Raw genomic sequence first — 85,797 nt, 5'->3', positions numbered from 1 at the left:
CGCTTTCCAGGTTCCCGCTTCCGCGTTTCCCTTTCCGGCGGCTCCGACTCTATCAGATCCTTTCGGGCCTGATCCCCGGTCAGCGGGGCTTGTCTTCCCGGCTGTTGGGCCGTTCCGACGAGTGAGACTTTAGCGGATTCCCGGCTCCCGAGCTAATCGGGGGCCAGCGCCCTTTCGAACGCGGATTCCTCATTTCGCGAATACGCACGCCAATACGGCGAGGGCAGACAGAGCGACTGCCGTCGTTGTGTTGGCTGGTACTTGCGGAATGGCTGTCCGGGGACCGACCGGGGTCGGCGCTCACGTCGGACAACTCGGAGAACACTACGTACGGGGCAGGGCAGTGTCAACTCAGGTCCGGAACCGGGCCCGCAGGCGTACGCTGGCAGACATGACAACGCGTACGTGCACCCAGCAGTGGTGGGCCGCCTGACGGCGGCCGTAAGCACGTATGCACTCAACGGCCGCCTCCTCGGCGGCCGTTCGCGTATCTCCCTCCTGAGCTCCTGAGGGTCGGCCGGCCGGGGACGGCGGTCTCGACCAGGAGGTGGAGAGATGACGCGGGTCTTCAGCGGGGTCAAGCCGACGGGGCATCTGACGCTGGGGAACTACCTGGGAGCGATGCGGCAGTGGGCCACCGTCGATCAGCACCAGGCGGAGTCGCTGTTCTGCATCGTCGACCTGCATGCACTCACCGTCGACCATGATCCGGCGCGGGTGCGGCGGCTGAGTCGGCAGGCGGCGACGCTGTTGCTCGCGGTGGGGCTGGATCCCGAGCTGTGCACCGTGTTCGTGCAGAGTCATGTGGACGAGCACGCGCGGTTGTCGTACGTGCTGGAGTGCGTGGCCACGGACGGCGAGATGCGGCGGATGATCCAGTACAAGGAGAAGGCTGCCCGGGAGCGGGCGCGGGGCGGGAGTGTGCGGCTGTCGCTGCTGACGTATCCCGTGCTGATGGCGGCGGACATCCTGGCGTACGGGGCCGACGAGGTGCCGGTCGGGGACGACCAGGCTCAGCATGTGGAGCTGACGCGGGATCTGGCGGTGCGGTTCAACCAGCGGTACGGCTACACGTTCGTGGTGCCGCGGACGACCTCGCCGAAGGTGGGTGCGCGGGTCATGAACCTCCAGGAGCCGACGTCGAAGATGGGGAAGTCCGACGACTCGGGGCCGGGGATCGTCTATCTGCTCGACGAGCCGGAGGTCGTGCGGAGGAAGGTGATGCGGGCCGTGACCGACAGCGGGCGGGACGTCGTGTACGACCCGGCGGCCCGGCCGGGTCTGGCGAATCTGCTGGAGATCCTCGCGTCCTGCACGGGTGGGAACCCATCGGAGCTGAGCGGTGTATATGAGTCGTACGGCGCCTTGAAGAAGGACACCGCCGAGGCCGTGGTGGAGGTCTTGAGGCCCGTGCAGGAGAGGCACAAGGAGTTGTGCGCGGATCCTGGCTATGTGGAGGGGGTGCTGCGGGATGGCGCGGAGAGGGCTCGGGCGATGGCGCGGCCGACCGTGGATGCCGCTTATCGCGCGATCGGGCTGTTGCCGGCGGCGAGTGATATCGCGGTGAGTGCGGCGGCCGGGTAGCCGGGCGGTCGGCGGTGCCCCGCGTGCCGCCCCCGTGTGTGAGGGGGCGGCGGTGAGGGTGTCGGTCAGCTGTTGTTGCCGGAGGCCAGCTGGCGGCTGCGGTCGCGGGCGGCTTCGAGAGCGGCGATGAGTGCGGCTCGTACGCCGTGGTTCTCGAGTTCGCGAATGGCGTTGATGGTGGTGCCCGCGGGGGAGGTGACGTTCTCGCGGAGTTTCACCGGGTGCTCGCCGCTGTCGCGGAGCATCGTCGCGGCGCCGATGGCGGACTGGACGATCAGGTCGTGGGCCTTGTCGCGGGGCAGGCCGAGCAGGATGCCGGCGTCCGTCATGGCTTCGACCAGGTAGAAGAAGTACGCCGGGCCGGAGCCGGACAGGGCGGTGCAGGCGTCCTGCTGGGACTCGGGGACGCGGAGTGTCTTGCCGACGGCGCCGAAGATCTCCTCGGTGTGGGCGAGGTGGCCGGCGGTGGCGTGGGTGCCGGCGGAGATGACGGACATGGCCTCGTCGACCAGGGCGGGCGTGTTGGTCATGACGCGGACGACCGGGGTGCCGGTGGCGAGGCGCTCCTCGAAGAAGGAGGTGGGGATACCGGCGGCGCCGCTGATGATCAGGCGGTCGGCGGGGACATGCGGGGCGAGTTCGTCGAGGAGGGTGCCCATGTCCTGCGGTTTGACCGTGAGGATCAGGGTGTCGGCGGTCTTGGCGGCTTCCGGGTTGGTGACCGGGGTGACTCCGTAGCGCGCGTGGAGTTCTTCGGCCCGCTCCTGGCGGCGGGCGGTGACCAGGAGGTCGGCCGGGGCCCAGCCGGCGCGGATCATTCCGCTGAGCAGGGCTTCGCCGATCTTGCCGGTGCCGAGGACTGCGACTTTCTGGCTCATGCGGTTCAGTCTGGCACCGGGTCGGGGGGGGAGGGCCGGCTGTCCGGTGGGCGGGACGTGGGCTCGCGGGTGTCACTCCGGTCGGCGCTAGGCGGTCCTGCGCCTGAGGGTCGCCGCTCCAAGGCACAGGACCAGCAGGGCGCAGCCGGCCACGATCAGCGCGTCTCGTACGAAGGTCGCCGTCATGTCGGTGTGCCTGAGGACCTCGTTCATGCCGTCGACCGCGTAGGACATCGGCAGGACGTCGGAGATGGCCTCCAGGACGGGGTGCATGTTGTCGCGCTGGGTGAAGAGGCCGCAGAGGAGGAGTTGGGGGAAGATCACGGCCGGCATGAACTGGACGGCCTGGAACTCGGAGGCCGCGAAGGCCGAGACGAACAGGCCGAGGGCGGTGCCGAGCAGGGCGTCGAGGAGCGCGACGAGCAGCAGGAGCCAGGGGCTTCCGATGACGTCGAGGCCCAGGAACCAGACGGCGAGGCCGGTGGCGAGGGCGGACTGGATGATCGCGAGGGCGCCGAAGGCGAGGGCGTAGCCGGCGATGAGGTCGCCTTTGCCCAGGGGCATGGCGAGGAGGCGTTCGAGGGTGCCGGAGGTGCGTTCGCGCAGGGTGGCGATGGAGGTGACCAGGAACATCGTGATCAGCGGGAAGATCCCGAGGAGGGAAGCGCCGATGCTGTCGAAGGTGCGGGGGCTGCCGTCGAAGACGTAGCGCAGCAGGAGCAGCATCACGCAGGGGATCAGGATCAGCATCGCGATGGTGCGTGGGTCGTGGCGGAGTTGGCGCAGGACCCGGGCGGCGGTGGCGGTGGTGCGGGGGAGGCTGAGGGCGCTGGTGGGGGCGGGCGCGAGGTCGGCCCCGGGTGTGGTGGTCGTGGTCATCGCGTGTGCTCCTTGGTGCGGCTCGCCTCGACGGCCTGGTCGACCAGGTGGAGGAAGGCGGCCTCGACGGTGTCGGAGTTCGTTCGGGTGCGGAGTGCGTCGGGGGTGTCGTCGGCGAGGATCTCGCCCTGGCGCATGAGGAGGAGGCGGTGGCAGCGCTCGGCCTCGTCCATGACGTGGGAGGAGATGAGGAGGGTGGCGCCGCGGCGGGCGGTGATGTCGTGGAACAGCTCCCAGAGGTCGCGGCGCAGGACGGGGTCGAGGCCGACGGTGGGTTCGTCGAGGACGAGGAGTTCGGGGGTGCCGAGGAGGGCGACGGCCAGGGAGACGCGGCTGCGCTGGCCGCCGGAGAGGTTGCCGGCGAGGGAGTCGGCGTGGGTGGTGAGGTCGACGTCGGTGATGGCCTGGGTGACGTCGGAGTGGCGGCGGTCGGCGGCGGCGCGGCCGGGGGCGAGGATCGCGGCGAAGTAGTCGAGGTTCTGGCGGACGGTGAGGTCGTCGTAGACGGAGGGGGCCTGGGTGACGTAGCCGATGCGGGTGCGCAGGGCGGGGTGGCCGGCGGGTCGGCCCAGGACGTCGAGGGTGCCGCTGACCTTGGCCTGGGTGCCGACGATGGAGCGCATCAGGGTGGATTTGCCGCAGCCGGAGGGGCCGAGGAGGCCGGTGATCTGGCCGCGGGGGACGTCGAAGGCGAGGTCGTGCAGGACGGTGCGGGGACCTCGGACGACGGTGAGGCCGTCGGCGTGGACGGCGGGAGTCTGCGGTGCTCGGCCCGGGTGGTCCGGACGGTCCAGGTGGTCGGCGGGAGGACCGGACGCTTTATTCATCATGCGATGAATAATGCTCTCGCCGACTCGGACCCGTCAAGCGGCGTGCGTGGAGGCGTGCAGGCGTCGGTTCGTGACCGGCGTGGAGGACCTGCCGGTGTCTGCACGCGGGTCAGCACACGGCTGTTGATGAGGTGAGGTGGTGGTGGTGCTTTGCGCGGCGGCCCTGAAGGGGTGGGCCGCCGCGCGGGGTCAGGCGGCTGTGGCGACCAGCAGTTCGACGTCGTAGGTCTCCTCGACGGTGCCGTCCGGGAAGACCTCCTGGAGGATCCGCCGCTCCTCGGTGAGGAAGACGCCGGTGTGTTCCTCACCGGCCACCAGGAAGATCGAGTGGCTGCCGATGTTGGCGAGGTGGGCGTCCAGGGACACGCGGCGGCTCCAGCGGACCACGCGGTGGGCGAAGTCGAGCCGGCCGGTGGGGTCGGCCAGGAGGGAGCGGGGTCGGGTGTCCTGCACCGCTGCGGCCGGCTTGGCGCCGTAGTCCTTGAAGTGCTCGGCAACCCGGTCGAACTGGCCGGCGATCCACGGGATGTCGAGGGCGTGGGTGTTCCACCACAGCACCAGTGATCCGCCGGGGCGCAGCACCCGCAGGGCTTCCGGCACCGCGCGGGCTGTGTCGGTCCAGTGCCAGGACTGGGCGTAGGTCAAGAAGTCGACGGAGTCCGTGAGGAGGGGGAGGTCGTTGCCGTCGCCCCGCACGATCGGCAGCTCGGGGTGGACGCGGCGGAACTGCTCGGCCATGCCGTCCCCGGGTTCGACCGCGAGGACCTCGGCACCGCGGTCGTGCAGCAGCGCGGTCGCTATCCCGGTGCCAGCACCGACGTCCACGACCCGGGACCCCGCGAGGGTCCGGCCGGAGAGCTCCTCGATCGCGTCGAAGAGGGCGGGCGGGTAGGAGGGGCGGTGGGCGGCGTACTGGGCCGCGGCGGCGTTGAAGGAGTGGGCCCGGCTGGTGTGGGAGGAGGCGGTCATGAGGCCATGGTGACCGGGGCGGGGGTCGGGAGGGGGTGAGTTTTTGGTGAGACGTGGGGAGGGCGGCGGCTGGGGTGGGGTTCGCCCGCGGGGCCGGGTTCCCGAGAGCGGGCGGCGCGGCTTCCTGCGCGCCGGGGCGGGAATTTCGGCGCCGGTACGACTCCCTCGGCGGCAAGCTCCGGGACCCCGACGCCGTTACGACTCCCCCGGCGGAGACGCTCGAGGACATAAAGCCATTACGACTCCCCCGGCGGACAGGCTCAGGCCACAGGGCCACTACGACTCCGCCGACGGACACGCTCAAGGAACCCGCTGCCGGTGCTGCTTTCGTCGCCGGCTGCTCAGCGGGGGCGCTTCTTCTTCGAGGGGTTTCCGGTGCGGCGGGTGCTGCGCTTCTCGTGTTGGCGGCGGGCCGACTCGTACTCCTGGCGGTGCAGTTTCTCGCCCGGCGCCTCGGTGAGGGAGCGGAGGAAGTAGGCCAGGAGGGATCCCACGAACCCGATGGCGAGGAGCCCGCGGAGGGAGGCCTGGCGGTCGGGGTCGGGGCGGCGGCCGAAGCCGTCCCAGGTGTTGCGGAAGGCGAGCGCGCTGCACACTGCGAACATCGCGATGACGAGGACGGTCACGAAGCTGCCGGTGTCGGCGATCTGGAGGCCCTCGTAGGCGAAGCGGAGGATCAGGCAGGAGGCGACGGCGGCGGCGAGCGAACCCACGGCCACGCCGGCGCGGCGGAGGGCGTAGCCGTTGTCGTGGTCCACCCAGGTCGTGCCGAAGAAACGGATCGGCTCGGGGCGGGGGCCGCCCTCGGGGGAGCCCGCGGGGATGTCCTGGGTGCCGGATTCGTCGCTCACGGGACGATTATGGCTCCGGGAGGTGTCCGGGACGGGGGCGGGCTCCCTTCGGGCATCAGGAGCAGCGGTCGGCCACGTAGCCGTCGCTGCCGGTGTTCACGTAGGCGTCGGAGACGTACTGGCCGTTGCTGACGTTGTCCCAGATGTTGCTCGTGCCGTAGGGGCCGGTCACCGAGGTTCCCGGGGTCTGGCAGTAGATCGGCACCTTGGAGCCTTCGGGCAGCACCCGCACGACGCTGTAACCCGTGCCGGGGCCGCTGCGCACGTTCACCTGGTAGCCGGGGGCCACCGGGTAGTACCTCGACGTCGTGGCCTCGGCGTGGGCGGCGCCCACCATGAGGAGGGCGCCGGTGAGACCTGCGAGCATCGCGGATCTGCGCTTCAGGGACGTCACGAGTAGAGCCTCCTGGATCAGTGGGCGGGGTCAGCCGCAGCGCGAGGCCACGTAGCCGTCGCTGCCGGTGAGTACGTAAGCGTCCGAGACGAATTCGCCGTTGGCGATGTTGTCCCAGATGTTCGAGGTGCCGTACGGGCCTGCCACCGACGTGCCCGGCGTCTGGCAGTAGATCGCGACCTGAGCACCCTCGGGCAGGACACGAACGATGCCGTACTGCGTGCCAGGGCCTCGGCGGACATTGAGGCGGTAGCCCGGTGCGACGGAGAAGTAGTGCACGGAAGCAGTCCCGGCGGCCGCCTTCTCGGCGGTGCCGCTCTTCCCGCCCTCGATCTCTTCGACACGGTCAACAGACATGACGATCCTCCCCCGTTGGTCCCCATGACTGCCATGGGGTCCCGTTGATTCCCCTGAATCGCGCCATGAAACACATGTGCGCAACTCGCACGCGGACACTAGCAAGCCGCCTCTGTCCCGAACGTGACATCGACTAGGCTCCGTGCGTCGCGCGCGCGGACGATCAGCACGGGGGTGGTTCCATGGCGCCACAGGGCAACACCGGAGCGGGCGCGGAAGCGGAACTTCCCGAGTACGCCGGTCACTACCGGCTGGAGTCCCGCCTCGGGTCCGGCGGGATGGGTGTCGTGCATGTCGCGCAGAGCACCTCGGGAATGAAGCTCGCGGTGAAGATCGTCCATGCCGAGTTCGCGAAGGACGACGAGTTCAGGGGGCGTTTTCGGCAGGAGGTGGCCGCGGCCCGGAAGGTGAGCGGGGCGTTCACCGCGTCCGTCGTCGACGCCGACCCCGATGCCGAACGGCCCTGGATGGCCACCCTGTTCATCCCTGGCCCGACCCTGTCCGACGAGGTGAAGCGGAACGGCCCCTTGGAGCCCGCCCAGTTGCGGCGGCTGATGGCGGGGCTGGCCGAGGCGCTGCGGGACATCCACCGGGTCGGGGTGGTCCACCGGGATCTCAAGCCCAGCAACGTGCTGCTCGCCGAGGACGGGCCGAAGGTCATCGACTTCGGCATTTCTCGGCCAAAGGACAGCGAACTGCGGACCGAGACGGGGAAGTTGATCGGGACCCCGCCGTTCATGGCGCCCGAGCAGTTCCGGCGGCCGAGGGAGGTCGGACCCGCCGCGGACATCTTCGCGCTGGGTTCGGTCATGGTGCACGCGGCGACCGGGCGGGGGCCGTTCGACTCCGACAGTCCGTACGTCGTCGCCTACCAGGTCGTGCACGACGAGCCGGACCTGACGGGCGTACCGGCGAATCTCGCGCCGCTCATCGTGCGGTGTCTCGCCAAGGAGCCCGAGGACCGGCCGACTCCGGACGAGTTGATGCGGGAGCTGCGGTCGGTGGCGGCCTCGTACGACACGCAGGCGTTCATACCGGCGCAGCGCGTGGGCGATGAGGCGGCACCTGGGCGGAAGGCCGCCGAGCAGGTGCGGCAACGGTCGGGGCGGCGCCTGCACAGGAACGTACTGCTCGCCGCTGCGGCGCTCGTCCTCATCGGCGGCGGTGTGTTCACCTCGCTGCACCTGACCGGCACCAAGGGCCCCGTACCTGCGAACACCACCACGCCACAGGCCAAGGCGACGGCGTTCCGCGCGTGGGACGTGAAACCGGTGCCAGGGAGCAAGGGGATACCCCGGTGCTCCTACGGTGCGGGGAAAGTCCTCTGCGTGCAGGCAGGACTGGTCTACGCCCTCGATCCGGCAGACGGCGGCCTGTTGTGGCGTCATGCGGCCGACACGAGCCGCTGGAACGACCCTCCGGCCCTGTCCGGCGGCCTCGTCCAGCCGCTGGCCGACCACGGCAACCGCCTGGAGGCGCTCGCCCCCGCCACGGGCCGCGCGCGTTGGCAGCGGAACGTGCCCACGTACGACGGTCTGTGGCAGACCGACGGCATGCTCCTGCTCACCGGCGCGGACGGCACGGTGACCGGTGTGCGCAGCGCGTCCGGCGACACCGAGTGGAGCAAGAAGATCCCCGGCCACTCCGCACCGTCGTTCACCACGTTTCCCGGCGACCCACTGCTGTACGTGACGAGCACGTCCGTCGACGAGTCGAGCACCCGGGTCACCGCCGTGGACGCGGCCACAGGGGACGTGCGGTGGGACGAACGGCTCGACGGGGCGCTGACACCCATAGGTTCCGAGCACGGTTCGGTCTTCTTCCTCTCCGTCGACCAGGTCTACGACTTCGCCAAGGCCGTGATCCGCTACACCCCCGGAAAGGACGCCACGCACAAGGTGGCTCTGCCTGTGCCCCGCCTGGGCGCGCAGGCCACCGTGCACGACGGTGTCGTCTATGTACTGGCCGGCGGCGGTGCCCTGGAAGCCATCGACGTCGATGCGGGCAGGCAGCTCTGGCATCTGGAGACTTCGGTGAGCCGGGGGTCCGTCCCGGTTTCCGACGGCCGTCACGTCTTCGTCGCCGCTTCGGACGGGCGGTTGCTCGCCGTGGACGCCCGCAAGGGAACGCTCGTGGGACAAACCCCGGCGCGGCTCGGCGCGAACTCCGACGACGTGATCGCCGTGCGGCCCCGCCCCGTCCTCGCCGACCACCACATCTACGCCACCGCCCCCGACGGCACCGTGTTCGCCGTGGATGCCCGGGACCCGTCGGCCTGGTGACGCGGCGGGGTATGCGAAAGGGCCGCCCCCGGAGGGACGGCCCTGTTCGAGAAGGGTGTCAGCCCAGCTTCGAGACGTCCCGCACCGCGCCCTTGTCCGCGCTCGTGGCCATCGCCGCGTAGGCACGCAGGGCCGCCGAGACCTTGCGCTCGCGGTTCTTCGGGGCGTAGACGCCGCCGAGGGCCGCGTCGCGACGGGCCAGTTCCTCGTCGTCGACGAGGAGCTCGATCGTGCGGGCCGGGATGTCGATGCGGATGCGGTCGCCGTCCTCGACGAGGGCGATGGTGCCGCCGGCCGCGGCCTCCGGGGAGGCGTGGCCGATGGAGAGGCCGGACGTGCCGCCGGAGAAGCGGCCGTCGGTGACCAGGGCGCAGGCCTTGCCGAGGCCTCGGCCCTTCAGGTACGAGGTCGGGTAGAGCATCTCCTGCATGCCGGGGCCGCCCTTGGGGCCCTCGTAGCGGATGACGACGACGTCGCCCTCCTTGATCTCCTTCAGCAGGATCTTCTGGACGGCCTCCTCCTGGGACTCGCAGACGACCGCGGGGCCCTCGAAGCGCCAGATCGACTCGTCCACGCCGGCCGTCTTCACGACACAGCCGTCGACCGCGAGGTTGCCCTTGAGGACGGCGAGGCCGCCGTCCTTGGAGTAGGCGTGCTCGGCGGAGCGGATGCAGCCCTCGGCCGCGTCCTCGTCCAGCGCCTCCCAGCGCTCGGACTGCGAGAAGGCCTCCGCGGAGCGGACACAGCCCGGGGCCGCGTGCCACAGCTCGACGGCCTTCGGGGACGGGGAGCCGCCACGGACGTCCCAGGTCTTCAGCCAGTCCGCGAGGGAGGGGCTGTGGACGGAGTGGACGTCCTCGTTGAGCAGGCCCGCGCGGTGCAGTTCGCCGAGGAGGGCCGGGATGCCGCCGGCGCGGTGCACGTCCTCCATGTAGTACGTGCGGTTCTTCGCCACGTTCGGGGCGACCTTCGCGAGGCAGGGGACCCGGCGCGAGACCTCGTTGATCTCCTCCAGGCCGAAGGGCACTCCCGCCTCCTGGGCTGCCGCCAGCAGATGCAGGATCGTGTTGGTGGAGCCGCCCATGGCGATGTCGAGCGCCATGGCGTTCTCGAACGCCGCGAAGGTGGCGACGTTGCGCGGCAGGACGGTCTCGTCGTCCTGCTCGTAGTAGCGCCGCGTGATGTCCATGACGGTGTTGGCCGCGTCGACGTACAGCTGCTTGCGGGCCGTGTGCGTGGCGAGGACCGAGCCGTTGCCGGGCAGGGAGAGGCCGATGGCCTCGGTCAGGCAGTTCATCGAGTTGGCGGTGAACATGCCCGAACAGCTGCCGCAGGTCGGACAGGCGTTCTCCTCGATACGGAGGATGTCCTCGTCGGAGATCTTGTCGTTGACAGCGTCGGAGATCGCGTCGACCAGGTCGAGGGTGCGGACCGTGCCGTCGACGAGGGTCGCGCGGCCGGACTCCATCGGGCCGCCGGAGACGAAGACGGTGGGGATGTTCAGGCGCAGGGCCGCGTTGAGCATGCCCGGGGTGATCTTGTCGCAGTTGGAGATGCAGATCAGGGCGTCTGCGCAGTGGGCCTCGACCATGTATTCGACGGAGTCGGCGATCAGGTCGCGGGAGGGGAGGCTGTAGAGCATGCCGCCGTGGCCCATCGCGATGCCGTCGTCGACCGCGATGGTGTTGAACTCGCGCGGGATGCCGCCGGCCTCGACGATCGCCTCGGAGACGATCCGGCCGACCGGCTGGAGGTGGGTGTGGCCGGGCACGAACTCCGTGAAGGAGTTGGCGACCGCGATGATCGGCTTGCGGCCGATGTCCGCACCGGGTACACCGGAGGCGCGCATAAGGGCGCGGGCGCCCGCCATGTTGCGGCCGTGGGTGACTGTGCGGGACCTCAGCTCGGGCATCGTCGCTCGCTCCTTCAGAGACGTTCGTCAGAGACGTCAGAGACGGTCGTAAGAGATTTCTGACTGCTATCGAGCGTACGCCGGTCATCCAGGGGTCGGGACAGGGTGTCCGGAATGCGGGACAGGCGTCTCGGGAGTCACGCTCCGGTCAGACGGCTCTGCACCACTCGGGAATCACGCCACGGTCAGATGCCCCTGCACCACTGGGGAATCACGCCCCGGTCAGATGCCCCTGCACCACCGGCGCCACCCGCGCGATGATCTGTTCCGGGTCCGCCGAGGCCAGCGGCTCCACCTTGATCACGTACCGGAGCATCGCCGTCCCGATGAGCTGCGCGGCGGCGAGTTCGGCGCGCAGCTCCGCGTCCGGCGCGTCGACCTGGGCCGCGATGCGGCGCAGCAGCTGAGAGGCGACCAGGCGGCGGAAGACGGCGGCCGCGGTCTCGTTGTTGACGGCGGAGCGGACGATCGCCAGCAGCGGGGTGCGGGTGGTCGGGTTCTCCCAGATGCCGAAGATGAAGCGGGTCAGCCGCTCGCCGACGCCGTCCAGCGACCCTTCGGCGACCGTGTCCGACGCGTTGAGGGCGGGCGCGAAGGCGACCTCGATGGAGGCCGCGAACACCTGCTCCTTGGTGCCGAAGTAGTGGTGGACCAGCGCCGAGTCGACCCCGGCGGCCTTGGCGATGCCGCGCACCGACGTCTTCTCGTAGCCCCGTTCGGAGAACTCCTCGCGGGCCGCGACCAGGATCCGGTCGCGGGTGCCGGCCGCGTCCGAGTCCGTACGACGGGGTCGGCCGCGCTTCCGGGCCGTGCCGTCGCTCACGGCCGGGGCGCCCTCCGGGCCGCTCATCGCCGCGGCACCTTCACCGGCGAGGCCAGATGGAGGCGGGTGAAGGCGAGGGCCTCCGCGAGGTCGGCCTCACGTTCGGCGCCGGACATCGCGCGGCGGGTGTTGACCTCGATGACGACATGGCCGTCGAAGCCGCTCAGCGCGAGGCGTTCCAGCAGCTCGGCGCAGGGCTGGCTGCCGCGTCCCGGGACCAGGTGCTCGTCCTTCGCGGAGCCCTTGCCGTCGGCGAGGTGGACATGGCCGAGCCGGTCCCCCATCCGGTCGACCATCTGCATCGCGTCGGTCCGGGAGGTCGCCGCGTGGCTGAGGTCGATCGTGAAGTGCCGGTAGTCGTCCTTGGTGACGTCCCAGTCGGGGGCGTAGGCGAGCATCTCGCGGTCGCGGTAGCGCCAGGGGTACATGTTCTCGACGGCGAACCGTACGTCCGTCTCGTTCGCCATGCGCCAGATGCCGTCGACGAAGTCCCGGGCGTACTGGCGCTGCCAGCGGAACGGCGGGTGCACGACGACGGTGCTCGCGCCGAGCTTCTCCGCGGCGGCCTGGGCGCGCTGGAGCTTGACCCAGGGGTCCGTCGACCACACGCGCTGCGTGATGAGCAGGCACGGGGCGTGCACGGCGAGGATCGGGATGCCGTGGTAGTCGGAGAGGCGGCGCAGGGCCTCGATGTCCTGGCTGACCGGGTCGGTCCACACCATGACCTCTACGCCGTCGTAGCCGAGGCGTGCGGCGATCTCGAAGGCCGTCGCCGTCGACTCCGGGTAGACGGAGGCCGTCGAGAGGGCGACCTTCGCATCCGGGATCCGTACGACTGGTTCTGCCACGTCGGTCAGCCTACGGCGTCCGCAGGGGTGTAACGGGACGCCTATTCGCCGTTGTGGTGTTTGCCACGGGGGCGGCTGCGGGTGCGTCGTGGCTTGTCGCGCCCCGCGGCGGAGCCGCAGAGAGACACAGCCCCGCGCCCCTAGAGGCCCTGCGCTGAACCCATGTGGTCAAGTCGGCGCAGGATGACGCCTTCTCGCAGCGCCCACGGACAGATCTCGACCGTTTCCACCCCGAACAGGTCCATCGCGCCCTCGGCCACCAAGGCACCGGCCAGGAGCTGGTTCGCCCTGCCCTCCGAGACGCCCGGCAGCTCCGCCCGCTGGTCCGTCGTCATGCCGGCCAGTCTCGGGACCCAGGCCTCCAGGGACTCCCGCTTCAGCTCGCGCTGGACGTACAGGCCCTCGGCCGAGCGGGCCGCGCCGGCCAGGCGGGCCAGCTGCTTGAAGGTCTTGGACGTGGCGACGACGTGGTCGGGGGCGCCGAAGCGGGCGAACTCGCCGACCGTACGGGCGATCTGGGCGCGCACGTGCCGTCGCAGGGCCCGGATGTCGTCCGGGTCCGGGGGGTCGCCGGGGAGCCAGCCCGCGGTGAGGCGGCCCGCGCCGAGCGGCAGGGAGACCGCGGCGTCCGGTTCCTCGTCGATGCCGTAGGCGATCTCCAGGGAACCGCCGCCGATGTCGAGGACCAGGAGCTTGCCCGCCGACCAGCCGAACCAGCGGCGGGCGGCGAGGAAGGTGAGGCGGGCCTCCTCGGCGCCGGAGAGCACCTGGAGCTCGACGCCGGTCTCGGCCCGCACGCGCGCGAGGACGTCGTCGGCGTTGCTGGCCTCGCGGACCGCGGAGGTGGCGAACGGCAGCAGGTCCTCGACGCCCTTGTCCTCGGCGGCCTGGAGGGCGTCCTTGACGACCGAGACGAGTTTCTCGACGCCCTCGGGGCCGATCGCACCGGCCCCGTCGAGGAGTTGGGCAAGGCGGAGCTCCGCCTTGTGCGAGTGCGCGGGCAGGGGGCGTGCGCCGGGGTGCGCATCCACCACCAGCAGGTGCACCGTGTTCGATCCCACGTCGAGGACACCGAGTCTCATGTAGGGAACGCTACTGCCAGCTGGTCGTTCGACTGTCTCCGGAGGGGCTTCCGGCGACTTACCCTGGACGCGTGCCAAAGACGAAAAAGGTGAAGGACGACAAACCGGCCACAACTGCCGACGGTTCTTCGCCGGTGAAGCCGGTAGCGCCTGCGGGGCGGTCGAAGCCGGCGAAGCTGTCGAAGAAGGCCAGGCAGGCTCTGGCGGCCGACGAGAAGGGACTCGACTTCGCGCGCGCGTGGGTGGAGTTCCCGGATCCGGCGGACGACGAGCAGGTCTTCCGCTGCGATCTGACATGGCTGACCTCTCGTTGGAACTGCATCTTCGGCAGCGGCTGCCAGGGCATCCAGGCGGGGCGCGCGGACGACGGGTGCTGCACGTTGGGTGCCCACTTCTCCGACGAGGACGACGAGAAGCGGGTCGCCGAGCATGTGGCGCGACTCACTCCGGACATCTGGCAGCACCACGACGAGGGCACGGCGAACGGCTGGGTCTCGGAGGACGAGGACGGCGACCGCCAGACCCGCCCCTTCCAGGGCTCCTGCATCTTCCAGAACCGGCCGGGCTTCGCGGGCGGCCAGGGCTGCTCGCTGCACATCCTGGCGCTGCGGGAGGGCCGCGAGCCGCTGGAGACCAAGCCGGACGTCTGCTGGCAGCTGCCGGTGCGGCGGACGTACGACTGGATCGACCGGCCCGACGACACCCGGGTGCTCCAGGTGTCGATCGGCGAGTACGACCGGCGCGGCTGGGGCCCGGGCGGCCATGACCTGCACTGGTGGTGCACCTCGGCGACCTCGGCCCACGGCGCGGGCGACCCGGTCTACGTGTCCTACCGGCCCGAGCTGATCGAGCTGATGGGCAAGGCGGGCTACGACCGTCTCGTCGAGCTGTGCGAGGAGCGCCTGGCGTCGCAGCTGCCGCTGCTGGCACCGCATCCGGCGGATCCGGCGGGTCCGGCGGGTCCGGCGGGTCCGGCGGGTCCGGCGGGTCCGGCGGCCTGAGGAGCCGGGGGGCCGGTGGGTGCCGCGGGTCCGGCGGTCTGAAGGGCCGGGGGTCCGGTGGGTCCCGCGGGTCCGGCGGTCTGAAGGGCCGGGGGTCCAGTAGGTCCCGCGGGTCCGGCCGTCTGAGAGGCCGCCGCTGTCCGAGGGGCGGCTTTCGGTCGTGGGCCGGCTTCTATGAGGTTGGCCGATTCCGTCCGAGGGCCGGCTTCCGCCCCGGAGGCCGCGAGCTTCCGAAGATCGGCCGCTGTCCGGAGCGGCACGCCGGTCCGGTGCCCGGCGTCTCGCGCGGCTCGCCTGCTCCGCACCCGTGAGGCCGCCGCCCCCGCCGACGGATCGGCCTCCGTACCGAGCAGCACGCCGGTCCGGTGCCCGGCGTCTCGCGCGGCTCGCCTGCGCCGCACCCGCAAGGCAACCTACCCCGCTGACAGTCCGACGTCCCCGCACCGGTCGCCGCGGGCGGCTCGGCGGCAGCCACGCGACGGGTATGCCCACCCTGCCGCCCTACGACGTGGACGGGCTCGGGTCGTCGCCCTCGTTCGGGGGCGGGGTCGAATCCGATGGGGTCGGCGTGGACGGGTCGGTGGACGCGGTGGGGGTCGGGTCCGGTGACGGCGGGGGCTCGCTGCCGGTCGGCGGGGAGGTGGGGTCGCTGGGGGTCGGGTCCGGGTCGGACGAGCTCGGGGGATCGCTCGGCGGCGTGGGGCGCGGGCCGGGGCCGGTCGGGGTGGGCGCGGTGCCGTAGCCGTGGATGGTGACGACGGCGCCGGCCGGTGAGATCGCCACGCGCGCGCTCCAGGGGCCGGACGGCTCGCGCAGATGGTCGACGTACACCTTGATCGTCAACGACTGGCCGGGTTTCAGGGTTCCCGAGGAGTGGCTGAGGTAGAGCCAGGAGGCGCCGGTGGTGGCCGACCAGCGGACCGGGGCGGCGCCGTTCGCGGTGAGGGTGACCAGGGTGGTGTCGCCGTCGTTGTCGGCGGCCACCTCCAGCTGTCCGGCGCCCTTCCTGCCGGCGCCGGTGACGCTCACGACCTCCACGGAGACGTCGGGGCGGCCGTCCTTGGTGAAGCGGGGGCCGGGTCTCACGGAGGCGTTGCCCGCGTTCTGGTAGCCGCCGCTCGCGCTCGCGCCGTCCAGGCTGCCGGGGCCGTGCGCCTCGCTGGCGCTGGCGGAGTGACCGTCGGCGCCCTCGCCGGGGCCTCCCCGGTACGCGGCCCACAGGGCGAGCACGGGCGCGGCGACCACGGTCGCGACGACGGTCGTGGTGACGGCACGCGCGCGCAGACGGTCCCGGCGGGCGGCGCGGTCCTTGGGGTCCATCGGAAAGCCCCGCCGGTCGAAGCGGGGCACCCCGGCGCCACGCGCGCGTGGCGGGTGCGCGAGCGCCATGTGCAGGGCCGCGCGCGGGGCCTCCAGGACGGGCAGTTCGGCGGGCGTGGTCATGGCGCCGGGCCAGCGGCCGGGGATCGCGCGTTCGGCGCTGCGGCGGCAGCGCGGGCAGTCGTCGACATGGCGCACGAGTTCGCGGCGCAGGGCGGAGCTGAGCACGAACTGGTTGTCGCCGGTGAGCCGGGCCACGCTCGGGCAGTCGCCGGTCTCGACGACGGCGAGGGCCGCGCGGGTGCGCTCGACCTCGCAGGCGGCGGAGGCGAGCAGTTCGCGGGCGCCGGCGAGGTCCATGCCGAGGACGGCGGCGACCTCGTGGGCGGCGAGGTGGTGCCGTACGGCGAGTTCGAGCGCCTCGCGCTGCTCGGGGGTGGTGCCGGCCGCCTCCGGCCAGGCCAGCTGGGCGAGTTCGCGGCGCCGCTCCGCCAGGACGTCCTCGGCGACCGGGGGTTCGGCGGACTTGGCGGAGGCTCCGTGGCGCCCGGCCGCGTGGGTGGCCTGACGTTTCTGCTTGGCCTCGGCCAGCTTGCGCAGACAGGCCCAGCGGGCCAGTGCGTACAGCCAGGCCCGGCGGTCGCCGGCCGCGTCGGGGCCGCCGCGCTTCTCGGCGAGCGCGAGGACGTCACCGAGGGCCGCGGTCGCCGCGTCGTGCTCGCACAGCACCGACAGGCAGTAGGTGAACAGGCCGTCCAGATACGGCTCGTAGCGCCCGGGCGGCCGCTGCGCCAGCGTGCGCGCGGCACCGCGGTCGCGCTCCTCCCGTTGCGCCCGGTGCGCGCCGGTGGTGCGGGTCGAGGTCTCCGGAGTGCTGCTCATCATCCGTGGACCGTAGGGGGCGGAAGATGGCCCCTTCCTGCGCCTTGAGGAGTTTTACTCCGTACGGGTGAAACGATCCCTCAATAGGGGACAGGAACCCCGGATTCCGTGGCTCGTTCCCGGCGTGACGTGGCCGGTTCCCGCACTGACCTGCAGGCCGGGTGGGGGCGGCGGCCGGATCGCCGGTGGCGCGGACCGCGTTGTCAGTGGCGGCGGTTACGGTTCGTGCATGGCCACCCGTACGAAGTCCGCCAAGGAGCGTCCGTCCTACCGCTGCACCGAGTGCGGCTGGCAGACGGCCAAATGGCTCGGCCGCTGCCCCGAGTGCCAGGCCTGGGGCACGATCGAGGAGTACGGCGCGCCCGCGGTCCGTACGACGACACCCGGCCGTGTCACCACCTCCGCCGTGCCCATCGGCCAGGTGGACGGCCGTCAGGCCACCGCCCGCTCCACCGGCGTGCCCGAGCTGGACCGGGTGCTCGGCGGCGGCCTGGTGCCCGGCGCGGTGGTGCTGCTCGCGGGCGAGCCCGGCGTCGGCAAGTCCACGCTGCTGCTGGACGTGGCGGCCAAGTCGGCGAGCGACGAGCACCGCACGCTCTATGTGACCGGCGAGGAGTCGGCGAGCCAGGTCCGGCTGCGCGCCGACCGCATCGGCGCGATCGACGACCACCTGTATCTCGCCGCCGAGACCGACCTGTCCGCGGTCCTCGGTCATCTGGACGCGGTGAAGCCGTCGCTGCTGATCCTCGACTCGGTGCAGACCGTGGCCTCACCGGAGATCGACGGCGCCCCCGGCGGCATGGCCCAGGTGCGCGAGGTGGCCGGGGCGCTGATCCGGGCCTCCAAGGAGCGCGGGATGTCCACCCTCCTGGTGGGCCATGTCACCAAGGACGGCGCGATCGCCGGACCGCGGCTCCTAGAACACCTCGTGGACGTGGTCCTGAGCTTCGAGGGCGACCGGCACGCGCGCCTCAGGCTCGTACGGGGCGTCAAGAACCGCTACGGCGCCACCGACGAGGTCGGCTGCTTCGAGCTGCACGACGAGGGCATCACGGGCCTCGCCGACCCAAGCGGACTTTTCCTGACACGTCGTGACGAACCGGTCCCCGGCACCTGTCTCACCGTCACCCTGGAGGGCCGCCGCCCCCTGGTGGCCGAAGTGCAGGCGCTCACCGTCGACTCGCAGATCCCCTCCCCCCGGCGCACCACCTCCGGCCTGGAGACCTCCCGGGTCTCGATGATGCTCGCCGTCCTGGAGCAGCGCGGCCGGATCAGCGCGCTCGGCAAGCGGGACATCTACTCGGCCACGGTCGGCGGGGTAAAGCTTTCGGAACCCGCCGCCGACCTGGCGGTCGCTCTCGCCCTGGCCTCCGCGGCCAGCGACACCCCGCTGCCCAAGAACCTCGTCGCGATCGGCGAAGTGGGCCTCGCGGGCGAGGTCAGACGGGTCACCGGGGTCCAGCGCAGGCTCTCCGAGGCACACCGTCTGGGCTTCACGCACGCGCTCGTCCCGGGCGATCCGGGCAAGGTCCCGCCCGGCATGAAGGTCCTGGAAGTCGCGGACATAGGGGACGCCCTGAGGGTCCTTCCGCGCTCGCGTCGGCGAGAGGCCCCACGGGACGCGGAGGACCGCCGGTAGACTTTGCCCTGGTCTCGCCCGTCCGTACGAACCGAATGTGCGACACGGGAGCGCCCCAGACCCCGCGACCGGAGGAGAGCAGTGGCAGCCAACGACCGGGCAGCAGCTCCCGGAAAGTCCGGTGGAAGTGCCGGTTCCGATGGCCTGATGCGCGCCTCCCTGAGCGCCGTGGCCCCCGGCACCGCCCTGCGCGACGGCCTCGAGCGGGTGCTGCGCGGCAACACCGGCGGCCTCATCGTGCTGGGCTTCGACAAGACGGTCGAGACGATGTGCACGGGCGGTTTCGTCCTGGATGTCGAGTTCGCCGCCACGCGCCTGCGTGAGCTGTGCAAGCTGGACGGCGGGATCGTGCTCTCGTCGGACCTGTCGAAGATCCTGCGGGCCGGTGTGCAGTTCGTGCCGGACGCCACCATCCCGACGGAGGAGACCGGCACCCGGCACCGCACCGCGGACCGGGTGAGCAAGCAGGTCGGCTTCCCGGTGGTCTCCGTCTCCCAGTCGATGCGCCTGATCGCCCTGTACGTCGACGGCCAGCGCCGGGTCCTGGAGGACTCGGCGGCGATCCTGTCCCGCGCCAACCAGGCGCTGGCGACCCTGGAGCGCTACAAGCTGCGCCTGGACGAGGTCGCCGGCACCCTCTCCGCGCTGGAGATCGAGGACCTGGTGACGGTCCGGGACGTCTCGGCGGTGGCCCAGCGCCTGGAGATGGTCCGCCGTATCGCCACCGAGATCGCCGAGTACGTCGTCGAACTCGGCACCGACGGCCGCCTCCTGGCCCTCCAGCTCGACGAGCTGATCGCGGGCGTCGAGCCGGAGCGCGAACTGGTCGTGCGGGACTACGTCCCCGAGCCCACCGCGAAGCGCTCCCGCACGGTCGACGAGGCCCTGTACGAACTGAACGTGCTGTCCCACGCGGAGCTCCTCGAACTCACCACCGTGGCCCGCGCCCTCGGCTACACCGGCTCCCCCGAGTCCCTGGACTCGGCGGTCTCCCCCCGCGGCTTCCGCCTGCTGGCCAAGGTCCCCCGCCTTCCCGGCGCGATCATCGACCGCCTGGTGGAGCACTTCGGCGGCCTCCAGAAGCTCCTCGCGGCCAGCGTGGACGACCTTCAGACGGTCGACGGAGTGGGCGAGGCCAGGGCGCGGAGCGTCCGCGAGGGCCTGTCGCGGCTCGCGGAGAGCTCGATCCTGGAGCGGTACGTCTAAGTACGTCCCAAGGCCCCGACACGCTGCGTCGGAGACTCCCCGCGGGGTTCCCGGGGAGTCTCAGTCGTTCTCCAGCACGAACGAGGCCTGAACGGTGGGATATCCGGGCTTCTTCACCTCGACCAGGTACGTCCCGGCACCCGCGGAACCGGCCGGAGGAGTCGCGCACTGCGGGGCGCTCGGCTTGCGGTCCCACTTCACGGTGTAGGTGATGCTGCTGCCCGCGGGCGCCCGGAAGACGAGGTTGCCCGCGGTCTTCGGGCAGTCGGCGGACGACCAGTACGTGTCGTCCGAGTCGGCCTGAGTGATCGTCAGCACCGCGTTCTTCGGGCCGAGATCGACCTTGCAGTCGCTGCCGGAGGAGTTGGTCGCGGTGAGCAGCAACGTGGGCGTCTGACCGGGCTCGTAGGCGTTGCGCTGGCTGCGGACGGTCAACTTCAGAGATGTGGCAGTGCAGTTGGGGAGTCCGGACCCGGCCGGCAGGGTGTCGCCCTGACCCACCCCGGAGCCCGCGACGCCGCCCCCGGCGGCACCCGCGCCGTCCGTACCACCGGAACCGCCGGCGTCGGAGCCACCCGCACCCCCCGCCCCGCCGGAGCCCCCGTTGCCCACGTCGGAGCCGTCACCGCCGCCGCTTCCCGCGCCGCCGGAGGTGTCACCGCCGGTCGTCGACTCGTCGCGGCCGCCCGGGGCTTGACTGATCGCGGGCCCGGAGCCGGACGGTCCGGGGCTGATCGTCGAGGGGGTGGGATTCTTGCCGTTGGACCCGTCGGCGCCGTTCTTGTCACCCCCACCGCCGCCGAAGCTGACGATCCACGCGATCAGCAGCGCCAGCACGGCGAGGACGGACAGCATGACGGCCCTCCGTCGCCAGTAGATGGAGGAGGGAAGCGGCCCGACCGGATTGCGCAGAGATCCCACGGCGCAAACTGTACGAGAGATCGCCGGGTTCACCGCTCTCACCCGCCGCCCCACGCCACAACTTTTCCGGATCATCATTCCGGCAACTCCCGTTCCAGGGGCGGCTTTCGCCAGGCGTGACACGTTTCGACGGCGGAGTGTGACCGAACGGACCTCCTGCCTACGGTGCGTGACCGCACAGGTCCCCCCGCGCGGGTGACGGCCCGAGGTCGGGACGTGGACGGACGGCGTGTTCGCGATCGTGTCCCTTGCACCTCTGGCCAGGGCTGCTCCCCCGTACCGGATCCGTCCGACCCGGCCCCGCAGAACACCCGTCCGCCCGCTCCGGCATGGCAGGATCGGAAGGCCATGACTGCGCCCACGAAGCCCTCGCCCAGCCGCCCCGCCGCCGCCGACAACACCGGCCATGCTCTCGCCGACACCGCCGGAACCCCCCTCGCCGACACCGCAGGCACCGCAGGCACTCCTCGCGGAGAGGACCTGCACGCCCCCGTCATCGACTGGTTCGACGAGCACGCCCGGGATCTGCCCTGGCGGCGCCCGGAGGCCGGCCCCTGGGGCGTGATGGTCAGCGAGTTCATGCTCCAGCAGACGCCGGTGAGCCGGGTGCTGCCCGTCTACGAGCAGTGGCTGGCCCGCTGGCCACGCCCCGCCGACCTGGCCCAGGAGGCGCCCGGCGAGGCCGTGCGCGCCTGGGGGCGGCTCGGCTATCCGCGCCGGGCGCTGCGGCTGCACGGCGCCGCGGTCGCCATAACGGAACGGCACGGCGGGGACGTGCCGACGGACCACGCGCAACTGCTGGCGCTGCCCGGGATCGGCGAGTACACGGCCGCGGCCGTCGCCTCCTTCGCGTACGGGCAGCGGCACGCGGTCCTGGACACCAACGTGCGGCGGGTGTTCGCCCGGGCGGTGACCGGTGTGCAGTACCCGCCGAACGCGACCACGGCCGCCGAGCGCAAGCTCGCCCGCGCGCTGCTGCCGCAGGACGAGGCCACGGCCGCCCGCTGGGCCGCCGCGTCCATGGAGCTGGGCGCGCTCGTGTGCACGGCCAAGAACGAGAGCTGTCAGCGCTGCCCGATCGCCGCGCAGTGCTCCTGGCGCCTCGCGGGCAAGCCCGCGCACGACGGGCCCGCGCGGCGCGGACAGACGTACGCCGGTACCGACCGCCAGGTCCGCGGCAAGCTGCTCGCCGTGCTGCGGGAGGCCCACGCGCCCGTCCCGCAGACGGTCCTCGACCGGGTCTGGCACGAGCCGGTGCAGCGGGCACGGGCGCTGGACGGACTGGTCGCCGATGGGCTCGTGGAGCCCCTCGCGGGTGGTTTGTATCGGCTGCCGTTGACATAGAGGACGACGGAAGAACCGACATAACGGTGTGAACCGGCGCAATCAACCGCGCCGGTTTACCCCTTTTCGGCTTCCGTTACACAACCGACGGACAGCCGATTGCCAGCCGCGCGCTGCTTCGCACAGCCCCGTGACAACCGCTCCGTAGCTTCATCTGCGTGGCCCGGCGACACCGGGCCGCAGACCACGAGGGACACACGGGGAAAGCAGGAGGCGGTCGACATGGCGCAGGGCGAGGTGCTCGAGTTCGAGGAGTACGTCCGCACCCGGCAGGACGCGCTGCTGCGCAGCGCACGCCGGCTGGTCCCGGACCCGGTCGACGCGCAGGACCTGCTCCAGACGGCGCTCGTGCGGACGTACGGCCGCTGGGAGACCATCGAGGACAAGCGGCTCGCGGACGCCTATCTGCGCCGGGTGATGATCAACACCCGCACGGAGTGGTGGCGGGCGCGCAAGCTGGACGAGGTGCCCACCGAGCAGCTCCCGGACGCCTCGGTCGACGACTCCACCGAGCAGCACGCGGACCGCGCCCTGCTGATGGACGTCATGAAAGTGCTCGCCCCCAAGCAGCGCAGTGTCGTCGTGCTGCGACACTGGGAGCAGATGTCCACGGAGGAGACGGCCGCTGCCCTCGGCATGTCGGTGGGAACGGTCAAGAGCACGCTGCACCGGGCGCTCGCCCGGCTCCGCGAGGAGCTGGAGGCCCGCGACCTGGACGCACGCGCGCTGGAGCGTGAGGAGCGGGAGCGTTGCGCGGCGGCCTGACCGAACCCGGGCCCACCAGATCGGACCCCGCTCCGGTCCGGGGGATTCTCCAGGCGGCGAGCACGGCAGTGGCCGTGCTCGCCGCCCTTGCCCTTTTCGTCTCCGCCTGCGCCACCGGCGGCACCGGCACCCGTGACGAGGGTCCGGCGCACGCGGTCGCCGGGACCGACGCCCGGTCCGCGGCCGCGCCGTCCCTCGCGGCCTCGCCGCGCCTGGACCGCACCTCCGCGGTCGCCCTCCTCAAGTCGGACCCGAAGGTCTCCGACGCGGTCAAGCGCGACCTGAAGCCGTGTGTCGCCGACGAGTACCCGGTCGACCTCTCCTACGGCGACCTCACCGGCGGCTCGGCCGACGACGTCGTCGTCAACGTCGTGACCTGTGCCGATCTGGTGGGTGTCGGCTCGTACGTGTACCGCGAGGAAGACGGTTCGTACCAGAATGTCTTCCAGGCCGAGGAACCCCCGGTCTACGCCGAGATCGACCGCGGCGACCTGGTGGTGACCAAGCAGGTGTACGAGAAGGGCGACCCGGTGTCGGCCCCGTCCGGTGAGAACGTGACCACCTACCGCTGGGCCGCCGGGAAGTTCGCCACGGTGTACAGGACGCACAGCGACTACAGCGGCGTGGTCGGCACGGACCCGACGCCGACGCCGGACAACTGAGTCCCGCACAGGTGAACCGATCGGACCCCCCGGAACGATTACTTAGTGACCGTCACGACCCCGAAGAGTGAGAGCACCCGGATGGCAGACCAGACCCACGTGCTGTTCGTCGAGGACGACGACGTCATCCGCGAGGCCACCCAGCTCGCCCTGGAGCGGGACGGCTTCGCGGTCACCGCCATGCCCGACGGACTGTCCGGCCTGGAGGCGTTCCGGGCCGACCGCCCCGACATCGCCCTGCTGGACGTCATGGTCCCGGGCCTGGACGGGGTCAGCCTGTGCCGTCGTATCCGCGACGAGTCCACCGTGCCGGTGATCATGCTGTCGGCGCGGGCCGACTCCATCGACGTGGTGCTGGGCCTGGAGGCGGGCGCCGACGACTACGTGACCAAGCCGTTCGACGGCGCCGTCCTGGTCGCCCGGATCCGCGCGGTGCTGCGCCGCTTCGGGCACGCCGGCGGCGCCGACCGGGGCGAGGAGAGCGCGGCCCCCGACGCCGGGGGTGTGCTGACCTTCGGCGAGCTGGAGATCGACACCGAGGGCATGGAGGTGCGCAAGGGCGGACAGCCGGTGGGCCTCACGCCGACCGAGATGCGGCTGCTCCTGGAGTTCTCCTCCGCGCCCGGCACCGTGCTCTCCCGCGACAAGCTCCTGGAGCGGGTGTGGGACTACGGCTGGGGTGGTGACACCCGGGTCGTCGACGTCCATGTGCAGCGGCTGCGGACGAAGATCGGCCAGGACCGGATCGAGACGGTCCGCGGCTTCGGCTACAAGTTGAAGGCCTGAGCGGGGGGCCTGGGCATGCGGGGGATCCTTCGGAGCCCGGTGACGGAGCGCGTGGTGATGCGGACAGGGCTGAGATGGAAGCTCAGTGCGGCCATCGCGCTGGTCGGCGCGCTGGTGGCGGTCGCGCTCAGCCTGGTCGTGCACAACGCGGCACGGGTCTCGATGCTGGACAACGCGCGCGACCTGGCCGACGAGCGGATCCGGATCGCGCAGCGCAACTACGAGCTGACCGGCAAGCCGAACTTCCCCAGCATCGTGGTCGACGACCGGCATCTGCCGCCGCCGCTGCGCAGGAAGGTGGAGGAGGGCCGCCGGGCGACCTTCGTCTCCGACCGTCCCGACCGGGGGCCCGACATCTGGGCGGCCGTCCCGGTCAAGGGCGGCCACGTGCTGTCCCTGCACACCGGGTTCACCGACCGCAGCACCGACATCCTGAAAGACCTCGACCAGGCGCTGGTGATCGGCTCCATCGCGGTGGTCCTCGGCGGCAGCGCGCTCGGCGTGCTCATCGGCGGGCAGTTGTCCCGGCGGCTGCGGAAGGCGGCGGCCGCGGCGAACCAGATGGCCAAGGGCGAGACCGACGTACGGGTCCGGGACGCGATCGGCGGGGTCGTCCAGGACGAGACCGACGACCTCGCGAGCGCGGTGGACGCCATGGCGGACGCGCTCCAGCAGCGGCTCGAGGCGGAGCGCCGGGTCACGGCGGACATCGCGCACGAGCTGCGGACACCGGTGACGGGCCTGCTGACGGCGGCGGAACTGCTGCCGCCCGGCCGTCCCACCGAGCTGGTCCTGGACCGGGCGAAGGCCATGCGCACCCTGGTGGAGGACGTCCTGGAGGTGGCCCGCCTCGACGGCGCCTCCGAACGCGCCGAGCTCCAGGACATCCTGCTCGGCGAGTTCGTCGCCCGGCGGGTGGCGGCCAAGGACCCGGAGATCGAGGTCCGGGTGGTGCACGAGTCGGAGGTCACCACCGACCCGCGCCGCCTGGAACGCGTCCTGTTCAACCTCCTCGCCAACGCCGCACGGCACGGCAAGCCGCCCATCCAGGTCACCGTCGAGGGCCGCGTGATCCGCGTCCGCGACCACGGCCCGGGCTTCCCCGAGGACCTCCTCGCCGACGGCCCGAGCCGCTTCCGCACGGGCAGCGCGGACCGGGCGGGCCACGGCCACGGGCTGGGTCTGACCATCGCGGCGGGCCAGGCCCGGGTCCTCGGCGCCCGCCTGACCTTCCGCAACGTCCGCCCCGCCGGAGCGCCGGACGAGATCCCCTCGGAGGGCGCGGTGGCGGTCCTGTGGCTGCCGGAGCACGCCCCAACGGCGACGGGGAGCCATCCGCTGCTGCCGTAGCCGCAGGTGCCCGCCACCAACAGCTCCTGCCGCCGACTCAGGTGCCCGCCACCAGCAGCTCCTCGCCTCTGGACGGCCGTACGCCGTCCGTCCGGCCCTCGAAATAGCGCCGGTCCAGCTCCTCCACCGGCACATGCCGGACCTCGCGGAAGCCGGACTCGCGGGCCAGGGCCTGGATCTCGGCAGGCCGGAAGAAGCTCAGGAACGGTGTGCCCGCTGCCCGGGCTCCCGCCACGGCCGCCTCCAGCTGGGGCCGCTGTTCCGGCTCGACGTCCGCCGGCGGCCGCAGGAAGGTCGTCACGAACAGGGACCCGGGGGCGAGCCCGGCGACCAGGCGGAACGTGGACGCGTTGGCCTCCCGGGTGAGGTACATGGTGACGCCCGTGGACGCCACCACCGCGGGGCGCCCCGGATCGAACCCCGCCGCGGCCAGCCGGTCCCACCAGTCCCCCTCGAAGTCGACCGGCACGAGCCGCAGCCACGGCGGGCCACCGAACCCGAGCTCCTCCAGCCGCCGTCGCTTCCAGGCCTGCGGACCCGGCCGGTCGACCTCGAAGACCCGCAGCCCGGCGGCTTCCGCCTGCTCCTGGCGACGCTGGGCGAAGGTGTCGAGACCGGCGCCGAGGACGACGTACTGGTCCACGCCCCGCTCCAGGACGAGGTCCTCCACGAACCGGGTCCGGGCCACGATCGACGCCCGGGTGCGGCGCGTGGCGTCCACGTCCATGTCGGGCCGGTCGCGCCAGCCGTCGTCCGGTGCGGCGAGCCGCAGCCCGATCTCGTCGGCCAGCACATGCGGCGGCGGGTCCGCGCGCACATGGAGGGCCCGCCACAGGGCGACACGTACGGCGGTGTGGTCCGCCGTGGCCAGGTCCTCCCCGGTACCCGTCACGCCCAGTCCTTCGAGAAGTCCAGCTCATCGCTGCGCTGGGTCAGGGAGAACCAGTTGCCGTTGTCGTCGCGGAAGATCGCCTCGATGCCGTACGGCCGCTCCTGCGGCTCCTGGATGAACTCGACCCCGCGCGCCCGGAACGTCTCGTAGTCCCCTCGGCAGTCGTCGGTCCGGAACGCGCCGGCGCCCATGATCCCCTTGCCGACCAGCTTCTTCAGCGCCTCGGAGGACTCGGGGTCCAGCCCCGGTCCGTCCAGGCTCATCAGGGCGAGCTCGACGCCCTCCTGTCCCTTCGCCCCGACGGTGACCCACCGCATGTCGCCCATGGAGACCTCGCTGCGCACCTCGAAGCCCAGTTTCTCGGTGAAGAAGGCCTTGGTGCGCTGCTGGTCGAAGGTCCACACGGTGGTGATGCCCAGCCCCAGGATCATGGCTCTGTTCCCTCCGGTCCGCTTCCGCTGTCCTGTTCCTCACCGTAGGCAGCGGAGGAACCGGGGCGCTTCTTCGAAGTTGCGGTGTGCGCGGCCGGGAAGCCGCCGGCCCACAGCATGGCGAAGCACCCGGGGATCAGGGCGGCGCCGCGGCCCACGTACGTGGTCCGGTACGCGCTCGGGGTGAGTCCGGTGCGCGTCTTGAAGCGGGCGGAGAAGGTGCCGAGGCTGCTGAACCCGACCAGGTGGCAGATCTCGGTGACGCTCAGATCGGCCCCGCGCAGCATCTCCTCGGCCCGCTCGATCCGCCGGTGCGTGAGGTACTGGCCGGGCGTCTCGCCGTACGCCTCCTTGAAGGCCCGGATGAAGTGATACCGCGAGTACCCGGCACGCGCGGCAACGGCACCCAGGTCGAGTTCCGGATCCGCCCAGTCCCGGTCCATGACGTCCTTGGCAAGCCGCAACTGCCGGTTCCTGTCCACGAACCCGATGGTGACATGCGGTACTGACAGTGGGGGGTGGGCTGGGGAGGGGGGTGGGGGCGGGAAGGCCTCGGGCGCGTGACGGCCGACGAGGCCCGAGGCGGGGGTGAGACGGCCGGCGTGTGGCGAAGGCCCGGGGCCGGGGGGCCGGGTGGGGTTGTCGAGAACGTCAGGCATGGCGCGGGCCTGGGACGGCGAAGCCGGGGCGTCGGAAGGCGCGGGATCGCGGGCAAGGCGCGAGGAAGGGCGCGAACCCTTGGCCGGCACGGGCCTGGGGACCGTCGAGCCGGGGCAGGTCGGCGACGGGGTCGAGCGGGTACGGCGCGAGCCCCAGCCACAGTGCGGGCCCGGGTCGGCACGGGCCGGGATCAGCGAAGCCTGGGACGTGGGCAACGCGCGAGGCACGGCGAAAAACCCCGGACACAGCACACGCCTACAAATGGCACGGCGAAGCCCGCGTGCGGCAAAAGCCCCTCGGTACGGCGCGAACGCCGGGTACACCGCCCGCCTCGACACCGCACGGCGAAGCCCAGACGCAGCGGAACGCCCTCCGCATGGCGAAGGCCCCCGGGGCGGACACCATCCGGGGGCCTTCAGTTTCAGGAGGGGCGCTCAGGCCTCCGTAGGAGAGACCTCGGCGGGCCCGGCCGAGCGGACTCAGCAGGTCCGGCCCAGGCAAGCTCGGCGGACCGGCCGTGGGCCGTTCGGGCAAGCTCGGCGGACCGGCCGTCGGGCGTTCAGACCTCGACCAGCGGAGCCGGTGCCGCGTCCTCGGTCGGCTTCTGCGGGCCCGCGCCCTTCAGCGGGACCTCCTTGACGAACACCGCCGCCACCAGCGCGAGCACGGCCACGATCGAGCCGAGCAGGAACGCCGAGTGGGTGCCGGCCGAGACGGCGTACTGGTACGCCTCCCGCGCCGCCGCCGGCAGCTTCGCCAGGCTCGCCGCGTCGAGCTGCGCGGACTGCTCGGTCACCTTGGAGCCCAGCGCGCCGGCCCGCTCGGACATGACGTCCTGGACCCGGTTGTTGAACAGCGCGCCCATGATGGCGACACCGAAGGACGAGCCGAGCGTACGGAACAGGGTGGTGGAGGAGGACGCGACGCCCATGTCCTTCATCTCCACGCTGTTCTGCGCGACCAGCATGGTGATCTGCATCAGGCAGCCCATGCCGAACCCGACCACGGCCATGAACACACCGGAGGTGAACCGCGAGGTCCCGGTGTCCATCGTGGACAGCAGGTACAGCCCGACGACCATCAGGACACTGCCGACCACCGGGAAGACGTAGTAGCGCCCGGTGTTGGTGGTGACCCGGCCCGCGACCATCGAGGTCACCAGCATCGCGCCGAGCATCGGCAGGAGCAGCAGCCCGGAGTTGGTCGCGGAGGCCCCCTGGACCGACTGCTGGTACAGCGGCAGGAAGAGGGTCGCGCCGAACATCACGAAGCCGGTGATGAAGCCGATCAGCGACATCAGCGTGAAGTTGCGGCTGCGGAAGATGTGCAGCGGCACGATCGGCTCGGCCGCCTTGGTCTGCCAGAACACGAACCCGATGAGCGCGGCGACGCCGATGCCGATCAGCTCCATGATCCGCGCGGAGGTCCAGGCGTACTCGGTACCGCCCCAGGTGGTGACGAGCACGATGGAGGTGATGCCGACGGTCAGCAGGACCACGCCGAGGTAGTCGATGCCCGCCTTGGCCCGCTTCTTCGGCAGGTGCAGCACGACGCTGATGAGGCCGAGGGCGACCACGCCGAGCGGCAGGTTGATGTAGAAGGACCAGCGCCAGCCCCAGTTGTCGGTGATCGTGCCGCCGACCAGCGGGCCACCGATCATCGCGAGCGCCATGACGCCGGCCATCATGCCCTGGTACTTGCCCCGCTCCCGGGGCGGGATCAGGTCACCGATGATCGCCATGACACCGACCATCAGACCACCGGCGCCGAGGCCCTGCACGGCCCGGAACCCGATGAGCTGGCCCATGTCCTGGGCCATGCCGCTGAGCGCGGAGCCGATCAGGAAGATCACGATCGAGGTCATGAAGGTGGCTTTGCGGCCGTACATGTCGCCGAGCTTGCCCCAGATCGGGGTCGCGGCGGCCGTGGCGAGCGTGTACGCCGTCACCACCCAGGACAGGTGCTCGAGGCCGCCGAGCTCACCGACGATCGTCGGCATCGCGGTGCCCACGATCATGTTGTCGAGCATCGCGAGCATCATGGTGATCATCAGCGCGAGCAGGACGACCCGTACGCTGCGCTGCTTGGCCGGCTCCTTGTCCGGTTCCGTCTCGACCGTCTGTGTGTCCGCCATCGTTCCCACTCCCCTGAAGCTTCTGCGTACTTCCCCCGCCGGGGCACTTACTTGCCGCCCGGCTAGTTGTCTACACTGGGGAAGGTAGACGCCTTACTAGCCGGGCGTCAAGTAAGTTTCATGGAAAGCCGAGAGGCATGAGGATGGGCGGCACGATGGACCGCACGAAGCAGCAGCGCCGCGGCAACACGCGCCAGCGCATCCAGGACGTGGCCCTCGAACTCTTCGCCGAGCAGGGGTACGAGAAGACGTCCCTGCGGGAGATCGCCGAGCACCTGGACGTCACCAAGGCGGCGCTGTACTACCACTTCAAGACCAAGGAAGAGATTCTCGTCAGCGTCTACGACGACCTGACGCAGCCGATCCTCGACCTGATCGAGTGGGGCAGGCAGCAGCCCCACACGCTGGAGACCAAGCAGGAGATCATCCGGCGCTACAGCGAGATCCTGAGCGGGGCGACCAAGCTGTTCCGCTTCATGCAGGAGAACCAGGCGACGGTCCGGGAACTGCGCATCGGCGAGACCTTCAAGGAGCGCATGCAGGGGCTGCGCGAGATCGTCGTCGACCCGGACGCCGACCTGGTCGCCCAGGTCCGTTCCGTCAGCGCGCTCTTCACGCTGCACGCGGGGATGTTCCTCCTCCAGGACCTGGACGGCGACCAGGAGTCCAAGCGCAAGGCGGTCCTGGAGGTGGCCACGGACCTGATCACCCAGGCCCACGGGGGCGGCGGCGACGAGTAGCCCCGGGCAGCCGGAGCACTGCCGGCCGCGGGGCCGCCGAGACGACGCCTCAGACCTTCACACCCTTGGCCCGAAGGAACGCCACCGGGTCTATCGCCGAGCCGTAGTTCGCCGTCGTGCGGATCTCGAAGTGCAGGTGCGGGCCGCTGGAGTTGCCGGTGTTGCCGGACAGGGCGATGCGCTGACCGGTCTTGACGACCTGGCCGACCTTGACGTTGATCCGCGAGAGGTGGGCGTACTGCGAGTACGTCCGGTTGCCGTGCTTGATCACGATGGCGTTGCCGTAGGCGGACCCGTCACCGGCACCGCCGGGGCCCGCCTTCACGACGGTCCCGCCGTGCGCGGCGACGACCTTCGTCCCGCTCGGCACCGCGAAGTCCTGCCCGCTGTGGGTGGACTGCCACATGCCGCCGGCCTGCGCGAAGGTCGCGCTGAGCGTGTACTTCTTGACCGGGTCCACCCAGGAGGGCTTGGCCGCGGCCGAGGCGACTCCGGCTCCGAGCACGGCCGACGCGCCCACGGACGCGGCCAGGACGGCCACCCGGGCACGGAGCAGGGTCGTACGGGAGGAGCGGGGGGAGACGCGCTGGAACATCAGGAACCTCGGGGGGTCGGGGAAAACGGAAAGGCATTGGTAACCCCGAGGCACGCGCACCCCAAAACCAGCCATCTACGACGGTTCGTAGTAATAAGTCCAGACATTGGCGACTGATACGCCTCGCTCCCGCACCTCTCGCCACTAATCCCCCTAGTAACGGACAAATCGCCTGTGCGTCATGTCACCGGAGACGCCGTTTTAAACACCTCCCGATGTGACGCCCGTCTCTGGCTACTTACCGCTGGTAACCCTACGGTTCCCCTCGCGTCACCCTCGCCCCGCACCATGCACCGGACAACGGCTTTCGGACGTGAGAGGACCCCCACCGATATGAGCAGCAGACGCCCCTGGGCTCGCCACACCGCTGTCGGCGCCGTCGCCGCGGCCGCCCTGGTCGCCCTGGCCGTACCCGCCGAGGCCGCCACGACGTCGGCGACGACATCGACCACGAGCCAGAGCGCCTCCACGACCGCCACGGCCGCCGCCGCCAAGGTCGACTACGCCACCTGGCAGGCCGACTGCCAGGCCGTGATGGACCAGGCCCTGCCGTACCTGAAGACCCGTATCGCCGCGACGAAGCCCGGCGAGAAGCAGGCGATCGTCCTCGACATCGACAACACCGCCCTGGAGAGCGACTTCGGCTTCAGCTACCCCGCGCCGGCCAACAAGCCCGTCCTCAACGTCGCGAAGTACGCCCAGGAGCACGGCGTCTCCCTGTTCTTCGTGACCGCCCGCCCCGACATCATCGGCTCGGCCACCGAGTACAACCTCAAGCAGGTCGGCTACCAGGTGAGCGGCCTCTACGTCCGCAACTTCATCGACCTCTTCAAGGACGTCGCCACCTACAAGACGGACAAGCGCGTCGACATCGAGAACAAGGGCTACACGATCATCGCGAACATCGGCAACAGCGCCACCGACCTGTCGGGCGGCCACGCCGAGAAGACCTTCAAACTCCCGGACTACGACGGCCAGTTGTCCTGATCCCCGGCCGCCCGGTTAGGCTCCGTCCGCGCACTGGCACACACGGGGGTGGCGGATGGAGCCCGCGGTACTCGGCAGCAAGCTGGCGTCCGCTCTGGTCGGTCAACTGGTACGGAAACTCTTCCGGCCCGACGGCCCGGGCGCCGGCCTGGTCGACAGACCGGTCCGGCTCTCGGCCCTGGTCTCCTTCCGGGGCGAGAAGCGCACCCTGGGCGAGAAGGAGGTCCGCGCCCTCGCCGACGGCCTGGTCCGCGCGGCCACCGACTCCCCCGGCGAACCTCCCTTCCCGGCCGACGAGGAAGCGGCCGTCGCCGAGGCCCTGACAGCCCGGCTGCTGGCCCTGGGCGACCTGGAGATGGACGACGTACAGGCGGTCGGCCTCGGCCACCGGGAACTGGCGCGCGTCCTCGGCCGCGCGGCCCCCTCTCCCGCCGGCCTGTCCACGGACGCCGGGTACTTCCTCGACTCGGCCACCGAGTGGGCCTGCCTCCAGATCCTGGAGTTCTTCACCCGCAGATCCACCTTCGTGGCCCGCACCCTCGTCGAGCAGACCCGATCCCAGGCCGAACTCATTTCGAAAACGGACGAGTTGCTCGCCCGCACCCCCCGCCCCGGTGCCGTGGACCGCGACTTCGAACGGCGCTACCTCCCGTACGTCGCCGACCGCCACCGCCACATCACCATCTACGGCATCGACCTGCGCGACTCCCCCGACCGCTGGCCCCTCGAAGTGGCGTACCTCAGCCTGGAGGCGACCACGGCGGAGGAGGGCCCCCTTACCGAGGAACACCCCGGGGGCCCGCTGACGCTGCGGGTCCGCGCCGAGGAAGCCCTGCTCGCCCACGACCGGGTCCTGCTGCGCGGCGACGCGGGCTCCGGCAAGACCACCCTCGTGCAGTGGCTGGCGGTCACGGCGGCCCGGGACGGCAGCGGAGTGCCGTACGTCCTGCCCCTGCGCACCCTGATCCGCGCGGGGTCCCTCCCCTCCCCCGCCGACTTCCTGACCGCCGTGAGCTGCCCCCTGACCCCGCCGGAGGGCTGGACGGAACGCGTCCTGACGGCGGGCCGCGGCCTGGTCCTCGTCGACGGCCTGGACGAGATCCCGGCCGCCGACCGCCACCGCACCCGCGACTGGCTTCTGTCCCTCATCCGCGCCTACCCCGGCAACCGCTGGCTCCTGACCTCCCGCCCGACCGCCGTCCGCCCCGACTGGCTCGCCGCCGAGGGCTTCGGGGAGCTCACCCTGGCCCCCATGCGCCGCCCGGACGTGGCGACCTTCGTCCACCGCTGGCACACCGCGGCCGGAGCCCCCGAGTACGAGACCCCGCTCCTGGACTCCCTGCGCACCAAACGCGATTTGGCCCGCCTGGCCACCAACCCCCTGATGTGCGGCCTGATCTGCGCCCTGCACCGCGAACGGCGGGGCTATCTCCCCACAGGGCGCAAGGAGTTGTACGACGCCGCCCTCACCATGCTGCTCGCGCGCCGCGACCGGGAGCGGGGTCTGGAGCTGGAACTGGGCGAGGAGACCCAGCTGGAGCTGATCCAACGCCTCGCGTACGCGCTGGTGCTGAGCGGGCGCACCGAGATGGAGGTGGAGACCGCCGAGGCGATCGTGGACCGCTGCCTCCCCGCCCTCGGCCTGCGGGGCCCCGCCGGCGCGGTCCTGCACGACCTGCTCCTGCGCAGCGGCCTGCTCCGCCAACCTGCCGACGGCGTAGTGGACTTCGTCCACCGCACCTTCCAGGACTACCTGGGCGCCCGCTACGCCGTGGAGGAGGGCCACCTCGACGTCCTCGCCGGCCGCGCGGACGACACCCAGTGGGAGGACGTCATCCGCATGGCGGTGGCCCACGCCCGCCCCCGCGAACGGGCTTCTCTGCTACGGCAACTGCTCGCCAGGGACGTCCCCCGGCTGACCTTGCTCGCGCTGGCCTGTCTGGAGCACGCCCCGGCGCTGGACGCGGCCGTGCGGGCGGAGGTGGAGCGGCGCGCGGCGGCCCTGATCCCGCCGGCGTCGAAGGAGGACGCGCGGGCTCTGGCGGAGGCCGGTCCACTGGTGCTGGAGTTGTTGCCGGGGCCGGATCGTCTGTCGCACCGGCAGGCACTGGGCGTCACGATCACCGCCTCGCTGCTGGGCACGGAGGAACCCGAGGGCGCTCTCGGGGTGCTGCGGCGGTTCCGGGAGCACGGCGACCTGGAGGTACGTCGGCAACTCGCCGGAACCTGGAGTCGCTTCGACACCGCGCGGTATGCGGCGGAGGTGCTGGACCATCTGCCTCGCCATGGCCTCTACCTCACCTGTGAGTCGGCCGAGCAGCGGGCCGCTCTGCCCGGGATGCGGCCCTGGAGTGGGCTCGCCTTCAAGGGCGAGCATCCCGTCGAGGAGATCCTGGCCGCCGTCCGGGCCCCCGAGGACGTGACACTGCTCGACCTGCGCGACAACACCGGCCTCACCGACCTGGGCGCCCTGCTGCCCTTCGGCTCCCTGCACAACCTGCTCCTGGCCCGCTGCACCCAGGCGCGCGGCCTGGACCGCCTCGCGGACCTCCCGCTCACCGAGCTCATCTGCGGCCAGATCGCCGACCTGACCGGCCTCGCGTCCCTGCGCTCACTGCGAAGGCTCACCCTGGAACAGGAACTCCCGGGCCACAGCCTCACCGAGGTCCTGCCCGTGGACGCGCACCTGACCTACCTGTTCCTCGGTCGGCACGCCACGACGCACACCGGCCTGCGCGGCCTGGAGCACTGGACCGAGCTCGTGGACCTCAGCCTCGGGCCGCTGACGACGGAGCTGACGGCGGCCGACTGGCAGTCGGTGGCCGCGCTGCCCCGCCTCAAGCAACTCCATCTGCACGCCCGGCTCCTGCGCGAACTGCCACGCTCCTTCGATCACCTGCCGGAGCTGCCCACGGTCAAGGTGCTGCGGGTCACGGGACTGCTCGGCACCGAGGACCTCTCTGTGCTGGCACACCGCCTCCCGAATCTCCACTCGGTGGCTCTCCAGAACATGCCGGGGCACGCCTTCCCGCTGTCCCGCTACTCCGGGCTGTTCCCGCCCGGAGTGGCCGTCAGGCTGCTCGAGCGATAGCGACAGCCATGCGAAAGGGGCCGGCACCCGAAGGCACCGGCCCCTCACTGGACGTCTCCCCTAAGGGCTACGCCTCCTTGCTCAGGTTCGGACCGGCACCGCCGGCCGCCTGCTCGATCGGCGGGACGTCGGGCAGTGCCGACTTCTCCTCACCGCGGAAGGTGAAGGTCTGGGTCTCGCCCTCGCCCTCGGTGTCCACGACCACGATGTGACCGGGGCGCAGCTCGCCGAAGAGGATCTTCTCCGAGAGGGTGTCCTCGATCTCGCGCTGGATCGTGCGACGCAGCGGCCGCGCGCCCAGGACGGGGTCGTAACCCTTCTTGGAGAGCAGTTCCTTGGCGGACTGGGAGAGCTCGATGCCCATGTCCCGGTCCTTGAGGCGCTCGTCGACCTTGCCGATCATCAGGTCGACGATCGCGAGGATGTCGTCCTGGGTCAGCTGCGGGAAGACGACCACGTCGTCGACGCGGTTGAGGAACTCGGGCCGGAAGTGCTGCTTGAGCTCGTCCGAGACCTTGTTCTTCATGCGCTCGTAGTTGGTCTTCTTGTCACCTGAGGCCGCGAAGCCCAGGTTGAAGCCCTTGGAGATGTCCCGGGTGCCGAGGTTGGTCGTCATGATGATGACCGTGTTCTTGAAGTCCACGACCCGGCCCTGGGAGTCGGTCAGACGACCGTCCTCCAGGATCTGCAGCAGCGAGTTGAAGATGTCCGGGTGGGCCTTCTCGACCTCGTCGAAGAGGACCACCGAGAACGGCTTGCGCCGCACCTTCTCGGTCAGCTGGCCGCCCTCTTCGTAGCCCACGTAACCGGGGGGCGAACCGAAGAGCCGCGAGACCGTGTGCTTCTCGCTGAACTCCGACATGTCGAGGGAGATCAGCGCGTCCTCGTCACCGAAGAGGAACTCGGCGAGCGCCTTGGACAGCTCGGTCTTACCGACACCGGACGGGCCGGCGAAGATGAACGAACCACCGGGACGCTTCGGGTCCTTGAGGCCCGCACGCGTACGACGGATCGCCTTCGACAGCGCCTTGACGGCGTCGACCTGGCCGATGACCCGCTTGTGGAGCTCGTCCTCCATGCGCAGCAGACGCGAGGACTCCTCCTCGGTCAGCTTGAAGACCGGGATGCCGGTGGCGGTCGCGAGGACCTCGGCGATCAGCTCGCCGTCGACCTCGGCGACGACGTCCATGTCGCCGGCCTTCCACTCCTTCTCCCGCTTGGCCTTGGCGGCCAGGAGCTGCTTCTCCTTGTCGCGGAGGGAGGCGGCCTTCTCGAAGTCCTGCGAGTCGATCGCGGACTCCTTGTCCCGGCGGACACCGGCGATCTTCTCGTCGAACTCGCGGAGGTCCGGCGGCGCGGTCATCCGGCGGATGCGCATCCGGGAACCGGCCTCGTCGATCAGGTCGATCGCCTTGTCCGGCAGGAAGCGGTCCGAGATGTACCGGTCGGCCAGGGTCGCGGCCTGGACGAGGGCCTCGTCGGTGATGGAGACCCGGTGGTGGGCCTCGTACCGGTCGCGCAGACCCTTGAGGATCTCGATGGTGTGCGGGAGCGAGGGCTCGGCGACCTGGATGGGCTGGAAGCGGCGCTCGAGGGCCGCGTCCTTCTCCAGGTGCTTGCGGTACTCGTCCAGCGTGGTGGCACCGATGGTCTGGAGCTCACCGCGGGCCAGCATCGGCTTCAGGATCGAAGCGGCGTCGATGGCGCCCTCGGCGGCACCCGCACCGACCAGCGTGTGCAGCTCGTCGATGAACAGGATGATGTCGCCGCGGGTGCGGATCTCCTTGAGGACCTTCTTCAGGCGCTCCTCGAAGTCACCGCGGTAGCGGGAGCCGGCGACCAGCGCGCCGAGGTCCAGGGTGTAGAGGTGCTTGTCCTTGAGGGTCTCGGGCACCTCGCCCTTGACGATGGCCTGGGCGAGGCCCTCGACGACGGCGGTCTTGCCGACGCCGGGCTCACCGATCAGGACCGGGTTGTTCTTGGTACGGCGGGACAGCACCTGCATGACCCGCTCGATCTCCTTCTCGCGCCCGATGACCGGGTCGAGCTTGGACTCACGAGCGGCCTGGGTGAGGTTCCGGCCGAACTGGTCGAGGACCAGGGACGTCGAGGGGGTGCCCTCGGCAGGCCCGCCGGCGGTGGCGGTCTCCTTGCCCTGGTAGCCGGAGAGCAGCTGGATGACCTGCTGCCGCACCCGGTTGAGATCGGCGCCCAGCTTGACCAGGACCTGGGCGGCGACGCCCTCGCCCTCGCGGATCAGGCCGAGCAGGATGTGCTCCGTGCCGATGTAGTTGTGCCCGAGCTGGAGGGCCTCGCGGAGCGACAGCTCCAGGACCTTCTTGGCACGGGGGGTGAAGGGGATGTGCCCGGACGGGGCCTGCTGGCCCTGGCCGATGATCTCCTCCACCTGCTGGCGGACCGCCTCGAGCGAAATCCCGAGGCTCTCAAGGGCCTTGGCGGCGACACCCTCACCCTCGTGGATCAGGCCCAGGAGGATGTGCTCGGTGCCGATGTAGTTGTGGTTGAGCATCCGGGCTTCTTCCTGAGCCAGGACGACAACCCGCCGCGCGCGGTCGGTGAACCTCTCGAACATCGTTAATCGCTCCTCAGAGCGGTCAGGCAGTGGGGGGAACTTCCCCTCCCTGTCCTTCCGCAGCTTAGTCCCGCAAGCGGGGACCGCTCATTCCAACTGCCGACACCGTCGATGGCCTCCTGACCCCGCTAACGCCGACATCTGCTCCAACCCGATGGTGCGAGACGATGTTCCCGCAGGCCAGGCAGTTACCCCAGTCGCCAGTACGCCGTTGGCGAACGTGAGACAGCCCGTACTGCGTGTCGCCCCCTCCCACTAGGGATGTCTTACCCGCTCGCACTGACACTCCATGCCACGCGCCCCCCGTCCCTCCGCTATGGGCGAACAACCTCGCGCCGTACCGAACCCCCGCAAGCCCCCCTGGCGAACACTCTGCGCACACACAGGTGTACCCAGCGTAACTCGCGGGCGGTCGGGACGGTTGCACTTGGCATGGTCGGCCACCTCCCGTTCACCGCGGACCTCACGACGGTCCCGTCTCCCCGTCGGCCGCCCGACGCGACCGCCTCCGGCGACGATCCGGTACGCCGCTGGTACGAGAACGAACTCGGCTGGCCGACGGTGCCCGAGAAGTCCCCGGGCTCTTCTGTACGGATCAGAGTGGGCCTGCGTTTCGATGTGCTGGACATCCCGGCCGCCGCCGGGCACGCGGCCCTGCGCCATCTGACCGCCGGCTCGCCCGTGGCCGTCCAGGGCGACCGGCTCCTCCTGCTGGTCGCGGCGGGCAGCGCGGAGGAACTGCCGGGCATCCTGGAGTGGCTGGAGTGGGGCGCTCTCCCGCTCGACCTGCGCGCGCTGGGCCAGGGCGACTCCATGGAGGCACCGGCGCCGCCGCGAAGCCTCCTGCCGGAGGCAGGGCGGGCCCAGACACAGGGCGCGACCGTCCGCGGGACGGCAGGGCGGGACCACGATCCGGGACCGACCGGGCGAAGGGAGCGGCCGGCGCACGGGGAAGCAACTGGGGGCGCAGACGGGGACACAACCGGGGTCGTGGAAGCCGTACGGAACTCGATGCCGGGACGACGACCGGACGGGCCACAGGGGCGACGGTCGGCACTCGAACCGGACGCGTCGCACGGGCAGTGGTCGGCATGCGGACAGGACGGGCCGCGTGGGCAATGGCCGGCATCCGAACCGGAAGAGCCGCATGGGCAATCGCCGGCACTCGGCCCGAATGGGTCACGAGGGCGATGGCCGGCACTCGGACCAGAAGAGTCACGCGGGCACTGGTCGGCACTCGAACCGGACGGGCCGCTCGGGCGACCCTCGGCGCTCGGGGCGGAAGGGTTCGACGCGTGGTCGGCGGCCTCCGGGTCGGACTGGTCGCGCGAGCGGTCGGCGGCCTCCGGGTCGGACCGGCTCATGGCGGCGGAGTTCTCCGGCGGGGGCTCCGGCGCCGGGGTGCGGCCTCTCGTCCTGGGCCGCCCGGGCACCCTGCAGGGGGCCGCCGTATGGCTGCGGCCCCCCGAGCCGGGGTGCGAGGTCGAGGCCTCGCTGCCGACGATGTCGGCGCTGGGGGGCGTCGGCGGCCCCCCGGATCTCGTGCGCGTCGTGCACACCGTGGCAACGCAGTGCCACCGGCTGCGGCTGCGCGCGCGGCCATAAGCCTTCGCAGGCCTTGACCCGCACAGACCTTTCGATCAGGCGTTGGCCTTCTCGTAAGCCTCGCGAATGCTTGCCGGAACACGGCCGCGGTCATTGACCTCCATGCCGTTCTCCTTTGCCCAGGCACGGATCTGCGCGGTGTCCTGGCTGCCACCGGAAGCGGCTCGCGCCTTTCCGCGCCCACCCGAAGCACGGCCCCCGGTACGACGACCACCCTTCACGTACGGGTCGAGAAGGCCACGGAGCTTGTCCGCATTGGCGGTCGTGAGATCGATCTCGTACGTCTTGCCGTCCAACGCGAACGTGACAGTCTCGTCCGCCTCGCCGCCGTCGATGTCGTCGACAAGAAGGACCTGAACCTTCTGTGCCACCGGATTTCCTTTCATCCAATACTTGAGGGCCGGGGGTCTGCGGCGTCCGCCGTTTCGCCGTCCCCTGTTATATGCAGTACTGCACTACGTCGGAAAGCAAACCGCTTTTGCCTGGAAAACACAAACCCCTGGGAGAGACCAACGGGGACCCCTCGTCCGGAAACGTGCGCGTTTCGGACATAGGGAACCTGGGCAGGGCGGATCGCCGGAATCCTTGGCGATCACAGATGCAGAAGCATCCGACTGTTGCCCAAGGTGTTCGGTTTCACTCGTTCGAGACCGAGGAACTCCGCCACGCCTTCGTCATAGGAACGCAGCAGCTCCGCGTAGACATCGGTGTCGACAGGTGTCTCACCGATCTCGACGAAGCCGTGCTTGCCGAAGAAGTCCACTTCGAAGGTGAGACAGAAAACGCGACGAACGCCGAGCCAGCGGGCCGTCTGCAACAACTTCTCCAGCAACTGATGCCCGACACCGGCGCCCTTCAGGCCGGGCTTCACCGCGAGAGTGCGCACTTCCGCGAGGTCTTCCCACATGACGTGCAGGGCACCGAAGCCGACCAGCTCGGCGTTGTCGTCGCGCTCGGCGACCCAGAACTCCTGGATGTCCTCGTAAAGCGTGACCGTCGCTTTGTCGAGCAGGATGCGGTCGCGGACGTAGGAGTCGAGGAGCCTACGGATGCCGGCGACATCGCTGGTGCGGGCCCGGCGGACCGTGATGGCTTTTGCGGTGACTTCGGGGTTCTCGGCGGAGGGGGTCTTCGCGGACATGAGCGGACGCTATCGCCCGCCGTCCCGGGATGCCGAGTCGGGGTTCTCCACGGTCGGCCCCTGCACGATGCGGACGGCGTCCTGGAGTGCCTGTCGCTGTTCCTCGCTCATCATGCCGAAGAAGGCGACGAGAGCGGCGGCGGGGTTGTCACTCTGGGACCAGGCGTCGTTCATCAGTGCGGCGGCGTAGGCGGCCCGTGTGGAGACCGCCTCATATCGATAGGCCCGGCCTTCCGCCTCACGACGCACCCAGCCCTTCTGATGGAGATTGTCCAAAACGGTCATCACGGTGGTGTACGCGATGGACCGTTCCTGCTGAAGGTCTTCCAGGACTTCCCGAACGGTGACCGGGCGGTTCCACTTCCACACCCGCGTCATGACCGCGTCTTCGAGTTCTCCCAATGGGCGAGGCACAGCTCAGCACAATAGTGGGAGATCCGGCTATCGGCGTGACGGACGTGCTCTTTAGACGTCAAACGGCAACAAAAAGGGCGTACGACGCCGAAAGCACGGTGCTTCGGGGAGTCGTACGCCGATGCGGGCGCGGGCCGGTCAGTCGGCCTGCCTGGCCGCCTCCGCGCGCGCGAGGGCGGCGTCGACGGCCGCGTCCTCCTTGGCCTTGTTGGCCCCGCCCTGGGTCTTCACGATCACCCGGATCAGGCCGATGAAGAACGCGGCCATGACGACCGGGGGCACGAGCGCGGCGACGTAGTCCATGCGTCCAGAGTAGCCACGGGCACTCGGACAACTCGGGCGGGGTCCGCCTGGAACGCCGGCGCGGCGGACCCCGGCCGAAGGCTCAGCCGGCGGCCAGCTGCTGCGGCGGGTTCGCCGAGGGCGGGGTCGGCTTGCGGCGCGGGAAGACCTCGCCCGGGGTGGGGATGGGGCGGGAGGGCTTCGGGGCGGCGGGGGCGGGTTTCTCCGCCGGCTTCACCGGGGGCTTGGCCGGGTCCTTGCCCGGCTCCCGCCGCGGCTCCTTGGCGTCCTGCTCGGCGAGACCGGCACGGACGACTCCGGTGGGAGCGCCGGGAAGCCCTCCGGAGCCGTCTCGGGAAAGTACCCCGGAGCCGTCTCGGGAAAGTACCCCGGAGCCGTCTTGGGAAAGCACCCCGGAGCCGTCTCGGGAGTGCACTCCGGAGCCGCCTCCGGAAAGGCCGCCGGGGAGCGCGAGGAGGCGGGTGCGGGAGGCGGGGACCACGGGGGCCGCCTGGGCGCGCCGGGCGGCCGTGGCGCCCGCAAGGCGGGCCCTGACGTCCCGTTCGGCCAGCACCTGGCAGCGGCTCAGCAGTGCCGCCGCGGCCGGGCTGCCGCGCAGCGCCCGGAGGGCGGCGAGGTCGTCGGGCCCTGGCCGGTAGCCGGCGCCCAGCGCCTCCTCCAGGAGCGCGAGATAGCCGGCCGCGGTGCCGGGCAGCGCTTCGCGGTACCGGCCGAGGTCGGCGACCAGGAAAGCGCGCAGCCGGGCACCCTCGCGCACGGCCTCGTCGAGGGACTCGGCGAGGCGGTGGCAGTCCTTGATGTCCTCGGCCGAGGCGGGGGCGGGGTGAAGGGCGAGGGCGAGAGCACGGCGGAGCACACGCAGCTCCTCCGCGCCGAACGCCATGCCGCCGCGGGATCCGTATGGCGTGGGCATGCGGCGACAGTACGCGCTAATCAGACAAATTCGACATAGGGGGCGGGTGTGGCGCGGCCGGGCCACCCCAATGCCGGTCCGCGCGTCCTGGTCGGGGCGGGAGGCGCCCTGGGAGGCGAGGCGCCCTGGGAGGCGCCCCCCCTGCCACCCCCGCCGTCGCCGCCGCCCCGCCGCTCACATCCGCGAGACGTTCCGTTCGTACACCAGTCGGAGTCCCACCAGGGTCAGCCACGGCTCGTGTTCGTCGATCACCGAGGACTCGCCCAGCACCATCGGTGCCAGGCCGCCCGTGGCGATCACCGTCACGTCGTCCGGGTCGTCCGCGAGCTCCCGGGCCATCCGGCTCACCACGCCGTCGACCTGTCCGGCGAAGCCGTAGATGATGCCGGACTGCATCGCCTCGACGGTGTTCTTGCCGATGACGCTGCGCGGCCGGGCCACCTCGATCTTCCGCAGCTGCGCGCCCCGGACCCCGAGGGCCTCGACGGAGATCTCGATGCCGGGCGCGATGACCCCGCCGACGTACTCCCCGCGCGCGGACACCGCGTCGAAGGTGGTGGCCGTACCGAAGTCCACGACGATCGCGGGCCCGCCGTACAGCTCCACCGCCGCCACCGCGTTGATGATCCGGTCGGCGCCGACCTCCTTGGGGTGGTCGGTGAGGATCGGCACCCCCGTCTTCACCCCGGGCTCGACCAGGACGGCCGGCACGTCGCCGTAGTACCGGCGCGTCACCTCACGCAGCTCGTGCAGCACCGACGGCACGGTCGCGCAGATCGCGATGCCGTCGATGCCGTCGCCCAGCTCGTCCCCGAGCAGCGGGTGCATGCCCATGAGGCCCTGGAGCAGCACCGCCAGCTCGTCCGCGGTCCGGCGCGCGTCCGTGGAGATCCGCCAGTGCTCGACGATGTCCTCGCCGTCGAACAGGCCGAGGACGGTGTGCGTGTTGCCCACGTCGATGGTGAGGAGCATGGCGACTACTCCGCCTCGCGCAGGTCGAGACCGATGTCCAGGATCGGCGAGGAGTGCGTGAGCGCCCCCACGGCGAGGTAGTCGACGCCGGTGTCGGCGTACGCGCGCGCGTTGCCCAGCGTCAGCCGGCCGGAGGCCTCCAGCGCGGCCCGCCCGTCCACGAGCGCGACCGCCTCCTCGCACTCCCCGGGCGTGAAGTTGTCCAGCAGGATCAGGTCGGCACCCGCGTCCACGACCTCGCGCAGCTGGTGCAGGGTGTCGACCTCGACCTCGATCGGCACGTCCGGGAAGGCCTCCCGTACGGCCTTGAAGGCCTGCGCGACGCCACCGGCGGCGACCACGTGGTTGTCCTTGACGAGGGCCGCGTCGGAGAGCGACATGCGGTGGTTGACCCCGCCCCCGCAGCGGACCGCGAACTTCTCCAGCGACCTGAGCCCGGGGGTCGTCTTGCGGGTGTCCCGCACGCGTGCCTTGGTGCCGTCCAGGGCGTCCGCCCACGCGCGCGTGGCGGTCGCGATGCCGGACAGCCGGCACAGCAGGTTCAGCGCGCTGCGCTCGGCGGTGAGCAGGTCACGCGTGCGCGTGGTGACCGACAGCAGCTTCTGCCCGGCCTCGACCCGCTCGCCGTCCTCGACGTGCCGCTCCACCTCGAACTCGGCCTCGCACACCACCGAGAAGACCGCTTCGGCGACCCGCAGGCCGGCCACGACGCCCGCCTCGCGCGCGACGAAGTCGGCGGTGGCGACGGCCTCCTCGGAGATGGTCGCGACGGTCGTCACGTCCACGCCGTGGGCGAGGTCCTCCTGGATGGCCACATTGGCGATGTCCTCGACCTCGACGGGGTCGAGCCCGGCGTCGGCCAGGAGCTGTGCGAGCGCGGGGTCGAGCCCGCACTCCAGGTACTCCGCGTCGCCGTCCGCGCCGCAGGCGCAGCCGTCGCCGCAGCCGCCGGTGGAGGCGAGGGGAAGGTCGTCGGTGCTCACTGGTGTCACTGCTCCTGAAGGTGCTGCCGGGTCGGGGGGAAGTCTGCGGTATCGGTGGTGCGCAGGGCGAGGGTCCGGTCGGGATTCAGCCGTACGACGATGTGGCGGCGCCATGCCGTGTCGTCGCGGTCGGGCCGGTCCTCGCGCCAGTGGCAGCCCCGGGTCTCGTCCCGCCGGAGGGCGGCGGCGACCAGGACACGGGCCACGCACAGGAGGTTGGTGGCCTCCCAGGTGTCGACGCCGGGCTCGGCCGTCTTGCCGTTCTCGGCGAGGGCGTCGCGGGCGTCGGTGTGCAGCTGCTGCAACCGGTCGGCGGCCTGGGCGAGGGACTCCGCGGAGCGCAGCACACCCGCACCCTGGGTCATGATCCGCTGGATCGCGAACCGGGCCTCGGGCGCGAGCAGCGGGTGCGCGGGCCGCTCGGGCTGCTCGACGGGGGCGGGCACGCGCGCGTGGAGGCCGTCGTCGTCGCGGGCCGCCAGGATGTCGGTGACGATGCGCTCGGCGTAGACCAGTCCCTCCAGGAGGGAGTTGGAGGCGAGCCGGTTCGCGCCGTGCACGCCGGTGCAGGCGACCTCGCCGCACGCGTACAGGCCCGGGACGGTCGTACGGCCCCGGGAGTCGGTGCGCACGCCGCCGGAGGCGTAGTGGGCGGCCGGTGCGATCGGGATGGGCTCGGCGACCGGGTCGATGCCGTGGGCGCGGCAGGCGGCGAGGATCGTCGGGAAGCGGTGCTCCCACATGTCGGCGCCGAAGTGCCGGGCGTCGAGGAACATGTGCTCGGCGTCCCGCTCCTGCATACGGCGGGTGATGCCCTTGGCGACGATGTCCCGGGGCGCGAGCTCGGCCAGTTCGTGCTGCCCGACCATGAAGCGCACCCCGTCGGCGTCGACCAGGTGGGCGCCCTCGCCGCGCACGGCCTCGGAGACGAGCGGCTGCTGGCCCTCCGCGTCCGCGCCGAGGAACAGCACGGTGGGGTGGAACTGCACGAACTCCAGGTCGCTGACCTCGGCACCCGCGCGCAGGGCGAGCGCCACGCCGTCGCCGGTGGACACGGACGGGTTGGTGGTGGCGGAGAACACCTGACCCATGCCGCCGGTCGCGAGGACGACCGCGGGGGCGTGCACGGCGCCCACGCCGTCGTGCTGGCCCTCGCCCATGACGTGCAGGGTGACGCCCGCCGTGCGGCCCTCGGCGTCGGTCAGCAGGTCGAGCACGAGCGCGTTCTCGATGGTGCGCAGGCCACGCGCGCGTACCGCCTCGACGAGCGCCCGGGAGATCTCCGCGCCGGTGGCGTCACCGCCGGCGTGCGCGATCCGGCGCCGGTGGTGTCCGCCCTCGCGGGTGAGCTCCAGGTCGCCGGCCTCGGACTCGTCGAAGTGGGCGCCGGTCGCGATGAGCCGTCGTACGGCGTCGGGGCCCTCGGTGACGAGGATCCGCACGGCCTCCTCGTCGCACAGGCCCACGCCCGCCACCAGGGTGTCGTCCAGGTGCTGTTCGGGGGTGTCGCCCTCGCCGAGGGCCGCCGCGATGCCGCCCTGCGCCCAGCGGGTGGAGCCGTCGTCCAGGCGGGCTTTGGTGACGACGACGGTCCTCAGTCCCGCGGCCTCGCAGCGCAGGGCAGCGGTGAGGCCGGCGACACCGGAGCCGACGACCACGACGTCCGCGTCGATGGACCACCCGGGGGCGGGCGCGTGCAGTCGTATGCCTGTGCTGGTCACGAGGCGGCTCCGAAGGTCAGGGGGATGTTGTCGATCAACCGGGTGGTCCCTACCCGGGCGGCGACGGCGAGGACGGCCTCGCCGGTGAAGTCGTCGTCGATCTCGCCGAAGTCGGACGGGTCGACGAGCGCGAGGTAGTCCAGGGCGAGCGGCGGGTCCTGGCGGGCGGCGTCGTCGAGGACCAGCCGGGCCGCCGCGCGGACGGCCGAGGGGGCGCCCGGGAGGGCCTTGGCGACGGCGTGCGCGTCGGCGGCCGCGCGGGACTCGCCGAGGGCGCTCAGGGCCTCGGCACGCGCGTGCGTGGCGGGCACCTCGCGGGCCCGCGCGCGCAGCGCCTCCTGGGCCGCGTGCCGGTCGCGGCCCGCGAACAGGGCCCGGGACAGCGCGAGCGCGGTGCGGCGCTGCTGCGGGGTGAGGTAGCGGTTGCGGCTGGACATGGCCAGGCCGTCGTCCTCGCGCACGGTGGGCACGCCGACGATGTCGACGCCGAAGTTCAGGTCGCGCACCATCCTGCGGATGAGGGCGAGCTGCTGGGCGTCCTTCTGGCCGTACAGGGCGATGTCGGGGCGGGTGAGGTGCAGCAGCTTGGCGACGACGGTGAGCATGCCGTCGAAGTGGCCGGGGCGCGAGGCTCCCTCCAGGCGCTCCCCCATGGGGCCCGCGCTGATGCGCACCTGGGGCTCGCCGCCCGGGTAGACCTCGTCGACGGAGGGCGCGAAGACGGCGTCGGCACCGGCGGCCTCGGCGATCTTGACGTCGGCGTCCAGGGTCCGCGGATAGCGGTCGAGGTCCTCACCGGCGCCGAACTGGAGGGGGTTCACGAAGACGGTGACGACGACCTCGCCCTGCGGCCCCGCGATCTCGCGCGCGGTGCGGATCAGGGTGGCGTGGCCCTCGTGCAGGGCGCCCATGGTCATCACGACGGCCCGCCTGCCCACGCGCGCGCGGGCGTGCAGTTCGTCGGCGGTGCGCAGCACGGCGATGCTCATCGGGCGTCTCCCTCCGACCCGCGGGCCCCGTCGGCGCCGTCGGTCTGGCCGGCGAGTACCCCGAGCAGGTCCTCGGCGAGCTCCGGCTTCAGCAGTCCGTGGGCGAGCGCGCGGTCGGCGGTCGCGCGGGCCATCGCCAGATAGCCCGAGACGGTCTGCGGGGCGTGCTTGCGCAACTCGGTGACATGGGCGGCGACGGTGCCGGCGTCCCCGCGCGCGACGGGGCCGGTGAGGGCCGCGTCGCCGGAGCGCAGGGCGTTGTCGAGGGCAGCGCCGAGCAGCGGCCCGAGCATCCGGTCCGGGGCCTCGACGCCGGCCGAGCGCAGCAGCTCCATGGACTGGGCGACCAGGGTGACCAGGTGGTTGGCGCCGAGGGCGAGGGCCGCGTGGTAGAGCGGCCGCTTCGCCTCCTCGATCCACTCGGGCTCGCCGCCCATCTCGATGACGAGGGCCTCGGCGGCCAGCCGCAGCTCCTCGGGGGCGGTGACGCCGAAGGAGCAGCCGGCGAGGCGCTGGACGTCCACCGGGGTGCCGGTGAAGGTCATCGCCGGGTGCAGGGCCAGCGGCAGGGCGCCCGCGCGCAGGGCGGGGTCCAGGACCCTGGCGCCGTACCGCCCGGAGGTGTGCACGAGCAGCTGTCCCGGCCGCACCGCCCCGGTCTCGGCCAGGCCCTCCACGAGCCCGGGCAGGGTGTCGTCGGGGACGGTCAGCAGGACCAGGTCGGCGCGCTGGAGGACGTCCGCGGGGGAGACGAGCGGAACGTCCGGGAGCATCAGCTCGGCCCGCCGCCGGGAGGCGTCGGAGACCCCGGAGACGGCCACCGGGCGGTGCCCGGCGAGCTGGAGGGACGCGGCGAGCGCGGGACCCACCCGGCCGGCGCCGACGACGCCCACGGTGAGCCGCGCCGGGCGGTCCTTGCTGTCTGGCTGTTGGGCTGTACTCACTCGACGGCGGCCTTCCCGTTCCAGTCCGCATCTGGGTACCGGACGATTTCTCGTCATGTTAACGCGATCGGTTCCGGGGGCGTCCGGTTGTCCACAGGCTGTGGGTTGCCGCGGGGCGGTGGAGCGGGAATCCGGTGGCTTCCGGAAGCGGGGGATCCGGCTGCTTCCGAGGCCGGGAAATCCGGTGCCTTCCGCCGGGACGGCGGGAGATGATCCGGTCATGCATGACACAGCGCAGCACAGCGCCGGGCAGCCCGCGGACGGGGAACAGCCGGAACCGCTCACGGAGGAGGAACGGCTGTTGCGCCGCCGCACCCGGCGCATCGACGCGTACCGGAAGGCCGAGCGCACACTGGCGCGCCTGGAGATGCTCGCCCCCCTGCGCGAGCGTCTCGCCCTGCTCGACGGGGTCGAGGAGTTCTACGACCTGGACGAGCCGGGCGACCTCTACGGGAACGGCGTCGTCGAGGCCCTGGAGGAGAAGGTCGCGGCTCTCCTCGGCAAGGAGGCCGCCGCGTTCTTCCCGACCGGCACGATGGCCCAGCAGGTGGCGCTGCGGTGCTGGGCGGGCCGCACCGGCAACGCCACCGTCGCCCTGCACGCCCTGGCCCACCCCGAGGTGTACGAGCGCGACGCGTTCCGGGAGGTGTCCGGTCTGCGTCCCGTCCAGGTGACGAGCGAGCCCCGGATGCCGAGCGCCGACGAGGTCCGTGGCTTCCCGGAGCCCTTCGGGGCACTGATGCTGGAACTGCCTCTCAGGGACGCCGGATACCTGCTGCCCACCTGGGAGGAGCTCACCGAGCTGGTGGCGGCGGCCCGCGAGCGGGACGCCGTGGTGCACTTCGACGGCGCCCGCCTGTGGGACACCACCGTCCACTTCGGGCGGCCCCTGGACGAGATAGCGGACCTCGCGGACAGCGTCTACGTGTCGTTCTACAAGTCGCTCCAGGCCTTCGGCGGGGCCGCGCTCGCCGGCCCGAAGACCCTGGTCGAGGAGGCGAAGACCTGGCGGCACCGGTACGGCGGCGCGGTCTTCCAGCAGTTCCCGACCGTCCTGTCGGCGCTCGCCGGCCTGGAGCGGGAACTGCCCCGGCTGCCCGAGTACGTCACCCACGCGCGCGTGGTGGCCGCCGCACTGCGCGAGGGCTTCGCGCAGGCCGGGGTGGCGTGGGCGCGGGTGTTCCCCGAGGTGCCGCACACCTTCGACTTCCAGGTCTGGCTGCCGTACGGCGTCGACGAGGTCTCCGAGGCGGCGATCCGGCAGTCCGAGGAGACGGGCAGGGCCCTGTTCGTCAACCCGTGGGACGAGAAGGGCCCTGGCCTGTCCATGACCGAGGTCTACGTCCGTGCCGCCGCCCTGGAATGGACGGCGGAGGACGTGCGGGCGGCGGCCGCGGACTTCGCGACCCGGCTGCCGGGGATCAGCGGCTAGGGCGGCGCCGCTGTCGCGTCGGCCGACATCGCCCGCCCCGATTGACGGTCGCCGTCAATCGGGGCGGGCGATGTCAGTGGCGGGGTGCACCATGTGGTCATGAGCGTGCGCATCGACATCACGGGGCTGCGGCCGGAGAGGGTCGCCGTCGTGGCCTCTCCCCTGGCCGAGCTCGGGATGGCGCTGCACGCGCTGGCCGAACCGGGGCATCACCCGGGCCTCCAGGGCTGGGTGACCGGGGTGACGGCCCGCCTCGACCCGCATCTGGCCGACCGGATGTGCGAGGCGGACTTCCTGTGGCGGACGACGTTCTCGGACCTGTTCCTGCCGTTCGCCGGTGTCCCGGGCCGGACCACGCTTCCGGGGGCGACCATCGCCGAGGACCTGGACCTGCTCGACAAACTGACGGACGAGCAGTTCGTGGACGCGGCCCTGGAGTTCACCTGTGCGATGCCGTACTGCTCGCACGGCCCCAGTGCGCTCTCCGACACCGCGCTGCATCGCCGTGCCCTGGAGCTGGCCGCCTCGCGCGGGCCGCGGCAGGTGCGGTTCGCCGAGCGGCTGCTGACCGATCCGCCCCGGACCCGGGCCTGGCTCCGGCAGTTCGTGGAGGACTGCGAGGAGGCGTTCTTCGCGGACACCTGGTCCCGGCTGAGCCACCAGCTCGCGGCCGACGCCCGCCACAAGACGGACCTGCTGCGCCGCAAGGGCCTCGCGGAGGCACTGACCGCGGTGTCGCCTGCGGTCAAGCTCGACGAGGCCGGGAACCGCATCACGGTCGACAAGCTGGGCTCGGGCCACAGCGCGACCGCGGAGGGCGGCCTGCTGCTGGTGCCCACGAGCCTGGGCTGGCCGCACCTGAGCGTCCTGCACCGGTACGGCTGGCAGCCGGTCCTGCACTACCCGGTCGGCTCCCCCGAGCTCGCCTCCCCGCCCTCGGTCGAGGAGCTGGCCCTGCGGATGACCGCGCTCTCCCACCCGGTCCGCATGCGCCTGTGCCGTCATCTGGCCCGCAGCGCCTACACCACCAGCGAGCTGGCCCAGGTGCACGGCATGACCGCCCCGGAGATATCCCGGCACCTGAGCGTCCTGAAGAAGGCGGGCCTGCTCACCACCCGCCGCCGCGGCCGGTACGTCCTGCACCAGCTGGACGTCACCGTGGTGGCGAGACTGGGCAGCGACTTCCTGGAAGGGATCCTGCGCTAGCCGCGGGCCGTACCCGCGTGGGCCGGGCGCCGATCGCTGACCACGCCCTGCGCCTCACCGACGACCGCCCTGCGCCTCACCCCTCGGAGCCGCCGCCCTGCGCCTCACCCCTGGGAGCCGCCGCCCTACCGCCTCATCCCTGGGGGCCGCCGCCGCCCGCCCGTACCAGCCCCGTCTCGTACGCCAGGACCACCACCTGCACCCGGTCCCGGAGGCCCAGCTTGGTCAGGATGCGGCCGACGTGCGTCTTCACGGTGGCCTCGGACAGGACCAGCCGGGCCGCGATCTCGCCGTTGGAAAGGCCCTGCGCGACCAGCACCATGACCTCGCGCTCCCGGTCGGTGAGCCGCTCCAGCTCCTTGTACTGCGGCTCCTTGCCCGTGGTCGGCAGCATCGGCGCGAACCGGTCGAGCAGGCGCCGGGTGGTCGAAGGGGCGACCACGGCGTCGCCGCTGTGCACCGAGCGGATCGCCGTGAGCAGTTCACCGGGCGGGACGTCCTTGAGCATGAAGCCGGAGGCGCCCGCCTTGAGCCCGGAGAAGGCGTACTCGTCGAGGTCGAAGGTGGTCAGGATCAGCACCTTCGGCGGGTCGGGCTCCGAGCAGATGCGGCGGGTGGTCTCCACGCCGTCGAGCTTCGGCATGCGGACGTCCATGAGGACCACGTCGACGGCGGTCGAACGCAGCACCTGGAGGGCCTCCACCCCGTCCCCCGCCTCCGCGACGACATCCATGTCCGGCTGGGCGGCGAGCACCATCCGGAACCCGGTGCGCAGCAGCACCTGATCGTCGACGAGCATCACGCGGATCGTCATCGGTCCTCTTCCGTCTTGTCGGGGTCGTGAGTCATGGCGGGGTTCGGGAGTCCTGGCCTGGGGTCTTGAGTCATGTCGCGGGGTCGTGAGCAAGAGCGCGGGGGGCGTGACAGGTGTCAACAGGGGGCGTGCGTCGGCTTCAATGCGCCGGTTTGAGCGGCAGCAGCGCACTGATGCGGAATCCTCCGCCGGGCCGGGGCCCCGCGTCCAGGGTGCCCCCGACCATGCCGACCCGCTCGCGCATGCCGATCAGTCCGTGGCCCGCGCCGTCGGCACCGCCCTCCTCGTACAGCTCGTGCGGGGCGCCCTTGCCGTCGTCCTCGACGAGCAGACCGAGCCCGTCGTCGAAGTAGACCAGCCGCACGCTCGCACCCGCGTGGGGGCCGCCGTGCTTGCGCGTGTTGGTGAGCGCCTCCTGGACGATCCGGTACGCGGTGAGCTCGACGCCGCTGGGCAGCGGGCGTGGCGTGCCCTCGATCTTGAAGTCGACGGGGAGCCCGGAACCGCGGCACTGCTCGACGAGGTCCTCGATCTGCTCGACGTCGGGCTGCGGCACGTACTCGCCGCCCTCCTGGTGCTCGCCGGTGCGCAGCACGCCCAGCAGCCGGCGCATCTCGGCGAGCGCCTGGCGGCCGGTGGAGGAGATGGTCTCCAGGGCCTTCTTGGCCTGGTCCGGAGCCGCGTCGAGCACATAGGCGGCGCCGTCGGCCTGTACGACCATCACCGACACGTTGTGCGCGACGACGTCATGGAGTTCACGGGCGATCCGGGCGCGCTCGGCGGCGACGGCCACCTTGGCCTGCGCCTCGCGCTCCTTCTCCAGGCGGGCGTTGCGCTCCTCCAGCTGCGCGAAGTACGCACGGCGGGTGCGGATCGAGTCCCCGAGCACCCACGCCAGGGCGAACGGCACGGTCTGGAAGATCACGATCGCGACATTGCCCAGGGTGCTGGAGTGCTCCTCGGGCCAGCGCAGCTGGGCCAGGGGGGCGGCGCACAGGCCCATCGTCAGGGCCAGCCGGGAGGCCCAGCGGGAGGCCGTGGCGGCCACCGTGTAGACGATCACCAGGAAGGCGAAGTCGGCGGCCGTGGTCTCCACGTCCAGCACGAGCTGCGCCACCCCGAGCCCGATGGCCAGCAGCAGCATCTTCTCCGGCATCCGCCGGCGCAGGGCGATCACCAGGCACAACAGCAGGACGACCGGGATGATCGCGAGCGGGGACCCGGTCCCCTGGGACTCCCCACCGGCGGTTTCGCTCGCGAGCGCGATGCCGAACAGGACGACGGCCCAGAGGACGTCGACACCCGTCGGATGCCTGCGGAGGAAGTCATAGAGGCGCTGCACGTAACCCAGCGTAGGGAAGCGTGCAGTGTGCGGGGGTCAACCGGAGGACCGATCCGTACCGAGCGCGCGTACTCCCCAAGGTGGAGGCCGTGTTCCCCCGGGCGTCTAGCCTGACGGCGTGAGCGATGTCATGACCGATCCGACGGAGGAAGAACCCGCCGATTGCTGGACCGGCTGGCGGGCCGCCACCGAGGCCGCCCTGTACGGCCCGGACGGCTTCTACCGCGGACCGGAAGGGCCTGCCGGGCACTTCCGTACGTCCGTGCACGCCTCGCCGTTGTTCGCCGTGGCCGTGGCCCGGCTGCTGTGCCGCGTGGACGAGGCCCTGGGCCGGCCCGCCCGGCTCGACTTCGTCGACATGGCCGCGGGCCGGGGGGAGTTGGCCGCCGGCGTCCTCGCCGCCCTGCCCGCCGAGGTGGCCGCCCGCACGCGCGTGTGTGCCGTCGAGGTGGCCGACCGCCCCGCGGGCCTCGCTCACCGCATCGAGTGGCTGCCCGAGCCCCCGAGCGGCGTCCACGGGCTGCTGTTCGCCAACGAGTGGCTGGACAACGTACCCCTGGAGATCGCCGAGACGGACTCCTCGGGCGTACCGCGCCGGGTTCTCGTACGGCGGGACGGTCGCGAGCGTCTCGGGGAGCCGGTCTCCGGGGCCGAGGCCCGGTGGCTGGAGCGGTGGTGGCCGCTGCCGCCCGAGGAGGGGCTGCGGGCCGAGATCGGGCTGCCCCGGGACGAGGCGTGGGCGTCGGCGGCCGCGACCGTCGAGCGGGGCCTCGCGGTCGCCGTCGACTACGCGCACACGTCCGGCACCCGGCCCCCTTTCGGGACGCTCACCGGCTTCCGCGAGGGCCGCGAGACCGCACCGGTGCCGGACGGGTCGTGCGATCTCACGGCGCACGTGGCGCTGGACGCGTGCACCCGGCCCGGCGGACGCGTCCTGCGCCAGCGCGACGCCCTGCACGCCCTCGGCATCACGGGCGCACGCCCCGCGCTCGCCCTCGCCTCCACCGACCCCGCCGCGTACGTCCGCGCCCTCGCGCGCGCCGGAGAGGCCGCCGAGCTCACCGCGGCGGGCGGGCTCGGCGACTTCGGCTGGCTGATCCAGCCGGTCGGCATTCCGGACTCGTCCGTCGGCCGCAAGGCCCTACTTGTCGATGTCCCCGACCACGAAGAACAGTGACCCGAGAATCGCCACCATGTCCGCCACCAGCGTCCCCGGCAGCAGCTCGACCAGCGCCTGGATGTTGTTGTACGAGGCCGAGCGCAGCTTCAGCCGGTACGGGGTCTTCTCGCCCTTGCTGACGAGGTAGTAGCCGTTGATGCCGAGCGGGTTCTCGGTCCACGCGTACGTGTGCCCCTCGGGCGCCTTCAGGACCTTCGGGAGCCGCTGGTTGATCGGACCGGGCGGCAGCTCCGCGAGCCGGTCCAGGCAGGCGTCGGCGAGGTCGAGGGCGTTGTGGGTCTGCTCCAGCAGGACCTCGAAGCGGGCGAGGCAGTCGCCCTCCTGGCGGGTCACCACCTTCAGGGTGTCCTGGAGCTCGCCGTAGGCGAGGTAGGGCTCGTCGCGGCGCAGGTCGAAGTCGACGCCCGAGGCACGCGCGATGGGCCCGCTGACGCCGTAGGCGTGCACGGTCTCCGGCGCGAGGACGCCGACGTCCCGGGTGCGCCCCCGGAAGATCTCGTTGCCGAGCACCAGGTCGTCGAAGCGGTCCATGCGCGAGCGCACGGCGGCGACGGCGGCACGCGCGCGCGTGGCCCAGCCGGCCGGCAGGTCCTCCTTGAGGCCGCCGACCCGGTTGAACATGTAGTGCATGCGGCCGCCGGAGACCTCCTCCATGACGTTCTGGAGGACCTCCCGCTCCCGGAACGCGTAGAAGACCGGGGTGATGCCGCCGAGCTCCAGCGGGTACGAGCCCAGGAACATCAGGTGGTTGAGCACCCGGTTCAGCTCGGCGAGCAGCGTGCGGGTCCACACCGCGCGCGTGGGCACCTCCATGCCGAGCATGCGCTCCACGCCGAGGACCACGCCCAGTTCGTTGGAGAACGCCGACAGCCAGTCGTGGCGGTTGGCGAGCATGATGATCTGGCGGTAGTCGCGCGCCTCGAACAGCTTCTCCGCGCCCCGGTGCATGTAGCCGATCACCGGCTCGGCGCTCACGATGCGCTCGCCGTCCAGGACCAGCCGCAGGCGCAGCACGCCGTGGGTGGACGGGTGCTGCGGTCCGATGTTGAGCACCATGTCGGTGCTCTCCGCGGCGCCGCCGATGCCGACCGTGGTCTCCGTCGTAGGAGTCATGAACACAGTCTGACCTACGTACGCTGACCTCATGGAGACGGGGAGCGGGCGGGACACAGAGGTCGCGGGGGCCGAGCCGGTGTGGACCGGGCTGCCGCCGGGGCTGCTGCGGATGCGCCGGATGCTGCTGGTGGTGTGGCTGGGCCTGATCGCCGTGGGCCTCGGGGTGCTGCTCGGACTGCTGTGCGGGCCGGTGTGGGCGGCGTTCGCGCTGCTGCCGGTCGCCCTCATCGTCTGGGGCTGGGTGCTGATCGGCCGCAACTGGCGCTCCTGGCGCTACGCCGAGCGCGCGGACGACCTGCTGATCAGCCGGGGCGTGCTGTGGCGCGAGGAGACCGTGGTGCCGTACGGCCGCATGCAGCTGGTGGAGGTCACCTCCGGGCCCGTGGAGCGGCACTTCGGGCTGGCCAGCGTGCAGCTGCACACGGCGGCCGCGGCGACCGACGCCACCATCCCGGGCCTGGACCCGGCCGAGGCGGAACGACTGCGCGACCGGCTCACCGAACTCGGCGAGGCCCGATCGGCGGGCCTGTGACGACGCCGGGCGTCGACGACGCCGTACACGAGAAGGAGGCCGTCACCGAGCGGCGGCTGCATCCCATAACGCCGCTGAGGCGGGCGTGGGCGCCGGTGGCCGTCGTCATCGGGTGGGCGGTGCACGACCCGGACCAGGCGCAGCGCCAGCTGACCCGGCTGACGACCACGATGCTGTTGACCTCGCTCGCCGTCGTCGTCGCGGCCGGCGCCCTGTACGGCTTCCTCACCTGGTGGTTCACCCACTTCGCGGTCACCGACACCGAACTGCGCATACGGACCGGGCTGTTGTTCCGGCGCACCGCGCACATCCGGCTCGAGCGCATCCAGGCGATCGACGTGACCCAGCCGCTCCTCGCGCGCGTGGCGGGGGTCGCGAAGCTACGGCTCGATGTCGTCGGCACCGACAAAAAGGACGAACTGGCCTTTCTCGGGGAGCGCGAGGCGCGGGCCCTGCGCGCGGAACTGCTGGCGCGCGCCGCCGGGTTCGCTCCCGAGACCGCGCACGAGGTCGGCGAGGCACCGGCGCGCGAGCTGATGCGCACGCCCCCGCGCGATCTGGCGCTGTCCGTCGTACTGACCGGCGCCACCTGGATGAGCCTGCTCGCCGCCCTCGTCGTACCGCCGCTGCTGTGGTGGGCGACCGAGAGCCTGTGGACGGTCCTGGCGACCGCCGTGCCACTGCTCGGCGCGGCGGGCGCGAGCAGCGTGGGGCGGTTCGTCACCGAGTACGACTGGACGGTCGGGGAGTCCCCGGACGGGCTGCGCATCGACCACGGGCTCCTGGACCGCTCGCACGAGACGGTGCCGCCGGGGCGGGTGCAGACCGTGCGGATCGTGGAGCCGCTGCTGTGGCGGCGGCGCGGCTGGGTGCGGGTAGAGCTGGACGTGGCCGGGTCGTCCAACTCGGTGCTGGTCCCGGTCGCTCCGCGCGAGGTCGCCGAGGCGGTCGTCGCGCGCGTGCTGCCCGGCGTCGTGGTGCCGCCGCCGTCGGCGCTCGTGCGGCCCCCGCGGCGGGCCGGACGCTGTCTGCCCGTCTGGTGGCGTGGCCACGGACTCGCCGTCACCGACGCCGTGTTCGCATCCCGGCAGGGACTGCTGCGCCGCAGCCTGGCGCTCGTCCCGCACGCGAAGGTGCAGAGCGTACGGCTCGTCCAGGGGCCCTGGGAGCGGCTGTGGCGGATCGCCGAGGTGCACGTGGACACGGGGGCCAACAAGACCGTCACGGCCCGTCTGAGGGACGCCCAGGAGGCCGCGGAGCTGCTCCGGGCGCAGGCCGAGCGGTCGCGGACGGGACGCAGAGGGGCACGGCCCGACCGGTGGATGGTCTGACCGTGCCCCTCGGACACACCTGTGCGACCGTCAGGAGACCGCGCTGCGCAGTCCCTTGAGGTTGATCTGTTCCGTCTCGTCGTGGGCCGTCAGGTCGATGACCTGGCCGACGCCCCGGGACTCCTCGTCGGCCGGCTTGAACTCCGCCTCCGACTCGGCCTTGTGCAGCGCGAGCGCCTCCTGGCCGACGACGTCGGCGAGGTCCTCGTTCTGCACTGCCTCCAGGGCCTCGCTGGAGGCGCCCTTCGTGCCGAAGAAGTCGAACCCGCCCTCGACCCGCGGGCGTCGCTCGGGAGCCGTGGGCACGACGGCCACCGCGGTCGGCGCGATGAAGTGCCCGGCGGGCCGCCGCGGCGGCTGGGCCGCTCTGGCCGGGGTGGTGGCGGCCGCGCGCTCATGCCCGTCGACCGCCTCGGGCTTCCCCCGCGCCTCGTCCTCCTGCGCGGCCTCCGCCTCGGTACCGGCGGCGTCCGCCGGGCGCGCGGTGGCCTTCAGGGGCTCGGGCTCGGCCGGGGAGCTCTTCGGCTCGGCTGCCGGGTTGGTCTTGGCGTCGGCCTTCTTCGCGTCGGCCTGCTTCGCGTCGGCCTTCTTCGCGTCGGACTCCGCATCGGACTTCGCGCCGGACCTCGCACCGGACTTCGCGTCAGCCGTGGGGCCGCCCTTGCCGTCGGTCCCGGTCGCCGTGCCGACCGTGGTCTCCGGCTTGGTCTCGGTCGTCGGTTCGGCCTCGGTGTCCGCCTCGGTCACGGCCGGCTCGGCATCCGCGTCCGCTTCCTCGTCCGCTTCCGCCTTCGCTTCCGCCCCGGGCTCCCCGTCTCCGTCGCCGCCGTCATGAAGCCGCTTGAGCGCCGCGTCCGCCCGCAGCCACAGCCGCGAACCCTCGGGCGAGAAGACCGCGGGCCGCTCCGGGTTCTCGTCCTGCTTGTCCTTCGCGTCCGCGGTCCCGGAGGCCTTCTCGTCCGTGGCCTCCGCCGCCACCTCGACGTCGCCGGTCCCGGTCTCGCTGCCGGCTTCCGCGTCCGCCCCGTCCGCCGACGGCAGTTCACGCTCCGGCGCGGCCTCTATCTCCAGCAGCCGGCGGCCCTCCAGGGCGCTCGCCCGCTCGGTCTCCGCCGTGGCGTACCGCCGCAGCAGTGCCGCGTGTTCGTTGCGCAGCCCGGCCAGTTCCGCGCGCTTGGCCCGCAGTCGCTGCTCCAGCTTGGTGCGCAGCTCGCGCGACTCCTCGAGGTCGGTCTCGAGTTCGGCGACCCGCTCCTCGTGCCGCCACTCCTCGCTCGCACGCGCGCGCGTGAGGTCGGCGACCTGCTTGCCCGCCTGCGCGTCCCAACGGCGCATCACGGCCGCCCCCACGACCGCGACCGCCGCGGCGAACGCGGCTATCACGCGGAGCACGGCCTGCTGCGAGAACAGCCAGGGGCCGAAGGCGCAGAGAAGGGAGACGCCTGCGATTGCCGACGGAGGCAGCAGCCTGTGCAGAGGCGGGGAATGGCGGTGACGTCCACGTGGCATGGCCAGAAACTTACCGCGAGTAGGCGAAGCATGGTGCCCCGCCCCGTAAAAACACAGCCATCCCGCGGCCTTCACACGACATCAGGAATCAGAACAGTCGCGAATTCGGCTCATCGATCACTGAGTCGGCCACTGATCCACTCCAAGGTCGCCGGGATCTCCCGCCGCCAGGTGTTGAAGTTGTGCCCGCCGCTTTCGAGGATGATCGACGAGATCTGCGTCGTTCCCTTCGCCTTCACCCGCGCTATGAACTTCAACGTGTCCTTGTAGTTCGACTCGCCCTCTTTGCTGCTGGTGACGAGCAGTGAGGTGGCGGGAGCGGGCAGGTGCTCGATGCACCACCACAGGTTGGCGCGGTCGCGCAGCGCCTTGACGCCCTGGAAGAGGTCGCCCGTGGTGGGGTCGGTCGGCGCCTTGTAGTACGGGGACAGGCCCGCCCCCGCCGCGTAGACCCCGGGGTGGTGCATGGCGAGCTTCAGCGCGCAGTAGGCGCCCGTGGAGTCCCCGATGATTCCCCAGCTCCGCGGCCCCTTGGCCACGCGGTAATGCTCCGCCACCGCTCGCGGGAGGTCCTCGGCGAAGAAGGACTCGGTCTGCGGACCGCCGGGGATGTCCACGCACTCGGTGTCGCGCGGTGGCGCCACCGTCGGTCGCAGCATCACCAGGATCATCGGCCGCATACGCCCGTCCTCGACGAGTTCCTGAGCCGTGCGCGGATAGTGGAGTTTGTCCACCAGAGCCCGCGCGGTGCCCGGATAACCGGTGAGGACCACGGCCGCGGGGAAGCTGCGCCCGCGATAGCGCTCCTGGAAATACTCCGGCGGCAGATAGACGTACGCCGGCGAGGCGATGTGCGTGCTGCGGCCCACTATGTCGACCTGCTGGACCTGCCCGACCGACGACGGCCGAAAGCCGACCCTCCCGGGCACCGACCCGATCTCGGTCACGCGCAGGGGAGCAGCCGAACGGTCGCCCGAGGTGTGGTCGACCACCACCCCCTGGTCGGTCTCCCGGCCGAACAGGTCGGCCCAGGACGCGTAGAACCCGAAACTGTGGTTGACGAGGAGCCCCACCGACGCGAAGAGCGAGAGCTGCACCGCCAGCAGCAGCCCGACGCGGCCACTGACGGAACGCCAGCCCCGGCGGGCAAGCCGTGGCCAGAGCCACACCGTGCCGGCGAACAGCACCATGGCGGCCAGGACCGCCACCACCAGCGTGTTGTTGCTCGTGAGACCCATTGCTTGCTTTCGCTTTCCTCGGCCTTTGAAACGGCTTTGAGGAGATGAGTGAACCTCTCCTCACGAGACACCGTCCTAGAGGGCGCAATGTCGCCGGATGCCCGAATCGGGCTCCGGATCCAAAGTCACTCGCAGAACCACGGGATGCGATGTCTGTCAGGACAGATGAGGAAATGTCGGGCGGGGTTCCGATCCGATCAACACGGTTGCGGCGTGCACTGCACGGACCGCGCCCCGAGGCCGTCCCCGTCCTCGTCGCCAGAGCCTGCGCTCTCGTAGGACTTCTGGACATCGCCGCCGGCGTCTTCCCACGCTTCCGGCACAGCCGTATGCACACCCTCGCCGAGGTGCTGCCCGGCGCGCTCGGCCCGTTCGCGGCCGCGCTCTCGCTCAGCACCGGCGTGCTGTTGCTGCTGCTCGCCCACGGCCTCAGGCGCCGCAAACGCCGGGCCTGGCGGGCGGCGGTGGCCCTGCTGCCGGCGGGCGCGCTGGCGCAGTTCACCTACCGCCACTCGCTGCTCGGCACGGTCATCTCGCTCGCCCTGCTCGCACCGCTGCTGCGCCACCGCGACCAGTTCAAGGCGCTGCCGGACCCGCGCAGCAGGTGGCGCGCGCTCGCCAACTTCGTCCTCATGGGCGCCGGTTCGCTGGTCCTAGGCCTGGTCATCGTGAGCGTCCACCCGAACCGCATGGTGGGCGACCCGAGCCTGGCCGACCGTCTCACCCACGTCCTGTACGGCCTGTTCGGCTTCGAGGGCCCGGTCGACTACCAGGGCGACACCTCCTGGACGGTCGGCGTCTCCCTGGGCGCGCTCGGCCTGCTGACGGCCATCACGACGATCTACCTCGCCTTCCGCCCCGAGCACCCCGCCGCCCGCCTCACCGAGGAGGACGAGTCCCGCCTGCGGGCCCTGCTGGCCAAGCACGGCGGCCGTGACTCCCTCGGTCACTTCGCGCTGCGCCGCGACAAGGCCGTCGTCTTCTCCCCCAGCGGCAAGGCGGCCGTCACCTACCGCGTCGTCTCCGGCGTCATGCTCGCCAGCGGCGACCCGATCGGCGACGTCGAGGCCTGGCCGGGCGCCATCGAACGCTTCATGGACGAGGCCCAGGCCCACTCCTGGACACCCGCCGTCATGGGCTGCTCGGAGACCGGCGGTGAGGTGTGGACCCGGGAGACCGGTCTGGACGCCCTCGAACTGGGCGACGAGGCGGTGGTGGACGTCGCGGATTTCTCGCTCGCCGGCCGCGCGATGCGCAACGTGCGCCAGATGGTCAAGCGCATCGAGCGCGCCGGTTACGAGACCCGGGTCCGGCGCGTCCGTGACCTCGGGGAGACCGAGCTCCAGCGGATCCGGCAGGCCGCCGACGACTGGCGCGGCACCGACACCGAACGCGGCTTCTCGATGGCCCTCGGCCGCATCGGCGACCTCGCCGACGGCGACTGCCTCATCGCCACCGCCCACAAGGCCGACGACCAGCCCGGCCCCTACGGCGACCTCAAGGCGATCCTCCACTTCGTGCCCTGGGGCACCGACGGCGCCTCCCTGGACCTCATGCGACGGGACCGCTCGGCCGACCCCGGCATGAACGAACTGCTCATCGTCGCCGCCCTCCAGGCGGCCCCGAAGTTCGGCATCACGCGCGTGTCGCTGAACTTCGCCATGTTCCGCTCAGCCCTCGCCCGCGGCGAGAAGATCGGCGCGGGCCCGGTCCTGCGCGCCTGGCGCGGCCTGCTGGTCTTCCTGTCCCGCTGGTTCCAGATCGAGTCCCTCTACAAGTTCAACGCGAAGTTCCAGCCCCGCTGGGAGCCCCGCTTCGTCGTCTACCGGGCCTCCGGCGACCTTCCGCGCATCGGCTTCGCCGCCATGCAGGCGGAGGGCTTCGTCAACCTGGCCCTGCCGCTGCCGCGCTTCCTGCGCCGCCGCTCCAGCGCCGCACGCGTGTGTGCGCACACGGTCGCGGAGCGGGACGTACGAGCGGCCTGACCCTCGGCGGGACGCACGAGCGGCCGAACCGCTGCGGGACGCACGAGCGGCCGCACCGCAGCGGGTCCGGGACAGGCCCGAACGGAAGCCCCACCCCGTCCTCCAGCCCGGGGGCTTCCGTTCGGGCCGTGCGGCGGCCCCGCGCCTGCACACGGGGCCTAGGCTGAACGTATGAGCAAGCAGAACGGACGCGGGCGCGTCGCCGGCCTTCCGGAATGGGACCGCTGCGCGGTCATGGGGGTCGTGAACGTCACGCCCGACTCCTTCTCCGACGGCGGCCGCTGGTTCGACACGACGGCCGCCGTCAAGCACGGCCTCACCCTCGTCGCGGAGGGCGCCGACCTCGTGGACGTCGGCGGCGAGTCCACCCGCCCCGGCGCCACCCGCGTCGACGAGGCCGAGGAGCTCCGGCGGGTCGTCCCCGTCGTCCGCGGACTCGCCGCCGAGGGCGTCACCGTGTCCGTGGACACCATGCGCGCCCGGGTCGCCGAGGAAGCCCTCGGCGCGGGCGCGGTCCTCGTCAACGACGTCAGCGGCGGCCTCGCCGACCCCGCGATGATCCCGGTCGTCGCCGACGCGGGCGCCCCCTTCGTCGTCATGCACTGGCGCGGCTTCCTGGAGGGCGGCAACGTCAAGGGCGTCTACGCCGACGTGGTCGCCGAGGTCCTCGACGAACTCCACGCGCGCGTGGACGCCGTCCTCAGCGGCGGCATCTCCCCCGACCGCGTCGTCGTCGACCCGGGCCTCGGCTTCTCCAAGGACGCCGAGCACGATCTGGTCCTGCTCTCCCACCTCGACCGCCTCCTCGGCCTCGGCCACCCCCTGCTCGTCGCCGCCTCCCGCAAGCGGTTCCTGGGCCGCGTCCTCGCCGGCCCCGAGGGCGCCCCGCCGCCCGCCCGCGAACGCGACGCCGCCACGGCGGCGGTCTCCGCCCTCGCGGCGCACGCCGGCGCGTGGGCCGTGCGCGTCCACGAGGTCCGCGCGACGGCGGACGCGGTACGGGTCGCCCGCGCCGTGGAAGGAGCGCGCACCGACAGCGCGCGCACCGCGGACACCAGCGCGCGCACCCTGGACGACAGCGCGGAAGGAACCCGGTGAGCGCCCCCCACACCGACGTGGAACAGGTGGAGGCCGCCAACACGGCCTTCTACGAGGCACTGGAACGCGGCGACTTCGAAGTGGTCTCCTCGCTCTGGCTCACCCCCGCCGACCTCGGCGTCGACGAGGAGTACCACGACCCGGCCGACACCGGCGTGGTCTCCTGCGTGCACCCCGGCTGGCCCGTGCTGACCGGCCGCGGCGAGGTCCTCAGGTCGTACGCGCTGATCATGGCGAACACCGACTACATCCAGTTCTTCCTCACCGACGTGCATGTCTCCGTCACCGGTGACACCGCCCTGGTGACCTGCACCGAGAACATCCTCAGCGGCGGCCCCGCACCCGAGGGCGGCGAGGAACTCGGACCGCTCGTCGGTCAGCTGGTGGTCGCCACCAACGTGTTCCGCCGCACCCCGGACGGCTGGAAGATGTGGTCCCACCACGCCTCCCCGGTGCTGGCCGAGAACGACGAGGACGACGAGGAGGAGCCTCCCTCGTAGCCCGTCAGGACCAAGAAGTGGTTGGAATCACGAACCCCTGGGTAGGGGCGGCTACCAACCCGTGAGCCGCCGGGTTCCCCGGGGAAAACACCCGGTGAATCCCCCTGGAACCAGGTGCCGGCCCGAGCCCGCACGGCCCGGCGCTGTCAGTGCCCGCGGGTAGATTCGTCCGAGGCCGGTGTGCCGCCGCACCCGGCACGGACCGGCCGTACCGACGACTTGCAGGAGTGATTCGCGTGGATCGTGTCGCGCTGCGCGGCCTCAAGGCCCGCGGGCACCACGGTGTGTTCCCCAAGGAGCGCGAGGAGGGCCAGACCTTCATCGTGGACCTCGTCCTCGGACTGGACACCCGCCCGGCCGCCGCCGACGACGACCTGACGAAGACCGTGCACTACGGCATCGTGGCGGAGGAGGTCGTGGCCGTCGTCGAGGGCGAGCCCGTCAACCTCATCGAGACCCTCGCCGAGCGCATCGCCCAGGCCTGTCTGAAGCACCAGGGGGTAGAGGAGGTCGAGGTCAGGGTCCACAAACCCGACGCACCGATCACCGTCCCCTTCGACGACGTGACCGTCACCATCACCCGGAGCCGAGTATGACCGCGTCCTTCGCCGCGGGTCCGAGCGACCCGACCGTACAGCCGGTGCCCGCAGCGGTCGTGCAGCAGGTGGACGCCGCCGACACCACCCTGCACAACCCCAAGCGCGCCGTGATCTCCCTCGGCTCCAACCTCGGCAACCGTCTGGAGACCCTCCAGGGCGCCGTCGACGCCCTGGAGGACACCCCCGGCGTCCGCGTGAAGTCGGTCTCCCCCGTCTACGAGACCGAGCCCTGGGGTGTGGCCGCCGACAGCCAGCCGTCGTACTTCAACGCGGTCGTCGTCCTCAAGACCACGCTCCCCCCGGCCTCCCTGCTGGAGCGGGCCCACGCGGTCGAGGAGGCCTTCAACCGGGTCCGCGACGAGCGCTGGGGTCCGCGCACCCTCGACGTCGACATCGTCGCCTACGCGGACGTGGTCTCCGACGACCCGGTGCTCACCCTGCCGCACCCCCGCGCCCACGAGCGCGCCTTCGTCCTCGTCCCCTGGCACGACGTGGAGCCCGAGGCGCAGCTGCCCGGCCGCGGCCCGGTCGCGGCCCTGCTCGACACCGTCACCCGGGACGGCGTGGAAGCCCGCAAGGACCTGGAACTCCGGCTGCCCGAATAGCCGTTAAGGTCAAGACGGCCACACTTCGTGGGACGACGGGGGAGCTGAAGGAACACCGTGAAAGAGCTGCGCATCAGGCTGCTGGCCGGCGTCTTCGTCGTGGCCGGGGTCCTGTCCTGGGCGGGCGCCCGCCTGTGGAACTCGGTCGGGACCCTGCCCAGCGTCCCGCTGGCCGCGCCCGTCGTGCTGGCCCTGATCGCCGTGGTCCTCACGGCCACGGCCCTGTCCATCCGGGCCCGTCTGAAGGCCCAGCGCGAGCGGGCCCCGGAGGCGAAGGGCGTCGACCCCCTGATGGCGGCCCGGGCGGTCGTCTTCGGCCAGGCCAGCGCCCTGGTGGCCGCCCTCGTCTCCGGCATGTACGGCGGCACCGGCGTCTTCCTCCTGGAGTCCCTCGACATCCCCGCCCGCCGCGACCAGGCCATCTACGCCGGCTTCTCGGTCCTCGCCGGCATCGCGGTCATAGCGGCCGCCCTCTTCCTGGAACGCGTCTGCAAACTCCCCGAGGACGACGACCGCAACACGGGGGCCCCGTCGGCGGCGTGAGGCCCGCCGCCGAGTACGGGCAACGGGATCAGCGGGATCAGCGGGCCATGATGAGGCTCATCGCCTCGTTGCGCGTCGCCGCGTCCCGCAGCTGGCCCCGCACGGCCGAGGTGAGCGTCTTGGCGCCGGGCTTGCGGATGCCCCGCATGGACATGCACATGTGCTCGCACTCCACGACCACGATGACCCCGCGCGGCTCCAGGATCTCCATCAGGGAGTCGGCTATCTGCGTGGTGAGTCGTTCCTGCACCTGCGGCCGACGGGCGTAGACGTCCACCAGACGGGCCAGCTTCGACAGCCCGGTGATCTTTCCCGAGGTGGACGGGATGTACCCGACGTGGGCCACCCCCCGGAACGGGACGAGATGATGCTCGCAGGTCGAGTACACCTCGATGTCCTTCACGAGCACCATCTCGTCGTGCCCCAGGTCGAACGTCGTGGTCAGCACGTCCTCGGGCTGCTGCCACAGTCCCGCGAAGATCTCCTTGTACGCCCGAGCCACCCGCCCCGGTGTCTCTCTCAGGCCCTCGCGGTCCGGGTTCTCGCCGACCGCGATCAGGAGTTCGCGGACGGCGTTCTCGGCGCGCTTCTCGTCGAACTCGCCGATGGGGCCCTCGCCGTCCAGCGTCACGGGGTCGGTCATCTGGTGCCTCGTTCCTAGAAGTCCCTCACGGCCGAAAAAAGCCGTGCCCCCCAGGCTAAAACCTGGGGGGCACGGCATCCATTCCGGGCCCGTGGGGCCGCCGGGCGAGCGTCAGCTCTCCGGGCGGTCCTCGGGTACGGCCTCCGTGGCCGGCTCCGACGCGGTCGACTTGGCGGTGCTGATCGCCGGGGTCGCGCCGTTGGCGCCGTTCGTCAGTGCGAGCTCCTTGGGGGAGAGCACCGGCGGACGGGTGGAGGGGGTGCGCCGGGAGGAACCGGTCCAGGCCGGTCGCGCCGGGCGCTTGACGATGGCGGAGAAGATCTCGGCGATCTCCTCCTTGCCCAGTGTCTCCTTCTCGAGGAGCTGAAGCACCAGGTTGTCGAGGACGTCGCGGTTCTCGACCAGGATCTCCCAGGCCTCGTTGTGCGCATTCTCGATGAGCTTCTTGACCTCTTCGTCGACCAGCGCGGCGACCTCTTCCGAGTAGTCGCGCTGGTGAGCCATCTCACGTCCGAGGAACGGCTCGGTGTTGTCGCCGCCGAACTTGATGGCGCCGAGGCGCTCGGTCATGCCGTACTGGGTGACCATCGCGCGGGCCGTGGCGGTGGCCTTCTCGATGTCGTTCGCGGCGCCGGTGGTCGGGTCGTGGAAGACCAGTTCCTCGGCGGCGCGCCCGCCCAGCATGTAGGCGAGCTGGTCGAGCATCTCGTTGCGCGTGGTCGAGTACTTGTCCTCGTCCGGCAGGACCATCGTGTAGCCCAGAGCACGGCCCCGCGAGAGGATCGTGATCTTGTGGACCGGGTCGGAGTTGGGGGAGGCCGCCGCGACCAGGGCGTGTCCGCCCTCGTGGTACGCGGTGATCTTCTTCTCCTTGTCCGACATGATCCGGGTCCGCTTCTGCGGGCCCGCCACGACGCGGTCGATGGCCTCGTCGAGCATGTGGTTGTCGATCAGCTTGCGGTCCGAGCGGGCGGTCAGCAGCGCCGCCTCGTTCAGCACGTTGGACAGATCGGCACCCGTGAAGCCCGGCGTACGGCGGGCGACGGCCGCGAGGTCGACGTCCGGGGCGACCGGCTTGCCCTTCTGGTGGACCTTGAGGATCTCCAGACGGCCCTGCATGTCCGGGCGGTCGACCGCGATCTGGCGGTCGAAGCGGCCGGGGCGCAGGAGGGCCGGGTCGAGGATGTCGGGCCGGTTCGTCGCGGCGATGAGGATCACGCCGCCCTTGACGTCGAAGCCGTCCATCTCGACGAGCAGCTGGTTCAGGGTCTGCTCGCGCTCGTCGTGACCGCCGCCGAGGCCGGCGCCGCGGTGGCGGCCGACCGCGTCGATCTCGTCGACGAAGACGATCGCCGGGGCGTTCGCCTTGGCCTGCTCGAAGAGGTCACGGACCCGGGAGGCACCGACACCGACGAACATCTCGACGAAGTCGGAACCGGAGATCGAGTAGAAGGGGACACCGGCCTCGCCCGCGACGGCGCGCGCGAGCAGGGTCTTGCCGGTGCCGGGGGGGCCGTACAGCAGTACGCCCTTGGGGATCTTGGCCCCGACCGCCTGGAACTTCGCGGGTTCCTGGAGGAACTCCTTGATCTCCTGGAGCTCCTCGACGGCCTCGTCCGAGCCGGCGACGTCCGAGAACGTCGTCTTCGGGGTGTCCTTGGTGATGAGCTTCGCCTTGGACTTCCCGAAGTTCATGACCCGGGAGCCGCCGCCCTGCATCTGGTTCATCAGGAACAGGAAGACGACCACGATGAGGACGAAGGGGAGCAGGGAGAGCAGGATCCCGACGAATGCGTTCTGCTTCGTCGGCGAGACGGTGTAGCCGTCGGGGATCTGCTTGTCCTGGTACTTGTTCTGCAGCACATTGGCGAGGTCGCGACCCTGGTCGCCGATGTAGCTCGCCTGGATCTTCGAGCTGCCCTCGACCTTTTCGCCGTCCTTGAGCTCGACCTTGACGGTCTGCTCGTCGCCGGTGGTCAGTTTCGCCTGCTGGACCTTGTTGTCATTGATCGCCTGGACGACCTGGCCGGTGTCCACCGTCTTGTAGCCGCCGGACGAGCCGACGACCTGCATCAACACGACCACGGCAAGGACGGCCAGCACGATCCACATGACCGGCCCACGGAAGTATCGCTTCACGTCCATCCATACGGAGCGGTGCCGCCCCGTCCCTCCTGCCATAGTGAGTTTGATAAGACAGTTCTTCTGACGGTACCCCAGCATTGTGGGCCGAAGCCGCACTGGTGGGCTTCACGAGCCGTCTGCATGCTCCAACGGCGCGAGACCGGCTGGGGTTCCCGATCGTTCCCGATCGTCTCAGCGAGCTGGGGCCATCTGGCTCAGCCGCCGTAGACGTGGGGCGCGAGCGTACCGACGAACGGGAGGTTGCGGTACTTCTCGGCGTAGTCGAGACCGTAGCCGACGACGAACTCGTTGGGGATGTCGAAGCCGACCCACTCGACGTCGATGGCGACCTTGGCGGCGTCCGGCTTGCGCAGCAGGGTGCACACCTTGAGCGACTCCGGCTCGCGGGAGCCGAGGTTGGACAGCAGCCAGGACAGGGTCAGGCCGGAGTCGATGATGTCCTCGACGATCAGGACGTGGCGGCCCTTGATGTCGGTGTCGAGGTCCTTGAGGATCCGCACCACGCCGGAGGACTGGGTGCCCGCGCCGTAGGAGGACACGGCCATCCAGTCCATGGTGACGGGGGTGGACAGCGCCCGGGCGAGGTCCGCCATGACCATCACCGCGCCCTTGAGGACGCCGACGATGAGCAGGTCCTTGCCCGCGTACTCAGCATCGATCTTCGCGGCGAGCTCCACGAGCTTCGCGTCGATCTCTTCCTTGGTGATGAGTACCTCTTTGAGGTCGGCACCCATGTCTTTCGCGTCCACCCGCATCACTTTCGGTCGTCCTACCGGCCACCCACTCTCCCGCGGAGGGGAGCCAGGGATTCAGCCTTGCCGAATCACCAGTCTGCCACCCTGCCGCTGGGCGACGACCTTGCCGGGGAGATTGATGGCTCCCTGGCCGCGCCAGCCGGTGATCAGCCGGTCGATCTCCTCGATGTGGCGGGCGAACAGCGAGCCCGCCGGGGCGCCCGCCTCGATGGCCGCCTGGCGCAGGATGCGGCGGCGTACGGCGGGCGGCAGGGCGTAGAGCTTGGCGCACTCCAGGAGGCCGGCGGCGTCGCGTACGGAGGCCTCGGCCTGGCGGGCCCAGGTGTCCAGGGCGTCGGCGTCGTCGCGGGAGAGCTGGGCGGTGCGGGCGAGCGCCTCGACGACTCCTTTGCCGAGCGCCTTCTCCAGCGCGGGCAGGCCTTCGTGGCGCAGGCGGGAGCGGGTGTAGGCGGGGTCGGCGTTGTGCGGGTCGTCCCAGACGGGCAGGGACTGGACCATGCAGGCCTTGCGGGCGGTCTGCCGGTCGAGTTCCAGGAAGGGGCGCCGGTAGCGGCGGGCGGCCCCCGGGCCTCCGGTGACGGCGGCCATGCCGGACAGGGAGCGGATGCCGGAGCCGCGGGCCAGGCCGAGCAGGACGGTTTCGGCCTGGTCGTCGCGGGTGTGGCCGAGCAGGACGGCGGTGGCGCCGTGGCGTTCGGCGGCGGCGTCGAGGGCGGCGTAGCGGGCGTCGCGGGCGGCGGCTTCGGGCCCGCCTTCGCGGCCGACGCTGACGGCGGTGGACTCGACGGGGTCCAGGCCGAGTTCGCGCAGGCGCAGGACGACTTCCTCGGCGCGCAGGTCGGAGCCTGCCTGAAGGCCGTGGTCGACGGTGACGCCGCCGGCGCGGATGCCGAGTTTGGGGGCCTCGAAGGCGAGGGCGGAGGCGAGGGCCATGGAGTCGGCCCCGCCGGAGCAGGCCACGAGCACGAGCGGCGAGGGCTGGTGCGGGGGCCGCGCCGAGGGCTCGGCGGAGGTCTGGTGTTCGTTGAGGAGGTCGTGGAGGACGCGGCGGACCGCCAGGCGTATCGCCGCGACCGCAGGATGGGGACCCATGTCCGGTTCCCTTCATGAAGTTTTCGGGGGTGAGCCCGAGGTTCGGTCACTCAGAGTGTGTAGATGGTGACAGAACCGGGCCGTTCCCCGAGCATTGCACGCCTACCCATGGCTCACGGTCCCTCGGACGGGTGATTGAAGGGGCGTTCGCCTGCCGTCGGCCGGATTCCTCTCATGTCGTGAACACCCGGCTCACGACTCGGCTTTGCGGTGCACCCGCGCGACCCAGTCCGCCGGTTTGGCGATCTCCGCTTTGGTGGGGAGGGTGTTGGGGGAGGTCCACACGCGGTTGAAGCCGTCCATGCCGACCTGGTCGACGACGGCGCTGACGAAGCGTTCGCCGTCGCGGTACTGGCGGAGCTTGGCGTCCAGGCCGAGGAGTTTGCGCAGGGCCATGTCCAGGCGGGAGGCGCCCTTGGCCCGCCGTTGCTGGAACTTCTCGCGGATCTCGGCGACGCTCGGCACCACGGCGGGGCCGACGCCGTCCATGACGAAGTCGGCGTGGCCCTCCAGGAGGGACATCACGGCGGTGAGCCGGCCGAGGATCTCCCGCTGGGCGGGGGTCTGCACGATCTCCACGAGGGAGCGGCCGCCGTCCTCGTCCTCCTCGCCGTCCGGGCGTCCGCCGGCGAGGGTCTGGGCGGCTTCCCGAATGCGTTCCAGCACGGTCATGGGGTCGACCTCGGTCTCCCCCAGGAACGACTGGATCTCGCCCTCCAGGTGGTCGCGCAGCCAGGGCACGGCGGTGAACTGGGTGCGGTGGGTCTCCTCGTGGAGGCAGACCCAGAGGCGGAAGTCGTGGGGCTGGACGTCGAGTTCGCGTTCGACGTGCACGATGTTCGGGGCCACGAGGAGGAGTCGGCCGCCGCCGTTCTCCCCCGCCGGGAGTTCGCGGGTGGCCGGGGCGAAGGTCTCGTACTGGCCGAGGACGCGGGACGACAGGAACGACAGCAGCATGCCGAGTTCGACGCCGGTCACCTTGCCGCCGACGGCGCCGAGGACCGCGCCGCCGGGGGTGTTGCCGCGGCGTTCCTGCATCTTCTCCAGGAGCGGCTTGAGGATCTCCCGGAACCCGGCGACGTTGGCCCGGACCCAGCCGGGACGGTCCACGACGAGCACGGGAGTGTCGTGGACGTCCTCGGTCGCCATCCGGGTGAAGCCGCGGACGTGTTCCTCCGAGGCCTTGGCGTGCCGGCGCAGTTCCGCGACGACGGCCCGGGCCTCGTCGCGGCTCACGTCGGGGCCCGGCCGCACGAGCCGCGTCGCGGTCGCCACCGCGAGATTCCAGTCGACCAACTCGGCACCACCGATGCTCGTCATGCGTCAACCGTACGTGAGCGCTCCCGCTTGGGGCAGGCCGCGCGGACGGACAGGAGGGGCGACGGGCAGGGCGCGCGGTCGGACAGGAGGGGCGACGGGCAGGGCGGGTGGTCGGCGGCGGGCAGGGCGCCCGGTCGGCGGCGGCAGGGCGCCCGGTCGGGCGGCGGGCCGGGCGCCTGGTCAGCCTCGGGTCGGGCGGCAGGCCGGGCGGCAGGCCGGGCGCCTGGTCAACCCTGGCCTGGCGGCAGGCCGGGCACCCGGTCAACCGCGGGGCGAACGGCGAGCAGGCCGGGCGCCCCGTCAGCCGCAGCCGCAGGCGGCCAGGGCCGAGGCCGTGCGGTCCAGGGCGCTCTGTGCTGCCGCCGGGTCGGTGGTGTCCGAGGTCAGGAACGCGAAGGCGAACAGCCGTCCGTCCCGGTCGACGACCGTCCCGGCCAGGGTGTTGACCCCGGTCAGGGTGCCCGTCTTGGCCCGTACGACGCCCGCCGCGCCGTCGGTGTAACGGCTGGTCAGGGTGCCGGTGAAGCCGGCCACGGGGAGGCCGGTGAGGACCGGGCGCAGCTCCGGGTGGGCGGGGTCGCCGGCCTTCACCAGCAGGGCGGTCAGCAGGTTCGCGGTGAGCCGGTCGGCGCGGTCGAGTCCGCTGCCGTCGTGGAACCGGGCGCCGGCGAGCGGCAGTCCGAGCTTCTTCAGCCGGTCGTGGATCGCCTTGCCGCCGCCGTCGAAGTCGGCGCGCTGCTTCGCGGCCACGGCGGTCTGACGGGCGAGGGCTTCGGCGATGTCGTTGTCGCTGTTGGTCAGCATGCGTTCGACGAGGGCGGACAGGGGCGGTGAGGACACCTCGGCCAGGGTCTCGGCGCGTCCGGTGGCCTTGGAGGGCCCGGGGGCCGTGGTCTTGACGCCGCGGTCAGCGAGGAACGCGGCGAACGCGCGGGTCGCCTCCGTCGCCGGGTCCGTCACGCGCGGGGCCGGGCCACTGGTCGTGCCGTCGGTGCGGGCCTCGTCCACCATCAGGGCGCTGACGGGGGCGAGGTTGTCGTTGACCCCGATCGGGTGGATCTCGGAACCGGCGTAGAGGGTCTTGTCGTAGGAGAGCGTGACCTTGCCGATGTGCCGCTTCTTGAGGGCGGCGGCGGTCTCGTCGGCCAGCTCGCGCAGGCTCGCCCAGCCTCCCCCGGTGTCCGGGCGGGCGGTGAGCGTGGGGTCGCCGCCGCCGACGAGGACGAGCTCCTTGGTGTCGGGTTCGAGGGCCGCGCGGGTGGTCAGGCGGTGGTCGGCGCCGAGGGCCGACAGGGCGGCGACGGCGGTGGCGATCTTCGTGGTGGAGGCGGGTGTCAGCGCGGTCCCGGCGCCCGCGCCGTAGAGCCGTCTGCCGCTGGCCACGTCCACGACGACGGCGGTGTGGCGGGCACCGAGGGCCGGGTTGCCGAGGAGCGGCCCGAGGACGCCGGCGAGGGCTTTTCCGGTCGGCGCGGACTTCACGGTCACCCCCTGGGCGCCCAGACCGACGAGGACGGAGGGGGCGCTCGGGGCGGGACGCGGCCCGGCGGCGGCCGTACCGGAGTCGGCTTCGTGATCTGTGCCACCCGGTCGCTCCAGTGCGACCGCCCGGTCCCGCTCGGCCGTACGCTGACCCGAGGAGTCCCAGGGACCGGCCGCGGTCACCACGGTGGCGGCCAGCGCCAGACCGGCGCCGGCGGCACCCGCGGTGTACTGCCAGGTCTTGACGGTCTTCGGCCGGGAGATCCCGGCCAGCCGCGTGACCTGCGGTTTCACGACGGCGGCGGTGCGTGCGAGAGACGGCCGTACGGCGTCCGCGGCCCGGGTCAGTCCTGGGCGTACGGCGCCCGCGGCGCGTGCCAGACGCGGTCGTACGGCGTTCGCGACCCGCGCCACACGCGGTCTCGCGGTCCGCCAAGGCCTCAGTTCAGGCACGACCAACAGCCCCTTTCGCGATCACACACCTGCGTGAGGGACACTTAACCACCAGAACTATGTGTTGATCATGGAGGAGCCACCGGTGGAGTTCGACGTCACGATCGAGATCCCGAAGGGTTCGCGGAACAAGTACGAGGTGGACCACGAGACCGGTCGGATCCGCCTGGACCGTCGACTCTTCACCTCGACCGCCTACCCGACCGACTACGGCTTCGTCGAGAACACCCTCGGCGAGGACGGCGACCCGTTGGACGCGCTGGTCATTCTTGACGAGCCGACGTTCCCGGGCTGCCTCATCAAGTGCCGTGCGATCGGCATGTTCCGCATGACGGACGAGGCCGGCGGCGACGACAAGCTGCTGTGCGTCCCGGCGACGGACCCGCGCGTGGAGCACCTGCGCGACATCCACCACGTCTCCGAGTTCGACCGCCTGGAGATCCAGCACTTCTTCGAGGTCTACAAGGACCTGGAGCCCGGCAAGTCCGTCGAGGGCGCCGACTGGGTCGGCCGTACCGACGCCGAGGCCGAGATCGAGCGGTCCTACAAGCGCTTCAAGGACCAGGGCGGCCACTGAGCCCTGTGCCACGGACGGGCCGCACGCGCACGCGTGCGGCCCGTTCGCGTGCCTGCGCATACTGAGGCCTACGGAATGTGTCGTTCAGGGAGCGTTACGGAGTGACGGAGGCGGAGTACCGCAAGCCGCAGTCGGACGAGGCCAGGAGTTCCTGCGACTCCGAGATCACGTCCGAGTTCGCCCTTCCCGACGGGCTCGCGATGCCGAGAACCGTCGGCGGCGAGCCGGAGACGACCTCCGAGTTCGCGCTGCCCAAGGGCCTCGACGTCCCGCAGGCGCCGGCCGCGGAGCCGGAGGGGTCGGCGTTCAGCACGCCCCGGACCTACAGCGCGAAGGACGCGCCGCCCGCGTTCACGCCGCCGACCGGCATACCGGTGGTCAGCCTCACCAAGGACGTGCCCTGGCAGGACCGGATGCGCACGATGCTGCGGATGCCGGTCGCCGAACGGCCCGCGCCGGAGCCGGCCGCCAAGTCGGAGGACGAGTCCGGTCCCGCCGTGCCGCGCGTGCTCGACCTGACCCTCAGGATCGGCGAGCTGCTGCTCGCGGGCGGCGAGGGCGCCGAGGACGTGGAGGCGGCGATGTTCGCCGTGTGCCGGTCCTTCGGCCTGGACCGCTGCGAGCCGAACGTCACCTTCACGCTGCTGTCGATCTCGTACCAGCCCTCGCTCGTGGACGACCCCGTGACGGCGTCCAGGACCGTGCGGCGGCGCGGCACCGACTACACCCGCCTCGCGGCCGTCTTCCAGCTCGTGGACGACCTCAGCGACCCCGAGGCGGCGATGACGCTGGAGGAGGCCTACCGGCGGCTCGCCGAGATCCGGCGCAACCGGCACCCGTATCCGACCTGGGTGCTCACCTCGGCGAGCGGGCTCCTCGCGGGTGCCGCCTCGGTGCTCGTCGGCGGTGACCTGGTGGTGTTCGTCGCGGCCATGCTGGGCGCGATGCTCGGCGACCGGCTGGCGTGGCTGTGCGCGGGACGGGGGCTGCCGGAGTTCTACCAGTTCACGGTGGCCGCGATGCCGCCGGCCGCGATCGGGATCGCGCTCACCCTGGCCGACGTCGACGTGAAGGCGTCCGCGGTCATCACCGGTGGGCTGTTCGCGCTGCTGCCCGGACGGGCTCTGGTCGCGGGCGTCCAGGACGGCCTGACCGGCTTCTACATCACGGCGTCGGCGCGGCTCCTGGAGGTCATGTACTTCTTCGTGGGCATCGTCGTGGGCGTCCTGGTGATGCTCTACGTCGGGGTGCAGCTGGGGGCGCATCTCAACCCGGACGAGGCGCTGTCCACGGATCCGCGGCCGCTGTGGCAGACGGGCGCGTCGATGCTCCTGTCGCTGACCTTCGCCGTGCTGCTCCAGCAGGAACGTTCCACTGTCCTTGCGGTGACGCTGAACGGTGGCGTCGCCTGGTGTGTGTACGGCGCGATGCACGACACCGGCGAGTTCTCGCCGGTCGCCTCCACGGCCGTCGCCGCGGGGCTCGTGGGCCTGTTCGGGCAGTTGCTGTCCCGGTTCCGGTTCGCCTCCGCGCTGCCGTACACGACCGCGGCGATCGGGCCGCTGCTGCCGGGTTCGGCGACGTACTTCGGGCTGCTGTCGATCGCTCAGAACCATGTCGACGAAGGGCTGGTGTCGCTGTCCAAGGCGGCGGCGCTGGCGATGGCCATCGCGATCGGGGTCAACCTGGGGTCGGAGGTGTCCCGGTTGTTCCTGCGGGTGGGGTCCGCGGGGAAGCGGAGGGCGGCGAAGCGGACGCGGGGGTTCTGAGCGTCGGCGACTGCGGGTTCGGTGGGGGCGGGCGTTTTTGCGCAGTTCCCCGCGCCCCTGGGGAGCTTCAGTAGCCCTCGTTGTAGGGGTTCTGCTGGTTCTGCTGGCCGTAACCCTGCTGCGGGTACTGCTGGGCGTACGGCTGCTGGGGCTGCTGCTGGCCGTACGGCTGTTGCTGCTGGCCGTAGTACTGGTCGTAGCCGTTGTGCTGCTGCTGCGGGGGCTGGGGCGGCTGCTGCTGGTCGTGGGAGGGGATGCGGCGGAGCTGGGTCGTGGCGTCGTCCATCTGGGGCTGGTACGGCTGCTGGGCGGGGGCCGCCTCGTTCTGGGCCGCCCGCTTCTTCTTGCCGCGCTCGCGCAGGTACTCGATCAGGATCGGGACCACCGAGACCAGGACGATCAGGACGAGGATCGCCTCGACGTTCTTCTTGATGACGTCGATCTGGCCGAGCCAGTAGCCGGCGAGGGTGACGCCGGTGCCCCAGGCCACGCCGCCGATGACGTTGTACGTCAGGAAGGTGCGGTACTTCATCCGGCCCGCGCCCGCCACGATGGGGGCGAAGGTGCGCACGATCGGGACGAAGCGGGCCAGGACGATCGCCTTGGGGCCGAACTTCTCCATGAACTCGTGGGCCTTGTCCAGGTTCTCCTGTTTGAAGAGCTTGGAGTTGGGGCGGCTGAAGAGCCTGGGTCCGAAGAACTTGCCGATCATGTAGCCGACCTGGTCGCCGAGGACGGCGGCACCCACGATGAGCGCGCACACCAGCCACAGGGGCTGGCTGATGTACTGCCCCTGCGCCACGAACAGACCCGCCGTGAACAGCAGGGAGTCACCCGGCAGGAACGCGAACAGGCCCGACTCGGCGAAGACGATCAGCAGGATGCCGGGCAGGCTGAAGGTCTGGATCAGGTAATCGGGGCTGATCCACTCGGGGCCGAGCGCGAGCGTGGTCACGGGATTGTGGCTCCTGCTGGTGGGGCGGGCGGGGCTGGCTGCCCAAACGTATCAACGCAGCCGTGGTGACCCAGGTTCCATGGGGCACCCCAGGATGCACTGTGCGCCGCCGGGGACAAAGCTGTGAGCCATGGGAATTGACGAATACGGCGGCGGCCAGGGGCCCCAGCCGGATGTGCTCGTGGTGACCACCAACGACGTGCCCGGCCACCGGGTCCAGGAGGTGCTGGGCGAGGTGTTCGGGCTGACCGTGCGGTCCCGGCACCTCGGCAGTCAGATCGGCGCGGGGCTCAAGTCGATGATCGGCGGTGAGCTCAGGGGGCTGACGAAGACGCTGGTGCAGACCCGCAACCAGGCCATGGAACGGCTCGTGGAGCAGGCACGCGCGCGTGGCGCGAACGCGGTGCTCGCCTTCCGGTTCGACGTCACGGAGGCGGCGGACGTGGGGACGGAGGTGTGCGCCTACGGCACGGCGGTGATCCTGGCCCGGGAGTAGCCCCGGGCCAGGGCCCCTAGGAGGTGTGCCGGGCCGCGTTCGCCGTGATCGCGTCCCTCAGGTGCTCGGCCAGGCCGGGACGCATGGAGTCGTAGAACGCCTTGAAGCGTTCGTCGGCGACGTACATCTCGGCCAGGCCGAGGTGCATCTCGTACGGGCAGTCGTAGAACCAGCCGCAGATGTGCTGCCGGTGTTCCTCGGCCAGGTCCATGGCCGCCCGCGAGGTCGGCGGGTCACCGGCGGCCATCAGGGCGTCGTAGCGCTCGCCCCAGTCCCTGACCTCGTCCTGCATGCGTTTCCAGTCGTCCTTGGTGTAGCGCGCGGCGCGGCGCTGGGACTCGGCGTAGGCCTCGGTGCCGCCCCAGCGCTGTTCGGCCTCCTCGGCGTACTGCTCGGGGTCCTTGTCGCCGAACACCTCGAACCTCTCCTCCGGTGTCAGGTTGATGCCCATCGTGCGTGCCTCCATGGCGTGTTCCACGGCCGCCGCCATCTTCTGGAGCTTCTCGATCCGGGCGGTCAGCAGTTCGTGCTGCCGGCGCAGGTGCGCGCGGGGGTCCGCATCCGGGTCGTCGAGCAGGGCGGCGACCTCGTCGAGCGGGAAGCCGAGCTCGCGGTAGAAGAGGATCTGCTGAAGCCGGTCGAGGTCCTCGTCGCCGTAGCGCCGGTGGCCCGCGTGGCTGCGTTCGCCGGGCACCAGCAGGCCGATGTCGTCGTAGTGGTGCAGCGTGCGCACCGTCACGCCGGCGAAGCCCGCGACCTGTCCCACCGAGTAGCCCACCTCGTTGCTCCCTTCCCGGTACGCCCTCCACGGTGGCTCCTCACGCCGCGTGAGGTGCAAGCCCGGCGGGGACTCCTCCGGATGTCGGGCCCGTTTTGTCCGCTTATCGTGAGCCCGTGGCCCAGGACACCGCGCGACAGGCATCCGCCGCCCCGGCGACCCCGGCGCACGCCCTGCTGCCGTTGATCCTGCCCGCCCTCGCGGTCGGCGTGGGCGCGAGCCTGCTGCTGATCGGGGTGAGCGCGGCGGCCGAGCAGCTCCAGCACGTGCTGTGGCGGAATCTGCCGGACGCGCTGGGAGTGGGCCGGTACTCCGTGCTGTGGATGCTGGTGATGCTCACGGCAACGGGGGTGGCCGTGGGGCTGGTGGTGTGGAAGGTGCCGGGGCACGCCGGGCCGGACCCGGCCACCATGGGGCTGGACGCTCCGGTGCTGCCGCCCGCGGTGCTGCCGGGGCTGCTCCTGGCGACCGCGCTGATGCTCGCGGGCGGCCCGAGCCTGGGCCCGGAGAACCCGCTGATCGCGGTGAACGTGGCGCTCGCCTTCTGGGCGGGGCGCCTGCTGGTCCCGCGGATGCCGCGCGGGCTGTGGCCGGCGCTGGCGGAGGCGGGCACGATCGGCGCGCTGTTCGGGACGCCCGTGGCGGCGGCGCTGGTGATCTCCGAGGCGCTGGCCGGGCGGCAGGTCAGGGGCGCCCTGTGGGACAACGTGTTCGGGCCCCTGGTGGCGGCCACGGCCGGCGCGCTGACCACCACCCTGGTGGCCGAACCGAGCTTCGACCTCCATCTGCCCGCGTTCGGGCAGCCCGGCTGGGACGACCTGCTGGCGGTGCTGGTGGTCGCCTCCGCGGCGGCGCTGCTCGGCATGGCGGCCGTGCTGGCCTTCCCGTACGTCCACGCCGCGTTCGCTCGGCTGCGGCACCCGATGCTGGCACTGCCCGCGGGCGGGCTCGTCCTGGGGCTGCTGGCGGCCGTGGGCGGCCATCTGACGCTCTTCAAGGGGCTGGACGAGATCGGTGAGCTGGCGGCGGACCCGCAGCGCTGGTCGGCCGGGGAGTTCGCCACGATGGCGGTGGTGAAGCTGGCCGCGCTGCTCGTCGCGGCCTCCTGCGGCTTCCGGGGCGGGCGGATCTTCCCGGCCGTGTTCGTGGGGGTCGCCTTCGGCCTCGGCGCCCACGCGCTCGTGGACGCCGTCCACCCGGCCCTCGGGGTGGCGGCCGGTGTGCTCGGTGTGCTGCTCGCCGTCACCCGGCAGGCCTGGGTGAGCCTGTTCACCGCCGCCGTGCTGGTGGCCTCGCCCGCGATCCTCGCCCTGCTGTGCATCGGCTCGCTCACGGCCTGGCTGCTGGTGACGGGGCGGCCGCAGATGCAGTTGCGCCCGGACGGAACCCCCGTCCGCTGACCGACGTTGATCCCTTCTAGGAGGCACGCCCATGCCACTGCACCAGGGGCCCGAGAAGCCCGACGAGCGTCCGATGTCCGTCAACCCCTTCTACGGCGCGGCCGATCCGGTCGGCGGGATGACCGAGGCCCCGCCCAAGCACCGGCTGCCCACCGCTCCGATGCCCCCGTCCACCGCGCACCAGCTGGTCCGCGACGAGCTGATGCTGGACGGCAACTCCCGCCTGAACCTGGCCACTTTCGTCACCACCTGGATGGAACCGCAGGCCGGGATCCTGATGGCGGAGTGCCGCGACAAGAACATGATCGACAAGGACGAGTACCCGCGCACCGCCGAACTGGAGCGGCGCTGCGTGGCGATGCTCGCGGACCTGTGGCACGCGCCGGATCCCTCGTCGGCGGTGGGCTGTTCGACGACCGGGTCCAGCGAGGCGTGCATGCTCGCCGGGATGGCGCTGAAGCGGCGCTGGGCCCGGCGCAACGCCGACCGGTACCCCGGGGCCCGGCCCAACCTGGTCATGGGGGTCAACGTCCAGGTGTGCTGGGAGAAGTTCTGCAACTTCTGGGAGGTGGAGGCCCGGCTGGTGCCCATGGAGGGCGAGCGCTTCCATCTCGACCCGCAGGCCGCCGCCGAGCTGTGCGACGAGAACACCATCGGGGTCGTGGGCATCCTCGGCTCGACCTTCGACGGCTCCTACGAGCCGATCGCTGACCTGTGTTCCGCTCTCGACGCCCTCCAGGAGCGCACCGGCCTGGACGTCCCGGTCCACGTCGACGGGGCGTCCGGCGCCATGGTCGCGCCCTTCCTCGACGAGGACCTGGTGTGGGACTTCCGGCTGCCGAGGGTCGCCTCGATCAACACCTCCGGCCACAAGTACGGGCTGGTCTACCCCGGTGTCGGCTGGGCGCTGTGGCGGGACAAGGAGGCCCTGCCCGAGGAGCTCGTCTTCCGCGTGAACTACCTGGGCGGCGACATGCCGACCTTCGCGCTGAACTTCTCCCGGCCGGGCGCCCAGGTCGTCGCGCAGTACTACACCTTTCTACGGCTGGGCCGCGACGGGTACCGGGCCGTGCAGCAGTCCACGCGGGACGTGGCCCGGCGGGTCGCGGACGGGGTGGAGTCGCTCGGCGACTTCCGGCTGCTGACCCGGGGCGACCAGCTGCCGGTGTTCGCCTTCACCACGGCACCCGACGTCGAGGCGTACGACGTCTTCGACGTGTCCCGGCGGCTGCGCGAGCGGGGCTGGCTGGTCCCGGCGTACACCTTCCCCCCGAACCGCGAGGACCTGTCCGTCCTGAGAGTCGTCTGCCGCAACGGCTTCTCGACCGACCTCGCCGACCTGTTCGTGGACGACCTGACCCAACTCCTCCCCGAACTACGCCGCCAGCCGCATCCGTACACGCAGGACAAGGGGGCGGCGACGGGGTTCCACCACTAGGGCCGGACCTAGCGACTCAGGCGGGCGAACCTCCTGACGGCCAGGGGGAAGAAGACCGTCAGGAGGGCCAGCGGCCAGACGGCCGCAGCCCATACATGGCCCGGTTCGCCGCCGGGGGCGCCCGCCAGGTCACGGACGGCTGTCGCCGTGTGGGAGAGGGGGTTCCAGGCGACGGCCGTGCCCAGCCAGCCGGGCATGGAGTCGGGGGTCGCGAAGGCGTTGGACAGGAAACCGACCGGCCAGACGAGGATCTGCACGGCCTGCACCATCTCCGGTTTCCCGGCGACCATGGCCAGGTGGATGCCGATCCACAGCATCGCGAACCGGAAGAGCAGCAACAGGCCCACCGCCGCGAGGAGTCCGGCCACGCCGCCGTGGGTGCGCCAGCCGATCGCGTGTCCGACGGCGATCATCACGGCCAGGCTCAGCGCGGACTGGAGCATGTCGGCGGCCGAACGCCCCACCAGGACAGCGCCGTTGGCCATCGGCATGGACCGGAAACGGTCGATCACCCCCTTGTCGAGGTCCCGGGTGACGGCGATCATGGTCGCCTCCAGCCCGAACGCCATGGTCAGCGCCAGCATCCCGGGCACCAGGTAGTCGACGTACTCCCCCCGCACACCCCGGCCCCCGCCGACGAGGTAGCCGAACATCACCAGCAGCATCACGGGGAAGACCAGCCCGACCACGACCCGCACCGGCTGCCGCGCCCAGTGGGCGAGTTCGCGCCGGGTCATGGTCCAGGAATCGGTCAGTGCGTACGCCGCGCTCACGCGGCCTCCTTCACTCGTCGGCCGTCATCGGTGAGATGCAGGAACACCTCGTCCAGCGTGGGCCGGCGCAGGACCACGTCCTCCGCCTCGAGCCCGGCCGCCTCCAGAGCCCGTACGACACCGGAGAGCGCCGCCATCCGGTCGGTGACCGGGGCACTGAGCAGCCGGCGGTCGGTGTCGACGGACACCGTGGCCGCGTCGAGCGGCAACAGGGCTACGGCCGCCCCGAGTTGACCGGCGTCACGCAGCACGACGTCGATGCGGTCGCCGCCGGTGCGCGCCTTCAGTTCGTCCGCCGTGCCGTCGGCGACCACCCGGCCGCCGTCGACGAGGCAGATGCGGTCGGCGAGCTGGTCCGCCTCCTCCAGGTACTGGGTGGTCAGCAGGACCGTCGTACCCGCGCCCGCCAGCGAGCGGACCGCGGCCCACACCTCGGCGCGGCCGCGGGGGTCGAGGCCGGTCGTGGGTTCGTCCAGGAAGAGCACCTCCGGGTCGCGGATCAGGGAGGCGGCGAGGTCCAGTCGGCGCCGCATGCCGCCGCTGTAGGCACGGACCGGCTTGCGGCCGGTGCCGGCGAGGCCGAAGCGCTCCAGGAGCTCGTCGGCACGCACGCGCGCGGGGCGGGCGCCCAGGTGGTAGAGGCGGCCGAACATCTCCAGGTTCTGGCGTCCGTCGAGCTCCTCGTCCAGGGCCGCGTGCTGGCCGAGCAGGCCGATGCGCAGCCGTACCTCGTAGGCCTCGCGCGCCACGTCACGGCCCGCCACCTCGGCGCGGCCGCCGTCCGGGCGCAGCAGCGTGGACAGGACGCGGACCAGGGTCGTCTTGCCGGCGCCGTTCGGGCCGAGCACGGCGTGGACGCTGCCGCGGGCGACCCTCAGGTCGAGCCCGTCCAGGGCGTCCTTGTCGCCGTAGCGCTTGCGCAGGCCTTCCGTGACGATCGCGTCGGTCATCGGGCTCCCTCCGGAATCAGCCTGTAGTCAAACTTGACTACATAGCCAAAGTAACGCCGCCGTCTGTTCTAGTCAAACTTGATTAATGGGCGTCCTCGGGGTGCCGCTCCCCCGTCGCGTACGGGTTCTCCTCCCCCTCGGAGAGGACGCCCACGAACGGTTCACCCTCCCCGGCGAAGGTGTACGCCCCGCCCTCGATCCGGGCGATGAGCCCCTGGGTCCACTCCCCCTCGGCGTCGGCGGTGTGGATCCAGAGGTTCATGATCTCGCCGATGTGACCGAGCTGCTCGGGGCCGGCCTCGGGCACGTAGTGCTCGGTGACCGCGGCACGCCACTCGTCGATGCGCCGCACGCGCTCCTTGAGCAGCGAGACCGCCTCCGCGCGCGGCAGGTCGACCATGAAACCGATGGCCGCGGACTTGATGTCCATCTTCTGGTCGTAGGAGGTCAGCGCCTCGCGCACCAGCCGCAGGAACTCCTCGGTGCCCGGGTCCGTGATCTCGTACTCGGTGCGCGGCGGGCCGCCGGCCGTGGAAGGTGCGATCTCGTGCGCGTGCAGCAGTCCCTGCTTCGCCATCTGCTTCAGGGCGTGGTAGATCGAGCCGGGCTTGGCGTTGGACCACTCGTGCGCGCCCCAGTACTCCAGGTCGTTGCGCACCTGGTAGCCATGGGCCCGCCCGTGCTGGCGCACGGCGCCGAGCACGAGAAGACGGATCGCTGACATGCGGTCCAGGTTATGGCCTCACGCCTGGCCGAACGCCGCCGGCTACTCCTGGGAGAGGGCCACCAACTCGAACGCCGTCTTGCCGTCGAGGGACTCCCGGATGATGTCGGCGTGGCCGGCGTGCCGGGCCGTCTCGCGGATCAGGTGCAGGAGCACCCAGCGCACGGAGACCCGGCCCTCCGGCGGGAACCAGGGCTGGTCCGGCAGCGCGAAGGTGTCGTCGAGGCTCGGCACCGAGCGGGCGAACTCCTCCGTCGCGGCAGCGACCTTCTCCCAGTAGGCCAGCTGCGAGGCCACCGTCTCGTCACCGACCAGGGCGAAGCACTCGTGCCAGTTCGACGGGTCCCGCTGCACGGCCGGCTCCTCGCCCCTGGCCCGGGCGATCCAGCTCTGCTCGACCTCGGCGGCATGCTTGACCAGCCCGGCGAGGCTGAGCTCGCTCGCGCTGGGCCTGCTCGACGCCTGCTCGTCGGTCAGACCGAGCACCGCGCGCCGGATCCCGCCGCGCTGCTCCTCCAGGAACGCCAGGAGCGCTCCGCGCTCGTCGCCGTACTCTTCCGCGGGAACGTGAGTGACCATGACCGCTGCCTTTCGCCTTCGTGGAGCCGGGGGCTTCCCCCTGACACCGATGACGCTACGGGCCCTCTAGGACAGGTTCGGTCCTAGAGGGCCGCGCGGATGCAGTCGTCCACCTGAATGACCGACGGTCAGAACGGGAAGCCGCTGCGGCCGTGCTGGACCGAGATCCACTTGGTGGTGGTGAAGGAGTCCAGCATGGTGTCGCCGTTGAGGCGGCCGATGCCGGAGTGCTTCTCGCCGCCGAAGGGGACGATCGGCTCGTCGTGGACGGTGCCGTCGTTGACGTGGAACATGCCGGTGTCGATCCGCTTGGCGAAGGCGACCCCGCGCTCGATGTCCGCCGTGTGGACCGCGCCGCTGAGACCGTAGGGGGTGTCGTTGACCAGGCGGACGGCCTCCTCCTCGCCGTCGAAGGGGACGAGGAGGGCGACCGGGCCGAAGAGCTCCTGCTTGAGGAGCGGCGAGTTGGCGGGCAGGTCGGTCAGGACCGAGGGCTCGACCAGGTTGTCCGTGGTGCGGCCGTGCACCAGAGCCGTCGCGCCGTCGGCGAGCGCCTGCTCGACGGCGGACGACACGGCGTCCGCCTGGCGGGAGTTGATAAGCGGGCCGATGACGGTCTCCGGGTCGCGCGGGTCGCCGGTCCTCAGGCTCCGCACCTTGGCGACGAACTTCTCGGTGAACTCCTCGGCGACCGAGCGGTCCACCAGGACGCGGTTGGCGGCCATGCAGACCTGGCCCTGGTGGACGTAGCGGCTGAAGACGGCGGCGTCGACCGCGTAGTCGACGTCGGCGTCGTCGAGCACCACCAGGGCGCTGTTGCCGCCGAGTTCGAGGACCGAGCGCTTGAAATGCGAGGCGCAGACGGTGGCCACATGGCGGCCGACCTTGTCGGAGCCGGTGAAGGAGATCACCTTCGGGACGGGGTGCTCCAGGAAGGCGTCGCCGATCTCCGCGATGTCGGTGATGACGACGTTGAGCAGACCGCCGGGCAGGCCGGCGTCCTCGAAGATCTTCGCGACCAGGGAGCCGCCGACGATCGGGGTGTCCTGGTGCGGCTTGAGCACGACGGCGTTGCCGAGCGCGAGGGCTGGGGCGACCGACTTGATCGACAGCAGGAAGGGGAAGTTGAAGGGGCTGATCACGCCCACGACACCGACCGGGACGCGGTAGACGCGGTTCTCCTTGCCGTCCACCGGCGAGGGGATGATCCGGCCCTCGGGGCGCAGCGCCAGGTTGACCGCCTCGCGCAGGAACTCCTTGGCCAGGTGCAGTTCGAAGCCGGCCTTCAGACGGGTGCCGCCGAGCTCCGCGATGATCGCCTCGGCGAGCTCGGACTCGCGCTCCTCGATCAGCCGGAGCGCCTTCTCGAACACCGCGCGGCGGGCGTAGGGGTTGGTCGCGGCCCACTTCTTCTGCGCGCGGGCGGCGGCCCGGTACGCGTCGTCGACCTCTTCGACCGTGGCTATGGTGATCGACGCCAGCTTCTCGTTGTCATACGGGTTGAAGTCGATGATGTCCCAGGAACCGGTACCCGGACGCCACTCCCCGTCGATGTACTGCTGGGCCAGTTCGGAGAAGTACGACGACATGTGATCCCCAAATCACTAGCAGACACACGATCAACGTGACGGTCTGATCACACGTCATCGTACGTGCGGGACAACCCAGTTGGACACGCTGAGCGACCTTCTGGGGATAACCCTAGGAGAGCTGGAGGAGGCCCCGCAGCAGATCCCGGCTCTCGCCCGGACCGGGGCTGTCCTGCTGGAGCTCCTTGAGCGCCTTCTCGTACTGCGTCACGTCCTCGCGCTTGTCGAGGTAGAGCGCGCTGGTGAGCTGCTCCAGATAGACCACGTCGGTCAGGTCGGACTCGGTGAAGCTGAGAATGGTGAACGCACCGCTCTCGCCGGAGTGGCCGCCGAAGCCGAACGGCATGACCTGCAACCGCACGTTGGGGCGTTCCGAGACGTCGATGAGGTGCTGGAGCTGCTCCCGCATCACCGCGCGGTCGCCGTAGGGGCGGCGCAGGGACGCCTCGTCGAGCACCACGTGGAACTCGGGACCGTTCGGGTCGGCGAGATGCTTCTGCCGCTCCAGACGCAGCGCCACGCGCTTCTCCACGTCCGCCTCGCTGGCGCCCTTCATGCCGCGCCGGACGACTGCACGTGCGTACGCCTCGGTCTGCAACAGTCCGTGGATGAACTGGACCTCGTAGGCACGGATGAGGGAGGCCGCGCCCTCCAGGCCCACGTAGGTGGGGAACCAGCTCGGCAGGACGTCGGAGTAACTGTGCCACCAGCCCGCGACGTTGGCCTCGCGGGCGAGGGACAGCAGCGAGGCGCGCTCCTGCTCGTCCGTGATGCCGTAGAGCGTCAACAGGTCTTCCACGTCACGTGTTTTGAAGCTCACCCGGCCCAACTCCATCCGGCTGATCTTCGACTCGGACGCGCGGATCGAGTAACCCGCCGCTTCGCGCGTGATGTTCCGTGCCTCACGCAGCCGCCTGAGTTGCGAGCCGAGCAGCATCCGCCGCACCACCGATCCGGGCTCTCCCGCGCTCACGTTCGCCAGCCTCCCCAACGTCTTCAGGGGCCAGAGTCTGCCACTAAAACACTCCGAGCAGTACTCGTCCGATTACAGATATGGCAAGAAGCCAAAGATTCTGCATAGGCCTGGGACAGGAAGCGAGGAGGAAGAGGCAAGGAACGGGAGAGAAGATGGCGGAAAAAATGGCCAACAAGCGGTACGGGAGGGTCCAATTCGGT

Annotated in this window: 77 protein-coding genes and 2 pseudogenes; 31 read left to right on the top strand and 48 right to left on the bottom strand. The window is 71.4% G+C overall.

Annotation, left to right across the window (positions count from 1 at the left end; translation table 11 throughout):
- The first annotated feature begins 555 nt into the window (after positions 1–555).
- Positions 556–1,584 (top strand): tryptophan--tRNA ligase, encoded by a 1,029-nt coding sequence (gene trpS / locus AQJ54_RS31900; RefSeq protein WP_062243000.1) that lies wholly within the window; start codon positions 556–558, stop codon positions 1,582–1,584.
- A 65-nt stretch (positions 1,585–1,649) separates the two neighbouring features.
- On the opposite strand, the gene proC is transcribed toward trpS, so the two are convergent.
- The 7 genes from proC to AQJ54_RS31865 all read right to left on the bottom strand — a co-directional run bounded on the left by proC (position 1,650) and on the right by AQJ54_RS31865 (position 6,742).
- Entirely contained in the window at positions 1,650–2,462 is an 813-nt protein-coding gene (gene proC / locus AQJ54_RS31895; protein ID WP_062033348.1) for a pyrroline-5-carboxylate reductase, read from the bottom strand.
- Positions 2,463–2,549: 87 nt separating this feature from the next.
- Positions 2,550–3,341: an ABC transporter permease gene (locus AQJ54_RS31890; protein WP_062033351.1), complete on the bottom strand. Its 792-nt coding sequence runs from the start codon at positions 3,339–3,341 to the stop codon at positions 2,550–2,552.
- Positions 3,338–4,171, bottom strand: coding sequence for an ABC transporter ATP-binding protein (locus AQJ54_RS31885; protein ID WP_062033354.1), 834 nt, complete (start codon positions 4,169–4,171; stop codon positions 3,338–3,340). Before AQJ54_RS31885 ends, AQJ54_RS31890 begins: the two co-directional genes overlap by 4 nt.
- 189 nt (positions 4,172–4,360) lie before the next feature.
- Positions 4,361–5,140 carry a class I SAM-dependent methyltransferase gene (locus AQJ54_RS31880; protein ID WP_062033357.1) on the bottom strand — a complete coding sequence of 260 codons (780 nt, stop codon included), beginning with the start codon at positions 5,138–5,140 and terminating at the stop codon, positions 4,361–4,363.
- 341 nt (positions 5,141–5,481) lie between these two features.
- Complete coding sequence (locus tag AQJ54_RS31875) at positions 5,482–5,991, bottom strand: hypothetical protein (RefSeq protein WP_062033360.1); 510 nt, start codon at positions 5,989–5,991, stop codon at positions 5,482–5,484.
- 55 nt (positions 5,992–6,046) lie between these two features.
- The gene (locus tag AQJ54_RS31870) at positions 6,047–6,328 is read right to left on the bottom strand and encodes an SH3 domain-containing protein (RefSeq protein ID WP_428843811.1); all 282 of its coding nucleotides are present in this window, start codon (positions 6,326–6,328) and stop codon (positions 6,047–6,049) included.
- 87 nt (positions 6,329–6,415) lie between these two features.
- Positions 6,416–6,742: an SH3 domain-containing protein gene (locus AQJ54_RS31865; RefSeq protein ID WP_062242997.1), complete on the bottom strand. Its 327-nt coding sequence runs from the start codon at positions 6,740–6,742 to the stop codon at positions 6,416–6,418.
- A 182-nt stretch (positions 6,743–6,924) separates the two neighbouring features.
- Here AQJ54_RS31865 and AQJ54_RS31860 point away from each other — a divergent pair, with 182 nt between their 5' ends.
- A complete protein-coding gene (locus AQJ54_RS31860) occupies positions 6,925–9,024 on the top strand; it encodes a serine/threonine-protein kinase (protein WP_062242993.1) in 2,100 nt (699 codons plus the stop codon).
- Positions 9,025–9,082: 58 nt separating this feature from the next.
- Here the strand turns inward: AQJ54_RS31860 and ilvD are convergent, their stop codons facing one another.
- The 4 genes from ilvD to AQJ54_RS31840 all read right to left on the bottom strand — a co-directional run bounded on the left by ilvD (position 9,083) and on the right by AQJ54_RS31840 (position 13,689).
- Entirely contained in the window at positions 9,083–10,936 is a 1,854-nt protein-coding gene (ilvD, locus tag AQJ54_RS31855; protein WP_030323812.1) for a dihydroxy-acid dehydratase, read from the bottom strand.
- 211 nt (positions 10,937–11,147) lie between these two features.
- Positions 11,148–11,786 carry a TetR/AcrR family transcriptional regulator gene (locus AQJ54_RS31850; RefSeq protein ID WP_062242990.1) on the bottom strand — a complete coding sequence of 213 codons (639 nt, stop codon included), beginning with the start codon at positions 11,784–11,786 and terminating at the stop codon, positions 11,148–11,150.
- On the bottom strand, positions 11,783–12,607 hold the full coding sequence (locus AQJ54_RS31845) for a sugar phosphate isomerase/epimerase family protein (RefSeq protein WP_062033376.1): 825 nt from the start codon (positions 12,605–12,607) through the stop codon (positions 11,783–11,785). The genes AQJ54_RS31850 and AQJ54_RS31845 overlap by 4 nt, the downstream gene beginning before the upstream one ends.
- A gap of 140 nt (positions 12,608–12,747) precedes the next feature.
- Positions 12,748–13,689, bottom strand: a complete 942-nt coding sequence (locus AQJ54_RS31840; RefSeq protein ID WP_062033378.1) for a Ppx/GppA family phosphatase — start codon at positions 13,687–13,689, stop codon at positions 12,748–12,750.
- A 71-nt stretch (positions 13,690–13,760) separates the two neighbouring features.
- On the opposite strand from AQJ54_RS31840, the gene AQJ54_RS31835 reads away from it, so the two are divergent.
- Positions 13,761–14,690, top strand: a complete 930-nt coding sequence (locus AQJ54_RS31835) for a DUF3109 family protein (RefSeq protein ID WP_428843810.1) — start codon at positions 13,761–13,763, stop codon at positions 14,688–14,690.
- 501 nt (positions 14,691–15,191) lie between these two features.
- Here the strand turns inward: AQJ54_RS31835 and AQJ54_RS31830 are convergent.
- Positions 15,192–16,895, bottom strand: a complete 1,704-nt coding sequence (locus tag AQJ54_RS31830; protein WP_062242987.1) for a BACON domain-containing protein — start codon at positions 16,893–16,895, stop codon at positions 15,192–15,194.
- Positions 16,896–17,121: 226 nt separating this feature from the next.
- On the opposite strand from AQJ54_RS31830, the gene radA reads away from it, so the two are divergent.
- Together radA and disA are read left to right on the top strand one after the other, a co-directional pair.
- A complete protein-coding gene (gene radA, locus AQJ54_RS31825; protein ID WP_062033383.1) occupies positions 17,122–18,531 on the top strand; it encodes a DNA repair protein RadA in 1,410 nt (469 codons plus the stop codon).
- A gap of 81 nt (positions 18,532–18,612) precedes the next feature.
- Positions 18,613–19,737 (top strand): DNA integrity scanning diadenylate cyclase DisA, encoded by a 1,125-nt coding sequence (disA, locus tag AQJ54_RS31820; protein WP_028810200.1) that lies wholly within the window; start codon positions 18,613–18,615, stop codon positions 19,735–19,737.
- Positions 19,738–19,797: 60 nt separating this feature from the next.
- Here the strand turns inward: disA and AQJ54_RS31815 are convergent, their stop codons facing one another.
- Complete coding sequence (locus AQJ54_RS31815) at positions 19,798–20,658, bottom strand: hypothetical protein (RefSeq protein WP_079070089.1); 861 nt, start codon at positions 20,656–20,658, stop codon at positions 19,798–19,800.
- A 348-nt stretch (positions 20,659–21,006) separates the two neighbouring features.
- On the opposite strand from AQJ54_RS31815, the gene AQJ54_RS31810 reads away from it, so the two are divergent.
- The 5 genes from AQJ54_RS31810 (at position 21,007) to cseC (ending at position 25,565) form a co-directional block, all read left to right on the top strand.
- Positions 21,007–22,002, top strand: a complete 996-nt coding sequence (locus tag AQJ54_RS31810) for an HhH-GPD family protein (RefSeq protein WP_062242981.1) — start codon at positions 21,007–21,009, stop codon at positions 22,000–22,002.
- Between the two features lie 222 nt (positions 22,003–22,224).
- Positions 22,225–22,767: a SigE family RNA polymerase sigma factor gene (locus AQJ54_RS31805; RefSeq protein WP_020141092.1), complete on the top strand. Its 543-nt coding sequence runs from the start codon at positions 22,225–22,227 to the stop codon at positions 22,765–22,767.
- A complete protein-coding gene (locus AQJ54_RS31800; protein WP_062242977.1) occupies positions 22,752–23,429 on the top strand; it encodes a hypothetical protein in 678 nt (225 codons plus the stop codon). The genes AQJ54_RS31805 and AQJ54_RS31800 overlap by 16 nt, the downstream gene beginning before the upstream one ends.
- 81 nt (positions 23,430–23,510) lie before the next feature.
- Positions 23,511–24,215 carry a two-component system response regulator CseB gene (gene cseB, locus AQJ54_RS31795; RefSeq protein ID WP_020141090.1) on the top strand — a complete coding sequence of 235 codons (705 nt, stop codon included), beginning with the start codon at positions 23,511–23,513 and terminating at the stop codon, positions 24,213–24,215.
- Positions 24,216–24,230: 15 nt separating this feature from the next.
- Positions 24,231–25,565 carry a two-component system sensor histidine kinase CseC gene (gene cseC / locus AQJ54_RS31790; RefSeq protein ID WP_062033397.1) on the top strand — a complete coding sequence of 445 codons (1,335 nt, stop codon included), beginning with the start codon at positions 24,231–24,233 and terminating at the stop codon, positions 25,563–25,565.
- A gap of 37 nt (positions 25,566–25,602) precedes the next feature.
- On the opposite strand, the gene AQJ54_RS31785 is transcribed toward cseC, so the two are convergent.
- The 4 genes from AQJ54_RS31785 to AQJ54_RS31770 all read right to left on the bottom strand — a co-directional run bounded on the left by AQJ54_RS31785 (position 25,603) and on the right by AQJ54_RS31770 (position 29,682).
- Positions 25,603–26,457 carry a class I SAM-dependent methyltransferase gene (locus AQJ54_RS31785; protein WP_428843809.1) on the bottom strand — a complete coding sequence of 285 codons (855 nt, stop codon included), beginning with the start codon at positions 26,455–26,457 and terminating at the stop codon, positions 25,603–25,605.
- Positions 26,454–26,888: a VOC family protein gene (locus AQJ54_RS31780; RefSeq protein ID WP_062033401.1), complete on the bottom strand. Its 435-nt coding sequence runs from the start codon at positions 26,886–26,888 to the stop codon at positions 26,454–26,456. Before AQJ54_RS31780 ends, AQJ54_RS31785 begins: the two co-directional genes overlap by 4 nt.
- A complete protein-coding gene (locus AQJ54_RS31775; RefSeq protein WP_062243089.1) occupies positions 26,885–27,331 on the bottom strand; it encodes a helix-turn-helix transcriptional regulator in 447 nt (148 codons plus the stop codon). The genes AQJ54_RS31780 and AQJ54_RS31775 overlap by 4 nt, the downstream gene beginning before the upstream one ends.
- 776 nt (positions 27,332–28,107) lie before the next feature.
- The gene (locus AQJ54_RS31770; protein WP_062242971.1) at positions 28,108–29,682 is read right to left on the bottom strand and encodes an MDR family MFS transporter; all 1,575 of its coding nucleotides are present in this window, start codon (positions 29,680–29,682) and stop codon (positions 28,108–28,110) included.
- A gap of 143 nt (positions 29,683–29,825) precedes the next feature.
- Here AQJ54_RS31770 and AQJ54_RS31765 point away from each other — a divergent pair, with 143 nt between their 5' ends.
- The gene (locus AQJ54_RS31765) at positions 29,826–30,422 is read left to right on the top strand and encodes a TetR/AcrR family transcriptional regulator (protein ID WP_062033530.1); all 597 of its coding nucleotides are present in this window, start codon (positions 29,826–29,828) and stop codon (positions 30,420–30,422) included.
- 49 nt (positions 30,423–30,471) lie between these two features.
- Here the strand turns inward: AQJ54_RS31765 and AQJ54_RS31760 are convergent, their stop codons facing one another.
- Complete coding sequence (locus AQJ54_RS31760; RefSeq protein WP_062033405.1) at positions 30,472–31,017, bottom strand: M23 family metallopeptidase; 546 nt, start codon at positions 31,015–31,017, stop codon at positions 30,472–30,474.
- Between the two features lie 333 nt (positions 31,018–31,350).
- On the opposite strand from AQJ54_RS31760, the gene AQJ54_RS31755 reads away from it, so the two are divergent.
- Complete coding sequence (locus AQJ54_RS31755) at positions 31,351–32,004, top strand: HAD family acid phosphatase (protein WP_062242968.1); 654 nt, start codon at positions 31,351–31,353, stop codon at positions 32,002–32,004.
- A gap of 55 nt (positions 32,005–32,059) precedes the next feature.
- Complete coding sequence (locus tag AQJ54_RS31750; protein WP_062242965.1) at positions 32,060–35,095, top strand: NACHT domain-containing protein; 3,036 nt, start codon at positions 32,060–32,062, stop codon at positions 35,093–35,095.
- A 67-nt stretch (positions 35,096–35,162) separates the two neighbouring features.
- Here AQJ54_RS31750 and AQJ54_RS31745 read toward each other — a convergent pair whose 3' ends face one another.
- Entirely contained in the window at positions 35,163–37,688 is a 2,526-nt protein-coding gene (locus AQJ54_RS31745; RefSeq protein WP_062033414.1) for an ATP-dependent Clp protease ATP-binding subunit, read from the bottom strand.
- A 261-nt stretch (positions 37,689–37,949) separates the two neighbouring features.
- Between AQJ54_RS31745 and AQJ54_RS31740 the strand changes: the two are divergent.
- Positions 37,950–38,528: pseudogene (locus tag AQJ54_RS31740) on the top strand (SCO3374 family protein); the annotation flags it as partial.
- Between the two features lie 504 nt (positions 38,529–39,032).
- Positions 39,033–39,293 (top strand): annotated as a pseudogene (locus AQJ54_RS31735) (SCO3374 family protein); the annotation flags it as partial.
- Between the two features lie 35 nt (positions 39,294–39,328).
- On the opposite strand, the gene AQJ54_RS31730 reads toward AQJ54_RS31735, so the two are convergent.
- From AQJ54_RS31730 to AQJ54_RS31690, 10 genes are all read right to left on the bottom strand, one after another.
- Positions 39,329–39,664, bottom strand: coding sequence for a histone-like nucleoid-structuring protein Lsr2 (locus tag AQJ54_RS31730; protein ID WP_020141081.1), 336 nt, complete (start codon positions 39,662–39,664; stop codon positions 39,329–39,331).
- A 221-nt stretch (positions 39,665–39,885) separates the two neighbouring features.
- Positions 39,886–40,434 (bottom strand): amino-acid N-acetyltransferase, encoded by a 549-nt coding sequence (locus tag AQJ54_RS31725; RefSeq protein ID WP_030323856.1) that lies wholly within the window; start codon positions 40,432–40,434, stop codon positions 39,886–39,888.
- Positions 40,435–40,443: 9 nt separating this feature from the next.
- Positions 40,444–40,812 (bottom strand): BlaI/MecI/CopY family transcriptional regulator, encoded by a 369-nt coding sequence (locus AQJ54_RS31720; protein WP_020141079.1) that lies wholly within the window; start codon positions 40,810–40,812, stop codon positions 40,444–40,446.
- Between the two features lie 174 nt (positions 40,813–40,986).
- The gene (locus AQJ54_RS45200) at positions 40,987–41,151 is read right to left on the bottom strand and encodes a hypothetical protein (RefSeq protein ID WP_030323861.1); all 165 of its coding nucleotides are present in this window, start codon (positions 41,149–41,151) and stop codon (positions 40,987–40,989) included.
- An 82-nt stretch (positions 41,152–41,233) separates the two neighbouring features.
- Positions 41,234–42,034 carry a hypothetical protein gene (locus AQJ54_RS31715; protein WP_062242962.1) on the bottom strand — a complete coding sequence of 267 codons (801 nt, stop codon included), beginning with the start codon at positions 42,032–42,034 and terminating at the stop codon, positions 41,234–41,236.
- A 204-nt stretch (positions 42,035–42,238) separates the two neighbouring features.
- Positions 42,239–43,036 (bottom strand): type III pantothenate kinase, encoded by a 798-nt coding sequence (locus tag AQJ54_RS31710; RefSeq protein WP_030323867.1) that lies wholly within the window; start codon positions 43,034–43,036, stop codon positions 42,239–42,241.
- Between the two features lie 5 nt (positions 43,037–43,041).
- Positions 43,042–44,019 carry a carboxylating nicotinate-nucleotide diphosphorylase gene (gene nadC, locus AQJ54_RS31705; RefSeq protein ID WP_062242960.1) on the bottom strand — a complete coding sequence of 326 codons (978 nt, stop codon included), beginning with the start codon at positions 44,017–44,019 and terminating at the stop codon, positions 43,042–43,044.
- Between the two features lie 5 nt (positions 44,020–44,024).
- A complete protein-coding gene (locus AQJ54_RS31700; RefSeq protein ID WP_062242958.1) occupies positions 44,025–45,740 on the bottom strand; it encodes an L-aspartate oxidase in 1,716 nt (571 codons plus the stop codon).
- Positions 45,737–46,729: a pantoate--beta-alanine ligase gene (gene panC / locus AQJ54_RS31695; protein ID WP_062242955.1), complete on the bottom strand. Its 993-nt coding sequence runs from the start codon at positions 46,727–46,729 to the stop codon at positions 45,737–45,739. Before panC ends, AQJ54_RS31700 begins: the two co-directional genes overlap by 4 nt.
- On the bottom strand, positions 46,726–47,673 hold the full coding sequence (locus AQJ54_RS31690) for a Rossmann-like and DUF2520 domain-containing protein (RefSeq protein WP_062033425.1): 948 nt from the start codon (positions 47,671–47,673) through the stop codon (positions 46,726–46,728). The genes panC and AQJ54_RS31690 overlap by 4 nt, the downstream gene beginning before the upstream one ends.
- Before the next feature lie 220 nt (positions 47,674–47,893).
- On the opposite strand from AQJ54_RS31690, the gene AQJ54_RS31685 reads away from it, so the two are divergent.
- Together AQJ54_RS31685 and AQJ54_RS31680 are read left to right on the top strand one after the other, a co-directional pair.
- Positions 47,894–49,105, top strand: coding sequence for a threonine aldolase family protein (locus AQJ54_RS31685; protein ID WP_062242952.1), 1,212 nt, complete (start codon positions 47,894–47,896; stop codon positions 49,103–49,105).
- 99 nt (positions 49,106–49,204) lie between these two features.
- Complete coding sequence (locus AQJ54_RS31680) at positions 49,205–50,311, top strand: DUF5937 family protein (RefSeq protein WP_062242949.1); 1,107 nt, start codon at positions 49,205–49,207, stop codon at positions 50,309–50,311.
- Positions 50,312–50,444: 133 nt separating this feature from the next.
- On the opposite strand, the gene AQJ54_RS31675 is transcribed toward AQJ54_RS31680, so the two are convergent.
- Entirely contained in the window at positions 50,445–51,125 is a 681-nt protein-coding gene (locus AQJ54_RS31675; RefSeq protein WP_062242946.1) for a response regulator transcription factor, read from the bottom strand.
- A gap of 139 nt (positions 51,126–51,264) precedes the next feature.
- Positions 51,265–52,467, bottom strand: coding sequence for a sensor histidine kinase (locus tag AQJ54_RS31670; protein WP_062033434.1), 1,203 nt, complete (start codon positions 52,465–52,467; stop codon positions 51,265–51,267).
- A gap of 130 nt (positions 52,468–52,597) precedes the next feature.
- Here AQJ54_RS31670 and AQJ54_RS31665 point away from each other — a divergent pair, with 130 nt between their 5' ends.
- Positions 52,598–53,644: an SAM-dependent methyltransferase gene (locus tag AQJ54_RS31665; RefSeq protein WP_062242943.1), complete on the top strand. Its 1,047-nt coding sequence runs from the start codon at positions 52,598–52,600 to the stop codon at positions 53,642–53,644.
- Here the strand turns inward: AQJ54_RS31665 and AQJ54_RS31660 are convergent.
- Positions 53,609–54,760, bottom strand: a complete 1,152-nt coding sequence (locus AQJ54_RS31660; RefSeq protein ID WP_062033539.1) for an NADH-quinone oxidoreductase subunit D — start codon at positions 54,758–54,760, stop codon at positions 53,609–53,611. The two genes, AQJ54_RS31665 and AQJ54_RS31660, sit on opposite strands and share 36 nt — an antisense overlap.
- A gap of 31 nt (positions 54,761–54,791) precedes the next feature.
- Between AQJ54_RS31660 and AQJ54_RS31655 the strand changes: the two genes are divergently transcribed.
- Together AQJ54_RS31655 and AQJ54_RS31650 are read left to right on the top strand one after the other, a co-directional pair.
- Positions 54,792–55,295, top strand: a complete 504-nt coding sequence (locus tag AQJ54_RS31655) for a PH domain-containing protein (RefSeq protein WP_062033440.1) — start codon at positions 54,792–54,794, stop codon at positions 55,293–55,295.
- Positions 55,292–56,626, top strand: coding sequence for a PH domain-containing protein (locus AQJ54_RS31650; protein ID WP_062033443.1), 1,335 nt, complete (start codon positions 55,292–55,294; stop codon positions 56,624–56,626). The genes AQJ54_RS31655 and AQJ54_RS31650 overlap by 4 nt, the downstream gene beginning before the upstream one ends.
- A 30-nt stretch (positions 56,627–56,656) precedes the next feature.
- On the opposite strand, the gene AQJ54_RS31645 is transcribed toward AQJ54_RS31650, so the two are convergent.
- Positions 56,657–58,135, bottom strand: coding sequence for a hypothetical protein (locus AQJ54_RS31645; protein ID WP_169808256.1), 1,479 nt, complete (start codon positions 58,133–58,135; stop codon positions 56,657–56,659).
- Positions 58,136–58,245: 110 nt separating this feature from the next.
- Complete coding sequence (locus AQJ54_RS31640; protein ID WP_062033449.1) at positions 58,246–59,373, bottom strand: alpha/beta hydrolase; 1,128 nt, start codon at positions 59,371–59,373, stop codon at positions 58,246–58,248.
- A 173-nt stretch (positions 59,374–59,546) separates the two neighbouring features.
- On the opposite strand from AQJ54_RS31640, the gene AQJ54_RS31635 reads away from it, so the two are divergent.
- The 6 genes from AQJ54_RS31635 (at position 59,547) to AQJ54_RS31610 (ending at position 64,703) form a co-directional block, all read left to right on the top strand.
- Complete coding sequence (locus AQJ54_RS31635) at positions 59,547–61,358, top strand: phosphatidylglycerol lysyltransferase domain-containing protein (RefSeq protein WP_062033452.1); 1,812 nt, start codon at positions 59,547–59,549, stop codon at positions 61,356–61,358.
- A 171-nt stretch (positions 61,359–61,529) separates the two neighbouring features.
- The gene (gene folP, locus AQJ54_RS31630; RefSeq protein ID WP_062242940.1) at positions 61,530–62,456 is read left to right on the top strand and encodes a dihydropteroate synthase; all 927 of its coding nucleotides are present in this window, start codon (positions 61,530–61,532) and stop codon (positions 62,454–62,456) included.
- On the top strand, positions 62,453–62,956 hold the full coding sequence (locus tag AQJ54_RS31625) for a nuclear transport factor 2 family protein (RefSeq protein WP_062033458.1): 504 nt from the start codon (positions 62,453–62,455) through the stop codon (positions 62,954–62,956). The genes folP and AQJ54_RS31625 overlap by 4 nt, the downstream gene beginning before the upstream one ends.
- 236 nt (positions 62,957–63,192) lie before the next feature.
- A complete protein-coding gene (gene folB, locus AQJ54_RS31620; protein ID WP_020141058.1) occupies positions 63,193–63,552 on the top strand; it encodes a dihydroneopterin aldolase in 360 nt (119 codons plus the stop codon).
- Positions 63,549–64,160, top strand: coding sequence for a 2-amino-4-hydroxy-6-hydroxymethyldihydropteridine diphosphokinase (gene folK, locus AQJ54_RS31615; protein ID WP_062242937.1), 612 nt, complete (start codon positions 63,549–63,551; stop codon positions 64,158–64,160). Before folB ends, folK begins: the two co-directional genes overlap by 4 nt.
- A 57-nt stretch (positions 64,161–64,217) precedes the next feature.
- The gene (locus AQJ54_RS31610; protein WP_062033462.1) at positions 64,218–64,703 is read left to right on the top strand and encodes a DUF3180 domain-containing protein; all 486 of its coding nucleotides are present in this window, start codon (positions 64,218–64,220) and stop codon (positions 64,701–64,703) included.
- A 37-nt stretch (positions 64,704–64,740) separates the two neighbouring features.
- On the opposite strand, the gene folE is transcribed toward AQJ54_RS31610, so the two are convergent.
- From folE to dacB, 6 genes are all read right to left on the bottom strand, one after another.
- Complete coding sequence (folE, locus tag AQJ54_RS31605; RefSeq protein ID WP_030323917.1) at positions 64,741–65,346, bottom strand: GTP cyclohydrolase I FolE; 606 nt, start codon at positions 65,344–65,346, stop codon at positions 64,741–64,743.
- Between the two features lie 111 nt (positions 65,347–65,457).
- Entirely contained in the window at positions 65,458–67,491 is a 2,034-nt protein-coding gene (gene ftsH, locus AQJ54_RS31600) for an ATP-dependent zinc metalloprotease FtsH (protein WP_030323919.1), read from the bottom strand.
- Positions 67,492–67,685: 194 nt separating this feature from the next.
- Complete coding sequence (hpt, locus tag AQJ54_RS31595) at positions 67,686–68,246, bottom strand: hypoxanthine phosphoribosyltransferase (RefSeq protein WP_020122574.1); 561 nt, start codon at positions 68,244–68,246, stop codon at positions 67,686–67,688.
- A gap of 54 nt (positions 68,247–68,300) precedes the next feature.
- Positions 68,301–69,338, bottom strand: a complete 1,038-nt coding sequence (gene tilS / locus AQJ54_RS31590) for a tRNA lysidine(34) synthetase TilS (RefSeq protein ID WP_062242935.1) — start codon at positions 69,336–69,338, stop codon at positions 68,301–68,303.
- Between the two features lie 192 nt (positions 69,339–69,530).
- Entirely contained in the window at positions 69,531–70,658 is a 1,128-nt protein-coding gene (locus AQJ54_RS31585) for a zinc-dependent metalloprotease (protein WP_062242932.1), read from the bottom strand.
- Positions 70,659–70,958: 300 nt separating this feature from the next.
- Positions 70,959–72,599, bottom strand: coding sequence for a D-alanyl-D-alanine carboxypeptidase/D-alanyl-D-alanine endopeptidase (gene dacB, locus AQJ54_RS31580; protein WP_248845474.1), 1,641 nt, complete (start codon positions 72,597–72,599; stop codon positions 70,959–70,961).
- Positions 72,600–72,678: 79 nt separating this feature from the next.
- Here dacB and AQJ54_RS31575 point away from each other — a divergent pair, with 79 nt between their 5' ends.
- Both AQJ54_RS31575 and AQJ54_RS31570 read left to right on the top strand, forming a co-directional pair.
- Positions 72,679–73,170 (top strand): inorganic diphosphatase, encoded by a 492-nt coding sequence (locus tag AQJ54_RS31575; RefSeq protein WP_059193998.1) that lies wholly within the window; start codon positions 72,679–72,681, stop codon positions 73,168–73,170.
- Between the two features lie 101 nt (positions 73,171–73,271).
- Positions 73,272–74,939 carry a threonine/serine exporter family protein gene (locus tag AQJ54_RS31570; protein ID WP_062242925.1) on the top strand — a complete coding sequence of 556 codons (1,668 nt, stop codon included), beginning with the start codon at positions 73,272–73,274 and terminating at the stop codon, positions 74,937–74,939.
- 67 nt (positions 74,940–75,006) lie between these two features.
- On the opposite strand, the gene AQJ54_RS31565 is transcribed toward AQJ54_RS31570, so the two are convergent.
- The gene (locus AQJ54_RS31565; RefSeq protein ID WP_062242923.1) at positions 75,007–75,894 is read right to left on the bottom strand and encodes a DedA family protein; all 888 of its coding nucleotides are present in this window, start codon (positions 75,892–75,894) and stop codon (positions 75,007–75,009) included.
- Between the two features lie 130 nt (positions 75,895–76,024).
- Between AQJ54_RS31565 and AQJ54_RS31560 the strand changes: the two genes are divergently transcribed.
- On the top strand, positions 76,025–76,390 hold the full coding sequence (locus AQJ54_RS31560) for a YbjQ family protein (protein ID WP_030323931.1): 366 nt from the start codon (positions 76,025–76,027) through the stop codon (positions 76,388–76,390).
- Positions 76,391–76,406: 16 nt separating this feature from the next.
- Here the strand turns inward: AQJ54_RS31560 and AQJ54_RS31555 are convergent, their stop codons facing one another.
- Positions 76,407–77,168 (bottom strand): MerR family transcriptional regulator, encoded by a 762-nt coding sequence (locus AQJ54_RS31555; RefSeq protein ID WP_062033486.1) that lies wholly within the window; start codon positions 77,166–77,168, stop codon positions 76,407–76,409.
- 116 nt (positions 77,169–77,284) lie between these two features.
- Between AQJ54_RS31555 and AQJ54_RS31550 the strand changes: the two genes are divergently transcribed.
- Positions 77,285–78,568: an ion channel protein gene (locus AQJ54_RS31550; protein ID WP_062033489.1), complete on the top strand. Its 1,284-nt coding sequence runs from the start codon at positions 77,285–77,287 to the stop codon at positions 78,566–78,568.
- Positions 78,569–78,599: 31 nt separating this feature from the next.
- Positions 78,600–80,006 carry a glutamate decarboxylase gene (gene gad, locus AQJ54_RS31545; protein ID WP_062242920.1) on the top strand — a complete coding sequence of 469 codons (1,407 nt, stop codon included), beginning with the start codon at positions 78,600–78,602 and terminating at the stop codon, positions 80,004–80,006.
- Between the two features lie 8 nt (positions 80,007–80,014).
- Here the strand turns inward: gad and AQJ54_RS31540 are convergent, their stop codons facing one another.
- The 6 genes from AQJ54_RS31540 to AQJ54_RS31515 all read right to left on the bottom strand — a co-directional run bounded on the left by AQJ54_RS31540 (position 80,015) and on the right by AQJ54_RS31515 (position 85,558).
- Complete coding sequence (locus AQJ54_RS31540) at positions 80,015–80,743, bottom strand: ABC transporter permease (RefSeq protein ID WP_062243084.1); 729 nt, start codon at positions 80,741–80,743, stop codon at positions 80,015–80,017.
- 32 nt (positions 80,744–80,775) lie between these two features.
- Positions 80,776–81,729, bottom strand: coding sequence for an ATP-binding cassette domain-containing protein (locus tag AQJ54_RS31535; protein ID WP_062242918.1), 954 nt, complete (start codon positions 81,727–81,729; stop codon positions 80,776–80,778).
- A gap of 82 nt (positions 81,730–81,811) precedes the next feature.
- Positions 81,812–82,453, bottom strand: a complete 642-nt coding sequence (locus AQJ54_RS31530) for a PadR family transcriptional regulator (RefSeq protein WP_062242915.1) — start codon at positions 82,451–82,453, stop codon at positions 81,812–81,814.
- A gap of 42 nt (positions 82,454–82,495) precedes the next feature.
- Positions 82,496–83,032 (bottom strand): DinB family protein, encoded by a 537-nt coding sequence (locus AQJ54_RS31525; protein WP_062242912.1) that lies wholly within the window; start codon positions 83,030–83,032, stop codon positions 82,496–82,498.
- Positions 83,033–83,160: 128 nt separating this feature from the next.
- The gene (locus AQJ54_RS31520) at positions 83,161–84,621 is read right to left on the bottom strand and encodes an aldehyde dehydrogenase family protein (RefSeq protein ID WP_062242909.1); all 1,461 of its coding nucleotides are present in this window, start codon (positions 84,619–84,621) and stop codon (positions 83,161–83,163) included.
- A 112-nt stretch (positions 84,622–84,733) separates the two neighbouring features.
- On the bottom strand, positions 84,734–85,558 hold the full coding sequence (locus AQJ54_RS31515; protein WP_062033546.1) for a helix-turn-helix domain-containing protein: 825 nt from the start codon (positions 85,556–85,558) through the stop codon (positions 84,734–84,736).
- Positions 85,559–85,797 lie beyond the last annotated feature (239 nt).

Origin of the sequence: Streptomyces griseorubiginosus (genome assembly GCF_001514195.1) — a bacterium.
Lineage (GTDB): Bacteria > Actinomycetota > Actinomycetes > Streptomycetales > Streptomycetaceae > Streptomyces > Streptomyces griseorubiginosus.
Note: the sequence above shows the minus strand (reverse complement) of the source record. Positions and strands in the feature narration are given on the sequence as shown.

What these genes read in the sequence shown, in the direction of transcription:
- ftsH (WP_030323919.1), bottom strand. Translation starts at nt 67,491, where the DNA reads ATGGACGTGAAGCGATACTTCCGTGGGCCGGTCATGTGGATCGTGCTG.
- AQJ54_RS31685 (WP_062242952.1), top strand. Translation starts at nt 47,894, where the DNA reads ATGCATGACACAGCGCAGCACAGCGCCGGGCAGCCCGCGGACGGGGAA.
- AQJ54_RS31880 (WP_062033357.1), bottom strand. Translation starts at nt 5,140, where the DNA reads ATGACCGCCTCCTCCCACACCAGCCGGGCCCACTCCTTCAACGCCGCC.
- AQJ54_RS31870 (WP_428843811.1), bottom strand. Translation starts at nt 6,328, where the DNA reads ATGGTGGGCGCCGCCCACGCCGAGGCCACGACGTCGAGGTACTACCCG.
- AQJ54_RS31640 (WP_062033449.1), bottom strand. Translation starts at nt 59,373, where the DNA reads ATGGGTCTCACGAGCAACAACACGCTGGTGGTGGCGGTCCTGGCCGCC.
- AQJ54_RS31830 (WP_062242987.1), bottom strand. Translation starts at nt 16,895, where the DNA reads ATGATGAGCAGCACTCCGGAGACCTCGACCCGCACCACCGGCGCGCAC.
- AQJ54_RS31540 (WP_062243084.1), bottom strand. Translation starts at nt 80,743, where the DNA reads ATGACCCGGCGCGAACTCGCCCACTGGGCGCGGCAGCCGGTGCGGGTC.
- AQJ54_RS31530 (WP_062242915.1), bottom strand. Translation starts at nt 82,453, where the DNA reads ATGTCAGCGATCCGTCTTCTCGTGCTCGGCGCCGTGCGCCAGCACGGG.
- tilS (WP_062242935.1), bottom strand. Translation starts at nt 69,338, where the DNA reads ATGGGTCCCCATCCTGCGGTCGCGGCGATACGCCTGGCGGTCCGCCGC.
- AQJ54_RS31560 (WP_030323931.1), top strand. Translation starts at nt 76,025, where the DNA reads ATGGGAATTGACGAATACGGCGGCGGCCAGGGGCCCCAGCCGGATGTG.
- AQJ54_RS31765 (WP_062033530.1), top strand. Translation starts at nt 29,826, where the DNA reads ATGGGCGGCACGATGGACCGCACGAAGCAGCAGCGCCGCGGCAACACG.
- AQJ54_RS31660 (WP_062033539.1), bottom strand. Translation starts at nt 54,760, where the DNA reads ATGACTCCTACGACGGAGACCACGGTCGGCATCGGCGGCGCCGCGGAG.
- hpt (WP_020122574.1), bottom strand. Translation starts at nt 68,246, where the DNA reads ATGCGGGTGGACGCGAAAGACATGGGTGCCGACCTCAAAGAGGTACTC.
- AQJ54_RS31770 (WP_062242971.1), bottom strand. Translation starts at nt 29,682, where the DNA reads ATGGCGGACACACAGACGGTCGAGACGGAACCGGACAAGGAGCCGGCC.
- AQJ54_RS31515 (WP_062033546.1), bottom strand. Translation starts at nt 85,558, where the DNA reads ATGCTGCTCGGCTCGCAACTCAGGCGGCTGCGTGAGGCACGGAACATC.
- AQJ54_RS31720 (WP_020141079.1), bottom strand. Translation starts at nt 40,812, where the DNA reads ATGACGCGGGTGTGGAAGTGGAACCGCCCGGTCACCGTTCGGGAAGTC.
- AQJ54_RS31645 (WP_169808256.1), bottom strand. Translation starts at nt 58,135, where the DNA reads ATGCCACGTGGACGTCACCGCCATTCCCCGCCTCTGCACAGGCTGCTG.
- AQJ54_RS31535 (WP_062242918.1), bottom strand. Translation starts at nt 81,729, where the DNA reads ATGACCGACGCGATCGTCACGGAAGGCCTGCGCAAGCGCTACGGCGAC.
- AQJ54_RS31725 (WP_030323856.1), bottom strand. Translation starts at nt 40,434, where the DNA reads ATGTCCGCGAAGACCCCCTCCGCCGAGAACCCCGAAGTCACCGCAAAA.
- gad (WP_062242920.1), top strand. Translation starts at nt 78,600, where the DNA reads ATGCCACTGCACCAGGGGCCCGAGAAGCCCGACGAGCGTCCGATGTCC.
- AQJ54_RS31780 (WP_062033401.1), bottom strand. Translation starts at nt 26,888, where the DNA reads ATGATCCTGGGGCTGGGCATCACCACCGTGTGGACCTTCGACCAGCAG.
- AQJ54_RS31665 (WP_062242943.1), top strand. Translation starts at nt 52,598, where the DNA reads ATGACCGATCCGACGGAGGAAGAACCCGCCGATTGCTGGACCGGCTGG.
- AQJ54_RS31710 (WP_030323867.1), bottom strand. Translation starts at nt 43,036, where the DNA reads ATGCTCCTCACCATCGACGTGGGCAACACGCACACCGTCCTCGGCCTG.
- AQJ54_RS31715 (WP_062242962.1), bottom strand. Translation starts at nt 42,034, where the DNA reads ATGGCGTTCGGCGCGGAGGAGCTGCGTGTGCTCCGCCGTGCTCTCGCC.
- trpS (WP_062243000.1), top strand. Translation starts at nt 556, where the DNA reads ATGACGCGGGTCTTCAGCGGGGTCAAGCCGACGGGGCATCTGACGCTG.
- ilvD (WP_030323812.1), bottom strand. Translation starts at nt 10,936, where the DNA reads ATGCCCGAGCTGAGGTCCCGCACAGTCACCCACGGCCGCAACATGGCG.
- AQJ54_RS31890 (WP_062033351.1), bottom strand. Translation starts at nt 3,341, where the DNA reads ATGACCACGACCACCACACCCGGGGCCGACCTCGCGCCCGCCCCCACC.
- AQJ54_RS31680 (WP_062242949.1), top strand. Translation starts at nt 49,205, where the DNA reads ATGAGCGTGCGCATCGACATCACGGGGCTGCGGCCGGAGAGGGTCGCC.
- AQJ54_RS31520 (WP_062242909.1), bottom strand. Translation starts at nt 84,621, where the DNA reads ATGTCGTCGTACTTCTCCGAACTGGCCCAGCAGTACATCGACGGGGAG.
- AQJ54_RS31805 (WP_020141092.1), top strand. Translation starts at nt 22,225, where the DNA reads ATGGCGCAGGGCGAGGTGCTCGAGTTCGAGGAGTACGTCCGCACCCGG.
- AQJ54_RS31655 (WP_062033440.1), top strand. Translation starts at nt 54,792, where the DNA reads ATGGAGACGGGGAGCGGGCGGGACACAGAGGTCGCGGGGGCCGAGCCG.
- AQJ54_RS31635 (WP_062033452.1), top strand. Translation starts at nt 59,547, where the DNA reads ATGTCGGGCGGGGTTCCGATCCGATCAACACGGTTGCGGCGTGCACTG.
- cseC (WP_062033397.1), top strand. Translation starts at nt 24,231, where the DNA reads ATGCGGGGGATCCTTCGGAGCCCGGTGACGGAGCGCGTGGTGATGCGG.
- AQJ54_RS31745 (WP_062033414.1), bottom strand. Translation starts at nt 37,688, where the DNA reads ATGTTCGAGAGGTTCACCGACCGCGCGCGGCGGGTTGTCGTCCTGGCT.
- AQJ54_RS31750 (WP_062242965.1), top strand. Translation starts at nt 32,060, where the DNA reads ATGGAGCCCGCGGTACTCGGCAGCAAGCTGGCGTCCGCTCTGGTCGGT.
- AQJ54_RS31840 (WP_062033378.1), bottom strand. Translation starts at nt 13,689, where the DNA reads ATGAGACTCGGTGTCCTCGACGTGGGATCGAACACGGTGCACCTGCTG.
- AQJ54_RS31860 (WP_062242993.1), top strand. Translation starts at nt 6,925, where the DNA reads ATGGCGCCACAGGGCAACACCGGAGCGGGCGCGGAAGCGGAACTTCCC.
- AQJ54_RS31585 (WP_062242932.1), bottom strand. Translation starts at nt 70,658, where the DNA reads ATGACGAGCATCGGTGGTGCCGAGTTGGTCGACTGGAATCTCGCGGTG.
- AQJ54_RS31810 (WP_062242981.1), top strand. Translation starts at nt 21,007, where the DNA reads ATGACTGCGCCCACGAAGCCCTCGCCCAGCCGCCCCGCCGCCGCCGAC.
- folE (WP_030323917.1), bottom strand. Translation starts at nt 65,346, where the DNA reads ATGACCGACCCCGTGACGCTGGACGGCGAGGGCCCCATCGGCGAGTTC.
- proC (WP_062033348.1), bottom strand. Translation starts at nt 2,462, where the DNA reads ATGAGCCAGAAAGTCGCAGTCCTCGGCACCGGCAAGATCGGCGAAGCC.
- AQJ54_RS31525 (WP_062242912.1), bottom strand. Translation starts at nt 83,032, where the DNA reads ATGGTCACTCACGTTCCCGCGGAAGAGTACGGCGACGAGCGCGGAGCG.
- radA (WP_062033383.1), top strand. Translation starts at nt 17,122, where the DNA reads ATGGCCACCCGTACGAAGTCCGCCAAGGAGCGTCCGTCCTACCGCTGC.
- AQJ54_RS31865 (WP_062242997.1), bottom strand. Translation starts at nt 6,742, where the DNA reads ATGTCTGTTGACCGTGTCGAAGAGATCGAGGGCGGGAAGAGCGGCACC.
- AQJ54_RS31760 (WP_062033405.1), bottom strand. Translation starts at nt 31,017, where the DNA reads ATGTTCCAGCGCGTCTCCCCCCGCTCCTCCCGTACGACCCTGCTCCGT.
- cseB (WP_020141090.1), top strand. Translation starts at nt 23,511, where the DNA reads ATGGCAGACCAGACCCACGTGCTGTTCGTCGAGGACGACGACGTCATC.
- folP (WP_062242940.1), top strand. Translation starts at nt 61,530, where the DNA reads ATGAGCAAGCAGAACGGACGCGGGCGCGTCGCCGGCCTTCCGGAATGG.
- AQJ54_RS31775 (WP_062243089.1), bottom strand. Translation starts at nt 27,331, where the DNA reads ATGGACCGGGACTGGGCGGATCCGGAACTCGACCTGGGTGCCGTTGCC.
- AQJ54_RS31675 (WP_062242946.1), bottom strand. Translation starts at nt 51,125, where the DNA reads ATGACGATCCGCGTGATGCTCGTCGACGATCAGGTGCTGCTGCGCACC.
- AQJ54_RS31885 (WP_062033354.1), bottom strand. Translation starts at nt 4,171, where the DNA reads ATGATGAATAAAGCGTCCGGTCCTCCCGCCGACCACCTGGACCGTCCG.
- AQJ54_RS31755 (WP_062242968.1), top strand. Translation starts at nt 31,351, where the DNA reads ATGAGCAGCAGACGCCCCTGGGCTCGCCACACCGCTGTCGGCGCCGTC.
- folK (WP_062242937.1), top strand. Translation starts at nt 63,549, where the DNA reads ATGACCGCGTCCTTCGCCGCGGGTCCGAGCGACCCGACCGTACAGCCG.
- AQJ54_RS45200 (WP_030323861.1), bottom strand. Translation starts at nt 41,151, where the DNA reads ATGGACTACGTCGCCGCGCTCGTGCCCCCGGTCGTCATGGCCGCGTTC.
- AQJ54_RS31850 (WP_062242990.1), bottom strand. Translation starts at nt 11,786, where the DNA reads ATGAGCGGCCCGGAGGGCGCCCCGGCCGTGAGCGACGGCACGGCCCGG.
- panC (WP_062242955.1), bottom strand. Translation starts at nt 46,729, where the DNA reads ATGAGCATCGCCGTGCTGCGCACCGCCGACGAACTGCACGCCCGCGCG.